General features: G+C 57.2%; 106 protein-coding genes (2 of these 106 only partly in view). 58 read left to right on the top strand and 48 right to left on the bottom strand.

Going from position 1 to position 114,467, the window contains the following annotated elements:
* A protein-coding gene (azoR, locus tag FHW04_RS05645; RefSeq protein WP_031376778.1) for an FMN-dependent NADH-azoreductase crosses the window boundary here: on the bottom strand, positions 1-529 show its 5' portion. It extends 71 nt beyond the left edge of the window; 529 of the gene's 600 nt are visible here — the first part of the coding sequence; it begins with the start codon at positions 527-529; its stop codon lies beyond the left edge, outside the window.
* A 256-nt stretch (positions 530-785) separates the two neighbouring features.
* On the opposite strand from azoR, the gene hrpA reads away from it, so the two are divergent.
* Entirely contained in the window at positions 786-4,688 is a 3,903-nt protein-coding gene (hrpA, locus tag FHW04_RS05640; protein ID WP_069728364.1) for an ATP-dependent RNA helicase HrpA, read from the top strand.
* A gap of 61 nt (positions 4,689-4,749) precedes the next feature.
* Here hrpA and FHW04_RS05635 read toward each other — a convergent pair whose 3' ends face one another.
* The 5 genes from FHW04_RS05635 to rstA all read right to left on the bottom strand — a co-directional run bounded on the left by FHW04_RS05635 (position 4,750) and on the right by rstA (position 10,061).
* Positions 4,750-5,559, bottom strand: a complete 810-nt coding sequence (locus tag FHW04_RS05635) for a trypsin-like serine peptidase (RefSeq protein ID WP_031376777.1) — start codon at positions 5,557-5,559, stop codon at positions 4,750-4,752.
* Positions 5,560-5,836: 277 nt separating this feature from the next.
* Positions 5,837-6,373 carry an acid resistance repetitive basic protein Asr gene (asr, locus tag FHW04_RS05630; RefSeq protein ID WP_089561496.1) on the bottom strand — a complete coding sequence of 179 codons (537 nt, stop codon included), beginning with the start codon at positions 6,371-6,373 and terminating at the stop codon, positions 5,837-5,839.
* Between the two features lie 157 nt (positions 6,374-6,530).
* A complete protein-coding gene (locus FHW04_RS05625) occupies positions 6,531-8,018 on the bottom strand; it encodes a carboxypeptidase M32 (RefSeq protein WP_089561497.1) in 1,488 nt (495 codons plus the stop codon).
* Positions 8,019-8,037: 19 nt separating this feature from the next.
* Positions 8,038-9,339: a two-component system sensor histidine kinase RstB gene (rstB, locus tag FHW04_RS05620; RefSeq protein ID WP_031376774.1), complete on the bottom strand. Its 1,302-nt coding sequence runs from the start codon at positions 9,337-9,339 to the stop codon at positions 8,038-8,040.
* Entirely contained in the window at positions 9,336-10,061 is a 726-nt protein-coding gene (gene rstA, locus FHW04_RS05615; protein ID WP_089561498.1) for a two-component system response regulator RstA, read from the bottom strand. The genes rstB and rstA overlap by 4 nt, the downstream gene beginning before the upstream one ends.
* A 177-nt stretch (positions 10,062-10,238) precedes the next feature.
* Between rstA and FHW04_RS05610 the strand changes: the two genes are divergently transcribed.
* Positions 10,239-10,652, top strand: a complete 414-nt coding sequence (locus tag FHW04_RS05610) for a hypothetical protein (protein ID WP_031376772.1) — start codon at positions 10,239-10,241, stop codon at positions 10,650-10,652.
* Here the strand turns inward: FHW04_RS05610 and FHW04_RS05605 are convergent.
* Together FHW04_RS05605 and ydgH are read right to left on the bottom strand one after the other, a co-directional pair.
* Positions 10,649-12,040 carry a basic amino acid/polyamine antiporter gene (locus FHW04_RS05605; RefSeq protein ID WP_031376771.1) on the bottom strand — a complete coding sequence of 464 codons (1,392 nt, stop codon included), beginning with the start codon at positions 12,038-12,040 and terminating at the stop codon, positions 10,649-10,651. The two genes, FHW04_RS05610 and FHW04_RS05605, sit on opposite strands and share 4 nt — an antisense overlap.
* 205 nt (positions 12,041-12,245) lie before the next feature.
* Entirely contained in the window at positions 12,246-13,199 is a 954-nt protein-coding gene (gene ydgH / locus FHW04_RS05600; RefSeq protein ID WP_031376770.1) for a DUF1471 family protein YdgH, read from the bottom strand.
* A gap of 542 nt (positions 13,200-13,741) precedes the next feature.
* Between ydgH and pntA the strand changes: the two genes are divergently transcribed.
* Together pntA and pntB are read left to right on the top strand one after the other, a co-directional pair.
* Positions 13,742-15,274 (top strand): Re/Si-specific NAD(P)(+) transhydrogenase subunit alpha, encoded by a 1,533-nt coding sequence (gene pntA, locus FHW04_RS05595; RefSeq protein WP_069728360.1) that lies wholly within the window; start codon positions 13,742-13,744, stop codon positions 15,272-15,274.
* A 3-nt stretch (positions 15,275-15,277) separates the two neighbouring features.
* Positions 15,278-16,666, top strand: a complete 1,389-nt coding sequence (gene pntB / locus FHW04_RS05590; protein ID WP_069728359.1) for a Re/Si-specific NAD(P)(+) transhydrogenase subunit beta — start codon at positions 15,278-15,280, stop codon at positions 16,664-16,666.
* Positions 16,667-16,708: 42 nt separating this feature from the next.
* On the opposite strand, the gene uspE is transcribed toward pntB, so the two are convergent.
* Together uspE and FHW04_RS05580 are read right to left on the bottom strand one after the other, a co-directional pair.
* The gene (uspE, locus tag FHW04_RS05585) at positions 16,709-17,665 is read right to left on the bottom strand and encodes a universal stress protein UspE (protein WP_031376767.1); all 957 of its coding nucleotides are present in this window, start codon (positions 17,663-17,665) and stop codon (positions 16,709-16,711) included.
* 117 nt (positions 17,666-17,782) lie between these two features.
* A complete protein-coding gene (locus FHW04_RS05580; protein WP_009090088.1) occupies positions 17,783-18,535 on the bottom strand; it encodes an FNR family transcription factor in 753 nt (250 codons plus the stop codon).
* 313 nt (positions 18,536-18,848) lie between these two features.
* On the opposite strand from FHW04_RS05580, the gene smrA reads away from it, so the two are divergent.
* Positions 18,849-19,415 (top strand): DNA endonuclease SmrA, encoded by a 567-nt coding sequence (gene smrA, locus FHW04_RS05575; RefSeq protein ID WP_031376766.1) that lies wholly within the window; start codon positions 18,849-18,851, stop codon positions 19,413-19,415.
* On the opposite strand, the gene FHW04_RS05570 is transcribed toward smrA, so the two are convergent.
* A complete protein-coding gene (locus FHW04_RS05570) occupies positions 19,412-20,332 on the bottom strand; it encodes a LysR substrate-binding domain-containing protein (RefSeq protein ID WP_031376765.1) in 921 nt (306 codons plus the stop codon). The two genes, smrA and FHW04_RS05570, sit on opposite strands and share 4 nt — an antisense overlap.
* 323 nt (positions 20,333-20,655) lie before the next feature.
* On the opposite strand from FHW04_RS05570, the gene FHW04_RS05565 reads away from it, so the two are divergent.
* The 4 genes from FHW04_RS05565 to FHW04_RS05550 all read left to right on the top strand — a co-directional run bounded on the left by FHW04_RS05565 (position 20,656) and on the right by FHW04_RS05550 (position 27,300).
* Positions 20,656-21,990 (top strand): MFS transporter, encoded by a 1,335-nt coding sequence (locus FHW04_RS05565; protein WP_089561499.1) that lies wholly within the window; start codon positions 20,656-20,658, stop codon positions 21,988-21,990.
* A gap of 67 nt (positions 21,991-22,057) precedes the next feature.
* Complete coding sequence (gene hglS, locus FHW04_RS05560; RefSeq protein ID WP_089561500.1) at positions 22,058-23,401, top strand: 2-oxoadipate dioxygenase/decarboxylase HglS; 1,344 nt, start codon at positions 22,058-22,060, stop codon at positions 23,399-23,401.
* A gap of 507 nt (positions 23,402-23,908) precedes the next feature.
* Positions 23,909-25,429 (top strand): carboxylesterase/lipase family protein, encoded by a 1,521-nt coding sequence (locus FHW04_RS05555; RefSeq protein ID WP_031376762.1) that lies wholly within the window; start codon positions 23,909-23,911, stop codon positions 25,427-25,429.
* Positions 25,430-25,632: 203 nt separating this feature from the next.
* Positions 25,633-27,300: a methyl-accepting chemotaxis protein gene (locus FHW04_RS05550; RefSeq protein ID WP_031376761.1), complete on the top strand. Its 1,668-nt coding sequence runs from the start codon at positions 25,633-25,635 to the stop codon at positions 27,298-27,300.
* On the opposite strand, the gene FHW04_RS05545 is transcribed toward FHW04_RS05550, so the two are convergent.
* The gene (locus FHW04_RS05545) at positions 27,258-28,139 is read right to left on the bottom strand and encodes a LysR substrate-binding domain-containing protein (RefSeq protein ID WP_089561585.1); all 882 of its coding nucleotides are present in this window, start codon (positions 28,137-28,139) and stop codon (positions 27,258-27,260) included. The genes FHW04_RS05550 and FHW04_RS05545 overlap by 43 nt on opposite strands.
* Before the next feature lie 125 nt (positions 28,140-28,264).
* Between FHW04_RS05545 and FHW04_RS05540 the strand changes: the two genes are divergently transcribed.
* Positions 28,265-29,431, top strand: coding sequence for a methionine aminotransferase (locus tag FHW04_RS05540; protein ID WP_069728354.1), 1,167 nt, complete (start codon positions 28,265-28,267; stop codon positions 29,429-29,431).
* Positions 29,432-29,516: 85 nt separating this feature from the next.
* Positions 29,517-30,293 carry a transporter substrate-binding domain-containing protein gene (locus FHW04_RS05535; protein WP_031376758.1) on the top strand — a complete coding sequence of 259 codons (777 nt, stop codon included), beginning with the start codon at positions 29,517-29,519 and terminating at the stop codon, positions 30,291-30,293.
* 36 nt (positions 30,294-30,329) lie between these two features.
* Here the strand turns inward: FHW04_RS05535 and pepT are convergent, their stop codons facing one another.
* Positions 30,330-31,556, bottom strand: coding sequence for a peptidase T (gene pepT, locus FHW04_RS05530; RefSeq protein WP_089561584.1), 1,227 nt, complete (start codon positions 31,554-31,556; stop codon positions 30,330-30,332).
* 127 nt (positions 31,557-31,683) lie between these two features.
* On the opposite strand from pepT, the gene FHW04_RS05525 reads away from it, so the two are divergent.
* Positions 31,684-33,279, top strand: a complete 1,596-nt coding sequence (locus tag FHW04_RS05525; protein ID WP_089561583.1) for an ABC transporter substrate-binding protein — start codon at positions 31,684-31,686, stop codon at positions 33,277-33,279.
* Between the two features lie 54 nt (positions 33,280-33,333).
* On the opposite strand, the gene FHW04_RS05520 is transcribed toward FHW04_RS05525, so the two are convergent.
* A complete protein-coding gene (locus FHW04_RS05520; protein WP_089561582.1) occupies positions 33,334-34,254 on the bottom strand; it encodes a LysR family transcriptional regulator in 921 nt (306 codons plus the stop codon).
* Positions 34,255-34,418: 164 nt separating this feature from the next.
* On the opposite strand from FHW04_RS05520, the gene FHW04_RS05515 reads away from it, so the two are divergent.
* Together FHW04_RS05515 and FHW04_RS05510 are read left to right on the top strand one after the other, a co-directional pair.
* Positions 34,419-35,840: a M20 family metallopeptidase gene (locus FHW04_RS05515; RefSeq protein WP_046288306.1), complete on the top strand. Its 1,422-nt coding sequence runs from the start codon at positions 34,419-34,421 to the stop codon at positions 35,838-35,840.
* Positions 35,837-37,105 (top strand): MFS transporter, encoded by a 1,269-nt coding sequence (locus FHW04_RS05510; RefSeq protein ID WP_069728350.1) that lies wholly within the window; start codon positions 35,837-35,839, stop codon positions 37,103-37,105. Before FHW04_RS05515 ends, FHW04_RS05510 begins: the two co-directional genes overlap by 4 nt.
* Before the next feature lie 35 nt (positions 37,106-37,140).
* On the opposite strand, the gene aldA is transcribed toward FHW04_RS05510, so the two are convergent.
* Positions 37,141-38,577: an aldehyde dehydrogenase gene (aldA, locus tag FHW04_RS05505; RefSeq protein ID WP_089561581.1), complete on the bottom strand. Its 1,437-nt coding sequence runs from the start codon at positions 38,575-38,577 to the stop codon at positions 37,141-37,143.
* Positions 38,578-38,773: 196 nt separating this feature from the next.
* Here aldA and FHW04_RS05500 point away from each other — a divergent pair, with 196 nt between their 5' ends.
* A complete protein-coding gene (locus FHW04_RS05500) occupies positions 38,774-39,040 on the top strand; it encodes a DksA/TraR family C4-type zinc finger protein (RefSeq protein WP_031376754.1) in 267 nt (88 codons plus the stop codon).
* Positions 39,041-39,043: 3 nt separating this feature from the next.
* Here FHW04_RS05500 and FHW04_RS05495 read toward each other — a convergent pair whose 3' ends face one another.
* On the bottom strand, positions 39,044-39,142 hold the full coding sequence (locus FHW04_RS05495; RefSeq protein WP_008925225.1) for a YoaK family small membrane protein: 99 nt from the start codon (positions 39,140-39,142) through the stop codon (positions 39,044-39,046).
* Between the two features lie 46 nt (positions 39,143-39,188).
* On the bottom strand, positions 39,189-39,512 hold the full coding sequence (locus tag FHW04_RS05490) for a hypothetical protein (RefSeq protein WP_031376753.1): 324 nt from the start codon (positions 39,510-39,512) through the stop codon (positions 39,189-39,191).
* Between the two features lie 360 nt (positions 39,513-39,872).
* On the opposite strand from FHW04_RS05490, the gene rhaT reads away from it, so the two are divergent.
* Positions 39,873-40,907 carry an L-rhamnose/proton symporter RhaT gene (gene rhaT, locus FHW04_RS05485; protein ID WP_046288307.1) on the top strand — a complete coding sequence of 345 codons (1,035 nt, stop codon included), beginning with the start codon at positions 39,873-39,875 and terminating at the stop codon, positions 40,905-40,907.
* Between the two features lie 49 nt (positions 40,908-40,956).
* Here the strand turns inward: rhaT and rhaR are convergent, their stop codons facing one another.
* Both rhaR and rhaS read right to left on the bottom strand, forming a co-directional pair.
* Positions 40,957-41,829, bottom strand: a complete 873-nt coding sequence (gene rhaR, locus FHW04_RS05480; protein WP_089561579.1) for an HTH-type transcriptional activator RhaR — start codon at positions 41,827-41,829, stop codon at positions 40,957-40,959.
* An 11-nt stretch (positions 41,830-41,840) separates the two neighbouring features.
* On the bottom strand, positions 41,841-42,662 hold the full coding sequence (gene rhaS / locus FHW04_RS05475; protein WP_069728346.1) for an HTH-type transcriptional activator RhaS: 822 nt from the start codon (positions 42,660-42,662) through the stop codon (positions 41,841-41,843).
* 295 nt (positions 42,663-42,957) lie between these two features.
* Here rhaS and rhaB point away from each other — a divergent pair, with 295 nt between their 5' ends.
* Genes rhaB through rhaM form a run of 4 tightly spaced genes read left to right on the top strand, consistent with a single transcriptional unit; the run spans position 42,958 to position 46,836 of the window.
* Positions 42,958-44,430 carry a rhamnulokinase gene (gene rhaB / locus FHW04_RS05470; protein ID WP_089561578.1) on the top strand — a complete coding sequence of 491 codons (1,473 nt, stop codon included), beginning with the start codon at positions 42,958-42,960 and terminating at the stop codon, positions 44,428-44,430.
* A complete protein-coding gene (locus tag FHW04_RS05465) occupies positions 44,423-45,679 on the top strand; it encodes an L-rhamnose isomerase (RefSeq protein WP_089561577.1) in 1,257 nt (418 codons plus the stop codon). Before rhaB ends, FHW04_RS05465 begins: the two co-directional genes overlap by 8 nt.
* A 10-nt stretch (positions 45,680-45,689) precedes the next feature.
* Complete coding sequence (rhaD, locus tag FHW04_RS05460) at positions 45,690-46,532, top strand: rhamnulose-1-phosphate aldolase (RefSeq protein WP_031376747.1); 843 nt, start codon at positions 45,690-45,692, stop codon at positions 46,530-46,532.
* A complete protein-coding gene (gene rhaM, locus FHW04_RS05455; protein ID WP_069728396.1) occupies positions 46,522-46,836 on the top strand; it encodes an L-rhamnose mutarotase in 315 nt (104 codons plus the stop codon). Before rhaD ends, rhaM begins: the two co-directional genes overlap by 11 nt.
* Positions 46,837-46,884: 48 nt before the next feature.
* Here rhaM and FHW04_RS05450 read toward each other — a convergent pair whose 3' ends face one another.
* On the bottom strand, positions 46,885-47,535 hold the full coding sequence (locus FHW04_RS05450) for a TetR/AcrR family transcriptional regulator (protein ID WP_069728344.1): 651 nt from the start codon (positions 47,533-47,535) through the stop codon (positions 46,885-46,887).
* Between the two features lie 298 nt (positions 47,536-47,833).
* Between FHW04_RS05450 and bhsA (FHW04_RS05445) the strand changes: the two genes are divergently transcribed.
* The gene (gene bhsA / locus FHW04_RS05445) at positions 47,834-48,091 is read left to right on the top strand and encodes a multiple stress resistance protein BhsA (RefSeq protein ID WP_031376744.1); all 258 of its coding nucleotides are present in this window, start codon (positions 47,834-47,836) and stop codon (positions 48,089-48,091) included.
* A gap of 24 nt (positions 48,092-48,115) precedes the next feature.
* A complete protein-coding gene (gene bhsA, locus FHW04_RS05440; RefSeq protein ID WP_031376743.1) occupies positions 48,116-48,373 on the top strand; it encodes a multiple stress resistance protein BhsA in 258 nt (85 codons plus the stop codon).
* Positions 48,374-48,437: 64 nt separating this feature from the next.
* Here bhsA (FHW04_RS05440) and FHW04_RS05435 read toward each other — a convergent pair whose 3' ends face one another.
* The 4 genes from FHW04_RS05435 to FHW04_RS05420 all read right to left on the bottom strand — a co-directional run bounded on the left by FHW04_RS05435 (position 48,438) and on the right by FHW04_RS05420 (position 52,128).
* Positions 48,438-49,622, bottom strand: a complete 1,185-nt coding sequence (locus FHW04_RS05435) for a sugar transporter (protein WP_031376742.1) — start codon at positions 49,620-49,622, stop codon at positions 48,438-48,440.
* A gap of 175 nt (positions 49,623-49,797) precedes the next feature.
* Positions 49,798-50,340 carry a cytochrome b561 gene (gene cybB, locus FHW04_RS05430; RefSeq protein WP_089561576.1) on the bottom strand — a complete coding sequence of 181 codons (543 nt, stop codon included), beginning with the start codon at positions 50,338-50,340 and terminating at the stop codon, positions 49,798-49,800.
* A 102-nt stretch (positions 50,341-50,442) separates the two neighbouring features.
* A complete protein-coding gene (locus FHW04_RS05425; protein ID WP_089561575.1) occupies positions 50,443-50,703 on the bottom strand; it encodes a hypothetical protein in 261 nt (86 codons plus the stop codon).
* 171 nt (positions 50,704-50,874) lie between these two features.
* Positions 50,875-52,128 (bottom strand): MFS transporter, encoded by a 1,254-nt coding sequence (locus FHW04_RS05420; RefSeq protein ID WP_031376739.1) that lies wholly within the window; start codon positions 52,126-52,128, stop codon positions 50,875-50,877.
* Between the two features lie 95 nt (positions 52,129-52,223).
* Between FHW04_RS05420 and FHW04_RS05415 the strand changes: the two genes are divergently transcribed.
* The 4 genes from FHW04_RS05415 (at position 52,224) to FHW04_RS05400 (ending at position 56,848) form a co-directional block, all read left to right on the top strand.
* Positions 52,224-53,117: a LysR family transcriptional regulator gene (locus FHW04_RS05415; RefSeq protein WP_089561574.1), complete on the top strand. Its 894-nt coding sequence runs from the start codon at positions 52,224-52,226 to the stop codon at positions 53,115-53,117.
* A 130-nt stretch (positions 53,118-53,247) separates the two neighbouring features.
* Positions 53,248-54,465 carry a sugar metabolism global transcriptional regulator Mlc gene (mlc, locus tag FHW04_RS05410; RefSeq protein ID WP_069728338.1) on the top strand — a complete coding sequence of 406 codons (1,218 nt, stop codon included), beginning with the start codon at positions 53,248-53,250 and terminating at the stop codon, positions 54,463-54,465.
* A 114-nt stretch (positions 54,466-54,579) separates the two neighbouring features.
* Positions 54,580-55,278 (top strand): dethiobiotin synthase, encoded by a 699-nt coding sequence (gene bioD / locus FHW04_RS05405; protein ID WP_089561573.1) that lies wholly within the window; start codon positions 54,580-54,582, stop codon positions 55,276-55,278.
* A 181-nt stretch (positions 55,279-55,459) separates the two neighbouring features.
* Complete coding sequence (locus FHW04_RS05400; RefSeq protein ID WP_046288308.1) at positions 55,460-56,848, top strand: nucleobase:cation symporter-2 family protein; 1,389 nt, start codon at positions 55,460-55,462, stop codon at positions 56,846-56,848.
* A 44-nt stretch (positions 56,849-56,892) separates the two neighbouring features.
* Here FHW04_RS05400 and osmV read toward each other — a convergent pair whose 3' ends face one another.
* The 4 genes from osmV to FHW04_RS05380 are packed head-to-tail and all read right to left on the bottom strand — an operon-like array spanning position 56,893 to position 60,331.
* Entirely contained in the window at positions 56,893-58,029 is a 1,137-nt protein-coding gene (gene osmV, locus FHW04_RS05395; RefSeq protein ID WP_069728336.1) for an osmoprotectant ABC transporter ATP-binding protein OsmV, read from the bottom strand.
* Entirely contained in the window at positions 58,029-58,676 is a 648-nt protein-coding gene (osmW, locus tag FHW04_RS05390; RefSeq protein ID WP_069728335.1) for an osmoprotectant ABC transporter permease OsmW, read from the bottom strand. The genes osmV and osmW overlap by 1 nt, the downstream gene beginning before the upstream one ends.
* Positions 58,677-58,685: 9 nt before the next feature.
* Positions 58,686-59,558 carry a glycine betaine ABC transporter substrate-binding protein gene (locus FHW04_RS05385; RefSeq protein ID WP_227021917.1) on the bottom strand — a complete coding sequence of 291 codons (873 nt, stop codon included), beginning with the start codon at positions 59,556-59,558 and terminating at the stop codon, positions 58,686-58,688.
* A 56-nt stretch (positions 59,559-59,614) separates the two neighbouring features.
* Positions 59,615-60,331: an ABC transporter permease gene (locus FHW04_RS05380; protein WP_031376732.1), complete on the bottom strand. Its 717-nt coding sequence runs from the start codon at positions 60,329-60,331 to the stop codon at positions 59,615-59,617.
* A 391-nt stretch (positions 60,332-60,722) separates the two neighbouring features.
* Between FHW04_RS05380 and FHW04_RS05375 the strand changes: the two genes are divergently transcribed.
* Complete coding sequence (locus FHW04_RS05375) at positions 60,723-62,189, top strand: MDR family MFS transporter (protein ID WP_069728333.1); 1,467 nt, start codon at positions 60,723-60,725, stop codon at positions 62,187-62,189.
* A gap of 34 nt (positions 62,190-62,223) precedes the next feature.
* Here FHW04_RS05375 and FHW04_RS05370 read toward each other — a convergent pair whose 3' ends face one another.
* Together FHW04_RS05370 and FHW04_RS05365 are read right to left on the bottom strand one after the other, a co-directional pair.
* The gene (locus FHW04_RS05370) at positions 62,224-62,520 is read right to left on the bottom strand and encodes a DUF1161 domain-containing protein (RefSeq protein WP_031376731.1); all 297 of its coding nucleotides are present in this window, start codon (positions 62,518-62,520) and stop codon (positions 62,224-62,226) included.
* 45 nt (positions 62,521-62,565) lie between these two features.
* Entirely contained in the window at positions 62,566-62,889 is a 324-nt protein-coding gene (locus FHW04_RS05365; protein ID WP_031376730.1) for a DUF1283 family protein, read from the bottom strand.
* Positions 62,890-63,022: 133 nt separating this feature from the next.
* Between FHW04_RS05365 and FHW04_RS05360 the strand changes: the two genes are divergently transcribed.
* Positions 63,023-63,349, top strand: a complete 327-nt coding sequence (locus FHW04_RS05360) for a YnfA family protein (RefSeq protein WP_031376729.1) — start codon at positions 63,023-63,025, stop codon at positions 63,347-63,349.
* A gap of 28 nt (positions 63,350-63,377) precedes the next feature.
* On the opposite strand, the gene ydfG is transcribed toward FHW04_RS05360, so the two are convergent.
* Positions 63,378-64,124, bottom strand: a complete 747-nt coding sequence (ydfG, locus tag FHW04_RS05355; protein ID WP_031376728.1) for a bifunctional NADP-dependent 3-hydroxy acid dehydrogenase/3-hydroxypropionate dehydrogenase YdfG — start codon at positions 64,122-64,124, stop codon at positions 63,378-63,380.
* Positions 64,125-64,534: 410 nt separating this feature from the next.
* On the opposite strand from ydfG, the gene guaD reads away from it, so the two are divergent.
* From guaD to dcp, 5 genes are all read left to right on the top strand, one after another.
* Positions 64,535-65,863 carry a guanine deaminase gene (guaD, locus tag FHW04_RS05350; RefSeq protein WP_094106156.1) on the top strand — a complete coding sequence of 443 codons (1,329 nt, stop codon included), beginning with the start codon at positions 64,535-64,537 and terminating at the stop codon, positions 65,861-65,863.
* Positions 65,860-67,302: a xanthine dehydrogenase small subunit gene (xdhA, locus tag FHW04_RS05345; RefSeq protein ID WP_089561571.1), complete on the top strand. Its 1,443-nt coding sequence runs from the start codon at positions 65,860-65,862 to the stop codon at positions 67,300-67,302. Before guaD ends, xdhA begins: the two co-directional genes overlap by 4 nt.
* Positions 67,292-69,658, top strand: a complete 2,367-nt coding sequence (gene xdhB, locus FHW04_RS05340; RefSeq protein WP_089561570.1) for a xanthine dehydrogenase molybdopterin binding subunit — start codon at positions 67,292-67,294, stop codon at positions 69,656-69,658. Before xdhA ends, xdhB begins: the two co-directional genes overlap by 11 nt.
* Positions 69,645-70,421 (top strand): xanthine dehydrogenase accessory protein XdhC, encoded by a 777-nt coding sequence (gene xdhC, locus FHW04_RS05335; RefSeq protein WP_069728330.1) that lies wholly within the window; start codon positions 69,645-69,647, stop codon positions 70,419-70,421. Before xdhB ends, xdhC begins: the two co-directional genes overlap by 14 nt.
* Positions 70,422-70,482: 61 nt before the next feature.
* Positions 70,483-72,525: a peptidyl-dipeptidase Dcp gene (gene dcp, locus FHW04_RS05330; RefSeq protein ID WP_094106450.1), complete on the top strand. Its 2,043-nt coding sequence runs from the start codon at positions 70,483-70,485 to the stop codon at positions 72,523-72,525.
* A 51-nt stretch (positions 72,526-72,576) separates the two neighbouring features.
* Here the strand turns inward: dcp and hpxO are convergent, their stop codons facing one another.
* The gene (gene hpxO / locus FHW04_RS05325) at positions 72,577-73,734 is read right to left on the bottom strand and encodes an FAD-dependent urate hydroxylase HpxO (RefSeq protein WP_179420069.1); all 1,158 of its coding nucleotides are present in this window, start codon (positions 73,732-73,734) and stop codon (positions 72,577-72,579) included.
* A gap of 413 nt (positions 73,735-74,147) precedes the next feature.
* Positions 74,148-74,336, bottom strand: coding sequence for a hypothetical protein (locus tag FHW04_RS05320; protein WP_089561569.1), 189 nt, complete (start codon positions 74,334-74,336; stop codon positions 74,148-74,150).
* A gap of 41 nt (positions 74,337-74,377) precedes the next feature.
* Here FHW04_RS05320 and FHW04_RS05315 point away from each other — a divergent pair, with 41 nt between their 5' ends.
* The 5 genes from FHW04_RS05315 (at position 74,378) to FHW04_RS05295 (ending at position 78,182) form a co-directional block, all read left to right on the top strand.
* The gene (locus FHW04_RS05315) at positions 74,378-75,565 is read left to right on the top strand and encodes a glycosyltransferase family 4 protein (RefSeq protein ID WP_089561568.1); all 1,188 of its coding nucleotides are present in this window, start codon (positions 74,378-74,380) and stop codon (positions 75,563-75,565) included.
* A gap of 67 nt (positions 75,566-75,632) precedes the next feature.
* On the top strand, positions 75,633-75,878 hold the full coding sequence (locus tag FHW04_RS05310; protein WP_031376720.1) for a hypothetical protein: 246 nt from the start codon (positions 75,633-75,635) through the stop codon (positions 75,876-75,878).
* Between the two features lie 31 nt (positions 75,879-75,909).
* The gene (ampC, locus tag FHW04_RS05305; RefSeq protein ID WP_094106451.1) at positions 75,910-77,049 is read left to right on the top strand and encodes a class C beta-lactamase; all 1,140 of its coding nucleotides are present in this window, start codon (positions 75,910-75,912) and stop codon (positions 77,047-77,049) included.
* Positions 77,050-77,256: 207 nt separating this feature from the next.
* On the top strand, positions 77,257-77,709 hold the full coding sequence (gene parS / locus FHW04_RS05300; RefSeq protein WP_031376718.1) for a type II RES/Xre toxin-antitoxin system antitoxin: 453 nt from the start codon (positions 77,257-77,259) through the stop codon (positions 77,707-77,709).
* Entirely contained in the window at positions 77,709-78,182 is a 474-nt protein-coding gene (locus FHW04_RS05295; RefSeq protein ID WP_031376717.1) for an RES family NAD+ phosphorylase, read from the top strand. The genes parS and FHW04_RS05295 overlap by 1 nt, the downstream gene beginning before the upstream one ends.
* 24 nt (positions 78,183-78,206) lie before the next feature.
* Here FHW04_RS05295 and FHW04_RS05290 read toward each other — a convergent pair whose 3' ends face one another.
* The 3 genes from FHW04_RS05290 to FHW04_RS05280 all read right to left on the bottom strand — a co-directional run bounded on the left by FHW04_RS05290 (position 78,207) and on the right by FHW04_RS05280 (position 82,316).
* Positions 78,207-80,030: a glycoside hydrolase family 15 protein gene (locus FHW04_RS05290; RefSeq protein ID WP_069728325.1), complete on the bottom strand. Its 1,824-nt coding sequence runs from the start codon at positions 80,028-80,030 to the stop codon at positions 78,207-78,209.
* 92 nt (positions 80,031-80,122) lie between these two features.
* The gene (locus FHW04_RS05285; RefSeq protein WP_031376715.1) at positions 80,123-81,016 is read right to left on the bottom strand and encodes an SDR family oxidoreductase; all 894 of its coding nucleotides are present in this window, start codon (positions 81,014-81,016) and stop codon (positions 80,123-80,125) included.
* Positions 81,017-81,281: 265 nt separating this feature from the next.
* Positions 81,282-82,316, bottom strand: coding sequence for a LacI family DNA-binding transcriptional regulator (locus FHW04_RS05280; protein WP_046288311.1), 1,035 nt, complete (start codon positions 82,314-82,316; stop codon positions 81,282-81,284).
* A 213-nt stretch (positions 82,317-82,529) separates the two neighbouring features.
* Here FHW04_RS05280 and FHW04_RS05275 point away from each other — a divergent pair, with 213 nt between their 5' ends.
* From FHW04_RS05275 to FHW04_RS05260, 4 genes are all read left to right on the top strand, one after another.
* Positions 82,530-83,558, top strand: coding sequence for an ABC transporter substrate-binding protein (locus tag FHW04_RS05275; protein WP_069728324.1), 1,029 nt, complete (start codon positions 82,530-82,532; stop codon positions 83,556-83,558).
* Between the two features lie 88 nt (positions 83,559-83,646).
* A complete protein-coding gene (locus FHW04_RS05270; protein ID WP_069728323.1) occupies positions 83,647-85,866 on the top strand; it encodes an ABC transporter permease in 2,220 nt (739 codons plus the stop codon).
* Positions 85,863-86,924, top strand: coding sequence for an ABC transporter ATP-binding protein (locus tag FHW04_RS05265; RefSeq protein WP_031376879.1), 1,062 nt, complete (start codon positions 85,863-85,865; stop codon positions 86,922-86,924). The genes FHW04_RS05270 and FHW04_RS05265 overlap by 4 nt, the downstream gene beginning before the upstream one ends.
* A gap of 24 nt (positions 86,925-86,948) precedes the next feature.
* Positions 86,949-87,743, top strand: a complete 795-nt coding sequence (locus tag FHW04_RS05260; protein ID WP_089561567.1) for an inositol monophosphatase family protein — start codon at positions 86,949-86,951, stop codon at positions 87,741-87,743.
* Positions 87,744-87,791: 48 nt separating this feature from the next.
* Here the strand turns inward: FHW04_RS05260 and FHW04_RS05255 are convergent, their stop codons facing one another.
* Positions 87,792-88,226: a GNAT family N-acetyltransferase gene (locus tag FHW04_RS05255; protein WP_089561566.1), complete on the bottom strand. Its 435-nt coding sequence runs from the start codon at positions 88,224-88,226 to the stop codon at positions 87,792-87,794.
* Positions 88,227-88,414: 188 nt separating this feature from the next.
* On the opposite strand from FHW04_RS05255, the gene hipB reads away from it, so the two are divergent.
* The 6 genes from hipB to FHW04_RS05225 all read left to right on the top strand — a co-directional run bounded on the left by hipB (position 88,415) and on the right by FHW04_RS05225 (position 94,835).
* Positions 88,415-88,663, top strand: a complete 249-nt coding sequence (gene hipB, locus FHW04_RS05250; protein ID WP_031376882.1) for a type II toxin-antitoxin system antitoxin HipB — start codon at positions 88,415-88,417, stop codon at positions 88,661-88,663.
* Positions 88,663-89,976: a type II toxin-antitoxin system HipA family toxin gene (locus FHW04_RS05245; RefSeq protein WP_089561565.1), complete on the top strand. Its 1,314-nt coding sequence runs from the start codon at positions 88,663-88,665 to the stop codon at positions 89,974-89,976. Before hipB ends, FHW04_RS05245 begins: the two co-directional genes overlap by 1 nt.
* A 67-nt stretch (positions 89,977-90,043) precedes the next feature.
* Complete coding sequence (locus tag FHW04_RS05240; RefSeq protein WP_089561564.1) at positions 90,044-91,444, top strand: M24 family metallopeptidase; 1,401 nt, start codon at positions 90,044-90,046, stop codon at positions 91,442-91,444.
* A gap of 62 nt (positions 91,445-91,506) precedes the next feature.
* On the top strand, positions 91,507-92,148 hold the full coding sequence (locus FHW04_RS05235; protein ID WP_089561563.1) for a LysE family translocator: 642 nt from the start codon (positions 91,507-91,509) through the stop codon (positions 92,146-92,148).
* A 146-nt stretch (positions 92,149-92,294) separates the two neighbouring features.
* The gene (locus tag FHW04_RS05230) at positions 92,295-94,340 is read left to right on the top strand and encodes an FUSC family protein (RefSeq protein ID WP_094106344.1); all 2,046 of its coding nucleotides are present in this window, start codon (positions 92,295-92,297) and stop codon (positions 94,338-94,340) included.
* Between the two features lie 45 nt (positions 94,341-94,385).
* Positions 94,386-94,835, top strand: a complete 450-nt coding sequence (locus FHW04_RS05225; protein ID WP_094106345.1) for a MarR family winged helix-turn-helix transcriptional regulator — start codon at positions 94,386-94,388, stop codon at positions 94,833-94,835.
* 8 nt (positions 94,836-94,843) lie between these two features.
* Here FHW04_RS05225 and FHW04_RS05220 read toward each other — a convergent pair whose 3' ends face one another.
* The 3 genes from FHW04_RS05220 to FHW04_RS05210 all read right to left on the bottom strand — a co-directional run bounded on the left by FHW04_RS05220 (position 94,844) and on the right by FHW04_RS05210 (position 98,163).
* Complete coding sequence (locus FHW04_RS05220; RefSeq protein WP_089561561.1) at positions 94,844-95,254, bottom strand: ester cyclase; 411 nt, start codon at positions 95,252-95,254, stop codon at positions 94,844-94,846.
* Between the two features lie 62 nt (positions 95,255-95,316).
* Entirely contained in the window at positions 95,317-96,696 is a 1,380-nt protein-coding gene (locus tag FHW04_RS05215; protein WP_069728316.1) for an MFS transporter, read from the bottom strand.
* A gap of 240 nt (positions 96,697-96,936) precedes the next feature.
* Positions 96,937-98,163 carry a LysR family transcriptional regulator gene (locus FHW04_RS05210; protein WP_031376888.1) on the bottom strand — a complete coding sequence of 409 codons (1,227 nt, stop codon included), beginning with the start codon at positions 98,161-98,163 and terminating at the stop codon, positions 96,937-96,939.
* A 129-nt stretch (positions 98,164-98,292) separates the two neighbouring features.
* On the opposite strand from FHW04_RS05210, the gene FHW04_RS05205 reads away from it, so the two are divergent.
* The 5 genes from FHW04_RS05205 to FHW04_RS05185 all read left to right on the top strand — a co-directional run bounded on the left by FHW04_RS05205 (position 98,293) and on the right by FHW04_RS05185 (position 102,856).
* Positions 98,293-99,030, top strand: coding sequence for a PIG-L deacetylase family protein (locus tag FHW04_RS05205; RefSeq protein WP_046288314.1), 738 nt, complete (start codon positions 98,293-98,295; stop codon positions 99,028-99,030).
* Positions 99,027-99,749, top strand: coding sequence for a 4-carboxy-4-hydroxy-2-oxoadipate aldolase/oxaloacetate decarboxylase (locus FHW04_RS05200; RefSeq protein ID WP_069728314.1), 723 nt, complete (start codon positions 99,027-99,029; stop codon positions 99,747-99,749). The genes FHW04_RS05205 and FHW04_RS05200 overlap by 4 nt, the downstream gene beginning before the upstream one ends.
* Positions 99,746-100,834: a 4-oxalomesaconate tautomerase gene (locus FHW04_RS05195; RefSeq protein WP_089561560.1), complete on the top strand. Its 1,089-nt coding sequence runs from the start codon at positions 99,746-99,748 to the stop codon at positions 100,832-100,834. Before FHW04_RS05200 ends, FHW04_RS05195 begins: the two co-directional genes overlap by 4 nt.
* 7 nt (positions 100,835-100,841) lie before the next feature.
* A complete protein-coding gene (locus FHW04_RS05190; protein ID WP_046288315.1) occupies positions 100,842-101,711 on the top strand; it encodes an NAD(P)-dependent oxidoreductase in 870 nt (289 codons plus the stop codon).
* Between the two features lie 176 nt (positions 101,712-101,887).
* Positions 101,888-102,856, top strand: a complete 969-nt coding sequence (locus FHW04_RS05185) for a VOC family protein (protein WP_069728311.1) — start codon at positions 101,888-101,890, stop codon at positions 102,854-102,856.
* 341 nt (positions 102,857-103,197) lie between these two features.
* Here FHW04_RS05185 and FHW04_RS05180 read toward each other — a convergent pair whose 3' ends face one another.
* From FHW04_RS05180 to FHW04_RS05165, 4 genes are all read right to left on the bottom strand, one after another.
* Complete coding sequence (locus FHW04_RS05180) at positions 103,198-103,533, bottom strand: gamma-glutamylcyclotransferase family protein (RefSeq protein WP_031376892.1); 336 nt, start codon at positions 103,531-103,533, stop codon at positions 103,198-103,200.
* A 949-nt stretch (positions 103,534-104,482) separates the two neighbouring features.
* A complete protein-coding gene (locus FHW04_RS05175; protein ID WP_179420068.1) occupies positions 104,483-105,496 on the bottom strand; it encodes a hypothetical protein in 1,014 nt (337 codons plus the stop codon).
* 24 nt (positions 105,497-105,520) lie between these two features.
* The gene (locus FHW04_RS05170; RefSeq protein ID WP_158087049.1) at positions 105,521-105,691 is read right to left on the bottom strand and encodes a hypothetical protein; all 171 of its coding nucleotides are present in this window, start codon (positions 105,689-105,691) and stop codon (positions 105,521-105,523) included.
* Between the two features lie 407 nt (positions 105,692-106,098).
* Positions 106,099-107,118: an alpha/beta hydrolase gene (locus tag FHW04_RS05165; RefSeq protein WP_089561558.1), complete on the bottom strand. Its 1,020-nt coding sequence runs from the start codon at positions 107,116-107,118 to the stop codon at positions 106,099-106,101.
* Positions 107,119-107,563: 445 nt separating this feature from the next.
* Between FHW04_RS05165 and uraH the strand changes: the two genes are divergently transcribed.
* On the top strand, positions 107,564-107,992 hold the full coding sequence (gene uraH, locus FHW04_RS05160) for a hydroxyisourate hydrolase (RefSeq protein ID WP_031376896.1): 429 nt from the start codon (positions 107,564-107,566) through the stop codon (positions 107,990-107,992).
* A gap of 41 nt (positions 107,993-108,033) precedes the next feature.
* Here uraH and FHW04_RS05155 read toward each other — a convergent pair whose 3' ends face one another.
* Complete coding sequence (locus tag FHW04_RS05155; protein ID WP_089561557.1) at positions 108,034-108,945, bottom strand: LysR family transcriptional regulator; 912 nt, start codon at positions 108,943-108,945, stop codon at positions 108,034-108,036.
* A gap of 153 nt (positions 108,946-109,098) precedes the next feature.
* On the opposite strand from FHW04_RS05155, the gene FHW04_RS05150 reads away from it, so the two are divergent.
* Both FHW04_RS05150 and FHW04_RS05145 read left to right on the top strand, forming a co-directional pair.
* Positions 109,099-109,848, top strand: coding sequence for a glucose 1-dehydrogenase (locus FHW04_RS05150; protein WP_089561556.1), 750 nt, complete (start codon positions 109,099-109,101; stop codon positions 109,846-109,848).
* A gap of 255 nt (positions 109,849-110,103) precedes the next feature.
* Entirely contained in the window at positions 110,104-111,207 is a 1,104-nt protein-coding gene (locus tag FHW04_RS05145) for an NADH:flavin oxidoreductase/NADH oxidase (RefSeq protein ID WP_089561555.1), read from the top strand.
* A gap of 43 nt (positions 111,208-111,250) precedes the next feature.
* Here the strand turns inward: FHW04_RS05145 and FHW04_RS05140 are convergent, their stop codons facing one another.
* Positions 111,251-111,835: an NUDIX domain-containing protein gene (locus tag FHW04_RS05140; RefSeq protein WP_089561554.1), complete on the bottom strand. Its 585-nt coding sequence runs from the start codon at positions 111,833-111,835 to the stop codon at positions 111,251-111,253.
* 82 nt (positions 111,836-111,917) lie between these two features.
* Between FHW04_RS05140 and FHW04_RS05135 the strand changes: the two genes are divergently transcribed.
* Positions 111,918-112,667, top strand: coding sequence for a DeoR/GlpR family DNA-binding transcription regulator (locus FHW04_RS05135; protein WP_089561589.1), 750 nt, complete (start codon positions 111,918-111,920; stop codon positions 112,665-112,667).
* Here FHW04_RS05135 and FHW04_RS05130 read toward each other — a convergent pair.
* A complete protein-coding gene (locus FHW04_RS05130) occupies positions 112,660-113,289 on the bottom strand; it encodes a glutamate racemase (protein ID WP_371316225.1) in 630 nt (209 codons plus the stop codon). The two genes, FHW04_RS05135 and FHW04_RS05130, sit on opposite strands and share 8 nt — an antisense overlap.
* Before the next feature lie 57 nt (positions 113,290-113,346).
* A complete protein-coding gene (locus tag FHW04_RS05125; RefSeq protein WP_031376902.1) occupies positions 113,347-114,255 on the bottom strand; it encodes a LysR family transcriptional regulator in 909 nt (302 codons plus the stop codon).
* Between the two features lie 110 nt (positions 114,256-114,365).
* Here FHW04_RS05125 and FHW04_RS05120 point away from each other — a divergent pair, with 110 nt between their 5' ends.
* Positions 114,366-114,467 carry the 5' portion of an MFS transporter gene (locus FHW04_RS05120; RefSeq protein ID WP_069728306.1) on the top strand. 1,275 nt of this gene lie beyond the right edge of the window, so only the first 102 of its 1,377 coding nucleotides appear in the window; the start codon lies at positions 114,366-114,368; the stop codon falls past the right edge of the window.

Raw genomic sequence — 114,467 nt, 5'->3', positions numbered from 1 at the left:
AAGCGATACCTTCAGCAAATACGAACTCAACGTCGGTAATACCGATGAAGCCCAGGAACAGCTTCACGTATGGCGTCAGCAGATCGGACGCGGTGTCTTTGTGAATGCCGCCACGGCTGGAAATCACCACCGCACGCTTGCCTTTCACCAGACCTTCCGGGCCTGCTTCGGTGTAGCGGAAAGTCACGCCAGCACGAGCGATCAGGTCGAAGTAGTTCTTCAGCTGAGTCGGGATGTTGAAGTTGTACATTGGTGCAGCGATCACGATTTCATCATGCGCCTGCAGTTCTGCAATCAGCTCATCAGACAGCGCCAGCGCCTCCTGCTGACGTGGTGACAGTGGCGCATCAGACGGACGCAGCGCACCAACCAGCTCACCATCCAGTACCGGAATCGGGTTTGCTGCCAGATCGCGTACGGTCACTTCTTTGCCCTGAGACTTTGCCTGTTCAACGTAGAAGTCAGCCAGTTGGCTGGATTGTGAGTAGCCTGCGAGGATGCTTGATTTCAGAACTAAAACTTTGCTCATGGTGATTTCCTGTCTGTAACGCGGAAGGCTTTCCGCTCAATGGTTTACACTCTACGGTTATCAATGGCGCGGTGAAAGCGCAATATTTCGAGGTCAATGTTCGAATTTATTGAATAAGCGTAACGTGCGCCGCCCTCCGGCACAGGTCGAAATGTGCTATGATGCGCGCAATTATTTTATTGAATCAGCCGGTTATCCCGGCTTGCAGCGCGCTGCTATCGGCAGCGACAGCGTCTGAGTAAGGTACGTCATTATTATGTCATCTCCCGATACCTCCCCACTGGCTTCACTCTGGTCACGGCTTGACGGGTTAATGCTGCGCGACCGCCAGCGCCTGCAGCGTCGCTTACAGGGTGCCAGGAAAGTTAAAAATCCGGCGGCTCAACAGGGCATCGCCAGCGAGCTGGAGCAGGATTTTAGCGCCGCCGAGCAGAAGGTGGCCCAGCGTCGCGCGGCCACCCCGGCCATCACCTTCCCGGAAAATCTGCCGGTCAGCCAGAAGCAGCAGGATATTGCCGCGGCGATACGCGATCATCAGGTGGTGATTGTGGCTGGCGAAACCGGCTCCGGTAAAACCACCCAGCTGCCGAAGATCTGTCTGGCGCTGGGGCGTGGCGTGACCGGGCTGATTGGCCATACCCAGCCGCGTCGCCTGGCGGCGCGCACCGTGGCGAATCGCATCGCCGACGAGCTGGATACCTCGCTCGGCGGCTGCGTCGGTTACAAAGTGCGATTCAACGATCAGGTCAGCGATCTGACCCAGATCAAATTGATGACCGACGGGATTTTGCTGGCGGAAATTCAGCAGGACCGTCTGCTGATGCAGTACGACACCATCATCATCGATGAAGCGCATGAGCGCAGCCTGAACATCGACTTCCTGCTGGGTTACCTGCGTGAACTGCTGCCGCGTCGGCCCGATCTGAAAGTGATCATCACCTCAGCGACCATCGATCCGCAGCGTTTTTCGCGGCATTTCAATAATGCGCCGGTGATTGAAGTCTCTGGCCGCACCTATCCGGTGGAAGTGCGCTACCGGCCGGTAGTGGAAGAGGCAGATGACGGCGATCGCGATCAGCTGCAGGCGATCTTTGATGCGGTAGATGAACTGAGCCATGAGAGCCGCGGCGATATCCTGATATTCATGAGTGGTGAACGTGAGATCCGTGATACCGCAGACGCGCTGATTAAACGTGATTTGCCGCATACCGAGATTCTGCCTCTCTACGCCCGGCTGTCGAATGCCGAGCAGAATCGGGTATTCCAGTCACACAGCGGCCGGCGGATTGTGCTGGCCACCAACGTGGCGGAAACCTCGCTAACGGTGCCCGGCATCAAATATGTTATCGATCCCGGAACCGCGCGCATCAGCCGCTACAGCTTCCGCACCAAAGTGCAGCGACTGCCGATTGAGCCGATTTCACAGGCGTCGGCCAATCAGCGTAAAGGGCGCTGTGGTCGTGTGTCAGAAGGGATCTGTATCCGGCTCTATTCCGAAGATGACTTTCTCAGCCGCCCGGCGTTTACCGATCCTGAAATCCTGCGCACCAACCTGGCGTCGGTTATTCTGCAGATGACCGCGCTGGGACTGGGCGATATCGCCGCCTTCCCGTTTGTTGAAGCGCCGGATAAGCGCAATATTCAGGATGGGGTACGCCTGCTGGAAGAGCTGGGCGCGCTGACCCTGAACGAAGAGGACGGCCATTACCAGTTGACCGGTTCCGGCCGTCAGCTGGCGCAGTTGCCGGTCGATCCAAGACTGGCGCGGATGGTGCTGGAAGCGCAGAAATTTGGCTGCGTACGTGAAGTGATGATCATCACCGCCGGCTTATCGATTCAGGACCCACGCGAGCGTCCCGCCGAGAAAAAGCAGGCGTCTGACGAAAAACATCGGCGATTTGCTGATAAAGATTCCGACTTCCTCGCCTTCGTTAACCTGTGGAATTACCTGGCTGAGCAGCAAAAGGCGCTGTCGGGTAACCTGTTCCGCCGCCAGTGCAAAAGCGATTTCCTCAACTATTTGCGGGTGCGTGAATGGCAGGATATCTACACCCAGCTGCGGCAGGTGGTGCGCGAACTGGGCATTCCGGTCAATAGCGAGCCGGCAGGCATGCGCGAAGTTCACTGCGCACTGTTAAGCGGCCTGCTGTCGCATATCGGCCAGAAAGATGCCGATAAGCAGGAGTTCACCGGCGCGCGTAATACCCGCTTCGCCATCTTCCCCGGCTCCGGGCTGTTTAAGAAGCCGCCGAAATGGACCATGGTGGCGGAACTGGTGGAGACCAGCCGGCTGTGGGGCCGCACCGCCGGGCGCATCGAGCCGGAGTGGATTGAGCCGCTGGCCCAGCACCTGATCAAGCGCAGCTACAGCGAACCGCACTGGGAGAAATCGCAGGGTGCTGTGATGGCCACCGAGAAAGTGACGCTGTATGGCCTGCCGATAGTGGCGGCGCGCAAAGTCAATTATGGCCGCATTGATCCGACCCTGAGCCGTGAGCTGTTTATCCGTCATGCGCTGGTAGAGGGCGACTGGCAGACGCGTCACGCCTTCTTCCGCAACAATCAGAAGCTGCGCAGCGAAGTCGAAGATCTGGAGCATAAATCGCGTCGTCGCGACATTCTGGTCGATGACGAAACCCTGTTCGCCTTTTACGATCAGCGTATCGGTAAAGAGGTGGTGTCGGCGAAGCACTTTGATAGCTGGTGGAAACAGGCCAGCCGCGACAACCCGGAATTGCTTAACTTTGATAAGCAGATGCTGATCAAGGAGGGTGCGGACAAGGTCAGCCAGCTCGACTATCCCAACTTCTGGCATCAGGGCAACCTCAAGCTGAAGCTCAGCTACCAGTTTGAACCGGGTGCTGATGCCGACGGCGTGACGGTGCATATCCCGCTGCCACTGCTTAACCAGGTGGAAGAGAGTGGCTTTGAGTGGCAGATTCCGGGCGTGCGGCGCGAACTGATTATTGCGCTGATTAAGTCGCTGCCTAAGCCGCTGCGGCGCAATCTGGTGCCGGCACCGAACTACGCCGAAGCGTTTCTGGGGCGGGTCACGGCAATGGAGATGCCGCTTCTGGATGCGCTGTCACGGGAGTTTCGCCGCATGACCGGCGTCACGCTGGAGCGGGAAAACTGGCAGTGGGATCAGGTGCCCGATCATCTGAAAATGACCTTCCGGGTGGTGGATGAACACAACCGCAAACTGCTGGAAGGCAAAGATCTGACCGCCCTCAAGGCGCAGCTGAAAGGCAAAGTGCAGGAAACCCTGTCAAAAGTGGCGGACGACGGGCTGGAACAGAGTGGCTTGCATATCTGGAGCTTCGGCGATCTGCCGCGCAGCTACGAGCAGAAGCGCGGCAGCTATCAGGTGAAAGCCTGGCCGGCACTGGTTGATGAGAAAGAGAGCGTCGCTATCCGGCTGTTTGACAGCGAGCAGGAGCAGCAGAAGATGATGTGGCGCGGACAGCGTCGCCTGCTGCTGCTCAACGTGCCGTCGCCGGTGAAGTACCTGCACGAAAAACTGCCGAACAAAGCCAAACTCGGGCTCTACTTCAACCCGTATGGCAAAGTGCTGGAGTTGATCGATGACTGTATCGCCTGTGGTATTGATAAGCTGATTGCCGAAGCGGGCGGACCGGCCTGGGATCAGGCCGGGTTTGAGGCGCTGCGGGACAAGGTGCGCGCTGAACTGAACGAGACCGTGGTGACCATTGCTAAGCAGGTCGAGCAGATCCTGACGGCAGTGTTCAACATCAATAAGCGCCTGAAAGGACGGGTCGACATGACGATGGCGCTGGCGTTATCCGATATCAAAGCGCAGCTCAGTGGCCTGGTCTATCGCGGTTTTGTCACCGGCAACGGCTGGCAGCGGCTCGGCGACAGTCTGCGCTATCTGCATGGCATCGAACGGCGGCTGGAAAAACTGCCAGCCGATCCGCACAGCGATCGGGCGCGGATGCTGAAAGTGCAGGCGGTGGAGCAGGCGTATCAGGCGTGGCGCAATAAATTGCCGCCGCAGCGTCAGGATGATGAAGAAGTACAGGCGATCCGCTGGATGATTGAAGAGCTGCGGATTAGCTACTTTGCCCAGCAGCTCGGCACGCCTTATCCCATCTCTGATAAGCGCATTCTGCAGACCATGGAGCAGATTGCAGGCTGATAAAAAACCGGGGCGCGTCAGTGATGACGCGCCCCGGCTTCTCTTTGCGGCACATAGCCGATTACTGCGCTAACGCTTCCAGCTCGTCTCTGAACGAGGTAACGGCAATCGCACGGTTGTCGGCCAGATAACGATCTTTCGCGGCGGGCGCTGAGCTTTGCACCGCAATCAACTGCCAGCCTTTATCACTGTTCAGCAGCAGCGGTGAACCACTGTCGCCGGGCAGCGTATCACACTGATGTGACAGCACGGCGCGTTGCGCCCAGCCGGTAATCAAACAGTCACTGTGAGAATAAAGCGTATCGAGATGATCGGCCGGATAACCCGCCTGGGTCACTTTGCGACCGGTCTGCTTCAGCGCCGCAGTTAACTCACTGCGTGAGCCATCAAACAGTGGAATCGGCGTAATGGCGGAAGGGGGATTGCGCAAAATCACGATGCCGTAGTCAAACGGCGCGGCGTTGCTCGGCACGATCCAGCCTTCACCGTCCGCTTTCAGCTTTGAGGCCAGCGACGGTTCGACGCGGGCATCAATGTCGTGGATTTCATATCGCCAGCCTTTATCGCTCGCCATAAAGCGCAGCGCAACCGGCTTATCGAAATTGCCCGGTGGCGCGAGTAAACAGTGTCCGGCCGTCAGGGCCAGATGCGGTGAGATCAGCGTGGCGGTGCAGAGGTTACCGCTTTCGGTTTCCAGCTGTCCAATAGCATCCCAGGGGGCCGCGGTAATATCGGTGATGGCTTTGCGATGATCTTTGCCGAAAAACAGCATTTTGATTTCGTCAGGCGTTGGCGTGTCGTCATCATCATCGGCATGAGCAAAGGAGGTAAAACTGAAAAGTCCAACCATTAACAAGATAGCCAGGCGCATAGAACTCTCAATGGCGAGAAAAAGTGACGTTATTGTTATCAAGCAACTGCGATAACTATAGTCTGTGAGCGCTAAAAAAGGGAGTTTTATTGGTTAATCAGTACGCTACAACTGTTAAATAAAAAAACTGGCTGCCACAATGCCACACAGGATCATAATCAGCAGAATAATTTCGAAGCGATAGCGACGCACCATTTCATCCACTCCAGTAAAGAAACACCCGGCATAACCGGGTGTTTTTAATCATTAACGCGTGGTCGGGCGCGCTACGGCGACCTTAGTTCTTAGCCGCTGGTTTAACGACTTTTTTGTGGTGAACTTTTTTAGCGGCCTGCGCTTTCTGCGCGGGTTTTACTGCTTTTTTGTGATGAACTTTTTTAGCTGCCTGGGCTTTCTGTGCCGCTGGCTTGGTTGCTTTTTTGTGGTGAACTTTTTTAGCTGCCTGGGCTTTCTGTGCCGCTGGCTTGGTTGCTTTCTTGTGGTGCACTTTCTTAGCAGCCTGGGCTTTCTGTGCCGCTGGCTTGGTTGCTTTCTTGTGGTGCACTTTCTTAGCAGCCTGCGCTTTCTGCGCAGCCGGTTTTACTGCTTTCTTGTGGTGAACTTTCTTAGCCGCCTGCGCTTTCTGTGCTGCGTCTTTCTTCACTGCTTTTTTGTGTTTCTTGTGTTCAGTTTTGTGTGCAGTTTTCGCTGGTGCTGTTGCGGTAGTTGAAGTCGCAGCCGGCGCAGCGGCAGGAGCAGCTGTGGTATCAGCAGCGAAGGCAACAGAAGACATACCCATAGCAGCGGCGACAACCAGTGCAAATAATTTTTTCATTGCAAATTCCTCGGACATTTTTTTCATGTGTAGCCCACTGCGGGGCCGGTGAAGAGACTATAGGGAAATCGCTGCAGGGTGTCCGTGGGTGTTTGGTATCGGCGTGTAACCGATTGTACAACGCGGGAAAAGGGCGGTCAGATGACCGCCGCGCAGTTTAGTTATTCAGATAGCGTTGTTCAAGATGCTGACGGAAAAAGGCTGGATTCAGCGATTCGCCGGTGGCATTGATCAGCAACTGGTCGGTAGAGAAACGGCTGCCATGCTGCCAGATATTCTGTTGCAGCCAGTCAAACACCGGTTGCAGTTCGCCATGCTGGATCAGATCGCTGAGCTGCGGAATCGCCTTCTTCACCGCCTGGAACAGCTGAGCCGCGTACATGGCACCGAGGGTGTAGGTCGGGAAGTAGCCGAAGGCACCGTCGGTCCAGTGAATATCCTGCATACAGCCGTCACGGTAGTTGCCACGCGTATCGAGACCCAGCGACTGCTGCATCTTCTCATCCCACAGCGCCGGAATATCGTCTACCTCAATCTCGCCTTCGATCAGCGCCTGTTCAATCTCATAACGCAGGATTACATGCGCCGGGTAGCTCAGTTCATCTGCATCGACCCGAATCAGTCCCGGTTTAACCTGCTGCGCCAGCCGGACAAAGTTATCCGCCTGCAGCGCGGGCTGGTCGCCAAAGCGGGCGATGATTTGCGGCAGAATACGCTGCAGGAATTCGCGGCTGCGTCCCAGCTGCATCTCCATAAACAGGCTCTGCGACTCGTGAATCGCCGTTGAACGGGCCAGCGCCACCGGCTGTCCCCGCCACTGTTGCGGCAGATTTTGCTCATAGCGCGCATGGCCGGTTTCGTGGATCACACCCATCATGGCGCTGAGAAACTCCTGCTCATTGTAGCGCGTGGTGATCCGCACATCTTCCGGCACGCCGCCGCAGAACGGATGCGCACTGACATCCAGCCGGCCGTGGTTAAAATCGAAACCCAGCGTTTCCATAATGCTGAGGCCAAGCTGGCGCTGTGCGGGCAGGGCAAAGGGTCCCTGCGGCAGCGCAACCGGCTGCTGCGCCTGCTTTTCGACCACCTGCTGCAACAGCTGTGGCAGCCAGCTTTTCAGGTCGCCAAAGGTTTTATCCAGTCGGGCGCGGGTCATGCCTGGCTCATACAGGTCCAGCAACGCATCGTAGCGGGAGCTGCCGGTTGCCTCAGCGCGCAGTTGCGCTTCTTCACGACTCAGGCGTACTACCTCTTTCAGATTGGTGGCAAAGCCCTGCCAGTCATTGGCCGGACGCTGGCTGCGCCAGGCATGTTCACACACCGAACCGGCCAGCGATTTTGCCTCAACGAAGGCGTCAGGCAGCAGGCTGGCCTGTTGATAAGCGCGCTTCATTTCATTGAGGTTGGCGCGCTCGACATCGTTCAGGTCCTGCTGTTCTGCCTGTTGCAGCAGTTCGCCGATCTGCGATGCGGTCAGAATCTGGTGCTGCAATACGCTCATCTCAGCCAGCGCCTCACCGCGTGCGCGGCTGCCGCCTGGCGGCATGGTGGTTTGCATATCGCAGCTGGCGATGGCGGTGACGTGATTAAAACGCGACAAGCGCTGGAAAGTCGCGCTAAGTTGTTGATACGCTGAGGTCACGCAAGACTCCTTGTAATAGTTAACGTAGCGGAATTTCCCGCAAGGGTAGATCAACCGGCCAGCAAAAGCGAACGCTGGCCCCGCCGAGCGGGCTGGACTCAATCGTCACCTGACCGCTGAGCGCCTGGGCAATAGAGTGGACAATGGCCAGCCCCAGTCCGCATCCGCCGGTTGCCCGATCGCGGCTGGGATCGAGCCGGACAAACGGTTCAAATACCCGCTGCCGCTCTTCCGCCGGAATACCCGGACCGTCATCTTCAACCTGCAGGCAGCCGATTGGGCCATCAAACCACAGGCTGATACGCAGCCGCTGATTCGCGTAGCGCAGCGCGTTATTCACCAGATTATCCAGCACCCGCTCCATCAGCCGGGTATCCGAAACGCCGGTGTTTTCCCGCTGCGGCAGGTCAAGATCGAGCTGAACCTGCGGGTTGATGGCGCGAAAGTCGTCGAGCCGCTCACGCAGCCAGTTCGCCAGGTCGAGCGAGCGCAGATTAAGGTCAACGCGCGGCCGATCGAGCCGGGCATAGGTCAGCAGCTCTTCAATCAGGCTCTCCAGTTGGCCAATATCGCGGTTGAGCGCCACCCGTTCGCCATCGGTCAGGTTATCGCTCATCTCCAGCCGGTAACGCAGGCGAACCAGCGGCGTACGTAACTCATGGGCGATGCCATCAATTAACTGCTTCTTACTGGCAACCAGCGTGTTGATATTCTCTGCCATCTGGTTAAAGGCGATGCCGAGCCGGAACAGGCTGGAGGTGCTGTCAAAGTGGGTACGCACGTCGAGTTCGCCACGGCCAAAGCGCTGCGCCGCTTTTTCCAGCCGCTGCATCTCTTTCCAGTGCGGGCGCATCCAGATAAACACCGGCAGCGCCAGCGACATGCCAATAAATACCAGCAGCGCAATATCCAGCAGCCGCATCTGATGCAGGTAGAACAGGTAGGGGATCGGTCCGACCGACAGCACATAATGACTGCGCGGAATATGCTGCAAAAAGGTGTATTGATCGTCGAGCGCCACGATTTCACCGGCGCGTAACCGGCGCATATTGCCGTCATCGAGCTGATACTTGCTCATTGGCTCGATGTGCAGATCAAACGACAGCCCGAGATCGAGGCTCTTGATGGTTTTATTCCAGTCGCGCGGCGGGATCTCGCGCAGTTCACTGCGAATCAGATAGAGCGAACTGGCCATCAGGTCGTTCATCGACTGGCGACCGGCCCGTTCAGCGGTGAACTTGTAGACCAGCCCGACCAGCAGCGTCATCACCAGAAAGCAGACAAACAGCAGCAGGTAGAACTGTATAAAAAGCTTTCTCATAACTCGCGGGTGTCCCAGGCCTGTGGCGCAAACAGATAGCCTTTGTTACGAATCGTTTTGATACGGAACGGCTCGGTGGCGCTGTCGTGCAGTTTTTTGCGCAGGCGGGAAATCGCCACGTCAATGCTGCGGTCGAGGCCGTCATAGCTGACGCCGCGCAGCGTTTTGAGCAGCGCATCGCGGTTAAGGATCTGTCCGGCGTGGCTGGCCAGCACCCACAGCAGATCGAAATCGGCGGTGGAGAGGGCGATCTGCTCGTCAAACAGCGTGACCTGACGGTTGAGCGCATCGATGGTCAGCGAGCCGAAACGCAGCATCCGGTTGGCCGCCGCTGCGGGCGCAGCATCTTCCGGCTGTCCCTGCTGCGACTGGCGCAGATGCAGGCGCAGACGCGCCAGCAGCACCGCCGGCGGCGTGGTTTTCAGGATGTAATCCTGCGCGCCCATCTCCAGCGCCAGAATATGGTTCATGTCGCTGTCGAGTGAGGTCAGCAACACAATCGGACCCTGCCAGTTGGCCCGCAGGTCACGGCAAATCGTCATGCCATCTTTGCCCGGCAACATGATATCCAGCATTACCAGGTCCGGCTGTTGTTCAGCAATTACCGCTTCGGCACGGTCACCGCGCGTCTCGACAATCACTTCAATATCGTGACGTCCCAGATAGGCGGCAATCAGCTCGCCCACTTCCGGTTCGTCTTCCACATAAACGATTTTGTTCATAGTTCACTGCGCAGAATAAGGATGAACGAAAGCATATCTTTTCCTGGTCCTGAGCTCTACGCTATCGCACGAAATATCCTTATCTCACTGGTATATAACCGGCAAAATGTGCCATCATAACCGCGGCCTTTTTGCGCCAGGTTCGGAACCGTAATGATTACTATGAGGAGCGTGAGTGTGTCTGATAAAGAGCTGGCATCAGCCATATACAGTGACCGCATCTGCTTCAATTACAGTGCTTTTCTTTCCGCTTCCTGTAAAAAACGCTGGAGCTTCGTCGATGCAATTTATGGTGTGATGCCGATTTTTGGCATGGTGACACGCAAATCTGCGCACAGCTTACAGGCCAGTGGCGACCCGCTTAAAGAATTAGCATTACAAATCATTTCTACCCAGGTCAGCGACGAAATTAACATCGCCCGTCTGATTACGCTTGCTGAACAGCAGCAGATCAGTCGCTTTGATATCCAGCTGCCTTATCCGCTTTCGCCGGAGCAGCTGGACGCCATTCATCAGGAATACCGCAAGCCGCTGAATCTGACACAGCAGGATGACCTGCTGTGCGTCTCCATCCCGCTGCAGTCACATTAAGTCGTCAGCTGCCATACCGCAGGCAGCGTCGCCGCAATCAGCATTCCCATCGCAATCCGCTCCAGTGAGGTCAGCGCTATATCCGCGCGGCCGCCGCGTCGGGCAAACATAAACAGCAGCAGCCCCGGCGCGTACAGCACCACCGAGGTCATCAGGTGTAACGGACCTGACGCGTAAAGCAGCCAGATACCGTACAGGCTGGCACCAATGCCTACCGCCATCGCCAGCGGTTTGCGCTGTCCGCGAACCACTTTGATCAGATAGAGGCCGACCAGCAGATAGGGCACCAGAATCATCTCTGAGGCGATAGTCAGCAGGTTGTTGTAGTTGGCTCCGGTAAGCGCAATCAGGATCAGACAGAGCTGAATGCTGCCGTTGGTCAGCCACAGTGAGGCGGCTGGCGCGTTGTGCACGTTCTGCCGGGCAATACTGCGCGGGAAGGCACCCAGCTGCGCGGCGATCAGCGGCACTTCAGCCGCCATAATGGTCCAGCTGAGATAGGCCCCACAGACCGAAATGATCAGGCCAACGGCGATCACCGCATCGCCCCAGTGACCCATCAGACGGGTCATTAAGCCGGCCATTGACGGATTGCGCATCTCTGCCAGTTCAGCACGCGGTACCACACCCAGCGACAGCAGCGTCACCAGCAGATAGACCAGCAGCGCCGCCAGCACCGCCAGCAGCGTGGCGCGACCGACATCCTTTTTCTGCCGGGCGCGCGCTGACACCACCACTGCGCCTTCGACCCCGATAAACACCCACAGGGTGATCAGCATGGTCTGCTTAATCTGCTCCCACAGCGGCTGTCCCAGCGTGACGCCGGAGAAATCGAAGCGGAACCGATCGTAATTAAACGCCAGCACTGCCAGCACCACAAACAGCAAAAGCGGCACCAGTTTGCCCAGCGTCGCCATCAGGTTAATGCTGGCGGCGGTTTGCACGCCTCGCAGCACCAGCCAGTGCACCAGCCACAGCAGTACCGATGCGCCAAGCATCGCCTGCCAGGTGTTGCCGTCGCCAAAAACGACGTGGCCCGGGCTGTCAGTGAAAAAACTGAGTGCGGAGAAGACGATCACCAGATAGGAGACATTAGCGATCACCGCGCACAGCCAGTAGCCCCACGCGGAACAGAAGCCCATCAGCTCGCCGAAGCCAGCGCGCGCGTAGGTAAAGATGCCGCCGTCCAGATCGGGTTTGAGACGGGTCAGCAGTAGCATTGCCAGCGACAGAAAGATAATCCCTACGCCGGTAATCAGCCAGCCAATCAGCAATGCGGCCGGTCCGGCCACGGCGGCCATATTTTGCGGCAAGCTGAAGACACCTGCGCCGAGCATTGAGCTCAACACCAGCGCTGTCAGGGCACCGAGACCTAATTTTTTCTCCAAAACAACCTTCCCGCTAGCATATATGGCTGGGTAAACCGGATTTCATCACAGGTATATGGTAGCCATCAGGCAAATAACGGTGAGAATGTCCGGTGAAACAGGCGCCAGATTTTACGGAGTGCGGCGGGGGATGGCAATGCGTGAATATGCAAAACAGCACAGGAATTATGCAAACAGCAGGGCGGCGGGCGCCGCCCTGAGAAGATTACTTAAAGATGTCTGCGGTTACGGTCAGGTTACCGCCGCTCTGGTTCTGCCACTGACGGGTCACGTGGTAGTACTTAGCCCCTTTATCCGCGGCACGCTTAGCCACTTCTTCAGAGATTTCGGTCGGAGTACCGAAGTGTCCGGTGAAGGTCACGGTGTCGAACGGCTGCATCTGTGCGGCAGTTATCGCGTTAACTTCCTGCACTGATTTGCCGTTTGGCAGATTGACCGTATAACGTTTGCCGGTTGAGCTTTGCGTTTCATAGAAACGGCCTACGCTTTTACTTGGGGTCTCAGAAGAGGCCACGCCCGGAATTTCAACGTTGGCTGCGGCTGCACCGCCTGCGGCGAGGGCCGCTTTACCCGCTTCTGAATCAGCCGGAATGGCGTTTGGCGTCTGCACCTTACGCTCTTTTGCGTCAGCCTTATAGACGTAAGCCGTCACGTACTGATTGCCGCCGTTGTTGGCATCAATCTGGCGAACAATAAAGAAGGAGGCTGCGCCTTTCTCTTTTGCCGCTTTAGAGATCGCATCGTTAACGTCTGGCTGGCTGGCGAAGAAGCCGCTCACTGATACCGTATCGAAAGGTTCGAGTTTATAGGCTTCAGCTTTAGGTAACTCGTTGATGCCGTTGAAGCGACGGTAGCTGGTGGAAGAGGCCGCTTCAGGCGCATCGGCTTTATAAAGGTCCGCGGTGACGCGCCAGTTGCCGCTGTTGCCGTTGGTGTCGTTAATGCCCTGGATGTAGTAAGAAGCGGCGCCCATTTCATCAGCACGCTTAGACACCGCATCGGCGGCATCGCCAATTGCGTTGAAACGGCCGGTGATATTAATACGTTCGAATGGCTTCAACGCGGCCGCTTTTTCTGGCGTCAACTCCTGCGCAGCGAATGCGTTAGCTGCCAGCAGGGATAACAAGGTGGACGCCAGAATAGTGTTCTTCAGCTTCATAAAAATAATCCTTCGCCTTACGCAAAAATGAGTACGAAAACGTGCTGGACTCTTGATGTATAACAGATTAGCCGCTGATTATTGCATGTTATAAACAGACTGTCGCAGCGATTTTTTGCGTCAACTCGCGTTATTCAACCGGACATTCTTCATCTGATTGTCATGAATCGCGTTTATAGCCCCTTTTTGGTGCGGGTTACCGTTAAAGCCGGTAAGCCTTAGTGCTATAACAGTTAATGCATTGTTAAATAAAGGTTTTTATTAACCGGATCTGCGCCCTGACACGATTAGGCATAGCAGATTATCTGCTGATGACTGGTTTTAGTAGTGCGATAACACGGGTTTTTATCTTTAACACTGAATAATTGGGTGAATGTCTCTACTCCGCCAGGCCGAACTGGATCGCCCGTCACATTTTCAGTAGGTTATAAACACTTTGAAATAAGTGCATTTCGTTCATAAGCAGCTGAAACACTGTTTCAGTTGCGCTGTTGTCGTGCAGACTTCTTGCCATCATCCTTTAACCGATGAAAGGAAACACTATGTTAATTGGAATACCCAAAGAACGATTGCCGGGCGAGTCACGTGTGGCCGCCACGCCGCAGACCGTTGGGCAACTGATCAAGCTGGGGTTTAGCGTCACGCTGGAACATGACGCGGGCCTCAGCGCCAGTTTCGATGACGACAGCTACCTTGCGGCAGGCGCCACTCTCAGTGACACCCAGCAGGTCTGGCAGTCCGATATCGTGCTGAAAGTGAATGCACCGCTCGATGATGAGATTGCGCTGACCCGGGCGGGCAGCACCCTGGTGAGTTTCATCTGGCCGGCACAGAATCCTGCGCTGCTGGAGAAACTGGCGGCGCGTCAGGTGACGGTGATGGCGATGGATTCCGTGCCGCGTATCTCGCGGGCGCAGTCGCTGGATGCCCTGAGTTCGATGGCTAACATTGCCGGTTATCGCGCGATTGTGGAAGCGGCCCACCAGTTTGGCCGTTTCTTTACCGGTCAGATTACCGCAGCCGGTAAAGTGCCACCGGCCAAAGTGATGGTTATTGGTGCCGGCGTAGCCGGGCTGGCAGCGATCGGCGCGGCGGGCAGCCTCGGCGCGATTGTCCGGGCATTTGATACCCGGCCGGAAGTGAAAGAGCAGGTGCAGAGTATGGGCGCCGAATTCCTCGAACTCGATTTTGAAGAGGAAGCGGGCAGCGGCGATGGCTACGCCAAAGTGATGTCTGAAGCCTTCATCAAAGCCGAAATGGCGCTGTTCGCCAGCCAGGCGCAGGAAGTGGACATAATCGTCACCACCGCGCTGATCCCCGGCAAACCGGCTCCGACGCTGATTACCGAAGAGATGGTTGCCAGCATGAAGCCGGGCAGCGTCATCGTCGATCTGGCGGCGCAAAACGGCGGCAACTGCGCTCTGACGGTCGCCGATCAGGTTACCGTTACCCCGAATGGCGTGAAGATTATCGGTTATACCGATTTGCCCAGCCGCTTACCGACCCAGTCATCGCAGCTCTACGGTACCAACCTGGTCAACCTGATGAAGCTGTTATGCAAAGAGAAAAACGGCGAAATCACCCTTGATTTCGACGATGTGGTGGTGCGCGGCGTTACGGTGATCCGTGAAGGCGAAGTGACCTGGCCAGCACCGCCGATTCAGGTCTCCGCTGCTCCGCAGGCCGCACCGGCTGCGGCAAAAGCGGTATCGACGGTCGAGAAAAAACCGGTTGCTGCCTGGCGTAAATATCTGCTGATCGCGCTGGCGATAGTGCTGTTTGCCTGCCTGGCCAACGTCGCGCCGAGTGATTTCCTGTCACACTTTACCGTCTTCGCGCTCTCCTGCGTGGTGGGCTACTACGTGGTGTGGAACGTCAGCCATGCGCTGCATACGCCGCTGATGTCGGTCACCAATGCCATCTCCGGCATTATCGTCATCGGCGCGGTGTTGCAGATGGGGCACGGTGGCTGGGTGACGTTTATCTCCTTTATTGCCGTGCTGATTGCCAGCATCAATATCTTTGGTGGCTTTACCGTCACCCAGCGCATGCTGAAAATGTTTCGTAAGGGGTAATTCATGTCTGGCGGATTAGTAACTGCAGCCTATATCGTCGCTGCCATTCTGTTTATTTGTAGCCTCGCCGGTCTCTCGCGACATGAGACCTCTAAGCAGGGCAATATTTTTGGTATCAGCGGCATGGCGATCGCACTGGTGGCCACCATTTTTGGGCCCGACAGCGGCAACGTGGTGTGGATCCTGGTGGCGATGGTGATCGGCGGGGCAATTGGCGTGCGTCTGGCGAAGAAGGTCGAAATGACCGAAATGCCGGAGCTGGTGGCAATTCTGCACAGCTTTGTCGGCCTGGCGGCGGTGCTGGTGGGCATCAACAGCTATATCGATCATGCGCCTGGCCTGCCGGCGGTGATGGAGAATATCCATCTGAGCGAAGTGTTTATCGGTATCTTTATTGGCGCGGTGACCTTTACCGGTTCGCTGGTGGCGTTTGGCAAGCTGTGCGGCAAGATCTCCTCGCGGCCGCTGGCGTTGCCGCATCGTCATAAGCTCAATCTGCTGGCGCTGGTGGTCTCGTTCCTGCTGCTGCTGTGGTTCGTTAACACCAGCAGTAGCGCGGCGCAGGTATTTGCACTGCTGTTGATGACCTTGATTGCGCTGGCGTTTGGCTGGCATCTGGTGGCGTCCATCGGCGGGGCAGATATGCCGGTGGTGGTGTCAATGCTCAACTCTTACTCCGGCTGGGCAGCTGCTGCAGCCGGCTTTATGCTGAGCAATGACCTGCTGATTGTCACCGGTGCGCTGGTCGGCTCCTCCGGTGCGATCCTCTCTTACATTATGTGTAAGGCGATGAACCGTTCGTTTATCAGCGTGATTGCCGGCGGTTTTGGCAGTGAGACCAGCAGCGGTGATGACAGCGCCGCCGCGGGTGAACACCGTGAAATCAGCGCGGAAGAGACCGCAGAGATGCTGAAAGCCTCTTCTTCGGTCATTATCACCCCTGGCTACGGTATGGCGGTGGCCCAGGCACAATACCCGGTGGCGGAAATCACCGCCAGGCTGCGTGCACTCGGTATCAAAGTACGTTTTGGCATTCATCCGGTGGCTGGTCGCTTGCCCGGCCACATGAACGTACTACTGGCCGAAGCTAAAGTGCCGTATGACGTGGTGCTGGAGATGGATGAAATCAACGATGACTTCAGCGAAACCGATACGGTGCTGGTGATTGGCGCTAACGATACCGTCAACCCGGCGGCGCAGGAAGATCCGCGCAGTCCGATTGCCGGAATGCCGGTACTGGAAGTGTGGAAAGCGCACAACGTCATCGTGTTTAAACGCTCAATGAATACCGGCTATGCCGGAGTGCAGAACCCGCTGTTCTTTAAGGAGAATACCCAGATGCTGTTTGGCGATGCCAAAGCCAGCGTGGAAGCGATTCTGAAAGCGCTATAAAAAAAAGGGCGGCTGATTAGCCGCCCTTATTACTGAGCAGGATTACTCCTCCTCATCCTCTTCATCATCCAGATCGATCGGCGATTTAAAATCATCAGGTTTAATTGCCAGCAGATCGCAACGCAGATGATCAATCACCTGTTCTGCCGTATTGCCGAGAAACGCGGCCGACAAACCGGTACGTCCGATCGTTCCCAGCACTACCACACCCGCGCCGAGGTGCACCGCCAGGTCAGGAATCACCTCTTCAGGCAAACCCTTAGCAACATGGGTGAACTCTTCACCAATGGAAAATTTCTGTCGCAGTGCTTTCATCGCCACCAGATGCTGGCCGCGAATGGCGTCGTTGTAGACGCTCGGATCAAAATCGGGCAGCTCGATAGCAATATTGATTGGGGTGATAGGGTAGGCGCCAACCAGATGGACTTCAGTATGATTCACGGTTTCGGCCAGCTTAACCGTTTCACGGATCAGCTTCTGATTCAGGCCATCATGATGCGGCTCTTCACTGGCGAGGTTCACCGCCACAATCGCTTTACCGCCTTCCGGCCACGGCTGATCTTTCACCATCCACACCGGGCACGGGCATTTACGCAGCAGATGCCAGTCTGTCGGGGTAAAAATCACCGACTCCAGCCGATCGTGCTGGTGCGCCATTTTCAGCACTAAATCATGCTGGTGGGCTAACACTTCCTGAATGATGGCTTCATAGGGACGGTTGTGCCAGATGACCTTGATTTCGATCTCGACACCGGCATCCAGGTAAGCGTGTGCCTGTTCGCGAATCCACTCGGTGCGCTGGCTGATTACGCCCTGACGCATTGAGGCGCGTTCATCAGGCGACAGCAGGGTGGTCATCTCATAGGAGAAATCATAGATAGGCAGAAAAGCTTTGATTTTGCCGCCGATGAATTGATTGAGATAGACCGCACGCCGCAGCGCAGGCTGGTCGTCTTGCTGGGCATCGATCGCGACCAGAATATTTTGGTACTGGGACATGAGGAACTCTCCTTAAACCAAAGCGACTGGATTAAAGATAGCCTATGTTGCACAGCGGAAGAAGTGAAAAAGTTGCTGCCGGATCAATAAAATAACAATTATTAATCCGGCCGGCGATCAGGCAGCCTGATGGCTCTGACCCGCTAACTCTTCCAGTAAGGCGTGGTTCTCAATAGTAATATATTTACCCTTCACCGCCAGCATGCCCGATTTCTGGAACCGGCCCAGCAGACGGCTGATAGTTTCGACCGTTAAGCCGAGATAATTACCGATATCGCCACGGGTCATGGTGAGACGGAATTCGCGCTGAGAGAATCCACGCTGACCAAAGCGGCGTGACAGATTCCAGATAAAGGCGGCCAGACGCTCTTCGGCATTTTTCTTCGACAGCAGTAAAATCATGTCCTGATCGCCTTTGATCTCACCACTCATCAGACGCATCATCTGCTGACGCAGGGCCGGCATTTTGCCTGACAGATCGTCCAGCGTTTCGAACGGAATTTCACAGACCATTGCGGTTTCCAGCGCCTGAGCAAAGCTTGGATGGCTGGCACCCATGATCGCATCAAAGCCGACCAGGTCGCCGGCCAGATGGAAACCGGTAATCTGCTCATCGCCCTGTTCGGTGATGGTATAGCTTTTAATGGTACCGGAACGGATGGCATAAAGTGACTTAAGCTCGTCACCCGCTTTGAAAAGGGTTTGCCCTTTCTGAATAGGTTTTTTACGCTCAATGATATTGTCGAGCTGGTCCAGCTCATGTTCATTTAGCGTAAACGGGATGCAGAGCTGACTGATGCTGCAATCCTGGCAGTGAATGGCACAACCGCCCGACTGAATACGACGAATGCTGCGTTTTTCAGGGATCATAATGGTTTGCTCGACGATAATTGACTGGTGTCAATTTTAACATTTTTTGTGCTGAAGGGAACTCATCCGAGCAGTTTTAGGCGCACAAAAAGTATGGACGTCAGACCGGGCACCAAACATAGCTGTGACGGGCTTCTCAGAATGCCAAAATGGCTACTGTCACGAAAAGTTGCCGCTTTTTGATCTAAAACCTGAATTGTCTGATACAAAAAATCACCAAAAACAGGGTTAGCGCAGTGCCGTTAGCTTTTGCTACGCTTTCACCCTAAGCCTGTTTTGCCCTCCATCAATTTTAATCAGGTGTGAGAAAACCATGAACCTTGATGATAACGATCTTTTTCGAGACGCCATGGGAGATGTCACTCCGTTAAAAGACACTACCAGCACCTTATGGCTCAAATCGCCTTCAACCAAAGCGCCGCGCCATCCACCGCGCGATCCTGAACAGGAGAATTTCCTGACCCGTGGCTATCTGGATATCGTGCCGCTGAACACGCCGCTGGAATACAAGGCTGATGGCATACAGCAGGGCGTGCTGGATAAACTGCGCAAAGGGGAGTACCGGCTGGATGCAAGCCTGAATCTGCTGCGGCAGCCGGTGGAAACCTGCCGCCAGGCGCTGTTCAATTTTATGGTGCAGGCGCACAAGCAGGGATTGCGCAATCTGCTGATCATTCACGGCAAAGGCCGCGACGATGAGTCGCATGCCAATATTGTGCGCAGCTATCTGGCGCGCTGGCTGACCCAGTTTGACGATGTACAGACCTTCTGCGCTGCCCAGGCGCAACATGGCGGCGCGGGGGCGCTGTATGTTGGCCTGCGTAAAACCGATAAAGCGCGGCTGGATAACCGTGAGCGGCATGCTAAACGCAGCCGCTAGCTGTGGAATTTGCGCATGGTTGACATCAGCACTTCGGCGCTCAGGCTGAGCTGACTGCCGGTGCGGGTAATAATCCCTACCGGCTCGCCCGGACCGGATGAGTTAATCGGCAGAGCGCAGACCGCATTGTGGCTAAGGTCTTCTTTAATTGCGCCGGAAGGCACAAACCAGATGTAGTCGTAACGCAACGCCAGTTGCCGCGCCAGCGAGGTCGAAGAGGTCTCAATACAGTGGGGCGGCAGCGAACAACCCTGTTCGTCGAGCATCTGCTGCGCTATACGGCGCGGTGCGGTGCCTTCAGGCGAGATCACCACCGGCCACTGCATGGCACGCGACAGGGTGACGTTGTCACTTAAGAGCGGGTGTTCCGGACGCACCACCAGCTTGAGCGATTCAAGAAACAGCAGTTCATAGGTCAGCCCGGTCATCATTTCACTGTCGGCCATCCGGCCAACGCCAATATCGAACTCACCGGCCCGTAACCCTGCCAGCAGCACATTATTATGTAAGGTCGCCACCTGAATGGTGGTATTGGGTTGCAGCTGATGAAACCGGTCCAGGATCTGCGGCAACATGCCCATTGCGGCGGTGGTCAGCGCGCCCAGCCGGATAATGGCCGGCTGATCGGCAGGCTGCTCATTAAAGCTTTGTCCGGCGTGGTTGAGCGCGTCAAGTACCCGCACCGCATGCGTCAGGAACTGTTCACCCATTGTGGTGAGTTGCGCGCCGAGCCGGCCACGCTCAAACAGCCTGACGCCGGTCAGCTCTTCCAGTTCATTAAGGGTTTTTGACAGGGCAGGCTGGCTCAGGCTAAGCGTTTCGGCCGCCCGGCCCAGCGTGCCTTGCTGCGCGACCGCAACAAAGGTATGTAAATGGCGCAAGCGAATGCGCTGATTGAAAAGGATATTTTTTTCCATCCCTTAAACTTAATGAGGATCACCGGTAACAGGCAACCATTTAAAATGGATTTTGTTAACTTAGCTGCAAAATTATATTAACAAATATCGCGGTGCAACCATCTCGCCAGGTAAGCCGCTGAAAAGAAACGTGTCATATGGGAATGCGGCCAGCAGGCCAGCCAGCAGGGCAACCGCAGATCAACGGGTTAGCGATTAAAAGTTGAATAATTCTCAATATCATATAAAAATCTGACGTCTTAACGTTAACGATCGGCTATCATTGGCGCCGTTTTTTTTACTAAATCTGATGTCCGATGGCGGGTGCCCGAGAGGAGTTTTCATTGACCAGCGTAGAGGCGGTAGATGTACGCCAGCTCATTAACCAGCAGGCGCTGAGTCGCTGGCAAAAGCGGTTAATCGCGCTCTGCTTTATTGTGGTGGCGCTTGATGGCATGGACATCGCTATTATGGGCTTTATTGCGCCGACCCTCAAAACCGCGTGGGGCGTCAGCAACCATCAGCTGGGGATGGTGATCAGTGCCGCACTGATTGGCCTGGCGCTCGGCGCGATGGTAGCCGGCCCGCTAGCCGACCGCTACGGCCGGCGGATGATGATTATTCTTAGCGTCTTCTTTTTTGGCCTCTGGACGCTGGCAACCGCGCTGTCGCAAAACATCGAACAGATGATGCTGTTCCGCTTCCTCACCGGGCTGGGGCTGGGCGCAGCGATGCCAAACGTCGGCACGCTGGTGGCTGAATACGCGCCAGAACGACGTCGGGCGTTCATCATCACCGTGGTATTTTGCGGCTTTACCTTTGGCGCGGCCAGCGGGGGATTTGCTGCCTCGTGGCTGTTACCGCGTTACAACTGGCACTCAGTGCTGCTGCTCGGCGGGATCCTGCCGCTGCTGGTCCTGCCGTGTTTGATCCGCGGGCTGCCGGAATCGGTGCGCTTCCTGATTAGCCGCGGCGCGCCTGCGGCACGAATTCACGCTATCGTTGACCGGATGATGCCGGGCGTCACGCAGCCGGATAGCGCGTTTCATGCGCCTGAAGCCAGCGTTGCCACGCGCGGGGCGATCGCGACCGTGCTGTCGCGCAGCTACCTGTTTGGCAGCACTATGCTGTGGGGCGGCTACTTCATGGGGCTGTTTCTGGTCTACCTGATTGGCAGCTGGCTGCCGTCGCTGGTCAATACGCTGGGGATGTCGGTTACTGAAGCCGCGATTATCACCGCGATGTATCAGGCTGGCGGGACGCTGGGTTCGCTGTTTGCCGGCTGGCTGATGGATCGCTTTAATGCCAACCTGGCACTGGCGGCGATCTACTTTTGTGGCGGGCTGTTTATCGTCGCGCTGGGGTACTCTCCGGCGGAGGTGGGCATCATGAGCGGCATCGCCTTCTGTAGCGGCTTCTGTTTCAACGGTGCCAATACCGGGATGAATGCGCTGTCCGCCAGCTATTATCCGACGCATGCCCGCGCCACCGGCTCCAGCTGGATGCATGGCGTCGGCCGCGTCGGCGCAATTCTCAGCGCATTTGTCGGAGCAGAAATGCTGTCACTCGGCTGGTCGTTCAGCTTTATTTTTCTGCTGCTGGCCATTCCGGCGGTGGTCACTACCCTGATGCTGCTGCTAAAAAACCGCTACGGCTTTAAGCCGATCACAAATTCGTGATTTTTTCCGCTGGCGCCAATCCGTTGCATTACATTAGCAGCAACGCTCACGGTGTCAGGTGGAACAGATGGACAACTTTCTCACTGCGGATGCAATCCGCACCCGCTTCTCTCAGGCGATGTCCGCCATGTATCAGCAGGAAGTGCCGCAATACGGCACGCTGATGCAGTTGGTGATGGCGGTTAACGACCGCACGCTGGAATCAGAACCCGCACTGAAAGATCGTCTGGCAGCGGCGGATGAACTCAGCCGGCTCAATATTGAACGTCACGGTGCCATCCGGGTCGGCAGCGCCAGCGAACTCGCCACGCTGCGGCAGATGTTTGCGGTGATGGGGATGTATCCGGTCGGCTATTACGATCTCTCCCAGGCCGGCGTGCCGGTGCATTCCACCGCGTTCCGGCCGGTCGACGAAGCTGCCCTGCGGCGTAATCCTTTCCGCGTCTTTACCTCACTGTTACGACTGGAGCTGATAGAAGAGCCTGAGCTGCGTGAAAGGGCGGCGGCGATTCTGGCGGCGCGCGATATCTTCACGCCGCGCTGTCGGCAACTGCTGCAGCTACATCAGCAGCAGGGTGGATTCACCGCCCCGCAGGCGGCGGAGTTTGTCACCGAAGCACTGGAAACTTTCCGCTGGCACGCCCACAGCAGCGTCGATAGCCAGACCTATCAGGCATTGAATCAGCAGCACCGGCTGATTGCTGACGTGGTCTGTTTCCCCGGCTGTCACATTAACCATCTCACTCCCCGCACGCTGGATATCGATCGGGTGCAGCAACTGATGCCGTCGCGCGGAATCGAACCGAAAACCCTGATTGAAGGACCACCGCGTCGTCAGGTGCCAATTCTGTTACGCCAGACCAGTTTCAAGGCGCTGGAGGAAGCGATCACCTTTCGGGATGGTCATAAGGGCACCCACACCGCGCGCTTTGGTGAAATCGAGCAGCGCGGTGCAGCGCTGACGCCGAAGGGCCGGGCGCTGTATGACCGTTTGCTGCATCAGGCGGGCAGCGGTCAGGATAACCAGCAGCATCAGCAGCATCTGAGCGATGTGTTCCGGGATTTTCCAGACGATGAGCAGACGCTGCGTCAGCAGGAGCTGGCGTGGTTCCATTACCGGCTTAGCGAAAAGGGGATGGCGAGCCCGCCAGCCCGTGGTGAGACGCTCGACAGCCTGATTGCTGAGGGACGAATCATTGCAGAACCGATTATCTATGAGGATTTTTTGCCGGTCAGCGCCGCGGGCATCTTTCAGTCAAACCTTGGCGATCACGCACAGGTCTGGTCGGCAGGCCAGGCCAGCCGGGAAGCGTTTGAAACGGCGCTGGGCAGTGCGGTGGTGGACGAGATGGCACTGTATGCGGAGCGTCAGCAACGCTCGCTGGCACGCTGTGGCGTGGTGACTTTATAGCCCATGCCGTCGCAACAGGGCAATTATCCCGCCACGATAGCAGCCTCCTTCAGCGGCGATTATATTATCGCCGCTGAAGGGTGTTAGTACGAAACGGGATAGAATTACGTGCGCGCCGGGCTTAATAAGCTGAGCCGGACTGGCGCACAGTAATCGGAGAGGTGTTCCCTGATGCTGGTGCGAAACTAATAAATTAGTATTAACGATACGGTCGATGAACAGCAGAAGAGGATCTGCGCTACGCCGTTATGATTTGTTGTAATTATCTGTGTGCAGTCTTCTTTTTTGCTGTCTTCCCGCAGGATAACAGAGCCGGCAGGTGCCGGTGCAGGCTGGAAAGCGTAAGCAAATATAATCAAAAACCCTTCTGTTGCCTATTCAAACCTTTTGATGAAGTTGTTCAGTCCTTTGCTACAACCTTCGGCATAATCTGCAAATCCGCCTCAGACATAGACATTGTCTCAAGGCCTGCAAATAATGGAGTGTCGTTAGAACAGGGATACAGGAATGAAAAACGAAACAGGTCTGCGGATTATGACTGCAGAGGGTGAGTTACGTGGATGCATGGATGATGACCTTTTCGTATTCAAAGGCATACCTTATGCCGCCGCCCCGGAAGGGGCACTACGCTGGCGTCCGCCGCAGCCGGTCACGCCGTGGAACGATCTGCGTGATGCCACACAATTTTCAGCATCAGCCTGGCAAAACCGCGATTATTGCCGGGCAGTTGGCGGTGGCGATCCCGGCGAATTTAGTGAAGATTGCCTTTACCTTAATGTCTGGACCCCGGATGTCGAACCGACAAAACCGCTGCCGGTGATGGTCTGGTTACACGGCGGCGGCTATACCATCGGCGCGGGCGGTCTGGCGCCCTACAGCGGTAAACCGCTGGCCTCGCGTGGCGCGGTGGTGGTCACCATCAACTACCGACTCGGCCATCTCGGTTTCTTCTCCCATCCGGCTTTAGATGCGCAATATCCTGTTGCCAGCACCATAAATAATTTTGGCCTGCTCGATCAAATTGCGGCCCTGCAGTGGGTACAGCGCAACATCCCGGCCTTTGGCGGAGACCGCCGCAATGTCACGCTGTTTGGCGAATCATCCGGCGCGCGCAGCGTGCTGTCGCTCTGCTGTTCGCCGCTGGCCGAAGGGCTGTTTCACAAGGGGATTGTGCAGAGCGCCTACAGCTTACCGGATACGCCGCTGAAAAAAGCGCGTCAGCAGGGCATGGCGGTTGCACAGCATCTGGGGCTGCCGCCCGACGCCAGTGCCGATGCGTTGCGTGCTTTACCCGCCGACGCCTTCTGGTCGCTGGATGGCCCGCTGGCGATCCAACCGGTGCCGATTTCCGGCGATGCGGTGCTGCCGGAACCGATGCTGAAAACCTTCCTCGCGGCCCGACAGCACCGTCTGCCGCTAATGGCGGGCAGCAACAGTGATGAAGCCAGCGTGCTGGACTATTTTGGCGTTGATGCCACCGCGGTGCTGCATCAGTTGCGCGACAAAAATCGGGTGATCTATCGGATGCTAAAATGGATGTATGACATCCATGACGATCAGCGCCTCGGTCGTGCGGTGGCGCGCGACATGGCGTTCAGCGTGGTGCCGTGGCTGGTGATGCGCGCCCAGCATAATGTTGGCATGCCGGGCTGGCGCTACTGGTTTGATTATGTCTCTGAGAATGCGCGCGATCTCTATCCTGACGGGACCTGGCATGGCAATGAAGTGCCATATGTCCTTAACACCCTGAGCCAGATGCCGGATCCGAATGAAAACCGGCCTTTCAGCGACGCCGATCGGGCATTTGCCTCGCGCGTCAGCGACTACTGGTTCAGATTCGCCTGCGATGCCAGCGAATACAAGCAGCAGCTGGAAGGCGAAGTGGTATGGCCCGCGTGGCATCCAGGCGACGATGTGACAATGTCACTCGGTGACCATCGCCAGAGTGGTTTAGTCCTGAAACGGAACTTTATGCGCGCCCGAATGCGCCTGTTCCGCCTGCTGATGAGTAAAATGGTGCGTCTTTAATTAGTCCGCTAATCATCAAATTGCGCGAATGGAATTACTGGAGCCATTCGCGCATACTCCATTGAATATACAACTAATTCCCACCGGCTCCCACTAATGACGCTGTAAAACTATAGCTAACAAAAGTGTTACATCTTCACTATTCGCTGCCGATAGATCTCCTATGCCCGATACTTACGGGTCAACGTGTATAGGATTTTTGTATGGGAATGCTCAAAAATTTCACCATTCGCGCTGTGATGCTCACTATTCTGGGCCTGTTCTGCTTACTCTGGAGCGGAGTCGGGCTATTCAGCATTCATTCTCTTGGCGCGCTGAGCGAAGGGAATGATGTTGACCGACATCTGGTAGAGCAAATGACGGTGCTGAGTAAAGGCAACGACCAATATTTCCGGGTTATTACCCGGCTGTCGCGTGTGATGGACAGCAAAGCCGGTGGCAAAACGCTAACCGACGACGCTTATGCGCCGGTTCAGCAGGCGCTGGATAACATGACCCAGCAGCTGGCGGCTTTTAAACAACTGGCTCCGGGTCCGATGAATCCGGACATGGTCGACAGCGTGATTCAGAGCTGGCAGAAATTGCTGGATGAAGGTGTGACGCCGCAGCTGCGGCTGGCCCGACAGGATTCAGCGGACGCCTATCGTCAGCAGGCCAACAATGTGACGCCGCAGCTCAGTCGGGCATTTGGTGCCAGCGCCGAAAAATTCAATCAGGGGGCCGCGCTGATCCTCGATCATACCCGGGTTGAAGTTGACCGCTTAACCGCACTGACCAGGATGATTATCACCGTGACGGTAATTATCGGCCTGCTTATTCTGCTGTTTACCGATCGCTACCTGGTGGCGATGCTGGTGCGGCCGCTGGAAACCATCCGCAACCATTTCGCCACTATCGCTACCGGCGATCTGAGTCAGCCGGTGGCGGACTTTGGCCGCAACTGCGTCGGTAAACTGGTACCGTTGCTGAGCGCGATGCAGGAGAGTTTGCGTGAAGCGGTGAGCGCGATCCGCAGCGGTACCGAGAATATCTCGCGCGGTGCCGCAGAGATTTCGGCCGGTAACAACGATCTCTCTTCGCGTACTGAAGAGCAGGCGGCCGCGCTGGAGCAGACCGCTGCCAGTATGGAGCAGCTGACCGCCACGGTGAAATTTAACGCCGACAATGCGCGTCAGGCCAGCCTGCTGGCTGAAACCGCCACCACCACCGCGCAACAGGGCGGCCAGCTGGTGAGTGAAGTGGTCAGCACCATGAACGGGATTTCCGGAAGTTCGAAGAAAATTGCTGAGATCACTAATGTGATTAATGGTATCGCCTTCCAGACCAACATCCTGGCGCTGAACGCGGCGGTTGAAGCCGCTCGCGCCGGTGAACAGGGACGCGGTTTTGCTGTGGTGGCCTCTGAAGTGCGTAATCTGGCCCAGCGCAGCGCCAACGCCGCCAAAGAGATTGCCACCCTGATTGAAGATTCCGTTCAGCGGGTCGGAAAAGGAGCGGAGCTGGTGGGCACCACCGGCGGCACTATGAATAATATTCTGAAATCGGTGCAGGATGTCGACGCGATCATGAAGCAGATTGCTGCCGCATCGGAAGAGCAGAGTAAAGGCATCTCCCAGGTCGGCGCAGCGGTGACCGAAATGGATAGCGTGACCCAGCAAAACGCCTCACTGGTCGAAGAAGTCTCCGCCGCCGCCAACGCGCTGGCGTTGCAGACCGAAGCGTTACAGGCCTCAGTGGCGAAGTTCCGCCTCTCCGGCAAGGGGACAGCAATCTCGCCGGCTGCACCTGTCAAGCCGAACGCGCCAAAAGCACCAGGCCGGGCGGGTGGTCAGGCTACGCCAGCTGACAACGGTGACTGGGTGACGTTCTGACCCTGACTCAGCCACGCCACCAGCGCCGCCAGCAACGGTGGCCCATCGGCGGGCGATCGCTGCAGTAAGCTGTAGCTCGCCCCGGTTTTTACCTCGCCAGCGAACGGTTTAATCAGCCTGCCGCTGGCAATATCACTCTCCACCAGATTGCTGTCAGCAATCGCCACGCCAAATCCCTGAATCGCTGCGCTAATCGCCAGGTCCATGGTGGCAAAGTGCTGGTTGCGTTGCATCGTAACCGCCACGCCTTGCCCTTTCAGCCAGCATTGCCAGTCGCGCATATCGTCGGTGGGATGCAGAAAAGTCATGCCCGCCAGGTTTTGCGGCGACGCGGGGATCGGCTGCCCGCTAGCGATTACCGGCGTCAGCGACTCTTCAAACAGCGTCAGTGCGTCAGTACGCGGTTTGCCATAGACGATGGCAGCATCAAAATTGTCGAGCTGTGAGGCGTGATCCAGCGTGGTAGTGAGCGCCACGTGCAGTTCTGGCCGCAGCTGCTCCAGTGCCACCAGGCGCGGCACCAGCCAGCGCATCGCACAGGTCGGCGCTTTCAGGCGGATACTGGCCTGAGTGCGACGCGCTTTTTCGCTGGCCTGCGCCATCAGTTCATAGCCCTGACGCAGTTCTGGCAGCAGCGCCGCGCCCTGCGGTGTCAGACGCAAACCACGGGCGTGTCGATCAAACAACGTCAGGCCGAGCCAGTGCTCCAGCGCAGCAATTTTGCGGCTGACTGCGCCCTGGGTAATGCACAGTTCCCGGGCCGCATGGGTCAGATTAAGGTGACGGGCCGTCACCAGAAAAGCGTGAATCGCATTGAGCGGCAGGGTTGTACGTGACACAGAGCACCTCAGCTATGCATTTTAATCATGGCTATTATGACGACATTTCGCTTGCCGACTCAAGTCACAGCCCGTTGAATAGCCCTTAATTGCATTCAGCTCGCTATGTCACTGACGGAGAGAACATGTCCCTGAAAACGCCTGTCGCAGTCACCTCGAAGTTGCCCGATGTCGGTACCACCATTTTCAGCGTTATTGGCCAGCTTTCGGCGCAGCATCAGGCGATCAATCTGTCGCAGGGCGCACCGAATTTCCCCTGCGATCCGTTGCTGGTTGAAAGTGTCAGCCAGGCGATGCGCGACGGCCATAACCAGTACGCGTCGATGACCGGCTTGCCGGCACTACGGGAAATTTTAGCCAGTAAGGTCGAATCGCTCTACGGCCAGAAATACGATCCGGCCAGTGAAGTGCTGATCACCGGCAGCGCCAGTCAGGGCATTTACATGGCGATTTCCGCGCTGGTGCATCCGGGGGATGAGGTCATTTTCTTTGAACCGGCATTCGACAGCTACGCACCGGTGGTCCGGTTACAGGGCGGCAAGCCGATTGGCCTGAAGCTGCAGGTGCCGGCTTTCGCCATCGACTGGCAGCAGTTGCGCGCCGCCATTACGCCGCGTACCCGGATGATCATCATCAATACGCCGCATAACCCCAGTGCCCAGGTGCTGACGCCGGACGATCTCAATCAGCTGGCGGCCCTGACCCGCAACACTGACATCGTGGTGTTATCCGACGAGGTGTATGAACATATTCTGTTTGATGGCCGTCCGCACTGCGGCATGGCGACCCATCCGGAGCTGGCGGCGCGCAGCGTCATCGTCTCTTCGTTTGGCAAAACTTTCCACGTCACCGGCTGGCGGGTGGGTTACTGCCTGGCACCGGCGGAACTGATGACCGAGCTGGTGAAAGTGCATCAGTTTATGATGTACGCCGCAGATACGCCGATGCAGGTGGGATTCGCCCATTATCTGCAGACGCCGCAACACTATCTGTCACTGTCATCTTTCTACCAGCAAAAGCGCGATCGGCTGATTGCGCTGATGCAGGATTCACCGTTTAAGCTGCTGCCGTGCGCCGGCTCGTTCTTTATGCTGGCCAGCTACGGACATTTCAGTGACGAACCGGACAGCGAGATGGTAAAACGTCTTATCGTCGATCACGGGGTGGCGACCATCCCGCTGTCGGCGTTTTATATGGATGGCACCGACAACAAACTGATCCGTCTTTCCTTTGCCAAAGACGAGGCAACATTAGAGGCTGGCGCCGCTGCGCTGTCGGCGTTCCGGCAGTAAGCGGCTGGCGGACGCAAGGTTGCCCGACTGACGCACGGTAAAGCAGGGCAGCGATCGGTTAAAAACAATAATTTCGGGGTAAATGATGAAAAAACGCAACGCACTGTTTCTGGCACTCGGCATGATGACGTCGGTATCGGCGCTGGCGCAGGATTTACGTTATGGCCTGGAGTCACAGTATCCGCCGTTTGAAAGCCGCAACGCTCAGGGGGAACTGGAAGGTTTTGATATCGAATTGGGTAACGCGATCTGCCAGGCCGGTAAGTTTAACTGCCACTGGGTGGAGAGCAGCTTCGACGCGCTGATCCCGGCGCTGCAGGCGAAGAAGTTTGATGCGATCAACTCGGCGATGAACATCACCGAAGCGCGGGCGAAAAGCATCGGCTTCACCCAGCCGATCTACCGTATTCCGACCATGCTGGTGGCGAAAACCGGCCAGAAGCTGGCACCCACGGCCGACGCGCTGAAGGGCAAAAATATCGGGGTATTGCAGGGATCGATTCAGGAAACCTACGCCAAAAAACACTGGGAGTCGCAGGGCGTTACCGTGACCTCGTATCAGGATCAGAACCAGGTCTATAACGACATGGTCGCCGGGCGTCTGGACGGTACATTGGTGATGTCAGCCGCCGGTCAGTCGGGCTTCCTCGACAAACCACAGGGTAAAGGCTTCGGCTTTATCGGTAAGCCGGTCGAGGATGATGCGATTCTCGGGTCGGGTATCGGCTTTGGCCTGCGTAAAGATGATACGCAGCTCAAACAGTCGCTGGATACGGCGATCGCCAAAGTGCAGACAGATGGCACCGTGAAGAAGCTGGCTGAGAAATATTTCCCGGGCATTGATGTCAGCGTGAAGCCATAACTGACAATCGGGCGCGTGCTGCGCCCGATTTAATCGTTATTCCGCTGCCAGGTAGCAGAGTTTTTCCGCCACCTGATAGGATTTCACAAACGACGGCAGTGGTAAGAACTCAAAGCGCGAATGGAAGTTATGCGCACCGGTGAAAAAGTTCGGCGTCAGTAAGCCCTTAGCCGACAGCGCTGCACCGTCAGTGCCGCCCCGCATCGGAATCACCTTTGGTTCGATATCCAGCGCGCGGAACGCTTTGAAAATCAGGTCGATCGCCCGACGATCCTCGCCCAGCGCATTGCTGATATTGCTGTAGATATCGGTAATGGTGATCTCAACCTTGCCGGTCGGGTAGCGGGCAGCAATCGCCTGCGCCTGCTGCTGTAGTTGCTGCTTACGCTCGGCAAAACTGGCCAGATCAAAATCACGGATAGAGGCTTTCAGGACCGCCTGGCTGGCGTTGGCCTGGATCTCATTGAACCAGATATAGCCTTCACGGCCCTCGGTCTGTTCCGGGGTCTGCTGACGATCAAACTGGCTGATGTAGTCATGCGCCATCAGCAGCGGGTTAACCAGCACCCCTTTACCCGACATCGGATGCGCCGGTACGCCGGTAAAGCGGATTTCGGCGGCGGCACCATTGAAGTTCTCATACACCACTTCGCCCAGTTCGCAGCAGTCGATGGTCCAGGCGAAGTCCACATTAAATCGCGTTTCCAGATCGAGCGCTTTGGCTCCGCGCAGGCCAATCTCTTCATCGGGCACAAACGCCACCACGATATCGCCGTGGTCGCCGTTAAGGTTCTCCATCAGCGTCATCACCACCGTCACTGCCGCTTTGTTATCAGCGCCCAGTACGCTGGTACCGTCGCTGAAAATCACCTGCTGACCGATATAGGGAGCGATCTCCGGATGCTGATCGCGGCGTAGCCAGATATCCTGGTCGGCATTCAGGCAGAGATCCTGATCCTCCCAGCGCAGAATCTGCGGTTTGATATCGGGTGACAGACCGACGTCAACGGTATCGATATGGGTGATAAAGCCGATACGCGGCGCAGCGGGACGATTACCCGGTTTCACCGCCGTTACCGTCGCATGCTGGTCAATCACCACCTGTTCCAGCCCCAGCGCACGCAGCTCGGCCGCCAGCAGTTCCGCCATCGCGTGCTGGCTCGGGGTACTGGGCAGAGTGGTCGATTTCGCATCACTCTGACTGCTGACGGCGAGGTAACGGAAAAAGCGCTCGGTAAGTTGCGTCTCAAGTTTGTCGGTCATCACTATTCCTTATTAGTCAGCCACGGGCAGGGTTCGCTATGGTGCCGAATCGTGCTATCAATGAAGCATCTGAATGATTCATTTAGGTATTCTGATCACCGGAAGTCAATACAAAGCGAGGATGATAATGAAAATGAAGATAGCCACCTTAGCGCTTGTTACGGCTGGGATGACGCTGGCGGCCAGCGTGAACGCCAAAACGCTGGTCTACTGCTCAGAAGGATCGCCAGAGAATTTCAACCCGCAACTCTATACCTCGGGCACCAGCGTAGACGCCAGCGCGGTGCCGGTATTTAACCGCCTGGTGGACTTTAAGGCCGGTACTACTGAACTGGTCCCCAGCCTGGCGGAAAGCTGGGAGATCAGCCCCGACGGCACGGTTTATACCTTCCATCTGCGTAAAAACGTCAAATTCCAGAGCAACAAACAGTTTAAACCGACGCGCGACTTCAACGCAGACGATGTCATCTTCTCTTTTATGCGCCAGATGGACCCGAAAAATCCCTACCACAACGTCTCGGGCGGCACCTATTCCAACTTCGAAAGCCTGGAGCTGTCGACACTGATTAAACAGATTGAACGGGTGGATGACCATACGGTGCGCTTCACGCTGTCGCACCCGGAAGCGCCGTTTCTGGCCGATCTTGGCTGGTACTTTGCCTCGATTCATTCGGCTGAATATGCCGATAGCATGCTGAAAGCCGGTACGCCGGAGAAGGTCGACATGAACCCTATCGGCACCGGGCCGTTTGAGCTGGTGCAGTACCAGAAGGACTCACGCATTCTCTACAAGGCCTTCCCACAATACTGGCAGGGCAAGGCAAAGCTGGATCGGCTGGTGTTCAGCATCACCCCGGATGCCTCGGTGCGTTATGCCAAGCTGGAGAAGAACGAATGCCAGGTGATGCCGTTCCCCAATCCGGCCGATCTGGAAAAAATGCGCGCCAACCCGGACATCACCCTGGAACAGAAAGCCGGGCTGAATACCGGTTTCCTGGCGTTTAATACCACCAAAGCGCCAACCGACAAGGTGGAAGTCCGTCAGGCACTGGCGATGGCGATCAACAAACCGGCGATCATCGAGGCGATTTTTAAAGGTACCGGCACGGTAGCAAAAAACATTCTGCCACCGGGCGTCTGGAGCGCCGACAAAGATCTGAAAGATTACGACTACGATCCGGAAAAAGCCAAAGCGTTACTGCAACAGGCCGGGGTCAAACCGGGTACCGAGATTGCGCTGTGGGCGATGCCGGTGCAGCGGCCCTACAATCCCAATGCCCGCCGCATGGCCGAGATGATCCAGTCAGACTGGGCGAAAGTCGGTATTAAAGCCAATATTGTCAGCTATGAGTGGGGCGAATACCTGAAACGGGTCCGCAGCGGTGAGCATCAGGCGGCATTAATGGGCTGGACCACCGCCACCGGCGACCCGGACAACTTCTTTGGCCCGCTCTACAGCTGCACCTCGGCGCAGGGCGGATCGAACTCGTCAAAATGGTGCTATCAGCCGTTTGAGAAGTTAATCACCGCCGCCCGCGCCGAACCGGATCAGGGCAAGCGCACCGCGATGTATCTGCAGGCGCAGCAGATAATGCACGATCAAATGCCGGCAGTGATGATTGCCCACTCGACCATTTTTGAGCCGGTGCGCAAATCGGTCAGCGGCTATCAGGTTGATCCGTTTGGCAAACACATTTTCTACCAGGTCGATATCAAACAGTAAGAAGCTACGGCCCGGCTCTGCAACGTAACGCCCGCCAGTGGGGGCGTTACGGCCTCAGCCGCCGATCCCACGCAGTTGCTGATCGATTTCAGTTAACCGCTGCTGTAAAAACTCCACAAACAGCGTCAGCGCAGCGGTGCGCTGACGACCCGACACCGTCTGCAGTTGCAGCGTCCGCTGGCTGAGCTGATCGACGCCCATCGACCGCAGCACCAGGTTCTGTGCCTGGTGTTCAAACAGCAGGGTAAAGGCGCTACAAATCGTCACCGCCTGCGGCGTGCGCAGCAAAAAATGATACAGCGTGGCGAAGTAATCGCAGGTCAGCACCGGCTCGACCACGCAACTGCTCATCTGACAGGAGAGATCAAACAGTTGCCGCACCGTGGTGTGCTGGCCCGGCAGTGCCAGCGGCCAGCGTGGCAGATCGGCCAGCGTAACCTGGCGTGACGCCAGCGGGTGACTCTGATGCATCGCCAGCAGCACCGGCGCGGGCCATGAGCCGAGCACTTCAACACTGCGCTCCGGATGCAGGCTGAACTGCAACGCGACGTCGCATTCACCAGCCCGCACCGCTTCGGCCACGCCCTGCGAGTGGGTCACATTCAGGGCAAACAGCACGCCAGGATTCGCCTGCCGAAAATCGGACAGCAGGCCCGGCAGCAGGCTGAACGCCATGCCATCGGTACAGGCGATACGGATCCGGGTGCGGCGCACCGCTTTCAGTCCCTTAATCTCCGCCAGCGCATATTCCATATCCAGCTGACTCTTGCGCACATGATGCGCAAAAATTTCACCAGCTTCATTCAGCACCATTCCGCGCGCATGCCGCTCAAACAGCGGCACGCCCACCTGCGCCTCCAGCCGCTGAATCTGACGGCTGATGGCCGATACCGCGACAAACAGCTGTTCACTGGCGGCGCTGAGCGATCCGCAATTCACCACCGCCAGAAAATAGCGGATTTCACTGCTCAACATGGAGACTCCTCCGCCACAGGGACGCATTAAAACGGGGCATGCCTCAGGATCGGGCAGACCTTTGTTGCTTTAAAAGCAAAGCTAACTCGATAAATTGATAATTGTGGCAAAGGCCGAAGTTTGTCAAAGATAACTGACGATTAAAAAAAACAAACAGGGCAAACATGACAGAGCAACAGGCGGTAGACCAGGCGATGAACTATTTCGACAGCGGGGCGTTTCAGCAGCTGCTGGCCCGACGCATCGCCTGTGTAACGGAGAGTCAGCATCCGCAGCGTCAGGCCGGGCTGCAACACTATCTGCAGGCTGAGATTGGACCGCAGCTTGAGGCGCTGGGTTTTACGCTGCATCCTTTCGATAATCCCCAGCCGGGCAGTCCGCCGTTTCTGATTGCGGTGCGTATCGAGGACCCGACGCAGCCGACGCTGCTCTGTTACGGGCATGGCGATGTGGTGTATGGCGATGAGGAGAACTGGCGTCCCGGACTGTCACCGTGGCAGCTGACTGCGGAAGGCGATCGCTGGTATGGCCGTGGCAGCGCAGACAACAAAGGCCAGCACTGTATCAACCTGGCGGCGCTGGAACAGGTGATGGCGGCGCGGGGCGGCAGGCTGGGCTTTAACTGCAAAATTCTGTTTGAGATGGGTGAAGAGATCAGCTCGCCGGGGCTGGCGCAGATTTGTCAGCAGCAGCAGGCGCTGCTGGCGGCCGATCTGTTTATCGCTTCAGACGGCCCGCGGCTCAACGCCGTGCGGCCGACGCTGTTCCTCGGTTCACGCGGCGCGGCCAACTTTCGCCTGACCATTACCGCGCGCGATAACGCCTACCACTCAGGTAACTGGGGCGGGCTGTTAAGCAACCCCGGCACCCAGCTGGCGAATGCGCTGGCATGTCTGGTAAATGCGCAGGGCGTGTTGCAGGTGGCGGCGCTGAAACCCGACTCCCTGACCCCGGCAGTGCGCGACATCCTCAGCGATATCGACGTTGGCGGTATGCCTGGCGATCCGGCGCTGGCTGAAAACTGGGGTGAACCCGGTTTAACCGCGGCTGAACGGTTGTATGGCTGGAACACGCTGGAAGTCCTGGCGTTTGAAACCGGGAACCCAGCGCAGCCGATGAATGCGATTCCCGGTCGCGCCACGGCAGTCTGTCAGCTGCGCTTTGTGGTCGGCACCGACTGGCAGAACCTGGTGCAGCACGTTGAACAGCATCTGCGCCAGCACGGTTTCGACAATGTCAGCGTAGAGTTTCTGCGTGGCTCGCCGGCCACCCGGCTCAATCCGCAGGATCCGCTGGTGGAGTGGGCGCTCAACAGTCTGGCCCACAGCAGTGGCAAAAAACCGGCGCTGCTGCCTAACCTCGGCGGATCGCTGCCCAATGAGGTGTTTGCCGATATCCTTGGTCTGCCAACCCTGTGGGTGCCGCACTCCTATCCGGCCTGTGGCCAGCACGGCGTCAATGAACACATGCTGACCTCGATTGCCCGCGAAGGACTGGCGATCATGACCCGGCTGTTCTGGCAGCTGGGTGAAGAGGGCCAGCAACTGCTCGCCCGCCACCGCAACTGGCAGGAGAGTGGTCAATGAGCAGCATCGCGCAAAGCCGTCCACAGCTCAGGCCGAGCCTGCATAAAACGCTGTTTGCCACCTGTATCGGTAACGCGCTGGAGTGGTTTGATATCGCCGTCTATGGCTTTTTCGCCAGTTACATCGCCCACGCATTCTTTCCGGTCAGCGATCCGTCGGTTTCACTGCTGCTGACCTTTGGCAGCTTCGGCATCGCCTTTCTCATCCGTCCGCTGGGAGCGCTGGTGTTAGGAAACTACGCCGATCGTCATGGTCGTAAAAAGGCGCTGCTGCTGTCGATCAATCTGATGATGCTGGGTGGGGCGATCATTACCTTTATGCCGGGTTACGCCACGATCGGACTGGCCGCGCCGCTACTGATCATCCTGGCGCGGCTGATTCAGGGTTTCTCCGCCGGCGGCGAATTTGGCAGTTCCACCGCTTTTCTGGTGGAGCATTTCCCGGAGCGTAAGGCGTTTATTGCCAGCTGGCAGTTCGCCACGCAGGGAGCCAGCACGCTGATGGCGTCGGCGTTTGGCCTCGGCCTGACGCAGTGGCTCAGCGAAAGTGAAATTCAGGCGTGGGGCTGGCGCATTCCGTTCGCCTTTGGCTTGTTGATTGGTCCGCTGGGGGTCTATATTCGCCGCCACGTGCACGAGCCCGCCAGTTTCGTCGCACAGGAGAAACATGCCGCGCCGCTGAAGACTCTGTTTGGCCGCCAGAAGGCGCTGATCACCCTGGCGATTGGGCTGATGGTCATTTCGACCGCCATCAACTACATGCTGAACTACATCCCGACCTATGCCACCAAAACGCTGCATTTATCGGGCTCGGTGGCGTTTACCGCAACCCTGGTGGCCGGGATCATCCTGACGGTCGTCACCCCGATAATGGGATTGTGGGCCGAACGTGTGGGGCGGCTGCCCCTGATGTGGGGGTCGCTGTTACTGCTGATGGTCACCATCTATCCGGCGTTTAAAGCGATGATCGATCACACCACACCGACCACGCTGATTTTGCTGGTGGCGTGGATGGCGCTGCTGAAGTCGGTTTACTTCTCGACGGTGCCGTCGGTGATGGCCGATCTGTTTCCTGCCACCACCCGGGCCAGCGGCATGGCGATCAGTTATAACGTGGCGGTGACGGTATTCGGCGGCTTTGCACCGTTGATTTGTAGCCTGCTGATCCAGGTCACTGGCAGCAGCCTGGCACCGGGCTATTACCTGATGGCCGTCGCGGTGCTGAGTGGAATTGCGCTGTTACGCAGCAGTAAGCGGCTGGGATAACAAAACGGGCCGTCACTGCGGCCCGTTTTACCGGCTTAGCTGAACTGCAGATAGGCAACGTGGGTCTGCAGGAACTCTTCCAGCCCATGTTTGCCGTCGGCCCCGCCAACGCCTGATTTACGCCAGCCAGCATGAAAGCCCTGCATCGCCTCGAAGTTTTCGCGGTTAACGTAGGTTTCGCCAAACTTCAGCTGACGCAGCGCCTTCATGGTGGTGTTGATATCCCGGGTATAGAGCGAAGAGGTCAGGCCATACTGGCAGTCGTTAGCCAGCGCGATCGCCTCGTCCAGCGTTTTGAAGCGCATCACCGGCAACACCGGACCAAAAATCTCCTCCTGCATGATCTCCATCTCCTGACGTACCCCGGTGATCAGCGTCGGCTCAAAAAAGAAGCCCTGATCGCCGACCCGTTTGCCGCCCAGTACCACCGTTGCGCCAGCCGCAACCGCATTGGCCACTTTCTGTTCGACACGCTGCAGGGCCGCGGCGTTAATCAGCGGTCCCATATCAATATCGCTGTGCTGAGCCGGATCGCCCAGTTTCACCTGCCGGAAGGCGGCGGTCAGCGCGGCGATAAAGCGATCGTAAATGCCGTCCTGCACATAGACGCGCTCCGCACAGTTACACACCTGGCCGCTGTTGATCATCCTTGAGCTGACGATTGCCCGCACCGCCAGGTCGATATCAGCATCATCCATCACAATCGCCGGGGCTTTCCCTCCCAGCTCCAGCGACACTTTGGTCACATTTTTGGCCGCAGCCTGCATGGTGGCAACGCCAGCACCGACGCTGCCGGTCAGGCTGACCAGGCCGACCTTAGGATTCGCCGCCAGCTCCTGTCCGACTTCCGGACCGTAGCCATAAACGAAATTGATCACCCCGGCTGGCAGGCCCAGGGTGTGTAAAATATCGGCGAATATCGCGGCGTTATTTGGCGTCAGTTCGCTGGGTTTGATCACAATAGTATTGCCGGTAATCAGTGCCGGTGCCGCTTTGCGTGCAATCAGGAAGAACGGGAAGTTCCACGGTAAAATGCCGGTGGTGACGCCGATGGCCTTTTTAAACAGGAAGATATTTTCGTTTGGCCGATCGCTGTTGATGATTTCACCCTCATAGCGTCGCGCCCACTCAGCCATATAGTCGAGGTAATCCGCGGTAAACAGCACTTCGATCTGCGCCAGCCCCTGGGTTTTGCCACCTTCAGCCACAATGGTGGCCGTCAGTTGCGGTTCACGTGCGCGGATCGCCGTGGCGATTTTGTGCAGCCAGACGCCACGTTCAACCGCAGGCAACGCTTCCCACTGCGGCTGAGCCGCTTCGGCGGCGAGGATCGCGCGCTGTGCATCTGCGGCGCTGCCCTGCGGAATACGCGACAGCAGCGCTTCGGTGGCCGGATTAATCACCTCAATCCACTTATCGTTGTGATCGGCGACAAACTCGCCATTAATGTAATGTTGATGATGTGTTGTCATTCGCAGGTCTCTCCGCTATCGGTGCGTTGCAATAATGTAATTAAAGAGTGAGGCAGATCCGGCGGAGCGACCTTTAGCTGATTGCCAGCAGCATAAGGCGGCTGGCAACCAATCACAGATATCGGCGCGTTTTACGGCAAAAACGGCAAATTGTTGTAGATTTAACAGAGCGAAGAGGTAAAAAGAGGGGGACATCATGGCAAACGGATGGGCGTCTGAAGGCGCCGTGCAGGAGCAGATCGACAGCACCGTTAACGACGGCATTGAACGTGTCCGGCAATCAATCGGCCACGGCGAAAGCGCCACCGAATGTGAACTCTGTGGCGAACCGATTCCCGAGGCGCGCCGTAAGGCGCTGAAAGGCGTGCGCTACTGTGTTTCCTGTCAGGAGAAAATCGACAAACAGCAGCAGAACAGCAGTTTATATAACCGTCGTGGCAGTAAAGATAGCCAGTTACGTTAGATGTCAGGACCCTGGCATCGCCAGACCGCTGCCAATAAACCACGCCAGAAAGCCGACGCCCGCCACGATGATGGCGATAGGAAAGAGGATTCCAATTCTCATGATTTTCCTGCTGCAAACAGAGGGGAGTGTAAGGCGGGCGATCTTATCACGACAGGTGCAAGACTGCGCGGTGGGTTTTCAGCAGGGTAAAGAGCTGGAACTGGGTCGCGTCATTCACCTCACGCAGCAGTTCACCCTTGTTGAACACGATGTGGTGAATGTGACCCAGCTGACGCCACACCACAATCGCTGAGGCGATCAACGCGCAGTGCTGTTCCGCCTGAATACATTCAAGGGTCGCGTACTGCGCATCCTCCAGCCCATTCACAAATACCTTTATCGCCTCGGCCGGCAGAATCGCCCGCAGGTCATCCAGCATCACCTGACTGACTGAACGTGAAAGAAACAGTGTTAACCACTTAGTCGTCATCCCAATCCCTGAATTCGATCAATTTTCCCCAGTTTATACGACCCTGGCCGCCGTAAGGAAAGGCTTCTTTGTTGTTTTGCCAAAATGATCGTGCGCATGGCAGCCAGATCGATAATGTGCTGCGCCACACAGCAAAAACACAAAAAACATAGAATAATAAACCACTTAAGCGGAAAGCCATCCGGCACTCTGACAAAGATGAATTTGTGATCCTTAACGGGAATAACGCGGAGATTTTGCCAACAGGCGGCGGCATCCGGCATTCATTCAAAGGCTGAGGAATTCCTGCAAACCGTAGACTGCCTGCTAAGCGGAAATCGTTGGGTTTCCGTCAGGCCTCAACCTAACCAGGAAAAAACAATGAACAGTGCCATTATTGCCGGCATCTTCTGGCATTTTGTCGGAGCTGCCAGTGCCGCGTGTTTCTACGCGCCGTTTAAACAGGTGAAAAGATGGTCATGGGAAACCATGTGGTCGGTCGGTGGCCTGATGTCGTGGCTGATCCTGCCGTGGGTGGTGAGTGCGATTTTGCTGCCCGACTTCCGCGCTTATTACAGCAGCTTTAGTCTGGCGCAGCTGCTGCCGGTGTTTCTGTTCGGCGCCATGTGGGGCGTGGGCAACATCAACTACGGCCTGACCATGCGCTATCTCGGCATGTCGATGGGGATTGGCATCGCCATTGGCATCACGCTGGTGGTCGGCACCCTGATGACGCCGCTGCTGCAGGGCCGCTTTGGTGAGCTGTTTGCCTCTGCCGGTGGACGCTTAACTCTGCTGGGCGTGCTGGTGGCGCTGGTTGGCGTGGCGATCGTCTCGCGTGCTGGCCTGCTGAAAGAGCGGGCGCTGGGGATTAACGCGCAGGAATTTAATCTGAAGAAAGGGCTGGTGCTGGCGGTGATGTGCGGTATTTTCTCTGCCGGGATGTCATTCGCTATGGATGCGGCGAAACCGATGCACCAGGCGGCGGCGCAGCTGGGTATCGATCCGCTGTATGTCGCGCTACCGAGCTACGTGGTGATTATGGGCGGCGGGGCGCTGGTCAACCTGGCCTTCTGTTTCTACCGGCTGGCAACCCGGCCAGAGCTGTCAGTGCGCAAGGATCTCTCGGTGGCGAAACCGCTGCTGCTGGCGAACGTCGCCTTTGCCGTGCTCGGCGGCACCATGTGGTATCTGCAATTCTTCTTCTACGCCTGGGGCCATGCGCGTATTCCGGCGCAGTATGATTACGTCAGCTGGATGCTGCACATGAGTCTTTACGTGCTGTGCGGCGGGCTGGTCGGCTTACTGATGAAAGAGTGGAAGTCAGTGGGACGTCGGCCGGTCGGGGTGTTATCGATTGGTTGTGTGGTGATCATTATCGCAGCCAACATCGTTGGGCTCGGCATGGCCGCCTGATCGGATCAGCGGAAAACTGCGCAATGCGAGCCTGCATCCCAGGCTCGCATTATTGCGATTCGGTGTCGGTGTTTTTCAGCGTGTGCCCGGATGAGATAAAACGCTGACGCCAGGCGCTGGGGGTCAGGCCGGTATCGCGGGTAAACACCACCGAAAAATAGTTACTGTCATCAAAGCCGCAGCGGGCGGCCACTTCACCAATCAGACAATCCTGGGTGCGCAGCAAATACTTCGCCTGACAGAGCTGGAGCTGACGCAGATAATGTCCGATCGTCATGCCGGTCTGCTGACGAAATAGCTGCCTGAGCGCCCGCTCGTTCAGCTGGTTATGCTGGCAAAATTCGGCCAGATCAAACGGACGGGCAATCGCGCCCTGTAATGCCGACATCAGCAAATCTAACTGTTCACCTTCCGGCAACGCCCACGGGCGATCGGCGGCATAGCCATGACGGCGCAGGATCAGCGCCAGCTGCAAAAACAGTGCTTCTGATAGCTGCACCGACAGCGGATCGCTTTTGCGGCTTTCACGCTCCAGCTGACCAATCACCCCGCGCGCCAGCGCCATGCCGCGCGTGGTCAGACGCCAGCAGCCGGGTGCATCAGCGCCTTGCGGCGGCAACAGCTGATTCCAGTCGAGCCCGAGGCTAAAGCGGTCACGGCAGTAGAGGATATTATCCAGCACCAGATCGTTGACGCTGTCATAGCTGTGGCAGTCACTGTCGCGGATATAAAAAACGTCGCCACAGGTAATCAGCCACGGGCGATCGTTGAGGACGTGCAGGCCGTTGCCGCGCCAGACAATCACGATTTCGCTGAATTCGTGTCGGTGCGGCGGGAAAGAAGGTTGGGGCATCCGTTCGGCTACCGCCACCGGTAAGCTGGTGGCAGGAAAATAATCATCCCGGCTGAGTATCAACGCCATACTGTGCTCCTTTACCCCATCTGCTGGCGCTCCGCTCGCGGCGCGCAACCAAATTCGCGCCTGAACAGGGTGGAGAAGTGGTTGCTGTCACCAAATCCACACTGAAAGGCGATATCCGTAATGCGTATATCACTGTGACGCAGTAAATGCCGCGCCTGCAACAACCGCAACCGATTCAGATAACGCTGCGGTGTGCTGCCGGTTTGTTGCTTCATCTGCCGATGCAGCGTGCGCAGCGACAGGGAAAAACGGTCGGCCAGCTGATCCCAGACGATCTCATCACTGTAATGATCGTTCAGCCAGTCAAGCAAGCGATGCAGTCGCGCTTCCTGATCCTGGCTCTGCTCGTCACGACACGCTTCACGTAACAGCACCAGCAGTTGTAAAAACAGCTGCTCCTGGCGTGCCTGCTTCTCCAGCGACCAGGCATCATCCTGGCGCATCTGGCTTGCCACGCTCAGCGCCTGACTCATCACTTTATGATTGATGCGCCAGTGCGACGCATACTGTCCATCCTTGTCACAGGGCAGCAGCGCCTGTAGTCCGGAAAGAAAACGGAAAGCGCCGGGGCTGCGGTACAGCACGTTAGTCAGGCAGAGATTCTCGGTCTGCTCATACAGATGACGGTCGTGGTCGCGGACAAAACAGACGCAGCCGGCGCACAGTGTTTGCGGCTGACCGTTAAACACATGAATGCCCGACCCGTGCTCAACCAGCACAATTTCATGAAAATCATGATGATGCTCCGGGAAGGCCTGCTGCGGGACGCGCGGCTCAATGGCTATCGCGTAATCGCCTTCAGGGAAAAAATCCGCACTGTGCAAAATGGTCATCGTCGCCTCTCGCTACTGTTAACAAAGCTGTAACGGAGTCTAAACAGGACGTGGCTACCTTACCTTGAATTTTCCGCTCATCTCAGCAGGAATCCTGCTGATTATTCAAGAAATCCTCAGCAGTTAATAAATTTGCGGCAGGGGTCACATCGCCCCGGCTGCCGTCTCTGTGATCTCTCTCACGAAGTTCTTTGCAAGTCTGCCAGCGGAGGGGGGCTGCTGGCACTGTCGGGAAGGTGGCAGCCCGCCAGGATTTCTACTCTGTGACCATCAAATCACAGGAAAAAATGCTGCCATGACCACGCGAAATATTGTTGCTATCGATCTCGGCGCATCCAGCGGACGGGTAATGCTCGCACACTGGGATGCCGCACAGCGCCACCTCAGTCTGCGGCAGGTCCGGCGTTTCGCAAATACCCGTCAGCGCCGTGCCGGCTATGACTGCTGGGATGTGGCGCTGCTGGAGCAGGAAATCCGTGCCGGTCTGGCGCAGCTGGATGCAGAAGGCGTGGTGCCGGACAGCATCGGGATTGATACCTGGGGCGTGGATATGGTGCTGCTGGATGCCTGTGGCGAGCAGGTCGGCGAAGCCGTCAGCTACCGTGATGCCCGTACCCACGGCCTGATGGAGCAGGCGCAGCGCGATCTGAGCCACAGCGCGATCTATGCCCGCACCGGCATTCAGTTCCTGCCGTTTAATACGCTGTATCAGATGCGCGCACTGCATCAGCAGCAGCCCGACTGGAAGGCCCGCGTCGCACACGCACTGATGATCCCGGACTATCTGCACTATCGCCTGACCGGTAATCTCAACTGGGAATATACCAACGCCACTACCACGCAGATGCTGAATATCGACAGCGGCGAATGGGATCGCGAGCTGCTGGGCTGGGCCGGTGTTGATGCGGCCTGGTTCGGCCAGCCACGGGCACCCGGCAACACGGTCGGCCACTGGCATAACGCCCACGGCGCGGCGATTCCGGTGATTGCCGTCGCCACCCACGACACCGCCAGCGCGGTGGTGGCGACGCCGCTGATGCAGGAAGATGCCGCCTATCTCAGTTCCGGCACCTGGTCGTTAATGGGCTTTGAAAGCCTGCAACCTTACGCGTCGGAGGCGGCGTTACGGGCCAACATTACCAATGAAGGCGGCGCTGAAGGCTACCGCGTGCTGAAGAACATCATGGGATTATGGTTGCTGCAGCGCGTCTGTGATGAGCTACATATCGACGATCTCAGCCAGCTGATCGACCAAACCGAACGGCAACCGGCCTGCGTGTCGCTGATCAGCCCGAACGATGCGCGCTTCATCAATCCGGACAGCATGGTCAATGAAATCCAGAACGCCTGTGCAGAGCAGGGCATGCCGGTGCCGCAATCCGCCGCCGCGCTGGCACGCTGCATTTTTGACAGCCTGGCGCTGCTCTACCGTGAAGTGATCGCCGAACTGGCGCAGCTGCGCGGTAAACCTTTCCGGCAACTGCATGTGGTCGGCGGCGGCAGCCAGAACCACTTTCTCAATCAACTGTGCGCCGATGCCTGTCAGATTACGGTGCTGGCCGGACCGATTGAAGCCTCAACCCTCGGCAACGTGGGATGTCAGCTGATCGCGCTCGGCGAACTGACCGATGTGGCCGATTTCCGCTGCTGCGTGGTCAACAATTTTCCGCTCAAAACCTTTGAACCGCAAACAAACAGCGCCTTTGGTGCCAGTCAGGCACGTTTCACGGCGCTGAGCCAACCCGCTAAGGAACTCGCTTATGACTAAGCAGATTGAACAGGCTTTTGAACTGGCTAAACAACGCTACGCCGACATTGGGGTGGATGTTGAACAGGCCATCCGTCAGCTGGATGCGATTCCGGTCTCAATGCACTGCTGGCAGGGGGATGATGTGCGGGGCTTCGAAAACCCGCAGGGCGCATTAACCGGCGGTATTCAGGCGACCGGCAACTATCCGGGACGCGCCCGTAATGCCGGTGAACTGCGTAACGATATCGACAAAGCGATGTCGCTGATCCCCGGCGCGAAACGTCTCAATCTGCACGCCATCTATCTGGAAAGTGACAAACCGGTGGCGCGTGATGAGATTGAGCCGGAACACTTTGCCAACTGGGTCAGCTGGGCCAAAGAGCATAAGCTGGGACTCGACTTCAATCCCAGCTGCTTTTCACATCCGCTGAGTGCCGACGGTTTCACCCTGTCACATGCTGATAAAACCATTCGTCAGTTCTGGATCGATCACTGTAAAGCCAGCCGCCGGATTTCCGCCTCGTTTGGTGAGCAGCTGGGCACCCCGTCGGTGATGAATATCTGGGTGCCCGACGGCATGAAAGATATCACCATCGATCGGCTGGCACCGCGCCAGCGACTGATGAGCGCGCTGGATGAAATCATCGCCGATAAACTGAATCCGCAACATCACATCGATGCGGTGGAGAGCAAGCTGTTTGGTATCGGCGCTGAAAGCTACACCGTGGGCTCCAACGAGTTTTTCCTCGGTTACGCGGCCAGCCGTCAGACCGCGCTGACGCTGGATGCCGGTCACTTCCATCCGACTGAAGTCATCTCCGATAAAATCTCCGCCGCCATGCTCTACGTGCCGCGTCTGTTGCTGCACGTCAGCCGGCCGGTGCGCTGGGACAGCGATCACGTGGTGCTGCTCGATGATGAGACCCAGGCGATCGCCAGTGAGATTGTTCGCCATCAGCTGTTTGACAAAGTGCACATCGGGCTCGACTTCTTTGATGCCTCGATCAACCGCATTGCAGCCTGGGTCATCGGCACCCGCAACGCCAAAAAAGCGCTGCTGCGCGCCCTGCTGGAACCGACCGATCGCCTGCGCCAGGTCGAAGCGGCAGGCGATTACACCGCCCGACTGGCGCTGCTGGAAGAGCAGAAATCACTGCCGTGGCAGGCGATCTGGGAAGCGTGGTGCCTGCGCCACGACGTGCCAGCCGATGCCAGCTGGCTGAGCGATGTCCGTCACTACGAACAACACATCTTGAGCCAACGTTAAGGATTTCACTATGCAAAGCATTCTTTCTTCCTGGTTTGTTAAGGGAATGGTCAAAGCCACCAGTGATATGTGGCTGAAGGGCTGGGATGAGCGTAACGGTGGGAACGTCAGTCTGCGTCTGCTGGAGGAGGAGGTGAAACCTTTTGCGGCCGATTTCTATCCGGAGCCGCGCTGCATTGAACTGACACAGCCGGCGCCTGCGCTGGCAAACTGCTGGTTCCTGGTGACCGGATCGGGCAAGTTCTTCCGCAACGTGCAACTCGATCCCGCCGATTGCCTGGCACTGCTGCAGGTCGATGACAAAGGACTCTCATTCAAAATTCACTGGGGGCTGTCGAATGGCGGCCTGCCAACCTCTGAACTCGCCTCACACTTCCAGTCGCACGGCGTGCGTAAAGCGGTCAGCAACGGCGCTGATCGGGTGATCATGCATTGCCACGCCACCCATTTTATGGCGTTAAGTTATGTGGTTGAACTGGATTCGGCGCGCTTTACCCGCTTGCTGTGGGAAGGCAGCACGGAATGTCTGGTGGTATTCCCGGATGGCGTCGGCATTCTGCCGTGGATGGTGCCCGGCACTGACGGTATCGGGGCCGCCACGGCGGAGCAGATGCAGTCGCATAGCCTGGTAATGTGGCCGTTCCACGGCATCTTTGGCAGCGGGCCGACCCTGGATGAAACCTTTGGCCTGATCGATACCGCCGAAAAATCCTCTGAAGTGATCGTCAAGGTGCTGTCGATGGGTGGCATCCGCCAGAGTATCACTACCGAACAACTGGTGGCGCTGGGTGAACGCTTCGGGGTCAATCCGTGGCAGGCTGCGCTGGATGTGGGGCCTGCCAATGCTTCGTAGAGCCTTTGTGATGCAGGTGAATGCGGATTGCCACGCCGAATATCAGCGACGCCACTCGCCGATCTGGCCGGAGCTGGCAGAAACGCTGAAGGCGCACGGGGCGCACAACTATGCTATCTGGCTGGATGCGGAGCGTAATCTGCTGTTTGCCAGCGTTGAGATTGAGTCGGAAGCGCGCTGGGAGGCGGTTGCCCGCACCGAAGTATGTCAGCGCTGGTGGGCATCAATGAAAGACCTGATGCCGTCAAATCAGGACAACAGTCCGGTCAGTCAGCCGTTAAAGCCGGTTTTCTTCCTCGAATGAGGACGGCCTGAAAAGCAACAAGGGCGGCAATCGCCGCCCTGATTTTATTTACGCTTTATGCTGACAGAGTCCGGTCAGCGTCGGCCACATCGCCATCAGCGTATCAATGATGCTGTCGAGATCGTCCCGCTGCACCCCTTCACGCGCCCGCACCGACATGCCTTGCAGCATACAGCCCAGATAGCGCGCGAGCGCCGCGATATTCACTGATTCGCTCAGTTCACCACGCTGCTGGCGGGTCAGCAGAAAGTCGCTAAGCGTACTCTCCTGCGACTGATGCTGCTGCTGCAACATGCTGGCGATCTCGGCAGAAGCCGCTGACAGGGTGGTGGAGGTGCAGATAAAGAAACAGCCGCCGGGCGAATCGCGATCGGTAAAGCAGGCGGCGGTTGCACGGAAATAACCCTCGATCGCCTGATCGACCGGCAACGCATCATTGCCGAGCGCCGCGTCACGCCAGGCACTGAATTTCTCCACGTAGCGCTCCATCGCGGCCCGGAACAACCCCTCTTTATTGACAAACTCGGCGTAGAGCGTGGGCGCTTTCGCCCCGGTTGCCGCTACCAGATCGGCCAGCGAGGTCCCCTCATAACCGTGGGTCCAGAACAGGGTAAGCGCTTTATCGAGCGCAGCTTCACGGTCGAAAACTTTTGGCCGACCGCGGCACTTCTTCACATCGCAATCCTGAACCTGGCTCATATATCCTCACGGGTTGTGAAACACCCTATTAAATTACCGATCATTAATAAATTGTGCAAGGGCTGGCGCATTCTGCGCTGAAGGCGGTTGCCATTTTGTGCGACGGCGCGCGGATATCGCCCCTAAGGTTAAGTGAAAAAGGGGGCTGAAGCCCATAATCACGCCACTTCGCGAATAAAATAACGCTCATTAAATAAATATTGACGGCTGACCATAATCGGGCCTATCATTTAGTTAATGATCGTTAATTAAATAACGACACACATTTTTCCACTACCGAATATTGAGAGAGCAACCTATGAAAAGCATCAAACTGAGTCTGGCCGCACTGGCACTTTCTACCCTGACATTTGGCGCATTCGCCGCTGATCAGGTCAGCAGCGACCCAATCAACCAGCAGCCGGTTGGCACCATTTCTGTCCAGGGCGGCAGCAACCTCAATTCCCTTGAAGCGCAGCTAAATGCCAAAGCGGATGAAGCGGGTGCCAAATCATTCCGTATCACCTCAACCAGTGGTCAGAACAAATTGCACGGCACCGCCGTGATTTATCAGTAATTAACTGTTGAGAAGGGGTTCGTTATGAAAAGTATCAGTATGATGGTGGTGGCTGCGCTACTCGGCAGCCTCTCCTTTGCCAGCGTGGCGGCTCAGCAGGTCACTCAATCGCCGCTCGATCAGCAAAAAATTGGCGTGATCAGCGCGACAGGTAGCACCAACCTGACCTCGCTGGAACAGCAACTGTCAGACCGGGCCAGCGATGTCGGTGCAAAGTCTTTCCGCATCACTTCGACCTCTGGCAACAACAACCTGCATGGCACCGCAGTCATTTATAAGTAAACCGCAGTCATTTATAAATAAGATGAAACAGGCTTCAGATAACCACTTATCTGAAGCCTTTTTTCTAGCCGTTACTGCGTAATTGCGGGTAGCGGCGGAAGATATAGACACACCACAACAGCGCGACCAGACCGATCATCCCACCGACATTGCCCACATCCGCCATCTGCAGATGCAGACTGACCTGATTACCCAACAGCGCACCTGCGCCAATGCCGATATTATAAATACCCGACATCAGCGACATCGCAACGTCTGTGGCATCAGGCGCCAGTGATAGCACCCGTACCTGCATGCCCAGGCCAATCATCATCATCGCCATTCCCCAGATCACACACAGGGTGGAGATTGCAGCAGGACGAACCGCAGCAAAAATCAGCAGTCCCATGCAAAGTGTAATCAGCGCGATGGCGGCGATCAGCAGACCAGAGGGGAATTTATTACCCAGCGAACTGAACAGTACGCTGCCGATAATGCCGGCCGATCCGAACAGCAGCAGCAATAGGGTGGTGAAGTTCTCACCCGAGTGGGCCACCGCCTGCATAAAGGGTTCGATATAGCTATAAGCGGTGTAGTGCGCGGTCACCACCAGCGTCACCAACAGATACATACTGACTAACGCCGGACGACGGAACAGCATCGGCACGCTGCTCAGTGAACCGGTATGTTCACTCGGCAGACGCGGCAGGATCCGCACCAGCATAATCATCAGCACCAGCGCCGAGAGGCCAATGGCACCAAAGGTGGTACGCCAGCCGAGATACTGACCCACCACGCGGCCAATTGGCACGCCCAGCACCATCGCAAGCGCCGTACCGGTTGCCAGCATGCTCAGCGCCTGGGTTTTCTTGCCCGCCGGGGCGACGCGGATCGCCAGCGATGCGGTGATCGACCAGAACACCGCGTGCGACAGCGCGATACCGATACGCGAGACGATCAGCGAACGGAAGTCCCACGCCACGGTTGACAGCACATGGCTGATGATAAAAATCAGGAACAGCACGCCGAGCAGCATTCGTCGCTCAATATTGCGGGTCAGCAGCATCAGCGGCAGCGAGAGCAGCGCCACCACCCAGGCATAGATGGTGAGCATAATGCCGACATCAGCGGTCTGCATCGAGAAATCAGCTGCGATATCCGATAGCAGGCCAACCGGCACAAATTCGGTGGTGTTGAAAACAAAAGCGGCAATAGCCAGCAACACCACGCGAAGCCAGGCAGTTTTACGTGAAACAGTCGTTGATTGCATGAGGAGTCAAATCAGTCAGAACAGCGAATTCGGATGTGGCAGAAACATCCAGCGAAAGTGACCTGCGTCACAAATTACTGACTATTGTAGTGAATAAACCGGGAAGAGGAACCTTATAAACCGTTTTTAATCCTGAATATTTTTTATCGCCCTGTGGCAGGGCGATAGCCTGAGGTTATTGACCGTGTCGCCGTGCCGGCATCATGCGCATCAGGGTGTTGTCTTTCAGCAGATAATGATGAAACAGCGCCGCCGCCGCGTGCAGTCCGATTAACCAGTATCCAAGCGGAGCCAGCGTCTCATGCCAGTCAATCAGCATATCCGCCAGATCAAAATTGGGTTCCGCCGCCACCGGCATGCTGATGCCAAACAGCCACCATTCACGGCCTTTCAGATAGCGTGATGTCAGACCGAGTATCGGCAGGGTAATAAACAGCGCATAGATAAGGGTGTGAGTCAGATGTGCCAGCCCGGTCTGCCAGCGTCGGGCGGCAGGAACAATCGGCGGAGAACGATGCCGGGTACGCAGCACCAGACGAGCAATCATCAACACCAGCACCGACGCGCCCGCGCTGAAATGGGTGATGATCATCGCATAACCCTGCCATGAACCGCGCTGAGCAAAACCGCGCAGTTCAATGGTGGCGTAGGCCGTCGCCACCAGTAAAAAGGTCAGCCAGTGAAGGGCGATCTGAGAGCCCGCAAACTTTTCCCGCATGGTAAAACCCGTTAAAGAGAATCAGGAGTTCTAACATAACGGAAAATGGCGGAAAATCTTAACAAATTAGCGCAGCGCGAGCCTTGCTCAATCGCGGTCAGGCTAACGTGAGGTCAGGGTATGTTTCAGGGCCACACCAGGCTGTGGATCAGCATCGGAATGGCGAGGGGATGGACAGCAGGTTTCACAGCCCATCGCGCCAGAATAATACTTTTTGGCCTGCAGGATAGCCGCATTGACGTGGTAAAAACTGCCGAGAAACAGCCGGTCAGCCGGCGCGGCCAGGAAGGGGCAGCCCGCAGCATGCACCACATGGTTATGGTTGTAACCTGATTGTTTGTTCACGTAATAGTAGAGAGCCACAGGCGGTCCTTTTTGCTGTGTTAAGCGACAGAAGTAAGCAAATGTCACAATCAGACCGATTATAGCGGGAAAAGCGCATTATGTTCCGGCTGGACCTGAAAGTTGTCTCAACAGCGCAGATAAAATCGCCCGGCGCAGTGGCCGGGCCAGCAATTCAGAGGGAACAGGGGATCAAAGCTTTTTACACTGCAACCGCCAGGCCACCAGCAGAGCCAGCAGTAGCAGGGCGCTGATAAACAGCGTGATACCCATCCAGCCATAGTTATGCCAGAACACCCCGCCCAGCGTCCCGGCCACGCTGGACCCGACGTAATAGCTGAACAGATAGAGTGAAGAAGCCTGACCGCGTGCACGGCGGGCTCGTGGGCCAATCCAACTGCTGGCAACCGCATGGGCGGCAAAAAAACCGGCGGTGAACAGCATCATGCCGGGCAAAATCAGCCACAGCGAATTAAAGGCAGTGAACAACAGGCCAGCCAGCATAATCGCGGTAGCGCCGAGCATCACCGGCCCCCGTCCCAGCCGGCTGGTTAACGCACCCGCTTTCGGCGAACTCCATGAGCCGGTGAGGTAGACCACCGACAGCAGACCCACCACTGCCTGGCTGAGATGCCAGGGCGCATCCAGTAAACGGTAGCCGATGTAGTTAAACAACGTGACAAAGGCTCCCATCAGCAGAAAGCCTTCTGCAAACAGCCACGGCAGCCCTTCATCGCGCCAGTGCAGACGAAAATTAATCAGCAGGTTACGGGGGCGCAGAGAGGTGGCGCGGAAATGGCGCGACGCCGGCAGGATTTTCCAGAACATCACCGCTGAAGCCAGGGAAAAGCAGCCGATAACCGCAATCGCCACCCGCCATGAGAAAAAGTCGGTCAGCACCCCGCTCAGCAGGCGGCCACTCATGCCGCCGATGGAATTACCGCTGATGTACAGCCCCATTGAGAACGCCACCACCCGCGGGTCCATCTCTTCACTCAGATAGGTCATGCCGACTGCGGCGACCCCGCTCAGCGCCAGGCCCATCAATGCGCGCATGATCAGAATGCCGTGCCAGCTGGTCATGGTGGCGGAGATCAGGGTACAGAGGGCGGCCAGCATCAGCGCGGTGACCATTACAGACTTGCGTCCGACCGCATCAGACAGCGGGCCGGTCACCAGCAGGCCCAGCGCCATCAGTCCGGTGGAGATGGAGAGTGACAGGCTGCTGGTCGCGGGCGACACGCCAAACTGCTGCGACAGCACCGGCAATATTGGCTGGACACAGTAGAGCAGGGCAAAGGTGGCGAGACCGGCTGAAAACAGGGCCAGCGTGACGCGCATAAACTGCGGCGTTCCGCGGGTAATCCAGCCCGATGCAGCCAGCGATTCTGGCGATCTGCATCCTGCGTCATCCGCAACGGTTCCTGCCTGAGTAGTGCGACCCACAATCTTTCCTTAGTGATAAAAAACCTGTCGTCAGCTTAGAAAAGGCTGATTATGATGTCTAATATATTAATAATCTCAAATAAGACGTTAAAGATATGAATATCGAGCTGCGCCATCTGCGCTATTTCATTGCGGTCGCCGAAGAATTGCATTTTGGCCGGGCGGCGCTGCGGCTGAATATTTCTCAGCCGCCGCTCAGTCAACAGATTATTCAGCTTGAGACTGAAACCGGTGCCCGGCTGTTTAATCGTACCAACCGCAGCGTGCAGCTCACGGCCGCCGGTCAGCAGTTACTGCAGGATGCGCGCGCCATTCTGTTGCAGGTGGAACAGGCGGCTGACCGGGCGGCGCGGCTGCATCGTGGCGAAGAGGGAGAGCTGCGTATCGGCTTTACCTCCTCAGCGCCGTTTACCGCGGTGGTGTCCGATGCGCTGTACCAGTTTCGCCAGCGCTGGCCGCAGGTGCATATTCAGATGCAGGAGATCAACACCCGCCAGCAGCTGGCCCCGCTGCATGACGGGCGGCTCGATCTCGGCGTGATGCGCAACACGCCGCTGCCGGCAGATTTGCGCCACCAGCTGCTGTTGAGTGAACCGCTGTATGCGGTGGTGCACTGGGCGCATCCGCTGGCCACGGCAGACAGGATTTCGGTCAGTGCGCTGGCGGATGAGCCGTTTGTGTTTTTCGATCCGCAGGTCGGGACCGCACTCTACAGCGACATCCTGGCGCTGCTTCACCGCTACCAGATTAAGCCCTACATCACCCAGGAAGTGGGTGAGGCGATGACCATTCTCGGTCTGGTAGCGACCGGGCTGGGCGTGTCAATTTTGCCCGCCTCATTTCGCCGGGCGCAACTGGCTGATGTCATCTGGCTGCCGCTGGCAGAAAGTGATGCTATTTCTGAACTGTGGTTAGTCTGGTCCGCAGAGCGCGAAATAAATGAGCAGATGCGCCACATGATGACGTTACTGCAGCAAAAAAAGGCGTAACTCTGGCCGGTCCCGACGACAATGTGTGCGATAAATCACATTTCTAATCAAATATTTGACGCTGCCGCCTGATCTGCCTCACCATGACGCATGTTTATTTAGAAGCGCGAAAATAACCGGGAGCAGGGTTGTGAATCTGGACAGTCAACCTGGCCATATTGACCAAATTAAGCAAACCAATGCAGGCGTCGTTTATCGATTAATTGATCAATTCGGTCCTATTTCGCGTATCGAACTTTCCCGACGCGCCCAGCTCGCGCCAGCCAGCATCACTAAAATCGTGCGTGAAATGCTGGATGCCCATCTGGTGCAGGAGACGGAGTTTCAGGAGCCAGGCAGCCGCGGCCGTCCGGCGATTGGGCTGATCCTCGACACTGACGCCTGGCACTATCTGGCGATTCGCCTGCACCGTGGCGCCATGACCTTTACCCTGCGCGACCTTAGCAGCCGGGAACTGGTGGAGGATAGCCTGCCGCTGCCGGATGAATCGGCTCAGCCGCTGCTGACCGCGCTAATCGACCAGGTTGACGCCTTCTTTATTCGTCACCAGCAGCAGCTGGAACGCCTGACCGCCATCGCCGTGACCCTGCCAGGATTGATTAATGCCGCTTCTGGCGTGGTGCACCGTTTGCCCGGATATCAGGTACGCGACATGCCGCTCGGCGATGCGCTGGCGGCCCGCACCGGGGTACCGGTATTTGTTCAGCATGATATTTCCGCCTGGACGCTGGCAGAATCGCTGTTTGGTGCCTCACGCGGCGCAGAAGATGTGATTCAGATTGTGATTGATGAAACGGTCGGGGCTGGCGTGATCAGCGGCGGGCAACTGCTGCATAAACGCGGCCGGGCGCTGGTGGAAATCGGCCATACCCAGATCGATCCCTACGGCCAGCAGTGCTATTGCGGCAACCACGGCTGCCTCGAGACGGTGGCCAGCATCGGCAGTCTGCTGGCGCTGGCCGCTCAGCGTCTGCCGACCCAGCCTGACAGCCTGCTGCACAATCAGCCGCTGACGCTGGCATCACTCTGTGCGGCGGCGCAGTCCGGCGATCGACTGGCGCGCGACACCATTGCCAGCGTTGGTCATCATGTGGGCCGCATCCTGGCGATGATGGTGAATATCTTTAATCCGCAACATATTCTTATCGGTTCACCGCTCAATGCCGCGGCAGACGTGCTGTTTCCGGCGGTCAGCAACACCATTCTGCAACAGTCGCTGCCCGCTTACAGTGCCAGTATTCAGCTGGCACCCACTGCGTTTAGCGAGCCGGGAACGCTGGGCGGCGCGGCGCTGATCAAAGATGCACTCTATAGCGGTTACCTGTTAGTGAAGCTATTGCAAGGTTAAGCCTGACTAATCTTGCGCTAACGCAATCTGTTCTCATCTTCCATTCCTTAAAATGCGGATTATTAGTAGGGTTAATCGCCGATTAGCCGTAACCGGTTTGAGAGGAGAAGTAGAGTGAAGAGACTATTTGTTACCGGCACCGACACCGCAGTCGGTAAAACCGTGGTATCGCGTGCGCTGTTACAAAGTTTTATCAAAGCAAACCTCAGCGCAGTCGGATACAAACCCGTGGCGCGCTGCGCAGTAAAAACCGCTGACGGCCTGCGCAATAAAGATGCGCAGGTGCTGCAAAGTGCCTCTTCTGTTGCGCTGCCGTATCAGGCCATCAATCCACTGCTGTTTGAGGAACAGGAGATCGCTACCCATAGCGGTCAGGCGATCCACTACGAATTACTGACGCAGGGGCTGAATAGCCTGACGGAGCAGGCAGATCGGGTGGTAGTGGAGGGCACTGGCGGCTGGCGCAGCCTGATGAATGATGCGCGTCCACTCTCTGGCTGGGTGATTGAGCAGCAGTTACCGGTAGTGCTGGTGGTGGGGATTCAGTCTGGCTGTATCAGCCATGCGTTGCTCACGGCTGAAGCTATCCGACAGGATGGATTACCGCTGGTTGGATGGGTTGCCAACCGCATCAATCCGGGTCTGGCGCAATACAGCGATATCATCGAAGTGCTGCGTGAAAAAATCCCGGCACCGCTGCTGGGTGAACTGCCCTACCTGCCGCGTGCCGAACAACGCGATCTGACCGCCTACATCGATATCTCACTGCTGGATCGGCCCAGCCTGCATCATGTGAGTGCAAAGATCGCCTGATCATGAAACAAAACAAGTCATCTTCCCCGGTGGTGAACGTAAAGTTGCAGGTTCGCCACCGGCCACATCAGGAAATTTTATCCCGATTTTTCAGTCACCTGGCCTGAGAGGCGAGATGAGGCTGAGGTAATGGCGCAAAAAATGCATTAATCCGGCTAATCACTGTTGCCGGAGCACCGTCATGTCGCAATCACACGAGCAAGGTTTGTTATATGGGCTGGATGCCCGTATTGGTCCCGTCCCGGCGTTTTTCGCCGCCCTGCAGCATCTGCTTGCCAGCGTGGTTGGCATCATCACTCCGCCGCTGATTATCGGTTCGGTATTGGGGCTACAGGCCTATATTCCCTACCTGATCAGCATGTCACTGTTGGTCTCGGGCCTTGGCACGTTTTTACAGGCCCGGCGCTTTTTCGGCGTCGGAGCCGGGATGATCTGCCTGCAGGGAACCAGCTTCGCCTTTCTGGGGGTGCTGCTGTCAGGCGGTCTGATGGTGAAGGCGCGCGGCGGATCGCCAGAAGAGATCATGGCGATGCTGTTCGGCTGCAATCTGGTGGCAGCGCTGATCCCAATTCTGATTAGCCGCTGCGTCGGTCCGTTACGCAAAGTGCTGACCCCGGTAGTGACCGGCACGGTCATTACCCTGATTGGTATCAGCCTGATCAAAGTCAGCATCACCGACTGGGCTGGCGGTCACAACGCCCGTGATTTTGGTGCTCCCGGCAATCTGGCGCTGGGCGCGCTGACGCTGCTGGTAATCGTGGCGCTCAATCGTGCGCGTAACCGCTGGACCAGACTGGTGGCGGTCGTGGCCGGAATTGTAGTGGGCTGCATCGCGGCAGCGTTAACCGGCCATCTGCAACTGAAAGCGCCGGACCACAGCGCGGCGCTGGTGCTGCCTGCGCTGTTTAAGTTCGGCTTTGCCTTTGACTGGACCATTTTCTTGCCAATTGCGCTGGTGTCGGTGATCGCGGTGATTGAAGCGGTGGGCGATCTCACCGCCAATTGCCTGATATCACAACAGCCGATCGGCGGCACCGCGTTCCAGCAGCGTCTGCAGGGCGGCATTATGGCTGACGGCGTCAGCTGTCTGCTGGCAGCCATTTTCTCGGCATTCCCGAACACCACCTTTGCGCAAAACAATGGGGTGATCCAGATGACCGGCGTGGCCAGCCGCTATGTCGGAATGGTGCTGGGGTTGATGCTGGTGCTGCTTGGTCTGTTCCCGGCGGTCGGCTCTCTGTTACAGCAAATTCCGCCGCCGGTGCTGGGCGGGGCCACCATCGTGATGTTCGGCAGCGTAGTTGCCGCCGGCATCCGGGTGATGACGCAAACGCCTTTAGGACGCCGTGAGATGCTGATCGTCGCGGTTTCTTTCGGCGTCGGCCTGGGCGTTGAAGCGGTGCCGGAAGTGCTGAAACAGTTACCACCGCTGATCAACACCCTGTTTGGTCATGCGGTCACTACCGGCGGTTTGCTGGCCATTCTGCTGAATATGGTATTGCCTGAGGAAGCGCGCGCCGTCTCTGTCGTACCGGCCAAAGCGCTGAGCGGCAGCGAAGAGCAGGCATAAAAAAAGGGCCATTACGGCCCTTTTTCACTTAGCGGTGAGAGCGATTACGGGTTCAGGCGGCGGCGGGTGCGGCCTGAGCTGAGGTAATCGGCGATGTAATCCTGTGAGATCTCACCGCTGTAGCGACCCTCTTCATCGACAATCGGCATCCAGACGGTGTTGTGCTCATACAGTTTTGACAGCACGACGCGCAGGTTCTCTTCCGCTTTGCCGGTCACCTTAAAGGTGTGCAGGCGCTCTTCACAGCGGCCGCTGGCGTTACGCGCCTCACGCCGTTTCACAAAGCCGAGCGGCTTGCCATCTTCATCCACCACGGTAATTGAGCGCATATCATTGTCATCCATGGTGCCGAAGGCTTCTTCCAGTGAGGTTGATCGCTGTACGGTGATGGTGGGCTGCTGATCGGTGACGTCACCCGCCTGCACCAGCAGCAGGCGTTTCAGCGTCCGGTCCTGACCGACAAACGATCCGACAAAGTCGTTGGCTGGCGTTGCCAGCAGCTCGTCCGGGCTGGCGCACTGCACAATTTTACCCTGACCAAACACCGCGATTCGGTCACCGAGCTTCAGTGCTTCATCGATGTCATGACTCACCAGCATCACGGTTTTCTTCAGCTGACGCTGCATATCAAGAAATTCGTTCTGGATGACTTCACGGTTGATCGGGTCGACCGCACCAAAAGGCTCATCCATCAGCAGCACCGGAGGATCAGCCGCCAGCGCGCGGATCACCCCGATACGCTGCTGCTGGCCACCCGACATTTCACGCGGGTAGCGATGCAGGAACTTGCTCGGGTCGAGCGCCACCATGCTCATCAACTCGGTGGCGCGCTCCCGGCAGCGTTTCTTGTCCCAGCCCAGCATGCGCGGCACCACGGTAATGTTCTCTTCGATGGTCATGTTGGGAAACAGGCCAATCTGCTGGATCACATAGCCGATGTTACGGCGCAGCGTGGTGGTGTCCTGAGTGCTGGTATCTTCACCATTGATCAGGATGCGGCCGCTGGTGGCGGGGATCAGGCGGTTAATCATCTTCAGGGTCGTGGTTTTGCCGCAGCCCGATGGCCCCAGCAGCACGCACATCTCACCGGCTGGCACTTCCAGGCTAACGTTATCCACCGCTTTCATGGTGGTGCCGTTTTTCTGGGTAAAGGTTTTCGTCAGGTTTTCCAGTGTAATCATTATCGAATTCCCTTAGGAGTCAGCGCCTGCTGCAAACGGTGCAGCAGCCAGTCAAGAACAATCGCCAGCAGGCAAATCATTAACGCCCCGGCTATCAACATACGAATATCACTGCCGCTGATGCCGTCGAGCAACAGCTGACCCAAGCCACCGGCACCAATCACCGCGGCAATCGCCATGACGCCGACGTTCATCACTACCGCGGTGCGGATACCGCCGAAAATCACCGGCAGGGCCATCGGAATTTCCACCCAGCGTAATCGCTGCCAGAAGGTCATGCCGATGCCGCGACCGGCTTCGCGCAGGCCGTCGGGCAGGTTCTCCAGCGCGGTATGGGTATTACGCACAATCGGCAGCAGCGAGTAGAGAAACACCGCGGTAATCGCCGGCAGGGCGCCAATGCCCTGACCGATGATTGAAAACAGCGGGATCATCAGGCCAAACAGCGCGATGGTCGGAATGGTCAGCACCACGGTGGCGATACCGAGGATCGGCGTCGCCAGCCAGCGGACCCGGACAATCAGAATGCCAAGCGGCACGCCAATCACAATCGCCAGCCCAACCGCGACCAGCACCAGCCAGGTGTGCTGCCAGCTAAGCGTCAGCAGGCTGTTCCAGTTATCCATGATGTAGTGAAGGGTATCCACAGTGCCTCCTTACAGCATGTTTTTGGATTTAAGGAAATCACGCGCCACCTGTTCCGGTGACTGGTGATCGATATCGACCCGCTTATTCATTTCGGTGATCGACTCATCGGTAATCAGCGGTGAAAGCTCATTCAGCGCCGCTTCCAGTCCCGGATGCCTCTCCAGCACATCTTTGCGCACCACCGGCGTGACGTTATAGCTCGGGAAGAAGTGCTTATCATCCTCCAGCACTTTCAGGTCGAAGCCTTTCACCCGACCGTCGGTGGTATAGATCAGACCGGCATCGACGAAGCCATCACGAATAGCGTTATAGACCAGTCCGGGGTCCATCTGACGGATCTGCGGTCGATCCAGCGCCATGTTGTAGGTCTTCTGCAACGGCTTCATGCCGTCTGAGCGGCCGGAGAATTCCAGATCCAGCCCCAGTCGCCAGTTGTGTTCCGGGTCCTGTTTACGCACCTGCTCCAGCTTCGTCACCAGCTGCGACAGGGTGGTGATCCCCTCTTTTTCCGCCCGCTGCCGGGTCATGGCAAAGGCGTAGGTATTGTTCATCGGAGCCGGGTTCAGCCATACCAGCCCCAGCTTCGCATCAAGTTTCTTCACCGTTTCATACGCCTGCTCAGAAGACATCGGCTGGCTGATATGGTTAAAGATGATCAACGACGTACCGGTATATTCCCAGGTCATGTCGATCTGCTTGTTCAGCAGCGCATTACGGCCGATGGTGGTGGCGATATTGCGCTTCGGGATCACCTCAAAGCCCTTTTTCTCTAACCACATCACCGTCATTGCCGACAGGATATGCTGCTCGGTAAAGCTCTTGGTCGCCATCACCAGCGGGGCGGCGGCCTGTGCAGTCTGGCTCAGGGCCAGCGTCGCCATCACGGCAAGTGCACTCTGTTTAATCCAGCGCGTTAGCATCGCAAAGTTCCTTATCGTTATGCCGCAGCGTGCGGACTGAGAAAGCGGCCCAGTGCGGCCAGCAGCATATCCAGCACCAGTGCCACCAGTGCCGTTGCCACCGCGCCGAGAATCAGCGTCGGGAAGTCATTGAGGTAGATACCGGGAAAGATCAGCTCGCCGAAGCTGCTGGCACCAATCAGAAACGCCAGCGGCGCGGTGCCAACATTGATGGCAGTGGCGATGCGCACGCCGGTCAGGATAACCGGCAGTGCATTTGGAATTTCGACCTGGCGCAGACGCTGCATTTTGGTCATGCCGATGCCGTTGGCGGCTTCGATCAGCGAGGCGGGCACTGCGCTCAGACCGGAGAAGGTGTTACGCACGATAGGCAGCAGAGAAGCGAGAAACAGCGCGATCAGCGCCGGACGGTCGCCGATGCCGATAATCACCATCGCTAATGCCAGCACCGCCAGCGGTGGCAGGGTATTGCCGACGTTAAAAATCTGCATCACATATTCAGCCCAGCGACGGGCAAAAGGGCGGCTGAGGATGATGCCGCTGGGAATACCGACCAGCAGGGCGAACAGCATCGACCAGAAGACTAAAAACAGATGTTGTTGTCCGAGATAGAGCAGATCGACCTTTCTGGCGACTAGCTGGTCCCAGCCGAGGCCCCAGATTAGCGCGCCGATCACCGCAGCCACCGCCAGCAGTGCCAGACCGGCACGGCGGACCAGTGAAGCATTTTGCATAAGGGAGTCTCCCTGATAACGATCTCAATTGTTATAACAACCAATAACAGCCCGACAGAAGCAGCAAAAACGGCCACGGCTCCCAATACCGAAACTGCGATAAAATGTAGATAAAATGACTGTTTATCTACGCTTTTTCAGTGAATACTGAGAAAGAAGCCTTATTGCTATAGCAGCCTGAAGCGAAGCGCGCTAGCTTTTTAGCCTTAAATCAGGGGATTAAAAACTGGTTAAAATAGTGTTAAAGCCGCGTGGTGATTGGGCTGATGCATCAATGAAAAATTTTCATCGACTTTGGGTGACAACGTCACAGAAGCGACCAATGATGCGCACTGACGGGAAACTGCACTGGCGGATTTTCAGCTATGCTTGCAGCTAAAAAAGGAACCCTATGACTGAAAGCGCACAACTCCAGACCGGACACCGACACTGGATTTTAATTGCCTGTATGCTGGCGATGTTTATGGCGGCAATTGAAGTCACCATCGTTGCCACCGCTATGCCCACCATCATTGCCGAACTGGGCGGTTTTTCGCAGTTTGGCTGGGTATTTTCCATCTATCTGCTGACCCAGGCGGTCAGCGTGCCGCTCTATGGACGTCTGGCGGATCTGTACGGCCGTAAGATGATGTTTTTTATCGGCACCGCGATTTTTCTTATTGGCTCAGTGCTGTGCGGTTTCGCCCACAGCATGACCTGGCTGATCCTGTTCCGCGCCTTTCAGGGATTGGGGGCAGGTGCCATCATGCCGCTCAGCTCGACTATCGTGGCGGACATCTACTCACCGCGCGAGCGCGCCAGCGTGCAGGGCTGGCTCTCCAGCGTCTGGGGCGTTGCGGCCATCGTCGGTCCGCTGACCGGTGCCTGGCTGGTGCAGCACTTTAGCTGGTCGGTAATTTTCTGGGTCAATCTGCCAATAGGGCTGATCAGCATGCTGATGCTGGCGCGCTGGTTGCCGGCTCATCAGCAGGAACAGCAGCGACAGTCGCTGAACCTGGCCGGCAGTGGCTGGCTGATGCTGTGCGTCAGCGCATTGCTGGTTGCGCTGCTGCAGGCAGAACAGCTCGGCTTATGGCTAATCCCGTTCCTGCTGTTTTCGCTGTTTGCCGGCTGGATGCTGAAACGTCATGAGCAGCGGGCCGACGCGCCGCTGTTTCCGCTGATTATCTGGCGCAGCCGACTGATTATTGCCGGTAACGCCGGCAACCTGATTATCGGGGCCGCCATGATGGGGATCAGCGCTTTCCTGCCGACCTGGATTCAGGGCATTGGTGGCGGCTCGCCGCTGCAGGCGGGCAGCGCCCTGGCAATGATGTCGATTGGCTGGCCGCTGGCCAGTACCCTGAGCGGAAGGCTGATGCTGCGCACCTCTTATCGCTTTACCGCCCAGTCAGGGGCGCTGTTGCTGATTAGCGGCAGCGCCTTATTGCTGCTGTTGCGGCCCGACAGTTCGCTGTATCAGGCTGGTTTTACCGCCTTTGTCATCGGGACCGGAATGGGAATGACCAGCACCACGTTTCTGGTTTCGGTGCAGAATCAGGCGGATTACGAAATTCGCGGCATCTGTACCGCCTCGATCATGTTCAGCCGGATGATCGGCTCAGCGATTGGCACCGCCATCATGGGCGCCGTACTGAACCTTAATTTACACTGGCGGTTGCCGCAGGCGCAGGACCCGGTGCAGCAGATTATGGCCGATGAGAGTCGCCGTCAGCTGACGCCGGAGACGCTACAGCAGATGGTGCAGGCGATTGCCGCTTCACTGCATTGGGTATTTGTGGTGGCACTGGTGATTGCGCTGTTTGCGCTGGGAGTGGCATGGATGATGCCGCGTCAACGGCCTGAGCATGCGGAGTAGTGAGCAGGGCGACAGGACGTCGCCCTGCTGTTATTTACTGTGCGGGCGCGTCCTGTGAACTGCCGGCACTGTCTGGCACGCTGGCGTCATCGTCACGCCCCGTGCGCTTGTAAACAATCTTTTGTGTGTCGTTCTCACAATGTCCCACCACCTGACCGCCGGCCTGATCAACCTGATCGTTAGCGACGATGTCGAGACTAAAACCCGATTCGGGCACACCGTTCTGAATAATTTTCTGGCTGATCTCGGTTTTGACCGATTCACAGGATGCCTGTGCCAGCACGGGCAGCGCGAACAACGTCGCCGTTAACAAAACCCTCTGTAGCTTCATCACGTATTCCTTATGTTAGTCGTCCGTCATTACTATAGCTGAAAATCAGGGCGTAACAGGCCGGCCGGAGCGGCGATCCAGACAACGCAGGGTATTCGGCTCCCAGTAAGCATTAAGGTTCAGGCTCTGCTCACACTTGTCGCGGGTATCAAACGCGCGGTCGGTCTTATCAAACTCTTTCTCAACGCGGCTGTTCACCTTATTACGCAGCATCCGCGTGTCATTCCACTGCTCTTTATCCTGACGCGCTGCTTCGTTACTGGCGGCGCTGCTGCCATCTTCAATAATCAGGCGATTAGTGGTAGCACTGGCATTAAAGGCTGCCGCTGACAGCAGGCTGACCAGCAGGACCGGGATCAATTTTTTCATTGCGCTTTCCTTCAGTTAACGCAGACATCGCCAATGGTAACGGCTGTTGCCGCGGGTAGGCTTAGTATATCATCGCCGTTTCTTTGCTCACCAGTGGTGAGTCGTTTGTTTACGTTTGTGAGAGAAAAGGATGCTGATTAAAACCGCCTTGCTGTTTTTTATCACCGCGCTGGCGGAAATTATCGGCTGCTTTTTGCCGTGGCTGTGGCTGAAAAAAGGCGGCTCCGTCTGGCTACTGTTGCCGGCAGCTGCCAGCCTGGCGCTGTTTGTCTGGCTGCTGACGCTGCATCCTGCCGCCAGCGGACGGGTGTATGCCGCTTATGGCGGAGTCTATGTGCTGACCGCACTGCTGTGGTTGCGGGTGGTCGACGGCGTGAAGCTCAGCGCCTGGGACTGGAGCGGGGCGATTGTCGCCTTTAGCGGCATGTTGATCATCGTGCTGGGCTGGGGACGGGGCTAGAGCCAGCCGGAAAGGCTGGCTCTGAGGCTTACGGCTTGTGCACCTTCAGACCGGCCACTGTCTGGCTGACAGGCATCATCTCAAGCGTGTTGATGTTGACATGCTTAGGCAGCGTGGCGACCCAGTAGACCGCTTCAGTCACATCGTCCGGGGTTAGTGCGGTGGCGCCTTCATACACCTGACCCGCTTTATCATCGTCGCCTTTGAAACGGACGTTAGAGAACTCGGTACCGCCCACCAGGCCTGGTTCGATGTCGGTAACGCGCAGCGCGGTGCCGTGCAGATCGGTTCGCAGATTAAGGCTGAACTGACGGACAAAGGCTTTGGTCGCGCCATAGACGTTGCCGCCCGCATAGGGCCAGCTGCCAGCGATCGACCCGATATTTATCACGTGCCCGACGTTACGCTCCACCATCTGCGGCAGCAGGGCGCGGGTCATATAGACCAGACCCTTGGTGTTGGTGTCGATCATATTTTCCCAGTCTTCAACGTTGGCGCGGTGGGCTGGCTCAATCCCCAGCGCCAGACCGGCGTTATTGACCAGCACATCGATTTCGCGCCACTCCGCCGGCAGCTGATTTACCGCCTCTTCAATGGCTGCCCGGTTACGCACATCAAGCTGCACGGTATACAGGTTATCGCCCAGCTCATCTTTCAGCGCTTTCAGGCGCTCGGCCCGGCGTCCGCTAGCGATCACTTTATGGCCGGTTGCGATAAAGCGACGGGTGATGCTTTCACCAAAACCGGCGGTCGCGCCGGTGACAAAAATAATCATCTCACTGTTCCTTATGCCATTTTCACAATCGATGGCTTCACCATAGCATTTCATTTCCGCTTGCGCCCGCCGAAAAAGCGATTGGGCTGTAAGGGGATTTTACCGCCCCGGCGGCTGCGCTGTTTTGGGGCGTGATGCACGCTAACGGGGCAGCGTAGCTGCGGATTCAGCCGGCAAAAATTATCCAATTTCAAAGCAGCGCCACAAGCAACCGATTGCTAACGGCAGGCAAACGGTTGCGGAGCAATGCTGCCTGCAGAAAGTTGCGCAACAGCCGGAATTTAATTTAATTAGCTGATAATTATAGAAAAATAGTCATTACCGATCTGGCACGGCAGTTGCAACGTGGCATTAAGGCAATCATCTGCATAATTAAAAGAAGGCCGCAGTGCTTTCAGAAAGGAAAAGCCATGTCATCAGCGACAGATACGGCGATACGCGCCAGTTTTTTTGACTTCAAATCGGTGGCAGACCAGCCCGACGCGCTGCTCTCTGCGGCGCGCTATCTGGAAGATGGGGTGCTACGGCTTCGCGACGGACGGGTGATCGGCTTAGCGCCGTGGGAGGAGTGCAGCGCCGAACTGGCTGGTCAGCCGGTGGTTGATCTGCGCGGAAAACTGATCGTACCGGGCTTCATCGATACCCACATTCACTATCCACAGACCGAAATGATCGGCGCGTTCGGCGAGCAACTGCTGGAATGGCTGAATCACTATACCTTCCCGGTCGAGGCGCAATATTACTGCCCGGACCACGCTGCGCGTATGTCAGCTTTCTTCCTGCATCAGCTGCTGTCGAACGGCACCACCAGCGCGCTGGTGTTTGGCACCGTGCATCCGCAGTCGGTCGAGGCGCTGTTCAGCGCGGCGGAAGCGCTGAATATGCGACTGATTGCCGGCAAAGTAATGATGGATCGTAATGCGCCAGACAACCTGATCGAAACGCCGGAACAGAGTTACCAGCAGACCCGCGCACTGATTGAACGCTGGCACCAGCGCGGACGGCTGAGCTACGCGCTGACGCCGCGTTTCGCGCCAACCTCGTCACCGCAGCTGCTGGCAAAGGTGCAGCAGCTGCGTCAGGAGTTTCCCGATACCTGGCTGCATACTCACCTGAGCGAAAATCCGCAGGAGGTCGCCTGGGTGAAACAGCTGTTTCCTGAGCGCGCCGGCTATCTTGACGTTTACCACCACTATCAGCTGACCGGGCGTCGCAGCGTGTTTGCGCACTGCGTGCATCTCGACGACAGCGAATGGCAATGCCTGCACGACACCGATTCGACTATCGCCTTCTGTCCGACCTCAAACCTGTTTCTCGGCAGCGGACTGTTTAACCTGAAACGCAGCTGGCAGCAGGGCGTCAAAGTCGGCATTGGCACCGATGTCGGGGCCGGTACCACCTTCAGCATGCTGCAAACGCTGGGCGAAGCCTACAAAGTGGGTCAGCTGCAGCAGTATAAGCTGAGCGCCGCCGAAGCCTTTTACCACGCCACGCTGGGCGGCGCGCGGGCGCTGGATCTCGATCACGCCATCGGCAATTTTAATCCGGGCAAAGAGGCGGATTTTGTGGTGCTCGATCCGGCCGTCTCGGCCTTACAGACCTTACGCATCGGCAACAGCAAAGATATCTGGGAAAAATTGTTTGTCTTAATGACGCTGGGCGATGACCGCAATATTGCCCAGACCTGGGTAAACGGCCGTCCGGTATGGCAGCGCGACGCGGGAGAGCAAGCCGCATGATCCAGTTCCTGTTAAATAACCAACTGATTACCGAAGAGGCGTTAGATCCTAATCTGACGGTGCTCAACTATCTGCGTGGCCATCAGCACCGCACCGGCACCAAAGAGGGCTGCGCCTCGGGAGACTGCGGCGCCTGTAGCGTCACGCTGGGTAAAGCGGTCGATGGGGAAATGCAGTATGAAACGGTCAACAGCTGTCTGACGCTGGTATCGACGCTGCAGGGTAAGCAGCTGATTACCGTTGAGGATCTGCGTCACGGCCGTGCTCTGCATCCGGCGCAGCAGGCGATGGTTGACTGCCACAGTTCACAATGTGGTTTTTGTACGCCGGGCTTTGTGATGTCGCTGTTCAGCCTGCAAAAATCGGCCAGCGGCTGGGATCGCCATCAGGCGGAGAGTGCGCTGGCGGGCAATCTGTGTCGCTGCACCGGCTACCGGCCGATCATGGCGGCCGCGCAGCAGCTCTGTTCACAGCCGGTCAGCGACCAGTTCGATCACCATGCTGCCAGCGTGGTGCAGCGGCTGGAAGCGCTGGCGAATAATCAGATGCAGCAGCTGAGCGGGGATGGGCGGCGCTGTTATCTGCCCAAAACTCCGGCCCAGCTGGCGCAAATCTATCTGGCCCATCCAGAGGCCACGCTGATTGCCGGTGGCACCGATCTGAGCCTGACGATCACCCAGCAGCATAAGCGAATACCGCTGCTGATCGCGCTGGAGCAGGTTACTGCGCTCAGGATATGCAGTGAATTTGACGATCACTATTTGCTGGGTGCCGCCGCCTCGCTGCAGCAGATTACCGATTTCCTCGCCGACCGTATTCCGGGCGTCAGTGAGATGCTGCACCGTTTTGCCTCGCTACAAATCCGCCTGCAGGGCACGCTGGGCGGCAATATCGCCAATGCCTCGCCGATTGGTGATGCGTCACCGATGCTGCTGGCGCTGAATGCCAGCCTGCTGTTGCAGCACGGCGAGCAGCAGCGCAGCCTGCCGCTCGATCGGTTTTTCACCGGCTATCGACAGACCTGTTTACAGCCGGGCGAGTTTATCCGCGCTATCCGCATCGATAAAGTGACGGTGTCACCAGATTTTGTCGCGTGGAAAGTCTCTAAGCGGCTTGATGATGACATTTCTGCGGTCTTCGCCGCCTTTAATCTTGAGATTGAGCAGGGCCATGTCCGCGCAGTACGCATCGCGTTTGGCGGGATGGCCGCAACGCCGAAAAGGGCCACACACTGCGAACAGGCCCTGCTGGATCAACCGTTTAACGCCGTGACCGTGTCACGTGCTGCCGCCGCGCTGGCGGAAGATTTCCAGCCGCTGTCCGACTTCCGCGCCAGCGCCAGCTACCGTTTGCAGGTCGCGCGTAACCTGCTGCGGCGTTATTACCATCGCTACAACGGCGAATTACCCTGTGTTGAGGTGGCCCGCTATGTCTCATAACCGTCCTGAATTAAATGAACAGGTAATCAAGGCGCAGCATGCTGCCGCGATACAGAGCGGCGTTGGCCGCAGCAACAAACACGAAAGCGCGGAAAAGCACGTTTCCGGTGAGGCGCGCTTTATCGACGATAAGCCTGAACTGCCCGGTTTACTGCACCTCTGCCCGCGGCTGAGTGAGCACGCCCATGCACGCATCACCCGGATTGATGTCGGGCCGTGTTACGCCATTCCCGGCGTGGTCAGCGTGCTGACCTGGCAGGATGTGCCCGGTATCAATGATGTCGGTCCGCTGGAGCCAGGCGATCCGCTGCTGGCGCACGACAAGGTGGAGTATCTCGGTCAGATTGTGATTGTGGTGGCGGCCGGGTCACCGGATGCTGCGCGAGCCGGCGCTGCTGCTGCCGTAATTGAATATGAGGTGCTGGAGCCGTTACTCGACGTCGAACAGGCACTGGCGCAGAACAGTTTTGTTCAGGAGCCGCATGTTCATCAGCGCGGCGACGTCGAGGCTGCGCTGGCACGGGCACCACACCGCATCACCGGTTCCTTTCCCATTGGCGGACAGGAGCACTTTTATCTGGAAACCCAGACCGCGCTGGTGATCCCCGGCGAAGATCAGCAGCTACAGGTCTTTTCCTCGACCCAGAATCCCACCGAAGTACAGAAACTGGTGGCCGAGGTGATGGGTATCAGCATGAATCAGGTCACCATTGATATGCGGCGTATGGGCGGCGGATTTGGCGGCAAAGAGACCCAGGCTGCGGGCGTCGCCTGCCTGTGCGCCATCGTCGCCCGCCAGACCGGCCGGGCAGCGAAGATGCGGCTTTCACGCCGTGACGACATGCGCATTACCGGCAAACGGCATCCGTTCTTTGTCCGCTACGAGGTCGGCGTTGAGGATGATGGGCTGCTGTGCGGGGTAAAGATCGATCTGGCAGGCAACTGCGGTTATTCACTGGATCTCAGCGGGTCTATCGTCGATCGGGCGATGTTCCATGCGGATAACGCCTATTACCTTGGCGATGCGCGCATTACCGGTTACCGCTGTCGCACCAATACTGCCTCAAATACCGCTTATCGCGGCTTTGGCGGCCCGCAGGGCATGGTGGCAATTGAGCAGATCATGGACCACATCGCGCGTGAACGCGGCCTTGATCCGCTGGCGCTGCGTAAACGCAACTATTACGGCAAGCAGAATCGCAACATTACCCATTATCATCAGCAGGTTGAAGACAATCTGCTGGACGAGATCACCGAACAGCTGGAGCAGAGCAGCGATTATCAGGCCCGCCGGGCGGAGATCCGCGCGTTTAATGCCCGCAGCCCGCTGCTGAAGCGCGGTCTGGCGCTGACGCCGGTTAAATTCGGCATCTCGTTTACCTCCAGCTTTCTCAACCAGGCGGGCGCACTGATTCTGATTTACACCGACGGCACGGTGCAACTCAACCACGGCGGCACCGAGATGGGCCAGGGACTCAATACCAAAATCATCCAGATCGTTGCCGAAGTGCTGCAGATTGAAGTTGATAAGATTCAGATCACCGCCACTGATACCGGCAAAGTGCCGAACACCTCGCCGACGGCGGCTTCCAGCGGGGCCGATCTGAACGGTAAGGCGGCGCAGAACGCAGCGGAGATCCTGCGCGATCGCATGACGCAGATGCTGTGTCAGCTCCATCAGTGCGATGCCTCCGAGGTCAGTTTTCGCAACGGCATCGTGCGCGCCGGTGAAAAACATTACACCTTCGCGGACGTGGCCCAGCTGGCGTGGCTAAACCAGGTGCCGCTGTCTGCCAACGGTTACTACCGCGTGCCGGGCATTCATTACGACCGGCTGGCGGGGCGCGGCCAGCCTTTTTACTACTTCGCCTACGGCGCGGCCTGCTGTGAAGTGGTGATCGATACCTTAACCGGTGAGTATCGCCTGCTGCGCGCAGACATTCTGCACGACGTGGGTGCCTCGCTGAATCCGGCAATCGACATCGGCCAGGTTGAGGGCGGATTTGTCCAGGGCGTTGGCTGGCTGACCTGTGAAGAGCTGGTGTGGAGCGAAAAAGGGCAATTGCTGACCGACGGCCCGGCCAGCTACAAAATCCCGGCCATCAGTGACGTTCCAGCCGATCTGCGGGTGACGCTGGTGGAGAACCGTAAAAATCCGCAGGATACGGTCTTTCACTCGAAAGCCGTCGGGGAGCCGCCGTTTATGCTGGGCATCGCCGCCTGGTGCGCGCTGCAGGATGCGGTGGCCAGCGTTGGCGGTTATGCCCGGCATCCGCAGCTGGATGCGCCCGCCACGCCAGAGCGGGTATTGAATGGTGTGCTGCAACTGGCAGGAGCCTGTGATGATCTACCATGACTGGATAACCGTGCTGCACCAGCTGCGTGAAAAGCGCCAGAGCTGCGTATTAATTACCGTGCTCAGTGAACACGGTTCGGTGCCACGCGACAGCGGCAGTAAAATGGTGGTAACACCGCAGCAGAGCTATCTGACCATCGGTGGTGGCCAGCTGGAATTTCAGTGCATTGCTCAGGCACGCGCCATGTTGCAGAGCGGGGCCAGCGCGCCGCACACCGAGGATTACAGTCTCGGCGCGCGGCTGGGACAGTGCTGCGGCGGTAAAACCACGCTGCTGTTTGAGCCGCTGTTGCAGAACCAGCCGGAAATTCTGCTATTCGGTGCCGGTCATGTTGGCCAGGCGCTGGTTAACCTGCTGTCAACGTTACCCTGTCACATTCGCTGGATCGACAGTCGCCCGGATCAGTTTACGCAGGTCCCGCCCGGCGTGGTCACTCTGCAACCGGAGGACCCGCTGGACTGTGTGGCGCAGGCTGCACCGGACAGCTATTTCATCATAATGACCCATCATCATCCGCTCGATTTCGACCTGTGCGAGGCGGTGCTGAAGCGCGGAGATTTTCGCTATGCAGGCGTGATTGGCTCGCAGACCAAAAGCCAGCGTTTCCGCTACCGGCTGGCGGGCAAGGGGGCGCAGGCCGATCGGCTGGCGCGGCTGCGTTGTCCGATCGGCCTGCCGGATGTAAAAGGCAAGCTGCCGGCAGAGATTGCGGTGGCGATTGCCGGTGAAATAATCAGCGTTTATCAGCAGCATCTGACCTGAGTTGTTCAACCGCCGGCAACCTGCCAGGATAAGACTTTGCGATGCCCATCAGGAGCGAATCATGAACGCCCGTCAGAATCCTTTCTTTAGCGTCAGCACCTTGCCTTATCAGGCACCGCCGTTCGATCAGATCGAGGAGCAGGATTTCCTGCCCGCGTTACAGGCGGGCATTGAAGAGAAACGCCGCGAAGTCGAGGCGATTGCCACCAGCAGCGATGCGCCAACCTTTCTGAATACCTATGAGGCGCTGGAGAAGAGTGGGCAGTTGCTGAACCGGGTGAATCTGGTGTTCAGCGCTATGACGTCGGCGCACACCAGCCCGTATCTGCAGCAGGTCGATGAAGAGATCGCCCCGCAGCTTACCGCACTCAACGACGATATTATGCTCAACCGGCCGCTGTTCTCGCGGCTGGATGCGGTGTATCTGCAGCGCGCCCAGCTCGACGCTGAATCAAAACGGCTGGTCGAGGTGATCTGGCAGCGTTTTCAGCTGGCGGGTGCCAATCTGCCGGAAACGCAGAAACACCAGCTCAAAGCTCTGAATCAGGAGGCGGCGCGCCTCAGCACCCGCTTCACCAATAAGCTGCTGGCGGCCACCAAGGCGGGCGGTCTGGTGGTGGATGAGGCTCAGAAACTGGCGGGCCTCGCGGCGGCCGATTTAGCGGTCGCTCAGGCAGAAGCCCGCGCGCGCGGCCTGGAAAATGCCTGGCTGCTGGTGCTGCAAAACACCACTCAGCAACCGGCGCTGCAGAGTCTGAGCGATCGCCAGACCCGCGAAGCGCTGTTCCATGCTGGCATGACCCGCACCGAAAAAGGCGATGAGAATGACACCCGCGAGCTGGTGCTGCGTCTGGCGCAGGTGCGGGCGGAGCAGGCCCGGCTGCTGGGCTTTACGAGTTATGCCGACTGGAAGCTGCAGGATCAGATGGCAAAAACCCCGGATGCTGCTTTTGCTTTTATGCGCAATATCGTGCCTGCTGCACGGGCGCGGGCTGAACGGGAAGCGGCGGCCATCCAGCAGACCATCGATCGCCAGCAGGGCAATTTCACCCTGCGCGCCTGGGACTGGAACTTCTATGCCGAACAGGTGCGCCATGCGCAGTACGATCTGGATGAGAGTCAGATCAAACCTTACTTTGAACTGAACAGCGTGCTGCAGAATGGGGTGTTCTGGGCGGCGACTCAGCTCTACGGCATTCAGTTTACGCCACGCCAGGATCTGCCGGTTTACCATCCCGACGTGCAGGTATATGAGATTTTTGATGCCGACCAGACGCCGCTGGCGCTGTTCTACACCGACTTCTTCAAGCGTGACAGCAAAGGCGGTGGCGCGTGGATGAGCAACTTCGTCAACCAGTCGACGCTGCTTGAGAGTAAGCCGGTGATCTATAACGTCTGCAACTTCACCAAACCGCCGGCCGGTGAGCCTGCCTTGCTGAGCTGGGATGAGGTCATCACCGTGTTTCACGAGTTTGGTCACGCGCTGCACGGCCTGTTTGCCAGCCAGCGCTATCCGAGCCTGTCAGGCACCGAAACTCCGCGTGATTTTGTGGAGTTTCCGTCGCAGATCAACGAGCACTGGGCCAGTGAGCCGCAGGTGTTCCGCCAGTTCGCCCGCCATTATCAGAGCGGAGAGCCGATGCCCGCCACGCTGCATGAAAAGATTGTCCGCGCCGGTAAATTCAACAAAGGCTATGAGATGAGTGAGCTGCTGGCTGCGGCGTTACTGGATCTGCACTGGCACAGCCTGACCGGCGATCAGGCTCCGCAAAGCGTCGACGGCTTTGAACAGCAGGCCCTGCAGAGCGACAACCTGGCGTTAGCGGCGGTGCCGCCGCGCTATCGCTCCAGCTATTTCCAGCACATCTGGGGCGGAGGCTATGCCGCCGGTTACTACGCCTATATCTGGACCCAGATGCTGGCCGATGATGGCTACCAGTGGTTTGTCGAACAGGGCGGCCTGACGCGGGAGAATGGCGATATTTTCCGTCAGAAAATTCTGTCGCGCGGTAACAGCAGCGATCTGAAAACCCTGTATGAAAGCTGGCGCGGCGGTCCGCCGCAGCTGGAGCCGATGCTGAAGAATCGCGGTCTGGCGGAGTAATGCACTCAGCGGGCGGCCATGTCGCCCGCTGGATGAAGAGGGGCGGCCGGACTAACCCAGCGGGCCACCTTCAATGGTTTCACACATTCCGGCCAGCACCCGCTCGCCGGTTTCGCTTTTCAGTGAACGATACCATTCCTCGGTCACCGCCGGATCTTTGGCGTGGGTGACGTCACAACGCTTACGCGCTTTCAGCACCAGATCCCTGACCCGCTCAACCCGGCGCGCCTGATAGCGCAGCAGGGCATCCTCAATACCCAGCGAATGCGATGCCAGCGTCGAAGCCAGCACAATAGCGTCTTCCATTGCCGCGCAGCCGCCCTGGCCGATATCCGGTGTGGTGCTGTGGGCCGCATCACCGAGCAGCGCAACGCGTCCTTTAACAAAGCGGCTGAACGGTTCAATATCGTGTATCTCAACCCGATTGGTGGTCTCGGGATTGATCGCCGCAATCAGCTGCTGCACCGGTGCGGCCCAGCCAGCAAAATAGCCGCTCAGATCGGCTTTGACCGTGGTGCGATCCTGCGGCAATCCTTTCGGCAGCGGCACGTCGAAGAAGAAGTAGAAGCGGTTGTCGCTTACCGGCATCAGCGATACGCGCTTGCCGTCACCAACGAACGTGGTCCACTGATCGGCGGGCGCGATGCTCTCATCAATCTCCACCAGACCGTTCCAGTTGACGTAACCGGCATAACGCCGCTCCAGCGCCTGTTCCAGCACATATTCACGGATCACCGAATGGGTGCCGTCAGCCGCAATCAGAAAGTCACCGCTCGCCTGGCTGTTATCGGCAAAGGTGGCAATCACGCCGTTATCACTCTGTTCAACCTGAATGACCCGCTTACCGAAATTGACCCGCTGGCGGCCAAAAGTATCAATCAGCATCGCCTGCAGTTCGGCGCGCGCCACCGGATAGGGAAACTCACCGACCTGCTGCACCAGCGGCGCCATACTGAAACGGGTTAGCGCGGCACCGGTCACTGCATCGTGATAAGCCATATAGGCCATGTTGCCACCCAGTACACGCAGCGCTGCCTTCATGCCGAGGGCATTCAGGCATTTAACGCCGTTCGGCCAGATTGAAATCGCCGCTCCGACCGGCTTCATCTCCTTCACCGCTTCGAACACCTCAACCTCAATACCCGCTTTTTCCAGCGCAATGGCGCTGCTCATCCCGCCAATGCCGCCACCAATAACGATCGCTTTCATGTTTATCTCCTGTCTGCCTGATGCTGTTGTTGCAACTTTTGTACCAGTGCGCAGTTCAGCGGGCGACGCGTTGCTGTTTACAGTAGAATCAGTTAGTTATGAAGCTAACAGGCACGGCGGGGCGAACGGGAGACGGCGTAGATGCACGGTTATGTTGCAGACTGGTGCGCTAAAACAGTGCATTACCGGCGCTAAAAATCCGCCGCTGTATCATTAGTTTCACCAGCAGGCCTGGCTGTTGAACGCCCGGATTAAGATTATCTGCACGCTTCTCAGTACGTCAGCCTTCAGGTCAGTGTAATAAAACTGATTAGTTGAATTGTTATCAACTAATTGCTGACAGGCTGGCATGGTTTATTTTTAACAAATATTTAAACTTACACATAATTATTGGCGCGCCGGTTGTTGTCAGATCATTCTTCATCGGGAATCAGTGGGTTACAGCCGGAAGAAAAGACACGGATGTAAATAATCTGCATTAATTTTTTAGCTGGCCGGGCAAACCAGGAATAAACCGCCCTGGGCAATGATAAATATTTCTGCCAGCGGGCGGTGAAAACGGTTTTTAGGATATTACGCAGGCGCAGCTTGTCAGATCGCATGATATAGATTATCCGGGACTCAAGGACTCTGGAATACGATCATGAAAATCGGAATCACTAATAACCACTATCCGGAGCAGCGCAATATTTTGGTTAATCCGGAAAACGAATATATTAATCTCAAAAAGTACAATCTGTTTTACTTTATTAACCCATTACGGACGCGCTTACTCAAAAAAAATAAAGCTTTTGTTTTTCTGCCCGTGCCATTTTCACCCGCATCGCGGCCCGACATCCTGCATCTGTTTAATGAAGTCGCCATAACCCGTCAGAAATGGGTTGCCTCGTTTGAAACTGAATTACCCCGGGTGTTGCCGGTGCCGGGCGTGGCGAAGCAGGATAATCCCGAACTGCAGCGGCTGATCCCCCATCTGCTGAAAGATAACTGCCTCGGGCTGATTGCCATTTCAGACGCGACGCTGAATATTCAGATGAAACTGTTCCCCTCCGGGGGCGGCGTTGCGCAGCAAATCAGACGTAAAACGGTGGTATTGCATCCGCCACAAACCCTGTTCACAGCGCATAAAGCGCCACGTCAGCCGGGCGTGTTCCGCCTGGTGTTCGCCGGCAATGAGTTCTACCGTAAAGGCGGCGCCGAAGTGGTGCTGGCCGTGAGCGAGCTGATTGAAGAACGAAAGCTGGATGAGTCGCAGCTGGAGGTGCAGTTAATTGGCGATCTCACCAAACGTCACAACGTGGCACACCGGCAACATCAGGATGACGAGGCGTTCTATCGGTCAATTGAGAGCCGCATTGGCCGCTATCGCTGCTTCACGCATCTGGCGCGGCTGGAAAACGCGGCGCTGCTGCAGCTGTTCCGCCGCAGCGATGTCGGCTTACTGCCGACCTGGCAGGAGACGTACGGCTTTTCAGTACTGGAAATGCAGGCCAGCGGCTGCCCGGTGATTACCAGCAACGTGCGCGCCTTACCGGAAATTAATCCGGCCAGCGCTGGCTGGGTGATTGGCGGTACGTTGAATGGCGATCGTGAATACAGCATCACTACGCCACAGCAGAAAGCGCAGCTGCGCCAGGCGCTGGTGGACGGGCTGAAGCAGACGCTGCTCGCCATCGTTGAACGGCCAGAAATGCTGCATGAGAAAGGGGAGGCGGCGATCCTGCGCATTAAAGATCAGCACGATCCGCAGCGCTATATTGTCCGGCTGCATGATATTTATCGCCGCGGCGTGATCAACGTCACTCAACACCCACCTGTCCTGCCAATTTGATAAGATTTCTCAGACGACGCGTGCCAGAGTAGTCATACTTAGGGCAGCGTTCATCTGGAGATCAATCATGAAAATACTCATCAGCCTGCTGCTGTCCGGACTGTTGGGCAGCAGCGCCTTCGCTCAACCGGCACCCCAGTTTCCGGCGCGTGCGCCGCTGCCTCAGCTGACGCCTGCCGCCGCGCGATGCGACGTCTCCGCCTGTCAGACCAACTGTTATGTCGAACGATCCCATTGTAATACCCGTGATACCGGGGCGTGCAGCTCACAAGCGCAGATCTGTGTGCAAGCCTGCGCCGATCAGTGCAAATAAATCGATTCAGTGAAGAAACCGTTAATTGCCAATGAAAAAGTCTTTGTCTTACCTTGTTTTGTGGTCCCTTTCTGCCAGCTGTGTTGCCGCCGATCTTAGCTCACAGCAGGTCACTTCTCTGGTTAAAGCCGCTATCGAACCGCTGATGGAGCAGCAGGAAATTCCCGGTATGTCGGTGGCGATACTCTATAAAGGCCGGGCCCAGTTCATTAACGCCGGTGTGGCTGATCTGGCGTCCGGCCGCCGCGTCACCGAAAACACCCTGTTTGAACTCGGCTCGGTCAGTAAAACCTTCACCGGCGTGCTGGCCGGGGTGATGATCCGTAACGGTGACATCGCCCTCAACGATCCGGTGCAGAAGTACTGGCCGCAGCTGACCGGCACGCAGTGGCATCACATCCGGATGCTGCATCTGGCGACCTACACCGCAGGTGGCCTGCCGCTGCAGTTGCCGGATGAGGTGACCGATCAGGCTTCGCTGCTCAACTATTATCAGCAGTGGCAACCCCAGGCTGCGCCGGGCACGCTGCGTCAGTACTCCAATGCCAGTATCGGTCTGTTTGGCGCGCTGATGGTGAAGGGCGATTACCAGCAGGCGATGGAGAAAAACGTGTTTCAGCCGCTGCGTCTGACGCGCACTTACATCACCGTGCCGCCCTCAATGATGCTGGACTACGCCTGGGGTTATAAAAACGGGCAGCCGGTGCGGGTGTCGCCCGGCATGCTGGATGCGGAAGCGTATGGGGTGAAATCTACCGCCCGCGATATGCTGACCTTTATGCAGGCCAATGCCGATCCTAACCGCTTATCGTCAGGCAATACCGTGCTGCGCAATGCGATTCGTACCGCCCAGTCACGCTATTTCAAAGTGCGTGATTTCTATCAGGGGCTGGGCTGGGAGATTTACGACTGGCCGGCCAGTGCCGCCGCGATAATCGCTGACAGCGAAAGCAGCGTCGCGCTTAAACCTCAGCCGGCGACGCTACTGAATCCCGCCGTGCCATCGCAACGCGCCAGCTGGGTGCATAAAACTGGTGCCACCAACGGCTTTGGTGCCTACGTTGCGTTTATTCCCGAGCAGAACACCGGCATTGTGATGCTTGCGAACAAGAACTACCCCAATCCGCTACGGATAAAAACCGCCTGGAAAATCCTGGAAGCGTTGCAGTAATCCGGGACGCCACCGCCCGCTGGCCTTGCCATCTCAGGGTCAGCGGAAAGGGCGGATCACCTCGCAGCCGTTGAGCGGCGCAAAGTCGGGCTGTTGCTCTTTGATCGCCTCACCGGGCTGACGCCAGCGCGCAATCGCCAGGGGTAAAGCTGGCGCACCATGTTCATTTGCGCTAAAATAAAAATCAAATGAACAGAGGGCCGTGCTATGTCAATTGCCATTTATACGCCCGCCAGCAGTCGCCGCAACAGCTCGCTGTTGCATGCGCTGAACCTGCCGGAAACCCTGCCGGATGCGCATCAGCGGATTGCCGTCGGCTTCAGCAGCGGGGTGCTGAAACGCACCGCGTCGTTATCCGCCTTCGATGAAATCTGGCTCTGCCGCCTGGCAGGCATCGATCGCAGTACCTACAACCGCAAAGTCAAAGATCCTCAGCAGACCTTTTCGCCCGATCAGAGCGGACGGATTTACATGCTGATCCGCGTCCTGTCCGCTGCCAGCACGCTGCTGCGTGACGATCCGGCGCGGCTGGTGCAGTGGCTGGAGACCCCAGCCAAGGCGCTGGGTGGCAGGAAACCGGCAGAGATGACCACCACCGTTGCCGGGGCGGAAGCGGTGCTCAACCTGATTGGTCAGCTTGAACATGGCGTGATCACCTGATGGCGGCGGTGCGCTTTTTCCGGCTGGTGAAAAGCGAATATGCGATGACCGCCTTTGACGGTTTTGGTGCCCGCACCTACGGCGGCCGCTGGAATTCAGTCGGTATCGGCTGTGTCTATCTCGGATCAAGCCGGGCGCTGTGCGTGCTGGAGGCGCTGGTGCATCTCAGCATTCAGGATCTGGCGCACGACTATTCGATGCTGTCGATCAGCGTTCCTGAAACGCTGATCACCGAGCTGTCGCTGGCGGCGCTCCCCGCCGACTGGCAGACCGATCCCGCACCGCCATCGACCCGGGAGATTGGGGATGGCTGGCTCGCCAGCGCCGATCACGGCCTGATCCTCAAGGTTCCGAGTACCCTGACCGGAGAGTGGAACGCGCTATTTAATCCCGCGCATCCGGCCGCCGCTGCGATTATCAGCAACGTGGTGGTCGAGCCTTTTTTCTTTGATCCACGCTTCAGGCTGCAATAGCTGCTGGCCCGACAGCGGCCCAGGTCAGCCGGCAGCCTTCGATTCTGAAATAGCCTGTGCCGCACAAATCAGTGCCAGATGACTGAGGCCCTGCGGCATATTCCCGCGCCAGCTCTGACTGCGGACATCAAACATTTCGTTAAAAATATCCACGTTGCCGTGCTGATCGAGCGTCGCGAGGATCTGCTGCATCGTCTGTTCCGCCTGGTCGACGTCGCCCATTTCCGCCCAGGCTTCTGCCAGCCAGAACGCGCAGGCGAGGAAGGTACTCTCTTCAACCTCGACGCCACTGTAGCGATAGAGCATGGCGCTGCCGTTGCCCAGCGCCTGATGAATAGCGCGATAGGTTGACAGCATCCGCTGTGGATTGACCGCGTTGCCGTAGCTGTGGACCAGCGCCAGCGAGGCGTCGAGACGGTCCTCACTGCCGACATAAAACAGATAAGCCTGTTTCTGTTCGGACCAGCAGTGCGTCTCAATCCAGTCACGAATGCGGTCACGTTCCCGTTGCCAGCGGCCGAGCCAGGTAGGTTCGATGTGCTGGTTTTCGGCCAGCGCGACCGCCCTGTCCAGCGCCACCCAGCAGGCCATTTTAGAATGGGTATAGTGCTGCAGGTCCGGCAACTCCCAGATACCGCAATCCTTTTGCCGCCAGTGATCGGCACAGCAGTTAGCCAGCTCACCCAGCATGCGCGAGGTGGTGATATCCAGCACGTGGCCGGCCTCGATAAACAGCTGCGCGGTGGCCAGCATATCGCCATACATGCTGAGCTGTATCTGATCACGGGCATTATTGCCGACCCGCACCGGCTGGGAATCCTGATAGCCGCTTAACGGCGGAAAACGTTCTTCCGGCACTTCATCGCCATTCAGCGCATAGCAGGCGCGCAGCCTGACGCCGTGCCGCAGGATGGTCTGCGACAACCACGAAAAGGCCGCTTTACAATCTTCCAGTGCCCCGAGATAGACGAAGGCTTTAATGATCAGGCAGGCGTCCCGCACCCAGGCGTAGCGATAATCATAATTCTTCTCGCCGCCGATCCCTTCCGGCAGCGAGGTGGTGGCTGCGGCCGCCAGCGCACCGGTCGGTGAGTACCAGAGAAACTTCAGTGACAGGGCAGAGCGCTTTACCAGCGCCGGATAGCTGCCGTCATAGCTCAGGCTCTCCACCCAGCTGGTCCAGCCGGTGTGGCTGGTTTCGATTCGCTGATCGATGGCGGACAGCTCAGGGACAGCCAGCGGCTCGTTCTCGGTGATCAGCAGTGCGCAGAGTGAGCGCGAACCGGCCGAAGTCCGCAGCGTGGCGCAGACCTGCTCATCATCCAGCAGCGTGATGTGGATATCGTCGCTGGTACGGAACATCGCCATCACGTCGGCGATGTGGAACACCTTGCCTTTTTCGGTGTCGGCAATCCACGGCGAACGGGTTTCAGCGGCGGTGCCGAATCGCAGGATAATCTGCAACTCCACTTCGCCGCTGACTCCTTCAATCCGGCGCGCCAGTTCGCCCCACGGCAATCTTCCCGCCAGCGTACTGTTGATCGATTCGGTCAGCAGCACGCTGCCGCTGTCGGTGTCAAAACGGGTTTCCAGCACGTTGCTGTTATCGCGATAGCGCCGCGTCACCCGATAGGGATCGCGCGGCACGATTTGAAAGAAGCCGCCGATACCGGCATCCAGCAGGCGGTCAAACAGCGGTTTAGCATCCAGGTTCGGGGCGCACCACCAGTCGATCGCGCCATCCGGCGCAATCAGCGCCACTGAACGCCCCTCGCCAATGGCGGCATAATCACCCAGACCCGCAAAGCCATTGTCTCGGGCAGGCTGATGGAAGATCTGGTTTTCCATGGTTTTCTTCCTTGTTTCACTGTGACGACTGACAAATCGGGCGCAGGCAGGACAAAAAAGTGGCCGCATTATGCGGCCACCGGGGAAGGTGATTACAGGGTGCCGGTGCCGCCATCGGAGCACCAGACCTGACCGGAGGAGTAACTGCTCTCCGTCGAGGCCAGCGTGACGTAGAGCGGAGCGATTTCGACCGGCTGGCCAGGGCGGCCCATCGGTGAATCGGCACCAAACTGCTTCACTTTTTCCTGTGGCTGGCCGCCGCTGGATTGCAGCACGGTCCAGTATGGGCCAGGCGCGACCGCGTTAACCCGGATGCCTTCGCCGCCCAGCTGTTTCGCCAGTGACTTGGTAAAGGCAACAATCGCCGCTTTGGTCTGGGCATAATCCAGCAGAATATCGCTGGGTTTAAAGGCCTGCACCGACGAGGTATTAATAATCGACGCGCCGCGTGGCAGATATTCCAGCGCCGCTTTGGTGATCCAGAACATGGCATAAACGTTGGTTTTAAACGTCGCGTCAAAATCTTCGGTACTCAGGGTACGGATGGACTCATTAAACTGCTGGCGTCCGGCGTTATTAACCAGAATATCCAGGCCGCCTAATTTATCCACCGCCTGTTTCACCAGCTGCTGACAAAATTCTTCAGAACGAATATCACCCGGAATAGCGAAGACTTTACGGCCTTCCGCTTCGATTAATTTAATCACTTCATCGGCGTCGGGCTGTTCTTCTGGCAGATAGTTGATCACTACATCCGCACCTTCGCGGGCATAAGCGATGGCCACCGCACGGCCAATACCGGAATCGCCGCCGGTAATCAGCGCTTTACGTCCGGTCAGCCGGCCGGTACCGCGGTAGCTGGTTTCACCGTGATCGGGAACCGGGATCATTTTGCTGGCTAAGCCAGGTGCCTGTTGCGGTTGTTCCTCAAAAGGAGGCTTAGGAAATTGATCGAGATCGAGCGTCTTGTTCGTTGGTGTCGTCATTGTAAGCTCCTTGAACGTCATTATCTGAGTGATTAAGCCTGGCACAAATGTGATATTTGTCACATCTGACTGCTTATTCATTGAGCAGTGAAGCGCCGGACAAATTAATAATGCTGATCAAGGATAGACAGAAAATCGGGATGCTGCGCCGCCGCAGGGTGATAATTTGCGGCAATCAGTCGGCTTATTTAAAGCGAAGCGTAAAGCAGGGAAAGGACTATTTTAGTGGCACAAACGCAGCGGCGATAAAATTAAATCGGGCGGTTTACCCGCCGCGTACTGAACCCCGCCAGACCACATCAGCCTGATATATCCGCCGATCGCTTTGCTGTTCGGCGGCGGGCTGTAATTCATCCTGCTGCGCCTCGGTTTCGGTCAGCCAGCGTATCGCGTCACGGGCAAACTGTTCCACCGGCTGGGCAAAAGTGGTGAGGTTGTAGGAGGACCAGCCCGATTGCGGAATATTGTCGTGGCCGACGATGCACAGATCCTCCGGAATGCGCAGCGCAAAGCGGTGGCGTGCCTCATCCATAAAGCCACACGCCAGTAAATCGGTGGCGCAGAACACCGCGTCAGGCCGGATTTTGCGGGTCAGCAGCCGCTGCGCCAGGATCTGACCGCTTTCATAGGAGGTCGAGCCAAAGTGCTCAACCTGAACGCTGACTCCGGCTCTCTCCGCCGCCGCCAGAAAATCCCGCTCGCGTTTCAGCAGGCTCGGGGTGCCGGCCAGTGAATTAACAAACGCGATGCGCTGACAGCCGGCACGGACAAAGGCATTGACCGCCATCTCGGCTGCCGGACGCGAGTCGAGATTAATGCTGAGGGAGCCGGGCAGGGACTCATCACGGTTAATCAGCACCAGATGCTGGCCGTGTTTGTAACAGAGCCGGGTTATCGCGCTGTCAGGCATACCGGAGAGGATGATTGACGCATCGGCGCGGAAGTTAATCGCCTGCTGTAAGGCGGCAGAGACCCGTTCATCTGAGCGGTCGGTATTAATCAGCATCGCTACTTTTCCCGCTTCCTGCAGATACTGTGTCATCCAGCGAACCAGGCTGGCGCGGTAAGGCGTATCCACTTCAGAGGCGATCAGGCAGACAATGCCGCTGCGGTTGCGTACCAGCCCGCGCGCCAGATGATTAACGTGATAGCCCAGCTCTTCGGCGGCTTTCATCACCCGCGCCCGCGTGGCATCCGACACGCTGGCACCCGGCGTAAAGGTGCGCGATACCGCAGAGCGGGAGACGCCCGCCCGGTCAGCGACATCCTGCGCACTGACGACTGCCTTAAGTTGATGCATGGTTTTCTCCGCTGCTGCCGTTATCCGCTTTGAGTCTGCCTGAAGTTGCAAGGCTGTGCAAAAGGTATTGGCGATAAAATGTACCAAATTTGTGACCGCACCTTACAATTGCTTAACATGCTGATTGACACGTCCTGAGGGTCGCCTTACTACTTTGCACAGCAGTGCAAAAAAGCGCGAACAGGCGCAATCCCCGCCTTCAAGGAGAACACCATGCGTTACTCATCTCTGCTCGCTGCGGTTATCGTCAGTTGTCCGGCCTTACCGTTTGCGGCGGCTGCGGCCGGTAATCTCAACATGATCTGCTCTGCGGATGTGGTGGTCTGTGAACAGATGACCCGCCAGTTCAGCACGTCTCATCCCGACATCAATCTCAGCATGGTGCGGCTGTCAGCCGGGGAGGCCTATGCACGTATCCGCAGCGAGGCGCGCAATCCGCGGACCGATATCTGGTGGGCCGGCACCGGTGATCCGCATATGCAGGCCGCCGAAGAGGGCTTAACTCAGGTATATAAATCGCCGCTGCTCGACCAGCAGCAGCCGTGGTCGCAAAAAGTGGCGGAGATCTCCGGTTACCGTACCGTGGGCGTTTATGCCGGTGCGCTGGGCTGGGGTTACAACACCCGACTGCTGGCGGAGAAAAAGCTGAAGGTACCGGCCTGCTGGGCCGATCTGCTCGATCCGGGCTTTAAAGGTGAAATCCAGATTGCCAATCCGAACTCCTCCGGCACCGCCTATAACACCCTGGCGACGCTGGTGCAGATCATGGGTGAAGACCAGGCTTTTGATTACCTGAAAAAACTCAACGCCAACGTTTCGCAATACACCAAGTCGGGTTCAGCGCCGGTGAAAGCCGCTGCCCGCGGCGAAACCACCCTCGGCATCGTCTTTATGCACGATGCGGTTGCGATGGAGGTCGATGGCTTCCCGATCAAACCGGTCGCCCCCTGTGAAGGCACCGGCTATGAGATTGGTTCCATGTCGATCATTAAAGGGGCGCGTAACCTGGCGAATGCCAAAAGCTGGTACGACTGGGCGCTGAGTGCCGACGCGCAGTCGCACATGAAAGAGGCGAAATCGTTCCAGCTGCCGTCGAACCGCAAGGCGGAGATCTCCGAATACGCGCCACGCTTTGAGAATATCAAGCTGATCGATTACGACTTCAAAACCTACGGTGACGCGGCGAAACGCAAAGCGCTGCTCGGACGCTGGGATAAAGAGATCGGCGCCAGCGCACAATAAAACTGATTTCCGTCCGGCGCAGTGATGCCGGGTCCATGCTGAAACGCGGTGGCGCAAGCCTGGTGTCCGCAGCAGATCGAGGTGATTCATGAATGCGCACAATCGCCGCTTAACCGGCGCGTTAGTTGCCGGCGCGCTGGCCCTGATGGTGTTGCCCTGGTACAGCCTGGAGCAGGGGTTCTTCTCTGGCCACTGGCTGATCAGCTTATGGCAGGATGAGAATAGCGCGCCAGCACTGTGGCAACTGATGCAGCATGGCTGGCTGACTGTCGCCGTAGCGCTGTGGCTCGCTTCTGCCGCCTGCCTCTTCCTGCCGCCGGGGCGTATCCGTAGCGGCCTGCTGCTGCTGCTCAGCGTCTGCGGCATTCTGTTCCTGGTGCTGGAAGGGCATGCCATCGGGTTTAGCGGCTGGAACTGGCGGTGGCTGGAGAACCTGGCCGGCCCGCTCGCGCTGGGCCAGCCGGCGATGGGCGCGGGCGCGTTACTGCTGCTGACGGTTTTCCTGCTGATTTTTTCCTTTGCGCTGGCCGAACGCGGCGTGCTGAAAGGCGATGCGTTTGTGGTGTCGGCGATCGTACTGCTGGTAGCGCTGGTGACCACCTTTGTGCTCTATCCGGTACTGAGCCTGTTTGTCGCCTCGGTGCAGGACATCGATGGCAGCTTTAAGCCGGATGGCCTGATCGCCAATCTGCAGGACCCGGCTATCTGGAGCGTCGCCTGTGTGACCGGCGGCACCTGCGGGACGGCGTGGCGCACGCTGGGACTGGCGCTGATGACCGCCAGCGGCTCGACGCTGCTGGGACTGGCGTTTGCGCTGGCGGCGACCCGCACCTCGCTGCCGTGCAAAAAAGCGCTGCGGATGCTGACTATCCTGCCAATCATTACGCCGCCGTTTGTTATCGGACTGGCGCTGATTCTGCTGTTTGGTCGTTCTGGCGTGATCACCACCTCGCTGGCGACGCTGTTTGGCGTCGAGCCGGGCCGCTGGCTGTATGGCCTGACCGGCATCTGGATCGCCCAGGTGCTCTCTTTTACGCCGATTGCGTTTCTGGTGCTGATTGGGGTGGTTGAAGGCGTCAGCCCGTCGCTGGAAGAGGCGTCTCAGACCCTGCGCGCCAGCCGCTGGCGTACTTTCTCGCGTATCTCCCTGCCGCTGATGGCACCCGGACTGGCTAACGCCTTTCTGATCAGCTTTATCGAAAGCATGGCGGACTTCGGCAATCCGATGGTGCTGGGCGGCAGTCACGGCGTGCTGTCGACCGAAATCTTCTTCTCGGTGGTCGGCGCGCAGAACGATCCAAGCCGTGCGGCGGTGCTGGCGATGATCCTGCTGGGCTTCACGCTGGCGGCGTTTCTGCTGCAGCGGGTCTGGCTGTCGGGCAAAAGCTTCGCCACGGTAACCGGCAAAGGCGACGGCGGTCGTCACGTGCAGCTGCCGCGTCCGGTGCGCTACAGCGTTTATGGCCTGGTGATCCCGTGGGGACTGTTTACCCTGGTGATCTACGGCATGATCATGATTGGCGGCTTTGTGCAGTCGTGGGGGCTGAATAACGCGCTGACGCTCGACCACTATATCCGCGCCTTTAGCGTCAGCCTGAATCAGGGACAGCTGGTGTGGAGCGGCGTCGCCTGGAACTCTTTCTGGACCACGCTGGAGATCGCCCTGATTGCCGCGCCGCTGACTGCGGTGGTTGGCCTGCTGACCGCCTGGCTGATTGTGCGGCAGAAATTTGCCGGACGGCAGACCTTTGAGTTCATGCTGATGCTGAGTTTCGCCATTCCGGGCACCGTGATCGGCGTGAGCTACGTGATGGCGTATAACCTGCCGCCGCTGGAGATCACCGGCACCGCGATGATCCTGATCGCCTGCTTTGTGTTCCGCAATATGCCGGTCGGAGTGCGTGGCGGTATTGCGGCGATGAGCCAGCTTGATAAGAGTCTGGATGAAGCCTCACTGACCCTCGGTGCCAACAGTTTCCGCACCTTACGTAAAGTGGTGCTGCCGCTGCTCAAACCGGCGATCAGCGCCGCGCTGGTCTACGCCTTTGTGCGCGCTATTACCTCAATCAGTGCGGTGATTTTTCTGGTCAGCGCGCAATACAACATGGCGACGTCTTACATCGTCGGGCTGGTGGAGAACGGTGAGTATGGCGTAGCGATTGCCTACTCGTCGGTACTGATCGTGGTGATGTTAGCCATTATCGGTCTGTTCCAGCTGCTGGTGGGTGAACGCCGCCTGCGCCGTGTTACTCAACCAGCGGCCGCGGCCGCTGCTGTCGCCACTCTGACTCAGGAGAGAGCCGTATGACCCCCATCAACGCGGGATCGGTCGTGTTTGAACATGTTGCTAAACGCTTTGCCGGTTTTACGGCGCTGCCGGATCTGTCGTTAACCGTCGAGCCTGGCACGCTGGTGACGCTGCTCGGTCCCTCCGGCTGCGGCAAAACCACCACGCTGCGCCTGCTGGCCGGGCTGGAGCATCCTACTGCTGGCCGCATTCTGATCGGCGGTAAAGATGTCACTCATCTGCCGGCCAATGAGCGCGACGTGGCGATGGTGTTTCAGTCATACGCGCTGTTTCCCCATATGAATGCTCTCGACAATATCCTGTATGGGCTGCTGTCGTCGGGGATGAACAAACGGGAGGCGCTGGATCGGGCGCGGGAAGGGCTGAGGCTGGTCGGGCTGGAAAGCCAGGGCGAGCGGCTGCCGTCTGAACTTTCCGGTGGACAGCAGCAGCGTATTGCGGTCGCTCGCGCGCTGGTGCTGGAACCGCAGGTGTTGCTGCTGGATGAGCCGTTGTCGAATCTGGACGAACGTTTACGGCGACGGGTGCGGACGGATATTCGCGATCTGCAACAGCGGCTGGGTTTTACCGCAGTCTATGTGACGCACGACCAGGAAGAGGCGCTGGCGGTCTCCGATAAAATTATTGTCATGAAAGAGGGGGATATTGCGCAGCAGGGCGCGCCGGAAACGCTTTACCATTCGCCCAATTCGGTGTTTATCGCCGACTTTATGGGCGAAGCCAATATTCTGCCGTGCGACGTTGAGCAGGCCGAAGGCGGTGAGGCGCTGATCCGCGTCGGTAACCAGCGCTTCCGGGTGCGTGGCGATGGAGCGAAAACCGGCAGCGGTCAGCTGGCGGTGCGGCCGCAGTTTATCACCCTGTCTGGCGACGGTCAGGGTGCCCTGCAGGGTGAGATTATTCACAGCACCTGGCTGGGTGACCATATCGAATATGAAGTGACCACTGAACTGGGATCGCTGTTCATCATCGATCCCCACATGGAACAGCGTCTGCCGCTGGCCGCCCGGGTCGGCGTTAACTTCAAGCCGCAGGGTCTGGCCCTGATTGCCCGCTAAACTGCTTAACCGCAAGGAGTCTCAATGGAACTGCACGATGAAATGATGTCGCGTCTGGCGCTGGCTGAAGCTGTCGCCCGCGCTGGCGGTGCCACGGCCTTATCTTACTTTTCCCGCCGCGACACGCTGGTGGTGGAAACCAAATATGATCTGCAGGATGTGGTGTCGATTGCCGATCGCGAAGTAGAACAGACGATCGCCGACCGCATCCGTGAAGCGTTCCCTGATGATGGCTTTCTCGGTGAGGAGAGCGGCCTGCAGCCGGGCCGGAGCGCCTACACCTGGGTGGTCGATCCGATTGATGGCACCAGTCCGTTTCTCAACGGCATGCCAAACTGGTGCGTATCGGTTGCCGTACTGCGCGGCGACGTGCCGGTCATCGGGGTGATTTTTGCGCCAACCTTTGAGGAGTGCTATGTGGCAGCGCTGGGTGAGGGCGCTACCCTTAATGGCCGACGCTTGCAGGTCGATCCGGCGCGCACCCTGCAGAATCACGTGACCGGCTTTGGTGCCAACAGCTACGTCAGTCCGCAGCAGGTTGGCGAGATTGTGGCGGCCTTGCTGGCAGCCGGCGGTAACTTTATCCGCATCGGCTCAGGCGCACTGATGCTGGCGTGGGTGGCGGCCGGCCGGGTCGTCGGTTACTACGAACCTCATATGCACGCCTGGGATTGTCTGGCCGGTTACTGTCTGGTGAAGGAGGCGGGCGGTTGGGTGCATCCGTTCAACACCGACGGCGATCGCATCACCAAAGGGGCGCAGGTGCTGGCGGTGGCTCCTGGTGCCGAAGCAGATTTACGTCGCATCGCCGGTCTGTGACCCTGTCACGACGCGCCGGTCCGTACAGCCACCTCAGCGTCGTGACCTTTAGCCCTTCAGCGTTTTGGTCAGGTAGTAACGCTGCATACCGGTTTGCGGAAAGTCGGGCAGGGACATCTGCTGTTGATAACCCTGTTTCAGATAAAACGGCAGCGCCTGAAAACTGAAGGTATCCACCAGCGCCTGCTGACAGCCGTAAGCTATCGCCTGCTGTTCTGCTGCCAGCAGTAAGGCACTGCCCAGACCGGTGCCGCGCAGCGTATCGTCCACCCACAGATAATCGATACAGAGCCAGTTCCCCTTACGCGAGGCCATTACGCCACCCCGCAACTTACCGTCTGCGTCATGATCAAATACCGCCAGCGGTCCCCGGTTTTCACTGCCGATAAACTGCCGGTTGTAACTGCCGAGCCCGGCAAATAACGCCTCCCGGTCTTTGTCCTCTGGCTGCTCCGTCACGGTAAAACCCGCGCTTAATCTCATGATTTTTCTCCTGTTATGCGCCGCCACAAGGTTGAATATCCGCGTAAAGGGATAATAGATCATTTATCCCTTTCAGGGTATAAATAGTTATTTATCCCCGGTAGGGTATAATGCATCGATTATCCTCTTTCGGGGATAATCGGAATGCGCTATGCTGATCGTCTGCCGACCCCGGAGGAACAGAGACCATGATATACAGTCCGCTGCAGCTGGCTAACCGGCTGAAACTTATCCGTCAGCGTAATGGCTGGACCCAGAGCGAGCTGGCCAAAAAGGTTGGCCTGAAACAGGCGACCATTTCGCATTTTGAAAATGCGCCGGACAACACCTCGCTGGCGACGCTGTTTAAGCTGTTACAGTCGCTGGAGCTGAGTCTTGAGGTGCAGGAGAAAACGGCCGCCGCACCGCCACCGATCAATGACGAGGATGACTGGTAATGCAGAAGCTGATTGCGTGGATGAACGGCGAGCGGGTCGGCGTGCTGACCCGTCAGCGCAACGGTGCGCACGAATTTCAGTACGACAAAGCGTGGCTGAGCAATCCGCTCGCCAGGCCGCTGTCACTCTCGATGCCGTTGCAGGTTCCGGCCATCACCTCCCACGCGGTAATTAACTTTTTCGATAATCTGTTGCCGGATAGCCCGTTGATTCGTGACCGGATTGTGGCGCGCTACCAGATAAAATCCCGTCAGCCGTTTGATCTGTTGCAGGAAGTGGGACGTGACAGCGTCGGTGCGACCATGCTGTTGCCGCCTGAGATGCCGCTGCCGCCGTTACAGGTGCGCTATGAGCTGCTGGACGAGGCGCGTCTGGAAAGCGTGCTGTCAGCCTATCAGTCCGACATTCCGCTCGGGATGCTGCGTGAAGAGACCGACTTTCGTATTTCGGTGGCGGGCGCGCAGGAGAAAACGGCGCTGCTGCACACTGAGCAGGGCTGGAGCATTCCTGCAGGAGCCACGCCAACGTCACACATTATCAAACTGCCGATCGGGGAAATTAAGCAGCCGACGGCGACGCTGGACATGCGGGAAAGCGTTGAAAATGAGTATCTCTGTCTGGCGCTGGCCAGAGCGCTGGGAATGAAGGTGCCTGAAGCAACTCTTATCCGCGCCGGCGCGATGCGTGCGCTGGCCGTCGAGCGCTTCGACCGGCGCTGGTCACGCGACAGAAGCCGGCTTATTCGTCTGCCACAGGAGGATTTCTGTCAGGCGCTGGGGCTGCCGTCATCGACGAAATATGAGTCTGACGGCGGGCCGGGCATTGCGGAGATTATGCAGTTGCTGATGGGATCGAGTAACGCGATAGAGGATCGTTATCACTTCATGATGTTCCAGGTGTTTCAGTGGCTGATAGGGGCGACTGACGGCCACGCCAAAAACTTCTCGCTGTTTATTGAGCGCGGCGGCAGCTACCGGCTGACCCCCTTCTATGATGTGATTTCCGCCTATCCGGTACTGGGCGGCACCGGCCTGAATAAGCGGGCGCTGAAGCTGGCGATGGGGCTGCGGGCCAGTAAAGGCAAAAAAACCGAAATCGATAAGATATTCCCGCGTCATTTCTTCGCCACCGCAAAAAGCGTCAATTTTGATAGCGGTAGCCTGCAACAGATCTTCGACTTTTTTATCCGCGCTTTTCCACCAGCGGTTATCGCGGTGCGTGATGCGTTGCCCGCTGGATTTCCGCAGCACATTGCCGATGCCATTTTCAGTCATTCACTGATTATGCTGGAGCGGTTACGGCAGAAAGATTGAGGCAGGCAGCAACAGACTGGCCCGGCAACGGCCAGACTGCTGTTTTCCTGTTTAACCGGAGTCTGTTATGAATCGCGCTCGCTACGCACTGGAATCGATCCCGTCGCCACCCACTTTTCCCGGCGTGGCCAGTCACGTGATGGCGGATGAAACCCTGCATCACCGGCTGGCGGAGATTGTTCAGCGCATGAAACAGCATCAGATTGCGCAGCTGATCATCTATGCGGATAAAGAGCACGGCAGTAACTTTGAGTATCTGGCGGGCTTTATTCCGCGCTTCGAAGAGGCGCTGCTGGTGGTTAATCAGCAGGGCGAACTGGCCTACATCATGGGTAACGAAAACCTCAAGCTGGTGCCCTTTGCCCGTAATCCCGGCAGATGTCTGCACGCGGCACTCTTTTCGCTGCCTAATCAGCCGATGAGTGGTGAGACATCGCTGTCCCGGCTGCTGAGCCAGGCGGGGATCGTCGCGGGGACGCGCACCGGGCTGGTGGGCTGGAAGTTGTTCAGCCGCGCACAGCAGACCCTGTTTGATCTGCCGCAGTTTATCTGCGCGGCGGCGGCCGACGCGGCAGGTGGCGTCTCGCAGCTGGTGAATGCCACCGGGCTGTTTATCTCACCCGATGAGGGAGTTCGCTGCATTAACAGCGCCGATGAGGTGGCATTTTACGAGGCGGGAGCGAATCGTGCCTCAACCGCCATGCTGGCGGCGCTGAACAGCGTGACGGCAGGCGTAAGCGAGAAGCACATTGGCGCGCGTCTTAATGCCGACGGCCAGCCAAATAGCGTGATGACCATTGCCGCCACCGGCGATCGCTTTGCTAAGGCACAGCTTTATCCCAGCGACAAAACGATTAAGGTCGGCGATAAGCTGTCATTAACCGTTGGCTATAAAGGCGGGTTAAGCAGCCGCGCTGCTTATGTAGTCAGTCAGGCGTCTGAGTTACCCTGTCACGTTTCAGACTGGCTGCCCCGGCTGGCGATCCCGTATTACCACGCGGTGGTCAGCTGGCTGGAGCAGTTACGCATCGGCATCACCGGTGGCGAACTGTATGCGTTAATCGAGGCGGTATTACCCAAAGCGCAGTATGGCTGGCACCTTAATCCGGGGCATCTGGTGGCTGACGAAGAGTGGCTAAGTTCGCCGATCTGGCCCGATTCAGCCATCCCCCTGAAAAGCGGCATGCTGTTGCAGATCGACATTATTCCTTCGGTAGCCGGCTACGGCGGATGCAGTATTGAGGACACCGTCGGTCTGGCGGATGCGGCGTTGCGTGCCCAGCTGGCGGCTGAATTCCCGGCGGTCTGGCAGCGGATGACCGAGCGCAAAGCCTGGCTGAGCGATGTCCTGCGGCTGAAACTGGCCGATGAGGTGATCCTGCTGTCGAACACCGTAGGCTATCTGCGTCCGTTTTTACTGGATCAACAGCGGGCACTGGTGCGGCAACCGCTGAGCGACGGGGTTTAAAAAAACGCGGTCGGCTGTTAGGTTAATCACTCATTAACCCCGAATAAAGGTCAGGAGCCGTGATGTCCGATATCGTGCATTTCCCGCTGTTTGTTGCTTCCGTTGTGCTGCTTTGTATTACGCCGGGTCCCGATCTGGCCTATGTGGTGGGACAAAGCGTTGCCAGGGGACGACGTGCCGGTATCCTGTCAGCCGCCGGGGTTGCGCTGGGCAGTTGTACCCATGCCGTTGCCAGTGCGCTCGGGCTAACTGCGCTGATTGCCGCCTCGCCGCTGCTGTTCACGCTGATTAAGTATCTCGGGGCGGCATACCTGATCTACCTTGGAGCCAGAATGATCGGGTCAACCTTTATCGCATCCGCAGCAGCGGAGACCGCGCCGCCGCCGCGCGCACTGACCGGCACCCGCTTACTGCTGCTGCGCGGTTTCATCACCTCAATCACCAATCCCAAAGTGCTGCTGTTTTTTATCGCCTTCTTCCCGCAGTTTGTGGTGATCGGCAGTCAGTATCACGCCAGCGCCTTCCTGCTGCTGGGGATGACCTATGCGCTGATCGGCCTGATGACCGACGTGATGTTTGCGCTGCTGGCGGGTGGGGCCGCAGGCGCGGTGGCGAACCATAAGAGGTTACAGAAAGTGCTGGATCGGCTGGTCGGCGCCACCTTTATCGGCCTGGGGATCCGTCTGGCGCTGACCCGTCGCTGAGCCAAATCTGACGCTGCCGGCCCGGTCAGCCGCAGCCTGAACCGGTCAGGGATGGCCGGTAATAATTTGTATAATTTAACTGAGAGTAAAACGCTGACGCTTCTGTCAGGATACGCGCCACAGAAGTATTTCGGTCCTCTCATTCGATGAAATGGTTTACCAAAAACGCGGTTTTGTTTGCCTGCAAAACCTCCCTGGCCGCGTTTATCGCGTTATCAGTTGCTCTGATCCTTAACTTTGAAAAACCTGCCTGGGCGCTGACCACCGTTTTTGTCACTTCCCAACTTTATGCCGCCTCAACCGTCTCGAAATCGCTGTTCCGTCTGATCGGAACCGTGCTGGGAGGGGTGTTTATCCTGCTGATCTATCCGGAAACGGTGCAGTCGCCACTGCTGTTCAGCCTGTGCGTCTCGCTGTGGGTGACGTTTTGCCTCTATCTGTCGCTGCATGACCGCACGCCCAAAAGCTACGTCTTCATGCTGGCAGGCTATAGCGCGGCGATCATGGGTTTTCCGGAGGTGAACACGCCGTCGGCGATTACCAATACGGTGATTTCGCGTATCGAGGAGATCACCCTTGGCATTTTGTGCAGCACGCTGGTACACCGGCTGGTTTTTCCGGTATCGATGCACCATCTGCTCGGGCAGAGCGTCGACCGCTGGTTTCAGAATGCGCGTAAATTGTGTAATGAGCTGGTCAGCGGCATGGCGAACAACAAGTCCCTCGAGCGGGAAGATATTCTGATCCAGATGGCGGGCTATCCGCTGAATGTCGAAACGCTGCTTACGCACTGTGTTTATGAAGGGGAAGCGGCGCGCAATGTGATCCGTCTGGTCAGCGTGCAGTATCAGCATCTGACCTACCTGCTGCCGACGCTGACGGCGATTGAATCGCGGCTTGGGGTGCTGGCAGAACTGAATATACGCTTTCCGCTGTGTGTCACCTCGGTGTTCCAGCAATTTCTGCTGTGGCTCAATCATGATCGGGTTAACGATATCGAAGGATTGCGTAACGCCATCGCTGCGGGTCAGGCGACGCTGGAAGCGGACTGGCAGGCGGGAAAGCTGGCTACTGAAGAGAGCCTGCTGCTGATTGGCTTACTGGAGCGGCTGGCTAACTTTGTCCGTATCGCCGATGCGTATCAGAACGTCAGCGCCCGAGCCGGCGATCTCTACAGTCATGGCGACGGGGCGGCGATCAGGAACATCCGCGAGCATCGCCACATTGATAACGGACTGCTGAGCCTGTCGGTGCTGACAGCCTTTCTGGCGACCTTTCTTTCCAGTCTGTTCTGGATTGGCAGCGGCTGGGCCGATGGGGCCAATGCACCGCTGATGGCGGCGATTATCAGTTCGTTTTTTGCCGGGGTGGATTCGCCGGTTACGCCGATGAAGCTGTTCGTTAAAGGGGTGATGATTGCGCTGGTGGTCAGCCTGTTTTATATCGCGTTTCTGATCCCGCAGGCCAACACCCTGCAGGCGTTAATGATCTGCCTGCTGCCGGGGCTGATGCTGCTGAGCCTGGTGATTGCCAATCCGACCACCAATCTGATAGGTCTGAGTGTGGCGATCCAGATTCCAGGCTTTATCGGGCTGAGTCACCACTATGTGCCCGATCTGATCGTCACCCTGAACGCCGCAATCTCGTCGCTGGTGGGGATCATGTTTGCGGTGGTGCTGACGGCGCTGATCCGCAATAAGCGTCCCTCGTGGATTGCCCGCAGGGCGGTGCTGCGGGGGCTGCGCGACCTGCTGAGCTTTATTAAAAAGGTCGAACGCAATTCCGCCACGCTGTTATCACGCCAGCAGTTTATTGCGCGCATGCTGGACCGGGTGAACATTATTCTGCCGCGTAAACGGCTCGATCCGGTGCCGGATATCGTGGTCGGTGGCTATCTGATCAGTGAAACCTGGCTCGGCGCTAACTGCTATGACTTTTATGCCCGCTATCGGGAGGTGCTGGAGGCGCACCGCATCGACAGCGGCCAGATGTTCCACGAACTGGGTCTCTATCTGAAGCGTAAAATGAAGTCGCTTCAGCTGCTGCCGCATCAGGATCTGCTGGAGGAGCTGGATCAGCTGCTGCTCCGGCTGGAGAAGATTGCGCTGCAGGAGAGTGTGGCGGTAGCTCCGCTGGTTCACCTGTTTAACATTCGCGTCTCGCTGTTCCCGCAACAGCGCTGGCCGGGCTGAGTGTGCTATAAAGGTTGCCGCGCTATTTCAGGGGGAGAAAAACCGATGTCAGCACAGCAAAAAACGCCGCCAGAGACGCCCGATTCCGCCGCGCTGGGCGAGGAAGTGAGAAGGGTGATCAGCCAGTTTGTCCGGCGGGTTCGTCAGGAGACCGGCACGCTGCGTCATTCGCAACACGAAACCCTGGAGCTGCTGGAGCGTCAGGGGCCGCTGTCGGTAGCCGAACTGGCCAGCCTGCGCGGCGTAAAACATCAGAGTATGCGGCTGGTGGTGGCTGAACTGGAAACTCAGCGGCAGGTCTATCGCAGCAAAGATCCTGATGATGGCCGCGCGCAGCGGGTTGCGCTAACTCCACAGGCGGAAGCGCTGCTGCAGTCGGCGCGGGCAGAGCGCTCCGCCTGGGTTGCCAAAGCGATTGATCATCAGCTTAACCCGGCCGATCGCGCTGACCTGATTAAAGGCTTACAGGCGTTAAGCAAACTCCTCAATCCGTAAGGTCTGTTTCAGGCCTGTTTTAACTGCGCTACCACAGCGGCCAGATTGTTCATTCCCCAATGCGCCGCATACTGCCCATCAATAATTTCCACAATATCAATCACCACTATTTCTATCCTGCTGTGGGTTGCCGGCACGCTGAGCAGCGTGCCGCTGTGAAGGCCGCTAATGCGTTTGCGGCTGGTAACCTTATTGCCTTCCGCCAGCTGATCGTCAATCACTACCTGCAGAGATGAAATAGCCGGGCGCAGCATCAGCGCAAAGGTCTGCCATAGGCTCTCTTTATCATTCGGCGCGCCGGGTGGCGCGGAGTGATTAATAAAGCCGGGCGAAACCAGCTGATCAAAGGCGACACGATCGCCTGCGACGATCACCTGCTGATTAAAACGACGGACGATCTGCTTGTTGGTGGCTGACATAGATCTCTCCTGCTGAGTTAAACCTGAGTTATATACAGTTTAACTGTATATATCAGGCACCGCTATCGGTTGTTCAGATTTTGCGATAAGGCAGGAATATCGCCGAGTTCCGCTCCTTTAACCTTCAGGGTAAGTTCGACATTGCGGTGTAAAATAATACTGACCGCCGCCAGCAGCGCCGGCAGGGCAAGAATGTAGAAAATAGCCGACTGTGCCGGGAACACGCCCATCAGCACGCCACCTAAAGACGAACTCAGAATGGCGCCCATCCGGCCGATGCCATGCATCCAGCTGACGCCGGTTGCGCGGATCTCGGTCGGATAGTAGGCCGGTGAATAGACCTGAAGCCCGTTCTGCGCACCGTTGATGCACATGCCGGTGATAAAAATAATCACACCCAACCACACGCCGCTCAGCCCAAGCAAACCCTGGGTGATCAAACAGGCACAGCCGATTAAATAGACCACGCCAATCACCCATCTGGCGTGCAGCTTATCCATTAAGCCGCCAACGATGATGCCGCCGACCGGTCCGCCCAGCTGGAACAGTCCAGCGACAATCGCCGCCTGCTCAAGAGAAATGCCGCCTGAACGCATAATGGTAGGCAGCCAGCCGTTCAGCAGATAAATAACGAACAGCCCCATGAAATAGGTCAGCCAGAGGATTACGGTACCGCGGGCGAAGCCGTGGCGAAACAGCTCTGCAATGGTGCTGTTGCGCTTTACGCCAGGCGAACTCAGGATAAACGCCGTATCCGGGCTAAAATCACCGCCCATTTTATTCAGCAGCGAGGCGATGATTGCGCGTGGCGCTTTACGCACCACCAGGTTAAGCACCGATTCCGGTAACAGCCAGGCAATCACCGGCAGCAGCAGCAGGGGAAGCGCGCCACCAAACACCAGGACCGCAGGCCAGTTAAAGCGTGCCAGCAGCCCGGCGGCAATGAATCCACCCAGTCCCGAGCCGATATTAAATCCGCTGAACATCAGGGTAATCATGATGCCTTTGCGGCGCTCGGGCATGTATTCAGACAGCAGCGTCACGCAGTTTGGCATTACCGCGCCCAGCCCCAGACCGGCGATAAAGCGTAATAATGCCATTTGTGTCGGCGAAGCGGCGAAAGCACAGGCGAGGCTGAAGGCTGAGAAGATCAGTACTGACACCAGAATGACCCGCTTGCGGCCAATCCGATCGGACATCGGACCGGCGATCAGCGCGCCGAGCGCCACGCCCGCCATGGCCGCGCCGAGGATCGGGCCCATCGCTGAGCGGCTGATGCCCCAGTGTTCGATCAGCGCCGGCGCGATAAAGCCCATTACGGCTGCATCGTAACCATCAAACATAATGATGATCAGACACAGCACCAGTACGCGCCATTGGAAAGAAGAGACCGGGCGTGCATCAATCCACTGTTTTACATTAATCAGGTTATTCGCTGTCATCGGGTACGCTCTCTGCTTTGCTACCAGCGGCAGCCGTCGTTGTGGTGAGAGAAAGGTAACAATCCGATAACACGGTAAGCGGGGCACCTGACGGTGTCTGTCAAAAAAGGCTTTTAGCGATATGAGTTAGCTTTATAGTGTGATGCGTCTGGCATTGTCATTGCGGGACCAAACGGCTGTGGTAAGGCAGGCCGGGCCTGCACGGGTAACGGGTGACATCCTTATCGCTATGAGTTTCATTTAGGCTGTCCGGGTCAGCGTCTCATCAATGCAGCGCAGTAGCGCCTGAGTAGCAGGCGAATGCAGCGCCCCCAGACGAAAGGTCAGTCCTATCTCACGGCGGGTATCGGGCAGGTTCAGCGCCAGCGGCGTCAGGATTCCGGCCTGCAACTCATATTCAAGCTGATGCGAAGAGACCACCGCCACCATATCCGAATTCAGCAGCAGTCCGCGCACTATCGCCAGATCGCCACTTTCTACCACCGGCTGAGGCGCAGTCAGCGCTGCGGCCTGAAACGCGCGGTCCAGCAGATGACGGGCAGGAGAGTTCTCACGCGGCAGGATCCATTGCACCTGCTGCAGATCTTCCGGTTTGACGGCACGCCCGCTCAGTGGGTGCTGCGGACGCGTCAGCAGAATCAGTTCTTCATCGAACAGCAGCTGGTTCTGGATATCGGACGCGCTGTGATGCTGACGCAGCGCACCGAGAATAAAATCAATATCTCCGGCGCGCAGTTCTTTAATCAGCGCATCAAAGGCGCTCTCGTTGGTCACCACTTTTATTCCGGGATAGCGCGCCACCAGACGGGTGATCGCCAGCGGTAACAGGCTACTGCGGCACAGCGGGAGCGCACCGACATGCACCGTCCCGGTCAGAATGCCGCGCTGTGCGGCGAGGTCTTCCGGGATATGCCGTATCTCATTGAGGGCACGGCTGATAAACGGGGCGATCTCCTGTCCCGCTGACGTTGGCATCATGCCTTTTGGCGTGCGCTGAAACAGCGGCAGCCCGGCCCCTTTTTCCAGCACCTTCAACGCCGCGCTCACCGCTGGCTGACTGATACCCAGCAATGTCGCCACACTTTGAGTGTGATGAAGCCGGTCCAGCGCTAAAAAAATTTGCAGCCGTCGCAGGTTAAATAACCAGATCGGTTCCGCCTCTTCACGGCCGTTATCCCGCCGCCGCATTTTGCTGAGGATCGGCGGGATCGCGTGCAGTTCGGTAATGGCTCGCCGGGCGCGCGGCAGGGCACATTTGCCCATCTCGGTCAGCAGCATCCCGCTGGCATGCCGTTCAAACAGCGGCGTCTGTAAACTGTGTTCCAGATCACGCAGCGAACGGGTGATCGCCGACTGGGTACGAAATAAATTTATCGACGCTTCGGAAATCGTGCCGCAGTCCGCAATCATACAAAAAGCGCGTATTTGCATGATTTTAATGTCAAATTCCTGTCTGCCGTTTTCCATTTTTCTTACGCCAGCGATGAGCCCTGAATCACAACATAAATAAAAGTCATAACGCATGCAATGAAAGACATTATCCAGCCGCAGTGCTGCATGCCAGGATGAAAAAAACGGCAAAGGCAGGATGAGATAATGGAAAAGATGAGTAAAAAGAGTGCGTTAGTTGTCAGCGCCCATTCAGCTGATTTTGTCTGGCGTGCGGGGGGGGCCATTGCGCTGCATGCATCGCGGGGTTATGAGGTGCATGTGGTATGCCTCTCTTATGGCGAGCGGGGCGAATCGGCGAAGCTGTGGCGCAGCGGCAACATGACCGAGGCGAAGGTAAAGCAGAGTCGTCAGGAAGAGGCCGAGGCGGCTGCCCGCATTCTCGGGGCGACTATTAGCTTTATGGATCTGGGTGATTATCCGCTGCGCGCTGATAAAGAGACGCTATTCCGGCTGGCGGACATATTCCGTCAGGTGCAGCCGCACTTCGTCCTGACGCATTCGGTTAACGACCCCTATAACTACGATCATCCGCTGGCTGCGCATCTGACGCAGGAAGCGCGGATCATTGCGCAGGCCGAAGGTTATCGTCCTGGTGAAACCATTATCGGCGCGCCGCCGGTCTATAGCTTTGAGCCGCATCAGCCTGAGCAGTGCAACTGGAAACCTGACGTGCTGCTTGATATCAGCGCGGTCTGGGACAAAAAATATGCGGCTATTCAGTGCATGGCGGGTCAGGAACACCTGTGGGAATACTATACGCGGGTAGCTTTGCAGCGGGGCGTTCAGGCCAAACGTAACGTCGGGATCGGCTCATCGAAAGTGATCAGCCACGCTGAAGGTTATCAGAGCCTGTTGCCACGGGTGACGGAGGATCTGTCATGAGTCTGGTGAATAAAAAAGGTATCGTTGTGCGCAACATTGCGCGTGCTGATGCCGCGCTGGTGGCCGGTTTTGCCCGTTATGGCGTGGCGACCACCCATGAAGCTCAGGGACGCAGTGGTCTGCTCGACGCTGGTATTCGTCCCATCCAGCAGAACTGCGCGGTAGCCGGCAGCGCGGTGACCGTGCTGGTTTCGCCCGGCGATAACTGGATGTTTCATGTGGCGGTTGAGCAGTGCCAGCCCGGTGACATCCTGCTGGTGGCCCCGACTTCAGCCTGTCACGATGGTTATTTTGGCGATTTGCTGGCGACCTCTTTACAGGCGCACGGCGTGGTGGCGCTGGTGGGGGATATCGGGATTCGTGACAGCCAGACGCTGAGAGATATGCAGTTTCCGGTCTGGTCACGGGCGGTTTACGCGCAGGGCACGGTGAAAGAGACGCTGGGTTCAGTTAACGTTCCGGTCATCTGTGCCGGGCAGCTGATCCATCCGGGAGACATCGTGGTCGCGGATGATGATGGCGTGGTGATTGTGCCGCGTCTGCAGGCCGAATCGGTCGCGGTCGCTGCACAGAAACGTGAAGCACTGGAACAGAGCAAACGTCAGCGGCTGGCTGCCGGTGAGTATGGCCTCGATATTTATCAGATGCGTTCGCAACTGGCTGAAAAGGGGCTGCGCTACGTTGACTCACTTGATCAACTGCAGCAGAGCGGTGTATGAAACAGACCCTGATCCCCTGCATGCTGATGCGCGGCGGAACGTCAAAAGCCGCCTGCTTTCTGGCCACGGATCTGCCGGCGGACAGCGCCACGCGCGATCGCGTCCTGCTGGCGGCGATGGGTTCGCCTGATGCCCGACAGATTGACGGTATCGGTGGTGCCGATTCACTGACCAGTAAAGTGGCGATTATCTCTCCTTCATCGCGTCCGGATGCCGACGTAGACTACCTGTTCGCTCAGGTTAGCGTGGAACAAGCCGTGGTTGATTACGGACAGAACTGCGGAAATATTCTTGCCGCGGTCGGGCCGTTTGCGATTGAAAAAGGGCTGGTAACGGTAACCGGTGCGCTGACAACAGTGCGCATTTATATGGTCAATACCGGCCAGCTTGCTGAAGCGGCCATCGCTACGCCGGAGGGCTGCGTTGAGTATCAGGGCGATACCCGCATTGACGGCGTGCCGGGTTACGCCGCGCAACAAATCCTGAATTTCCAGGACATCGCCGGATCAAGCTGCGGCGCACTGCTGCCGACCGGTAATGCGCGCGACAGCATTGACGGCATTGAGGTGACCTGCATCGATAATGGTATGCCGGTTGTGGTAATCCGTGCCGCCGATTTGCAGCGCAGCGGACGCGAAACGCCGGATCAGCTGAATAAAGATGAGGTGCTGAAAGCACGGCTGGAGTCGATTCGCTTACAGGCGGGACGGTTGATGCATCTGGGCGATGTAGCGCAGCGCAGCGTGCCGAAAATGACGCTGATCTCCGCACCGGTCGACAACGGTTCGATCACCACCCGGACCTTTATTCCTCACCGCTGTCACGCCGCGATTGGCGTGTTAGGCGCGGTCAGTGTCGCCACGGCCTGTCTGGTTGCCGGTTCGGTGGCTCAAGGGCTGGCAAAAATCAGCGCGACTGCTGAACAACGTCTGATTGTCGAACATCCCAGCGGCGAGTTTAGCGTGATGCTGACGCGTGATGCGGCGGGACATGTGATTAACAGTGGATTGATCCGCACTGCGCGCCTGCTGTTTGACGGGCGCGTGGCCATTCCGGGTTCAGTCTGGTCACGGCAGGAGGGATAAGACAGTTATGCAGATAGCCATTATCGGATTTGGCGAGGCGGGACAAATTTATGCTCACGATCTGGCGAGTGTGGCGCAGGTTCGGGTCTGGGATAAAAAATTCTGCGGGCAGCAGGCTTCTGGCCTGCGGGATGTGGCTCAGCAGTCTGGCGTGCAGCCGGCGGATTCCGTTGCTGAAGCACTGGATGGCGCAGACTGGGTGATATCGCTGGTTACCGCATCAAACGCACTCTGCGTTGCGCGCGAGGTTGCTCCGCTGCTGGCGAACGGCCAGCAACTGCTGGACTTTAATTCGGTTTCACCCGAGACAAAACGTGCCGCCTCGCAAGCAATCGCTGGCGGCGCGGGGACGTATCTGGATGTGGCGGTCATGGCACCGGTGCCGCCCAAACGGCTGGGCACACCGCTGTTAATCGGCGGACCGGCAGCAGACAACGTCGCGGCCCGGTTGAATCATCTGGGCATTAACGCCACGGCGGCCAGCGATCGTATTGGCGATGTCTCAGCCATTAAAATGTGTCGCAGCGTAATGATTAAAGGACTGGAAGCGCTGACCACTGAATGCCTCAGCGCGGCGCAGCAATACGGGGTGGAAGAGGCGGTACTCGCCTCGCTGCACGCCAGTTTTCCTGCGCTGGGTTGGAACCACCACTTGCCGCATTATCTGATCAGTCGGGTGGCCGAGCATGGCGTCCGGCGGGCAGAGGAGATGGCTGAAGTGGTCAAAACCTTGCATGATGTGGCTGTGGCGGGCGTCATGAGCCAGGCGACTCAGCAGGTACAGGCCGATTTACCGGCCCGGATGGCGGCGCTGGGGATTGCTTACCGCGATCTCAGTCCCTTTATCTGGCAGGAGGCACTGCAACGATTGAGATAACGTTTTCCGGCTCACCGGCTGAGATTTGCTGGCCGCACCGGCTGGTAACGTCATCACAGAAACAAGGAAACTCATCGCTTAGCGGCTAAAACTCCCTGATTTTCAGCCAGAAAGATCGGTAACGTCTGACCCTTAAATAAAAAAATTAGTACGCCTACACCAATAAGGAGGTCTTCATGACCACAGCGCATTCTGAGCCCTGTCATGATATTGCACATCTTGCACATGTTGAGATTTATACCGACAAATTCGAGGAGAGTCTTGCCTTTTTCGTCGACGTTTATGGTCTTACGGTCTCGGCCAGGGACCATGATCACGCGTGGTTACGTGCCTGGGACGATTATGAATTTCACACCTTAAAACTGACGCGTCATACCACCACCGGAGTCGGACATATCGCTTACCGGGCCAGTTCGCAGGCGGCATTGATGCGGCGCGTCGCGGCCATTGAGGCAAGTGGATATGAAGTGATTGGCTGGAGAGAGGACGATCAGGGTCACGGGCGCGCATTCCGTTTTGCCGATCCCTTTGGACATGTGTTTGAGATTTACTACGATACCGTTCGCTATCAGGCTGAAGCCAATGAGCGGCCTTCGTTAAAAAATATGGCTCAACGCTATCACGGACGTGGCGCGTCTCCCCGTCGTCTCGATCACCTTAATCTGCTGGCGGAGGATGTCAGAGAGTTCAAACGCTTCATGGAAGTCTGCCTCGGTTCACGGGTCACCGAGATGATCGCGCTGGATAATGGCCGGATTGGCGGCTGCTGGTTCACCATCAATAACAAAACCTACGATCTGGCCTGCACTGAAGAGCAGGGAGGCGGCAGGGGCCGTTTGCATCACATCACCTATGCCACCGACACCCGGGAAGATATCCTGCGCGCCGCCGATATTTTTCTGGAAAACGGGGTACACATCGAAACCGGCCCGCATAAACACGCGATTCAGGGCACTTTTTTCCTCTATGTCTGGGAGCCGGCCGGCAATCGAGTTGAGCTGGCTAACTCAGGCGCGCGGCTGATTCTGGCACCAGACTGGCAGCCAATTATCTGGACCGAAGCGGAGCGCAAAAAAGGCCAGGCGTGGGGCCTGAAGACGATTGAAACCTTCCACACGCACGGTACGCCACCCGTCGCGAAGTGAAGACCGGCAGTCAGATGACGAAATCGTCAAACCGGTCATCTGGCTGTTGTTAAAGCAGAAAAAAGTCGGATCGATAACGGATATTAGTTACATCATACATTAGTTGTTCCGTTAATTACTCATCAAACATTGTGCCTGTTTGTTTTTGCGAATCAGCATGAGAGGTCGATATAAAGGGGGCTTCGGGGTAACCGATTAATCAAAGCGGCTGGCATTACCGCGCTGCACGCTGGCCCGATACACGATCGGCATCATCCACAGGATCGGCATCAATACCGGCGATAAAAACGCTAAAAGAGCAGGGCGTGCGCAGGGCAAACTGGCCGGGGATGGCTGCGCCGTCAGGCTGATAATGGCGGCTGCAGCTGGTAAATCCAGGCGGTTAACTGCTGATTGTTGCCGGTGTTAACCGTCACTTCAACCCGATCGTAGCCATCTTCAAATTCATCCAGCATCGGCCAGTGCTCGTCGAGCCGATCGGAGATAAACAGATAACCCGGCACCGGTGACGCCTGGTCATCCAGAATGATGCCGGGGAAATCAGCCGCCGCACCCCAGCCACGCGGGTAGAAAATGCCGGTCACCGAACCGGGCAGCCATTCACCGCCAATCTGTTCCAGGATGTGGGCATTCTCACGGCCAGGGCAAAGCGTGCCATAAACAAATAAGCGTTTCATTTTTCCTCATCAGGATCACAGCCGAAGCCGGCAACTTTAACCTGCCTGAAAGCCATTGTCATGTCAGCCGGGCGGATTTCGGCTTTTATCATCGGACGGTAATTCAGCCAGCGATAAAATGACGCGCTGTGATAAATTCTGCGGCCCAGTAGTCATGCGGCAGGCGCAGAATTCACGTAGCGTTGTCAAAATCGCGGGTTGTTTCAGCCGTTTTATCCCGATTGGCCGGTAAAGGAAGCAGACAATCTTCATCGGGCAATGCCAGTGACTTAGCGTGTTTGCAGTAGCAAAGGCCGGTTTAGTAGGCATTAGCTGGCAGGAAGACAGCAACGACAAAGCCCGGTACAGTGCGGTTTATCTGACAGCGCGACAATCAGTAACGACGTCGAGCCGTTTAATAACAATGGTGCAGGAGATTGTTTGCCGCTGCGTCTGGTGTGGCCAACCGAACGTGCCGTTGCAGAAGTACGGTTGCCGCAAAGCATACGGAAGCAAGACGTGATGATCAAAGGATGAGGCCGCAAAGCATGTTGAGCGAGAACGATGTCGCACGGGAAAGTTGTCGCAAAGAGGATTGCAGAATGATCGCTGGAGTTCCGGCGTTCCTGACACAGAGGAAAGCGGTTTATGCCAGCGAACGCAGAAAGAGAATCCGGGGAATGATCTATAGGTTGGTCTGAGAGTAAAGAAGGTATTGAGCCAGTCAGGATCATGGGTCGAACGAGAGTAAACGGCAGAATCAAGCGATGTCCGGCCATCATAATCAGGCGGTTATCCAAAGGCGCATAATGTATATTATGTTAAATAAGGTATTAACACGGCAATATCTGACTCAGCCACAGCGATCATATTATCCCCTTTCCTCTGCCTTCCCGATTTTATCCCTCGTCTATGAGGTCCGCGTCTGTGCGTCGACAGTAAGCCATTTCAACGCTCCCCGTTACGCGTTTCACTTCTTATTGCCACGCATCTCTTTTTGCCGTTGTTGTTCAGCACGGCGCTGCTTATCCCGACCAATTCTGGCTACATTATTTTTCAGAGCGGCGGCTTTGATCGGCAGCTCTTTAGTCCAGAAAGCTTGCGGCACGAAGTAACTTTCTGGCTCAGCTTCAAATACCGCAGCAAGCTGCTCCAGAATTAGATGCAGGCTTATGTTGTGCTCGACCTGAACACGTATATTTGTTTCCTGCATGGATATCCGGAAGAACTCGTCGAGGTAGGCTTTCATCTCACGAAACCTGACTGGACACCTTTCCGCTTCATCAGCGGGATCGGTGACTGCATCAAATTTCTCCAGTAAAAAGTAGACAACAGGAAGCATCATCGCTTTGATACGAGCGACTTCTATTGCCGGATTACGTTTCAAATCGCTAAGATTGCTTAACCTTGCACGGATACAAGCGATCGGATTGATGACCCTGATAAGTTCGTGTGATTCTGCAGATGTGGCGCTATCTTGCTCAATCATAAACCTCTCAGTGTTTAACTGCAGTCTATCGCCGGAAAAGTCTTTGTAGCTGAATCCTGATGGAAAATCGATAACATCCACCGTGTTTGGACGTTCAGGACTATCCGGGTCTGCAAAGAATCGGCCATCAACGTTTTTAATCTGTTGTGTTTTAAGGTCAACCAGGGCAAATCGTGCCAGTGATGGTGGCTGTCCTTGTCCATTCATATTCGGATCCACACCGAGAGCTGCAGCTATTGCAGCGACATCATGGCGTCGGGCGGCGTAATCGACATCTACGGAGGTAACAAGACGGGCATCTGGCAGAGCATCTCTGTAAAGCTCCCGGTAATAAGCAACCCAGTACTGAATGGCTTGTCCGCCCACGGTTATTACGGGATCAGATAAAGTATTAGCCTTATCAATCAATTTCTTATTGAGAATATAGGCTTGTTCAAAAGGCGGGATGACAGGATCAGGTGACATAAAAAAACCATCTGCTGGAAGATGGTTCATTTTGCTTTGCCATATCAGACAGCATCAGGAAAAGCTGACGATATGCTTAGATGAAAGTTTACAGGATTTACTGTAGCGCGATTTCTCGGCAGGTTTATATCCGTCTTCACCCCGGACAATGGCTGCCGCTTTTTCATCATAACGCTTGTGTTGTGCTTCTTTGATTTCAGACGGAGTCATTTTAAGAAACCACATTACCTTTCAGTAAACAATACTACAAATTTATACCCTTTCGTTTGACCATTCCAGTGTTTCGAACGACAAAACTCGTCTGCCGGCTGATTTAGCCTCGGCCAGCCCATGATGCTTAAACAGAGAAGATGACTACACTGACAAACTGCCGATGTAATTTCAAAAATGAAAATCAATTAATCTGATTGAGATTTTATCATTGTAAATCAATAAGTAACCACCCTTTCCTCTCAGCTTCATTTGCTCGCAGAAACCTCCGGGAAACATTATCTCAACAACTTGCGCTGGCCTGAAGTCCACCGGTATAAGGTTAGTATTGCGATGTTAACGGTTGCTGAAGCACTGATGCGGTGAAAATGCCGTATTGGTGAAACACAATTCGGGCGGCATCATGATACCGCCCGGCCTGCTTATTTCAGATGTGACCGCAGCTCTTCACCGGCCTGGCTGATCGCCGTTCTGACCGTTGGTTCCTGGCTTAATGCGTTCAGCAAACCGTAATCATGAATCATGCCGTTATAACGCGTCACGGTAACCGGTACGCCCGCTGCATCCAGCTTACGACCAAACGCTTCACCTTCATCACGTAACACGTCCAGTTCTGCGGTCTGAATCAGCGTCGGTGGCAACCCTTTCAGCTGTGCGGTCGTTGCCCGCAACGGCGACGCCAGGATGTTATTACGATCTTTTTCTGATGTGGTGTAGTTATCCCAGAACCACTTCATCATGTTCTTCGTCAGGAAATGTCCGTCAGCAAACCGATCATAGGACGCGGTATCAAACCGCGCATCGGTAACCGGCCACAGCATCACGTCATAACGAATGGCTGGGGTTTTGAACTGTTTCGCCTGCAAAGCAACCGCAGCCACCATGTTACCGCCAACGCTGTTGCCAACCAGCGCCAGACGTTTACCGTCAACGCCAATTTCAGCGCCGTGTTCGGCAACCCATTTAGTGGCTTCATAAGCCTGAGTAATCGCCACCGGGAAATGCGCTTCTGGCGACGGCTGATAATTGACAAATACCGCAGCCGCGCCGGAAGCATTCACTATGTCACGTACCAGCCGCTCATGGGTCGGAAAATCACCCAGCACCCAGCCGCCGCCGTGAAAAAACATGAACACCGGCAATGTACCGCTGGCGTGCTCAGGCTTAACGATGGTCAGCGTCAGTGGCTGGCCCAGTACAGTAATGGTATTTTGTGAAACCTGTGCCGGCGGCAGTTCTGCGCCCTTCTGCGCGCCAGTCAACACCGCTCGGGCGTCTTTAACCGACAGCTGCTCAATCGGTTTGCCACCGCCGCTGTTCAGCGCTGTCAGAAAAGCGGCAACGCCGGCGGTCGGTTGTGGGCTGTTTTCAGTCGGTGCAGCAAACGCGGTACTCATCTGGCTGGCTAACAATAATGCACTGGCGGTCAGTTTCATTTTCATCACAGGATCCCCATTAATTTGCTATTAAGTAGTGTGCTATCTGGTTGACAAGACAATGACACGCCGAAACTGAATTGTAAACTATCAAATAGTGCGCTATTTAAATGATGCATTCACCCTGTCATGCATTCTTCGCCTTTAACAGCCAACCTTGCGGCTATCTGCATCAATTATCTGCCACTAAGCACCCTTTCTGAGAAGTTTAAAAAAATCAAAACTTAGGTAAATACCCTGCTTTTCTGACTGTTCAGCCATTACAATTCGCACATTATCTGATGACTGTTAGTTGAAAGAGTAACTGTATGATGTAACTAAGTGGAGTTCTGGCTCATGGCTTCTGACGGCTGCGCCTCGGAAATTTCACATTTTCCGCCGCAAATTGTCGCTCTGTCGCCAACCGCTCTACTATTGCTGCAAATAAACCCCGTCAATAAAGGAAACATTGATGAAAACCTCACATGCTTTGATCGCAACTGTACTTCTGGCCACTGGCGTTTCTGCTTCTGCTGTTGCTGCACAACCGGCTGCGGCAAAAAATCCGTTAAGCGTCCACGTCCTCAACCTGCAAACCGGCCAGCCGACCGCCGGTATTGAAGTTGAACTGGATCAGAAACAGCAGGACAACTGGGTGAAGCTGGCTTCAGGCGTGACCGACAATAATGGCCGTATCAGCGCCCTGTTCCCGCAGGATAAAACCGCCAGCGCGGGCAGCTATCGCGTAGTGTTCAAAACCGGTGACTTCTATAAAAAGAACAACCAGAAAACCTTCTTCCCGGAAATCCCGGTTGAGTTCAACATGGAGGCCAGTGGCGAGCATTACCACATTCCGCTGTTGCTGAGCCCGTTCGGTTACTCAACCTATCGCGGTAACTAAGCCTGTTTGTTGAACGCATCCGGCACGCTGACCGTGCCGGATTAACCCTCACCCGCCACCCGCGCCGGAAAACACTCCGCCAGCCAGTCGATAAACACCCGCAACCGATGCGTGACGTGACGATTCTGCGGATAGACCAGATGAAACGGATAGCCCGCTGGCCGCCAGTCGCGCAGTATTTCCACCAGTTCCCCCTGTTGCAGAAGTGCCCCAAGGCTGTAGCTGAAGGTCTGGATAATCCCCAGCCCGGCCAGTCCCGCCGCCAGATGCGCATTACTTTCATTTACGCCAATCCGATGCGCACTCTTGATCTCGATTTTCTCGCCGTTGCGTTCAAAACGCAGTGGAAACGGCCTGCCGCTCTGCGGTGACAGATAGCTGACCAGCCGGTGACCATTGCGCAATTCATCCGGATACGCCGGCACGCCAAAGGCTTTCAGATAGGCAGGCGTGGCGCAGGTAATCAGCGTGGCGTGCCCCATATTACGGGCAATAAGTGAAGAATCGACCAGCGGTCCGCCGCGTATCACACAGTCAACGTTATCGCTGACCAGGTCGATCGGTCGATCGGCCACCCCGAGATCCAGCGTGATGTCGGGATAACGGGCAAAGAAATCAGGCAGCAGCGGGATCAGTACCTCCCGGGCGGTGGAACCGCCGATATCGATGCGTAAATGCCCGCGCGGTTTACTGCGCAGCACGTTAAACGAAGCGTCGATATCGTCGAGATCGTGCAGGATACGCAGCGATTTTTCATAATATTCCCGTCCTTCTGAGGTTACCGTCACCCGCCGGGTGGTGCGCTGGAGCAGCCTGACCGACAGATGGTTTTCCAGCTGCTGGACCAGCTTGCTGAGGGTCGCTTTCGGCATATTCAGCAAGTCAGCCGCACGGGTAAAACTGCCGCTCTCCACCACCCGAGCGAAGGCTTTGATAGCCAGTAACTGATCCATTTTCTCCCCCTTATTATCCATCACCGTGGATAGTTATTTTCATTTTACCCGATTTATCTGCCAATCCTGCCGCTCTACAGTAGCCATCAGTCGGGCAACGTAACGGCCCGGGACACATCGGCTTTATAACCTACCTTATCCGGAGAGCAACAGATGAACCCATCACTGGCAGGAAAGATTGCACTGATCACCGGCGGCACCAGCGGAATTGGTCTGGCGACGGCTATCGAACTGGCATCACAGGGCGCGCAGGTCTTTATCACCGGCCGACGCCAGGCTGAACTGGATGCCGCCGTCGCGGAAATCGGCAGCGCCGCCACCGGCATCCGCGCCGATGCTTCGCAATTGCATGACCTTGATACGGTTTACGCCCGCATCGCCAGTCAGGCTGGACGGCTTGATATTCTGTTCGCCAACGCCGGCGGCGGTGACATGATGCCATTGGGGGCAATCACCGAAGAGCATGTCGATCGCATCTTCAGCACCAACGTGCGTGGCGTGCTGTTTACCGTGCAGAAAGCGTTGCCACTGCTGGTCGATGGCGCATCTATTATTCTGACCGGCTCCACCACCTCGATTCAGGGCACCGCGGCCTTTAGCGTTTACAGCGCCAGCAAAGCCGCCGTGCGTAACTTCGCCCGTTCGTGGGCACTGGATCTGAAAGAGCGTGGCATTCGCGTCAACGTCGTCAGCCCCGGCCCGGTCCGCACGCCTGGCCTTGGCGGGTTGGTGAGTGAAGATCAGCAACAGGGACTGTTTGATGCGCTGGCGGCTCAGATCCCGCTCGGTCGGCTGGGCAAACCCGAAGAGGTTGCCAAAACGGTGGCGTTTCTCGCCTCGGATGCAGCCAGCTTTATCAACGGCACCGAACTGTTTGTTGATGGCGGCATGGCGCAGGTCTGACTTTCATCCCGCGACGGATCAGCAAGAACGGTGCAGTCAGGCCGTTCTCTTTGCGGATAACCGGTGCGGAAAATCATCGCCACACCGGATAGATACACTCAGCGTCTGACTCCCTGGCAAGCCCCTTAAGCGCGGCGGCAATCCGCAGCAACCCTGCCCGCTGTCATAAAATGTCACGTTGCGCTGCCCCCAATCCGCCTAATCCCCCGCTATAGTTATTCCCTGTCACGTTAGTCATAAAACCATGGAGATAACATGAGCCAACTTTTTTCACCTGTCTCACTGGGCGAACTTGCGCTGGAAAACCGCATTGTGATTGCGCCGATGTGCCAGTATTCAGCCGAAGCCGGCAATGCCTCCGCCTGGCACCGAATCCACCTTGGCCAGCTGGCTTTTTCCGGCGCCGGTTTGCTGATTATTGAAGCCACCGCCGTCGAAGATATCGGCCGTATCTCTCCCGGTGATTTAGGGCTGTGGAATGATGACAATGAAGCAGCACTGAAGTCAGTGCTGGAGGATGTCCGTCGCTACTCGTCGATTCCGATTGGCATTCAGCTGGGACACGCCGGACGCAAAGCGTCATGCGCAGTGCCGTGGGAAGGCGGCAAACAGATTGCGCCTGATGCAGCAAAGGGCTGGCAAACCGTGGCACCTTCGGCACTGAGCTACAGCGAAGATGAAGCCAAACCGCTGGCGATGGACGCCGACGCGCTGGCGCGGGTAAAACAGGCGTTTGTCGACAGCGCCCGCCGGGCAGTAAAGCTTGGCATTGAGCTGATTGAGGTGCACGCCGCACACGGCTATCTGCTGCACCAGTTCCTCTCGCCGCTGTCGAACCAGCGCAGCGATGAGTACGGTGGCTCGCTGGAAAACCGGATGCGCTTCCCGCTGGAGGTGTTCCAGGCGGTGCGTGATGCGGTGCCAGCGTCAGTACCGGTTGGCGTGCGCATTTCGGCAACGGATTGGGTTGAGGGTGGCTGGGAAGTGAATCAGTCGATCGCCTTCTCCCGCGAGCTGGAAGCGCGCAACTGTGCCTATATTCACGTCTCCAGCGGTGGTTTGTCTGACAAGCAAAAAATCAGCGTCGGCCCGAATTACCAGGTACCGTTTGCCCGCGATATTCGTGAGCAGGTATCCATTCCGGTGATTGCGGTTGGTCTGATCACCGAGCCACAGCAGGCAGAAGATCTGTTGCAGCAGGGTGAAGCCGATCTGGTGGCACTGGCACGCGGTATTCTCTACGATCCGCGCTGGCCGTGGCACGCAGCGGCCGCGCTGGACGGTAAAGTCCGGGTTCCGCCGCAGTATCTGCGATCAGAACCGCACGACGTCAAAGGCATCCTGACCCGCGACGAATAAGCACACTGGCAGGCCGTCGTGAGGCGGCCTGCCAGCCAGATTGCTAAAGAATGCCCTTCAGCCGCAGATGTTGCAGCAGCATGATGGTTTTCGCATCCATGATGTTACCGTCCGTAATCGCCTGCAGCGCCTGGTCAAAATCCATCTCCAGTACCTCGATATCTTCCCCCTCCTCAGCGATACCGCCGCCCTCACCGTTGCGCTGCTGATCGGCATATTCAGCGATAAAGAAGTAGAGCTTTTCGGTAACCGATCCGGGACTCATAAAGGCTTCAAACACCTTCTCGACCCGCGTGACGCGAAAACCGGTCTCCTCTTCGGCTTCGGCGACGATGCGCGTCTCCGGCGAGGCGTTATCCAGTAGTCCCGCCGCCGCTTCAATCAGGAAGCCGTCGTGCCCGTTAAGGTAGATTGGAAAACGGAACTGGCGCGTCAGCACCACGCTTTTTTTGTCACGGTTATACAGCAGGACCACCGCACCGTTGCCGCGGTCATAGACTTCCCGGCTCTGCTCCTGCCATTGCCCATCACGCCGTAACAGCGAAAAGGTGTATTTCTTCAGGGTGTACCAGTTATCCGACAGCAACTGCTCGCTGATGATGCGCACACGGTCACGGTTCTGCTGCATAGTGATCTCCTCAATGAGTGGACAGCGGTCACGCTATCATGCACAATCGTGCAATATCAAGAAAAAACAGGCAGAAAAACTGATGTTATCAGGACAACGTAAACAGGCGATCCTCGCCCTGCTCGCCAGCGAAAAGCAGGTGCAGTCGCGCGACCTGAGCCAGCGATTTGGTGTCTCAGAGGACTCTGTACGACGGGATTTGCGTGAAATGGCGGCCGAAGGACTGTTGCAGCGGGTCCATGGCGGTGCCCTGCCGGTTTCCGCTGCGCTGGCGGGATTTGAAACACGCAAAAACGTGCAAACCGACTCAAAACGGGCGATTGCGCAGAAAGCCGTTGCGCTGATTCAGCCCGGACAGATCGTTCTGATCGATGGCGGGACCACCAGCGCTGAACTGGTGCGACTGTTGCCCGCGACGCTGGATTTTACCGCAGTAACTCACAGTCCGAGCGTGGCGCTGGCGCTGGCCGAGCATCCGCGCGTCGAGGTGATCCTGATTGGCGGCCAGCTTTATAAACACTCAGTAGTGGCGGTCGGCGCGGCGATGCTGGAATCGATCAACCGCATCAATGCCGATCTGTTTTTCATGGGGGTTACCGGTGTGCATCCGGCCGCAGGCTTTACCACCGGTAATTTTGAAGAGGCTACGGTAAAACGCGCGCTGGCCGGTCGGGCGGCGGAAACCGTGGTTATGGCCTCAGCCGAGAAACTCAATTCCGCTTCAGCCTTTGCGATTGGCGATCTCTCGCTGGCCAGTACGCTGGTGATCGATACGCCGCCGGGCGAGCCGCTGCGTCAGGCACTGACCGCCCACGGCGTCACCCTTATCTGAGAGCGTAACAGGCCTGTAAAGCCAGATGCGGCGCGGTCAGCGGCCGCTGGCTGACAGCAAACTGCTGCGCCACTGGTGTCATCGAGCTTTGCGCCAGTGCCACCTGACCTGCGCCCTGCTGATAAGCCTGCTGCGCCGCTTCTGCAATCAGGGCAAAATAACCCGCACTATCACCGGCTTTAAAGGCTGCCCAGGCGCCCTCCACCAGCCGGACCTCAACCTCGCTCCCTGCCCGGCAAAACAATGATCGGGTCGCTTCCAGCGTCGATTCCGCAGCACAAAGCGCAACCGAGGGTCCCTGATGACGCTGCAGCGCTTCGGCCAGCATTTTATCGCTACGCAGCACCCAGCCATGCTGACCGGCCGCGACAAAATCATCGGCGACCGGTGCCAGGGTTGAGCAGGTAATCACAATCGCATCCATCTGCGGCAGCAAGGCATCAATCAGCCGGGCGATCCGGGCGCGTAATTCCGCCGTCATGCCGCCACTGCGCTCCGCCTCTGCCAGCCAGTCGGGCATCACCAGGTGGTTAAGCGGCGGTGTAGTGGTAGACAGCGAGGCGGCAGCGTCGTCAAAAATGGCGATATTACTGGCCGCAGTATGAAGGCAGAGCAGATTCATGGTTCTCTCCGGGCTGGGTGATGTGAGATGAGTGAGCAGCTAACAGACTTTACCCGTTTAGCTGCCCTGTCCAGCGCTTAAGGCGATCCGCTGACGTAAAAAGTCGATAAAGCCGCGCACCTTTTCCGCAACGTGTCGGGTATCCGGATAGACGGCATAAATGCCCTGCATCGGAAAAGCGTAATCCGGCAGCAGATGACACAGACTGCCGCGTTCAATCGCCTCACTCACCAGCCACGCCGGCAGCAGCGCGACCCCATTACCCTGCAGCGCAAATGCCATCAGTGCCGCCGCGCTGTCCGCTGAAAACCTGACCGGCCGGGTTATCTCAAACGGTACCCGCTGACCGTCCGGACCGCTAAGCTGCCAGCGCAGCGGGTCGGTAAGCCGGTTATGCACAATCCAGTCGGCCTGCGCCAGCGCGCTCAGCGAGTCAACCGGATGGTGGTTCAGCCATTCAGGTGAGGCCACCGGCAGTATCGCAAATCGATCCAGCAGCGCCGCCCGATGAGTGGAATCCGCTAACCGGCCCAACCGGATAGCCACATCAAAACGGCCGGAAATCAGATCGTCGGTCGCGGTCGAAGCGACGTGCCGGATACGCAAATCGGGATGTCGCCGCTGAAAGGCAGTGAGCGCCGGAATAATCATCTGCACCCCATATTCCGGCGTACTGGTGATATGCAGCTCGCCGGTTAATCCACGGTGATCGCGCTGCACGTCGTCAAGCATTCCCTGCGCATCCTGCAACAGCGTTACGCTGCGCCGGTAAAAGGTGTCGCCTGCCGCGGTCAGCGCCAGCCGCCGGGTGGTACGCAGCAGCAGGCTCACGCCCAGTTCTGCTTCAAGCTGCCGCAGGCTGAAACTTACTGCCGCTTTAGTCTGGCCAAGCGAGGCCGCGGCGGCGGTAAAACTGCCGCTCTCCACCACCGCCACAAACATCGCCACCCGCTGTAGATTGAGCATCGGCATCATCCTTATTGTCAAAAAAGCGTTGACAGTATATCGCTGAATCCGGGGTTTATCTGACATTCTGCCGCGCCTAAAGTGTGCTCATCGTTCCGGAGAGCCCACTTATGACCTATCGCAGTAAAGTCGCCACGGTATTCCTGCTCGGCTTTTTTATCGACCTGATCACCCTGTTTATCGGCAGCGTCGCCTATCCGACTATCGGTCAC

This window comes from Pantoea sp. AN62, assembly GCF_050432985.1.
Taxonomy (GTDB): domain Bacteria; phylum Pseudomonadota; class Gammaproteobacteria; order Enterobacterales; family Enterobacteriaceae; genus Pantoea; species Pantoea brenneri.
Note: the sequence above shows the minus strand (reverse complement) of the source record. Positions and strands in the feature narration are given on the sequence as shown.

Bases quoted from the DNA above. Each gene is read 5' to 3' on its own strand.
- FHW04_RS05320 (WP_089561569.1), bottom strand. From the start codon at position 74,336: ATGCGATCTGACAAGCTGCGCCTGCGTAATATCCTAAAAACCGTTTTC.
- FHW04_RS05165 (WP_089561558.1), bottom strand. From the start codon at position 107,118: ATGAAAATGAAACTGACCGCCAGTGCATTATTGTTAGCCAGCCAGATG.
- FHW04_RS05510 (WP_069728350.1), top strand. From the start codon at position 35,837: ATGAGCAGCATCGCGCAAAGCCGTCCACAGCTCAGGCCGAGCCTGCAT.
- FHW04_RS05240 (WP_089561564.1), top strand. From the start codon at position 90,044: ATGAATCGCGCTCGCTACGCACTGGAATCGATCCCGTCGCCACCCACT.
- ydfG (WP_031376728.1), bottom strand. From the start codon at position 64,124: ATGATTATTTTTGTCACCGGCGCGACCGCCGGTTTTGGTGAAAGCATC.
- FHW04_RS05275 (WP_069728324.1), top strand. From the start codon at position 82,530: ATGCGTTACTCATCTCTGCTCGCTGCGGTTATCGTCAGTTGTCCGGCC.
- FHW04_RS05145 (WP_089561555.1), top strand. From the start codon at position 110,104: ATGAGCCAACTTTTTTCACCTGTCTCACTGGGCGAACTTGCGCTGGAA.
- smrA (WP_031376766.1), top strand. From the start codon at position 18,849: ATGAACCTTGATGATAACGATCTTTTTCGAGACGCCATGGGAGATGTC.
- FHW04_RS05210 (WP_031376888.1), bottom strand. From the start codon at position 98,163: ATGGAAAACGGCAGACAGGAATTTGACATTAAAATCATGCAAATACGC.
- FHW04_RS05555 (WP_031376762.1), top strand. From the start codon at position 23,909: ATGAAAAACGAAACAGGTCTGCGGATTATGACTGCAGAGGGTGAGTTA.
- FHW04_RS05415 (WP_089561574.1), top strand. From the start codon at position 52,224: ATGAATATCGAGCTGCGCCATCTGCGCTATTTCATTGCGGTCGCCGAA.
- rstB (WP_031376774.1), bottom strand. From the start codon at position 9,339: ATGAGAAAGCTTTTTATACAGTTCTACCTGCTGCTGTTTGTCTGCTTT.
- rhaR (WP_089561579.1), bottom strand. From the start codon at position 41,829: ATGGCGTTGATACTCAGCCGGGATGATTATTTTCCTGCCACCAGCTTA.
- FHW04_RS05380 (WP_031376732.1), bottom strand. From the start codon at position 60,331: ATGCAAAATGCTTCACTGGTCCGCCGTGCCGGTCTGGCACTGCTGGCG.
- FHW04_RS05295 (WP_031376717.1), top strand. From the start codon at position 77,709: ATGGCGGCGGTGCGCTTTTTCCGGCTGGTGAAAAGCGAATATGCGATG.
- pepT (WP_089561584.1), bottom strand. From the start codon at position 31,556: ATGACCGACAAACTTGAGACGCAACTTACCGAGCGCTTTTTCCGTTAC.
- FHW04_RS05525 (WP_089561583.1), top strand. From the start codon at position 31,684: ATGAAAATGAAGATAGCCACCTTAGCGCTTGTTACGGCTGGGATGACG.
- xdhC (WP_069728330.1), top strand. From the start codon at position 69,645: ATGATCTACCATGACTGGATAACCGTGCTGCACCAGCTGCGTGAAAAG.
- uspE (WP_031376767.1), bottom strand. From the start codon at position 17,665: ATGTCCCAGTACCAAAATATTCTGGTCGCGATCGATGCCCAGCAAGAC.
- osmV (WP_069728336.1), bottom strand. From the start codon at position 58,029: ATGATTACACTGGAAAACCTGACGAAAACCTTTACCCAGAAAAACGGC.
- FHW04_RS05570 (WP_031376765.1), bottom strand. From the start codon at position 20,332: ATGGAAAAAAATATCCTTTTCAATCAGCGCATTCGCTTGCGCCATTTA.
- parS (WP_031376718.1), top strand. From the start codon at position 77,257: ATGTCAATTGCCATTTATACGCCCGCCAGCAGTCGCCGCAACAGCTCG.
- FHW04_RS05580 (WP_009090088.1), bottom strand. From the start codon at position 18,535: ATGATCCCTGAAAAACGCAGCATTCGTCGTATTCAGTCGGGCGGTTGT.
- xdhB (WP_089561570.1), top strand. From the start codon at position 67,292: ATGTCTCATAACCGTCCTGAATTAAATGAACAGGTAATCAAGGCGCAG.
- rhaS (WP_069728346.1), bottom strand. From the start codon at position 42,662: ATGACCATTTTGCACAGTGCGGATTTTTTCCCTGAAGGCGATTACGCG.
- bhsA (WP_031376744.1), top strand. From the start codon at position 47,834: ATGAAAAGCATCAAACTGAGTCTGGCCGCACTGGCACTTTCTACCCTG.
- FHW04_RS05235 (WP_089561563.1), top strand. From the start codon at position 91,507: ATGTCCGATATCGTGCATTTCCCGCTGTTTGTTGCTTCCGTTGTGCTG.
- FHW04_RS05290 (WP_069728325.1), bottom strand. From the start codon at position 80,030: ATGGAAAACCAGATCTTCCATCAGCCTGCCCGAGACAATGGCTTTGCG.
- xdhA (WP_089561571.1), top strand. From the start codon at position 65,860: ATGATCCAGTTCCTGTTAAATAACCAACTGATTACCGAAGAGGCGTTA.
- FHW04_RS05140 (WP_089561554.1), bottom strand. From the start codon at position 111,835: ATGCAGCAGAACCGTGACCGTGTGCGCATCATCAGCGAGCAGTTGCTG.
- FHW04_RS05170 (WP_158087049.1), bottom strand. From the start codon at position 105,691: ATGTGGTTTCTTAAAATGACTCCGTCTGAAATCAAAGAAGCACAACAC.
- FHW04_RS05215 (WP_069728316.1), bottom strand. From the start codon at position 96,696: ATGACAGCGAATAACCTGATTAATGTAAAACAGTGGATTGATGCACGC.
- ampC (WP_094106451.1), top strand. From the start codon at position 75,910: ATGAAAAAGTCTTTGTCTTACCTTGTTTTGTGGTCCCTTTCTGCCAGC.
- FHW04_RS05260 (WP_089561567.1), top strand. From the start codon at position 86,949: ATGGAACTGCACGATGAAATGATGTCGCGTCTGGCGCTGGCTGAAGCT.
- guaD (WP_094106156.1), top strand. From the start codon at position 64,535: ATGTCATCAGCGACAGATACGGCGATACGCGCCAGTTTTTTTGACTTC.
- FHW04_RS05540 (WP_069728354.1), top strand. From the start codon at position 28,265: ATGTCCCTGAAAACGCCTGTCGCAGTCACCTCGAAGTTGCCCGATGTC.
- ydgH (WP_031376770.1), bottom strand. From the start codon at position 13,199: ATGAAGCTGAAGAACACTATTCTGGCGTCCACCTTGTTATCCCTGCTG.
- FHW04_RS05230 (WP_094106344.1), top strand. From the start codon at position 92,295: ATGAAATGGTTTACCAAAAACGCGGTTTTGTTTGCCTGCAAAACCTCC.
- FHW04_RS05180 (WP_031376892.1), bottom strand. From the start codon at position 103,533: ATGAAACGCTTATTTGTTTATGGCACGCTTTGCCCTGGCCGTGAGAAT.
- FHW04_RS05135 (WP_089561589.1), top strand. From the start codon at position 111,918: ATGTTATCAGGACAACGTAAACAGGCGATCCTCGCCCTGCTCGCCAGC.
- FHW04_RS05190 (WP_046288315.1), top strand. From the start codon at position 100,842: ATGCAGATAGCCATTATCGGATTTGGCGAGGCGGGACAAATTTATGCT.
- FHW04_RS05375 (WP_069728333.1), top strand. From the start codon at position 60,723: ATGACTGAAAGCGCACAACTCCAGACCGGACACCGACACTGGATTTTA.
- FHW04_RS05125 (WP_031376902.1), bottom strand. From the start codon at position 114,255: ATGCTCAATCTACAGCGGGTGGCGATGTTTGTGGCGGTGGTGGAGAGC.
- FHW04_RS05520 (WP_089561582.1), bottom strand. From the start codon at position 34,254: ATGTTGAGCAGTGAAATCCGCTATTTTCTGGCGGTGGTGAATTGCGGA.
- asr (WP_089561496.1), bottom strand. From the start codon at position 6,373: ATGAAAAAATTATTTGCACTGGTTGTCGCCGCTGCTATGGGTATGTCT.
- FHW04_RS05265 (WP_031376879.1), top strand. From the start codon at position 85,863: ATGACCCCCATCAACGCGGGATCGGTCGTGTTTGAACATGTTGCTAAA.
- hrpA (WP_069728364.1), top strand. From the start codon at position 786: ATGTCATCTCCCGATACCTCCCCACTGGCTTCACTCTGGTCACGGCTT.
- FHW04_RS05385 (WP_227021917.1), bottom strand. From the start codon at position 59,558: ATGGCGACGCTGGCCCTGAGCCAGACTGCACAGGCCGCCGCCCCGCTG.
- FHW04_RS05315 (WP_089561568.1), top strand. From the start codon at position 74,378: ATGAAAATCGGAATCACTAATAACCACTATCCGGAGCAGCGCAATATT.
- FHW04_RS05465 (WP_089561577.1), top strand. From the start codon at position 44,423: ATGACTAAGCAGATTGAACAGGCTTTTGAACTGGCTAAACAACGCTAC.
- FHW04_RS05435 (WP_031376742.1), bottom strand. From the start codon at position 49,622: ATGCAATCAACGACTGTTTCACGTAAAACTGCCTGGCTTCGCGTGGTG.
- FHW04_RS05370 (WP_031376731.1), bottom strand. From the start codon at position 62,520: ATGAAGCTACAGAGGGTTTTGTTAACGGCGACGTTGTTCGCGCTGCCC.
- pntA (WP_069728360.1), top strand. From the start codon at position 13,742: ATGTTAATTGGAATACCCAAAGAACGATTGCCGGGCGAGTCACGTGTG.
- FHW04_RS05175 (WP_179420068.1), bottom strand. From the start codon at position 105,496: ATGAACCATCTTCCAGCAGATGGTTTTTTTATGTCACCTGATCCTGTC.
- FHW04_RS05500 (WP_031376754.1), top strand. From the start codon at position 38,774: ATGGCAAACGGATGGGCGTCTGAAGGCGCCGTGCAGGAGCAGATCGAC.
- FHW04_RS05550 (WP_031376761.1), top strand. From the start codon at position 25,633: ATGGGAATGCTCAAAAATTTCACCATTCGCGCTGTGATGCTCACTATT.
- hglS (WP_089561500.1), top strand. From the start codon at position 22,058: ATGGACAACTTTCTCACTGCGGATGCAATCCGCACCCGCTTCTCTCAG.
- bhsA (WP_031376743.1), top strand. From the start codon at position 48,116: ATGAAAAGTATCAGTATGATGGTGGTGGCTGCGCTACTCGGCAGCCTC.
- FHW04_RS05225 (WP_094106345.1), top strand. From the start codon at position 94,386: ATGTCAGCACAGCAAAAAACGCCGCCAGAGACGCCCGATTCCGCCGCG.
- FHW04_RS05150 (WP_089561556.1), top strand. From the start codon at position 109,099: ATGAACCCATCACTGGCAGGAAAGATTGCACTGATCACCGGCGGCACC.
- FHW04_RS05245 (WP_089561565.1), top strand. From the start codon at position 88,663: ATGCAGAAGCTGATTGCGTGGATGAACGGCGAGCGGGTCGGCGTGCTG.
- FHW04_RS05200 (WP_069728314.1), top strand. From the start codon at position 99,027: ATGAGTCTGGTGAATAAAAAAGGTATCGTTGTGCGCAACATTGCGCGT.
- uraH (WP_031376896.1), top strand. From the start codon at position 107,564: ATGAAAACCTCACATGCTTTGATCGCAACTGTACTTCTGGCCACTGGC.
- rhaD (WP_031376747.1), top strand. From the start codon at position 45,690: ATGCAAAGCATTCTTTCTTCCTGGTTTGTTAAGGGAATGGTCAAAGCC.
- aldA (WP_089561581.1), bottom strand. From the start codon at position 38,577: ATGACAACACATCATCAACATTACATTAATGGCGAGTTTGTCGCCGAT.
- dcp (WP_094106450.1), top strand. From the start codon at position 70,483: ATGAACGCCCGTCAGAATCCTTTCTTTAGCGTCAGCACCTTGCCTTAT.
- FHW04_RS05365 (WP_031376730.1), bottom strand. From the start codon at position 62,889: ATGAAAAAATTGATCCCGGTCCTGCTGGTCAGCCTGCTGTCAGCGGCA.
- FHW04_RS05185 (WP_069728311.1), top strand. From the start codon at position 101,888: ATGACCACAGCGCATTCTGAGCCCTGTCATGATATTGCACATCTTGCA.
- FHW04_RS05270 (WP_069728323.1), top strand. From the start codon at position 83,647: ATGAATGCGCACAATCGCCGCTTAACCGGCGCGTTAGTTGCCGGCGCG.
- FHW04_RS05280 (WP_046288311.1), bottom strand. From the start codon at position 82,316: ATGCATCAACTTAAGGCAGTCGTCAGTGCGCAGGATGTCGCTGACCGG.
- hpxO (WP_179420069.1), bottom strand. From the start codon at position 73,734: ATGAAAGCGATCGTTATTGGTGGCGGCATTGGCGGGATGAGCAGCGCC.
- FHW04_RS05205 (WP_046288314.1), top strand. From the start codon at position 98,293: ATGGAAAAGATGAGTAAAAAGAGTGCGTTAGTTGTCAGCGCCCATTCA.
- rhaB (WP_089561578.1), top strand. From the start codon at position 42,958: ATGACCACGCGAAATATTGTTGCTATCGATCTCGGCGCATCCAGCGGA.
- FHW04_RS05635 (WP_031376777.1), bottom strand. From the start codon at position 5,559: ATGCGCCTGGCTATCTTGTTAATGGTTGGACTTTTCAGTTTTACCTCC.
- FHW04_RS05515 (WP_046288306.1), top strand. From the start codon at position 34,419: ATGACAGAGCAACAGGCGGTAGACCAGGCGATGAACTATTTCGACAGC.
- FHW04_RS05130 (WP_371316225.1), bottom strand. From the start codon at position 113,289: ATGAATCTGCTCTGCCTTCATACTGCGGCCAGTAATATCGCCATTTTT.
- rhaM (WP_069728396.1), top strand. From the start codon at position 46,522: ATGCTTCGTAGAGCCTTTGTGATGCAGGTGAATGCGGATTGCCACGCC.
- rhaT (WP_046288307.1), top strand. From the start codon at position 39,873: ATGAACAGTGCCATTATTGCCGGCATCTTCTGGCATTTTGTCGGAGCT.
- FHW04_RS05400 (WP_046288308.1), top strand. From the start codon at position 55,460: ATGTCGCAATCACACGAGCAAGGTTTGTTATATGGGCTGGATGCCCGT.
- FHW04_RS05155 (WP_089561557.1), bottom strand. From the start codon at position 108,945: ATGGATCAGTTACTGGCTATCAAAGCCTTCGCTCGGGTGGTGGAGAGC.
- FHW04_RS05495 (WP_008925225.1), bottom strand. From the start codon at position 39,142: ATGAGAATTGGAATCCTCTTTCCTATCGCCATCATCGTGGCGGGCGTC.
- FHW04_RS05310 (WP_031376720.1), top strand. From the start codon at position 75,633: ATGAAAATACTCATCAGCCTGCTGCTGTCCGGACTGTTGGGCAGCAGC.
- FHW04_RS05195 (WP_089561560.1), top strand. From the start codon at position 99,746: ATGAAACAGACCCTGATCCCCTGCATGCTGATGCGCGGCGGAACGTCA.
- rstA (WP_089561498.1), bottom strand. From the start codon at position 10,061: ATGAACAAAATCGTTTATGTGGAAGACGAACCGGAAGTGGGCGAGCTG.
- hipB (WP_031376882.1), top strand. From the start codon at position 88,415: ATGATATACAGTCCGCTGCAGCTGGCTAACCGGCTGAAACTTATCCGT.
- pntB (WP_069728359.1), top strand. From the start codon at position 15,278: ATGTCTGGCGGATTAGTAACTGCAGCCTATATCGTCGCTGCCATTCTG.
- FHW04_RS05450 (WP_069728344.1), bottom strand. From the start codon at position 47,535: ATGAGCCAGGTTCAGGATTGCGATGTGAAGAAGTGCCGCGGTCGGCCA.
- FHW04_RS05490 (WP_031376753.1), bottom strand. From the start codon at position 39,512: ATGACGACTAAGTGGTTAACACTGTTTCTTTCACGTTCAGTCAGTCAG.
- FHW04_RS05535 (WP_031376758.1), top strand. From the start codon at position 29,517: ATGAAAAAACGCAACGCACTGTTTCTGGCACTCGGCATGATGACGTCG.
- cybB (WP_089561576.1), bottom strand. From the start codon at position 50,340: ATGCGGGAAAAGTTTGCGGGCTCTCAGATCGCCCTTCACTGGCTGACC.
- FHW04_RS05220 (WP_089561561.1), bottom strand. From the start codon at position 95,254: ATGTCAGCCACCAACAAGCAGATCGTCCGTCGTTTTAATCAGCAGGTG.
- FHW04_RS05285 (WP_031376715.1), bottom strand. From the start codon at position 81,016: ATGACGACACCAACGAACAAGACGCTCGATCTCGATCAATTTCCTAAG.
- FHW04_RS05255 (WP_089561566.1), bottom strand. From the start codon at position 88,226: ATGAGATTAAGCGCGGGTTTTACCGTGACGGAGCAGCCAGAGGACAAA.